85 protein-coding genes (2 of these 85 cut by a window edge) are annotated in these 115,343 nt (G+C 64.8%); 36 read left to right on the forward strand and 49 right to left on the reverse strand.

Features of this window, described 5'->3' with window-relative positions:
• The 3 genes in view from GE253_RS04520 to GE253_RS04530 are tightly spaced (at most 8 nt apart) and all read right to left on the reverse strand, a layout consistent with a single transcriptional unit that may run on beyond the window.
• Positions 1-2,831, reverse strand: the 5' portion of a protein-coding gene (locus tag GE253_RS04520; protein WP_153202957.1) for a CHAT domain-containing protein. 205 nt of this gene lie to the left of the window's left edge; 2,831 of the gene's 3,036 nt are visible here — the first part of the coding sequence; the start codon lies at positions 2,829-2,831; its stop codon lies beyond the left edge, outside the window.
• A complete protein-coding gene (locus GE253_RS04525) occupies positions 2,825-13,222 on the reverse strand; it encodes an MBG domain-containing protein (protein WP_173012493.1) in 10,398 nt (3,465 codons plus the stop codon). The genes GE253_RS04520 and GE253_RS04525 overlap by 7 nt, the downstream gene beginning before the upstream one ends.
• Before the next feature lie 8 nt (positions 13,223-13,230).
• Entirely contained in the window at positions 13,231-14,889 is a 1,659-nt protein-coding gene (locus GE253_RS04530; protein WP_173012494.1) for a ShlB/FhaC/HecB family hemolysin secretion/activation protein, read from the reverse strand.
• 329 nt (positions 14,890-15,218) lie between these two features.
• Here GE253_RS04530 and GE253_RS04535 point away from each other — a divergent pair, with 329 nt between their 5' ends.
• The 3 genes from GE253_RS04535 (at position 15,219) to GE253_RS04545 (ending at position 17,891) form a co-directional block, all read left to right on the forward strand.
• Positions 15,219-15,968 carry a cyclic nucleotide-binding domain-containing protein gene (locus GE253_RS04535; protein ID WP_173012495.1) on the forward strand — a complete coding sequence of 250 codons (750 nt, stop codon included), beginning with the start codon at positions 15,219-15,221 and terminating at the stop codon, positions 15,966-15,968.
• 104 nt (positions 15,969-16,072) lie between these two features.
• Positions 16,073-17,026 (forward strand): DUF1080 domain-containing protein, encoded by a 954-nt coding sequence (locus tag GE253_RS04540; RefSeq protein WP_211101342.1) that lies wholly within the window; start codon positions 16,073-16,075, stop codon positions 17,024-17,026.
• Between the two features lie 16 nt (positions 17,027-17,042).
• Complete coding sequence (locus GE253_RS04545; protein ID WP_153202961.1) at positions 17,043-17,891, forward strand: sugar phosphate isomerase/epimerase; 849 nt, start codon at positions 17,043-17,045, stop codon at positions 17,889-17,891.
• Positions 17,892-17,901: 10 nt separating this feature from the next.
• Here the strand turns inward: GE253_RS04545 and GE253_RS04550 are convergent, their stop codons facing one another.
• The 3 genes from GE253_RS04550 to GE253_RS04560 form a co-directional block, all read right to left on the reverse strand.
• Entirely contained in the window at positions 17,902-19,611 is a 1,710-nt protein-coding gene (locus GE253_RS04550; protein ID WP_153202962.1) for an alpha-amylase family glycosyl hydrolase, read from the reverse strand.
• Between the two features lie 102 nt (positions 19,612-19,713).
• On the reverse strand, positions 19,714-21,318 hold the full coding sequence (locus tag GE253_RS04555) for an MBL fold metallo-hydrolase (protein ID WP_153202963.1): 1,605 nt from the start codon (positions 21,316-21,318) through the stop codon (positions 19,714-19,716).
• Entirely contained in the window at positions 21,318-22,844 is a 1,527-nt protein-coding gene (locus GE253_RS04560; RefSeq protein WP_153202964.1) for a thymidine phosphorylase family protein, read from the reverse strand. Before GE253_RS04560 ends, GE253_RS04555 begins: the two co-directional genes overlap by 1 nt.
• A 161-nt stretch (positions 22,845-23,005) precedes the next feature.
• Here GE253_RS04560 and GE253_RS04565 point away from each other — a divergent pair, with 161 nt between their 5' ends.
• The gene (locus GE253_RS04565) at positions 23,006-24,001 is read left to right on the forward strand and encodes a zinc-dependent alcohol dehydrogenase family protein (RefSeq protein ID WP_153202965.1); all 996 of its coding nucleotides are present in this window, start codon (positions 23,006-23,008) and stop codon (positions 23,999-24,001) included.
• A gap of 14 nt (positions 24,002-24,015) precedes the next feature.
• Here the strand turns inward: GE253_RS04565 and GE253_RS04570 are convergent, their stop codons facing one another.
• From GE253_RS04570 to GE253_RS04595, 6 genes are all read right to left on the reverse strand, one after another.
• Positions 24,016-24,456, reverse strand: coding sequence for a YbjN domain-containing protein (locus GE253_RS04570; protein ID WP_173012496.1), 441 nt, complete (start codon positions 24,454-24,456; stop codon positions 24,016-24,018).
• Between the two features lie 97 nt (positions 24,457-24,553).
• Positions 24,554-25,981: a DHA2 family efflux MFS transporter permease subunit gene (locus tag GE253_RS04575; protein WP_153202967.1), complete on the reverse strand. Its 1,428-nt coding sequence runs from the start codon at positions 25,979-25,981 to the stop codon at positions 24,554-24,556.
• Positions 25,978-26,931: a hydroxymethylglutaryl-CoA lyase gene (locus GE253_RS04580; RefSeq protein ID WP_153202968.1), complete on the reverse strand. Its 954-nt coding sequence runs from the start codon at positions 26,929-26,931 to the stop codon at positions 25,978-25,980. The genes GE253_RS04575 and GE253_RS04580 overlap by 4 nt, the downstream gene beginning before the upstream one ends.
• Before the next feature lie 3 nt (positions 26,932-26,934).
• Positions 26,935-28,143 (reverse strand): CaiB/BaiF CoA-transferase family protein, encoded by a 1,209-nt coding sequence (locus tag GE253_RS04585; RefSeq protein WP_153202969.1) that lies wholly within the window; start codon positions 28,141-28,143, stop codon positions 26,935-26,937.
• A 24-nt stretch (positions 28,144-28,167) separates the two neighbouring features.
• Positions 28,168-28,776, reverse strand: coding sequence for a 3-isopropylmalate dehydratase small subunit (gene leuD, locus GE253_RS04590; protein WP_153202970.1), 609 nt, complete (start codon positions 28,774-28,776; stop codon positions 28,168-28,170).
• Between the two features lie 4 nt (positions 28,777-28,780).
• Positions 28,781-30,202 (reverse strand): 3-isopropylmalate dehydratase large subunit, encoded by a 1,422-nt coding sequence (locus tag GE253_RS04595; protein ID WP_153202971.1) that lies wholly within the window; start codon positions 30,200-30,202, stop codon positions 28,781-28,783.
• Positions 30,203-30,449: 247 nt separating this feature from the next.
• On the opposite strand from GE253_RS04595, the gene GE253_RS04600 reads away from it, so the two are divergent.
• The gene (locus GE253_RS04600; RefSeq protein ID WP_153202972.1) at positions 30,450-31,424 is read left to right on the forward strand and encodes a bile acid:sodium symporter family protein; all 975 of its coding nucleotides are present in this window, start codon (positions 30,450-30,452) and stop codon (positions 31,422-31,424) included.
• Between the two features lie 9 nt (positions 31,425-31,433).
• Here GE253_RS04600 and GE253_RS04605 read toward each other — a convergent pair whose 3' ends face one another.
• A complete protein-coding gene (locus GE253_RS04605) occupies positions 31,434-31,841 on the reverse strand; it encodes an acyl-CoA thioesterase (RefSeq protein ID WP_153202973.1) in 408 nt (135 codons plus the stop codon).
• 289 nt (positions 31,842-32,130) lie between these two features.
• On the opposite strand from GE253_RS04605, the gene GE253_RS04610 reads away from it, so the two are divergent.
• The 5 genes from GE253_RS04610 to GE253_RS04630 all read left to right on the forward strand — a co-directional run bounded on the left by GE253_RS04610 (position 32,131) and on the right by GE253_RS04630 (position 36,444).
• Positions 32,131-32,670, forward strand: coding sequence for a hypothetical protein (locus GE253_RS04610; RefSeq protein WP_153202974.1), 540 nt, complete (start codon positions 32,131-32,133; stop codon positions 32,668-32,670).
• 138 nt (positions 32,671-32,808) lie between these two features.
• Positions 32,809-33,651: a serine O-acetyltransferase gene (gene cysE / locus GE253_RS04615; RefSeq protein ID WP_153202975.1), complete on the forward strand. Its 843-nt coding sequence runs from the start codon at positions 32,809-32,811 to the stop codon at positions 33,649-33,651.
• A gap of 226 nt (positions 33,652-33,877) precedes the next feature.
• Positions 33,878-34,462, forward strand: coding sequence for a MarR family transcriptional regulator (locus tag GE253_RS04620; RefSeq protein ID WP_153202976.1), 585 nt, complete (start codon positions 33,878-33,880; stop codon positions 34,460-34,462).
• A gap of 3 nt (positions 34,463-34,465) precedes the next feature.
• The gene (locus GE253_RS04625; protein WP_153202977.1) at positions 34,466-35,665 is read left to right on the forward strand and encodes a DUF2336 domain-containing protein; all 1,200 of its coding nucleotides are present in this window, start codon (positions 34,466-34,468) and stop codon (positions 35,663-35,665) included.
• 35 nt (positions 35,666-35,700) lie between these two features.
• Positions 35,701-36,444, forward strand: coding sequence for a DUF6065 family protein (locus tag GE253_RS04630; protein ID WP_153202978.1), 744 nt, complete (start codon positions 35,701-35,703; stop codon positions 36,442-36,444).
• A gap of 52 nt (positions 36,445-36,496) precedes the next feature.
• Here GE253_RS04630 and GE253_RS04635 read toward each other — a convergent pair whose 3' ends face one another.
• Positions 36,497-37,867 (reverse strand): AcvB/VirJ family lysyl-phosphatidylglycerol hydrolase, encoded by a 1,371-nt coding sequence (locus GE253_RS04635; RefSeq protein ID WP_153202979.1) that lies wholly within the window; start codon positions 37,865-37,867, stop codon positions 36,497-36,499.
• On the reverse strand, positions 37,864-40,440 hold the full coding sequence (mprF, locus tag GE253_RS04640) for a bifunctional lysylphosphatidylglycerol flippase/synthetase MprF (RefSeq protein WP_153202980.1): 2,577 nt from the start codon (positions 40,438-40,440) through the stop codon (positions 37,864-37,866). Before mprF ends, GE253_RS04635 begins: the two co-directional genes overlap by 4 nt.
• Before the next feature lie 242 nt (positions 40,441-40,682).
• Here mprF and GE253_RS04645 point away from each other — a divergent pair, with 242 nt between their 5' ends.
• A complete protein-coding gene (locus GE253_RS04645) occupies positions 40,683-41,963 on the forward strand; it encodes an aspartate aminotransferase family protein (protein WP_247878510.1) in 1,281 nt (426 codons plus the stop codon).
• Positions 41,964-42,160: 197 nt separating this feature from the next.
• On the opposite strand, the gene kynU is transcribed toward GE253_RS04645, so the two are convergent.
• Entirely contained in the window at positions 42,161-43,396 is a 1,236-nt protein-coding gene (gene kynU, locus GE253_RS04650; protein WP_153202982.1) for a kynureninase, read from the reverse strand.
• Positions 43,397-43,525: 129 nt separating this feature from the next.
• On the opposite strand from kynU, the gene GE253_RS04655 reads away from it, so the two are divergent.
• The 3 genes from GE253_RS04655 to GE253_RS04665 all read left to right on the forward strand — a co-directional run bounded on the left by GE253_RS04655 (position 43,526) and on the right by GE253_RS04665 (position 46,162).
• A complete protein-coding gene (locus tag GE253_RS04655; RefSeq protein ID WP_153202983.1) occupies positions 43,526-44,191 on the forward strand; it encodes a fumarylacetoacetate hydrolase family protein in 666 nt (221 codons plus the stop codon).
• 155 nt (positions 44,192-44,346) lie between these two features.
• The gene (locus GE253_RS04660; RefSeq protein ID WP_173012497.1) at positions 44,347-44,736 is read left to right on the forward strand and encodes a DUF983 domain-containing protein; all 390 of its coding nucleotides are present in this window, start codon (positions 44,347-44,349) and stop codon (positions 44,734-44,736) included.
• A gap of 37 nt (positions 44,737-44,773) precedes the next feature.
• The gene (locus GE253_RS04665) at positions 44,774-46,162 is read left to right on the forward strand and encodes a PLP-dependent aminotransferase family protein (protein WP_153202984.1); all 1,389 of its coding nucleotides are present in this window, start codon (positions 44,774-44,776) and stop codon (positions 46,160-46,162) included.
• Positions 46,163-46,323: 161 nt separating this feature from the next.
• On the opposite strand, the gene GE253_RS04670 is transcribed toward GE253_RS04665, so the two are convergent.
• Entirely contained in the window at positions 46,324-47,520 is a 1,197-nt protein-coding gene (locus GE253_RS04670; RefSeq protein ID WP_153202985.1) for an MFS transporter, read from the reverse strand.
• 123 nt (positions 47,521-47,643) lie between these two features.
• Here GE253_RS04670 and GE253_RS04675 point away from each other — a divergent pair, with 123 nt between their 5' ends.
• From GE253_RS04675 to GE253_RS04690, 4 genes are all read left to right on the forward strand, one after another.
• Complete coding sequence (locus GE253_RS04675; protein ID WP_153202986.1) at positions 47,644-48,144, forward strand: MarR family transcriptional regulator; 501 nt, start codon at positions 47,644-47,646, stop codon at positions 48,142-48,144.
• A gap of 90 nt (positions 48,145-48,234) precedes the next feature.
• Positions 48,235-48,828 carry a peptidoglycan recognition family protein gene (locus GE253_RS04680; RefSeq protein ID WP_153202987.1) on the forward strand — a complete coding sequence of 198 codons (594 nt, stop codon included), beginning with the start codon at positions 48,235-48,237 and terminating at the stop codon, positions 48,826-48,828.
• Entirely contained in the window at positions 48,822-49,211 is a 390-nt protein-coding gene (locus tag GE253_RS04685; protein ID WP_153202988.1) for a hypothetical protein, read from the forward strand. Before GE253_RS04680 ends, GE253_RS04685 begins: the two co-directional genes overlap by 7 nt.
• Before the next feature lie 69 nt (positions 49,212-49,280).
• Positions 49,281-50,582 carry a class I SAM-dependent methyltransferase gene (locus GE253_RS04690; RefSeq protein WP_153202989.1) on the forward strand — a complete coding sequence of 434 codons (1,302 nt, stop codon included), beginning with the start codon at positions 49,281-49,283 and terminating at the stop codon, positions 50,580-50,582.
• Positions 50,583-50,673: 91 nt separating this feature from the next.
• Here the strand turns inward: GE253_RS04690 and ccoP are convergent, their stop codons facing one another.
• The 4 genes from ccoP to ccoN are packed head-to-tail and all read right to left on the reverse strand — an operon-like array spanning position 50,674 to position 53,942.
• A complete protein-coding gene (gene ccoP, locus GE253_RS04695; protein ID WP_153202990.1) occupies positions 50,674-51,543 on the reverse strand; it encodes a cytochrome-c oxidase, cbb3-type subunit III in 870 nt (289 codons plus the stop codon).
• 12 nt (positions 51,544-51,555) lie between these two features.
• A complete protein-coding gene (locus GE253_RS04700; RefSeq protein WP_153202991.1) occupies positions 51,556-51,735 on the reverse strand; it encodes a cbb3-type cytochrome c oxidase subunit 3 in 180 nt (59 codons plus the stop codon).
• Positions 51,736-51,747: 12 nt separating this feature from the next.
• Positions 51,748-52,476, reverse strand: a complete 729-nt coding sequence (gene ccoO, locus GE253_RS04705) for a cytochrome-c oxidase, cbb3-type subunit II (protein WP_153202992.1) — start codon at positions 52,474-52,476, stop codon at positions 51,748-51,750.
• 14 nt (positions 52,477-52,490) lie between these two features.
• On the reverse strand, positions 52,491-53,942 hold the full coding sequence (gene ccoN / locus GE253_RS04710; RefSeq protein ID WP_153203394.1) for a cytochrome-c oxidase, cbb3-type subunit I: 1,452 nt from the start codon (positions 53,940-53,942) through the stop codon (positions 52,491-52,493).
• A 626-nt stretch (positions 53,943-54,568) separates the two neighbouring features.
• On the opposite strand from ccoN, the gene GE253_RS04715 reads away from it, so the two are divergent.
• Positions 54,569-55,786, forward strand: coding sequence for an efflux RND transporter periplasmic adaptor subunit (locus GE253_RS04715; protein WP_153202993.1), 1,218 nt, complete (start codon positions 54,569-54,571; stop codon positions 55,784-55,786).
• Between the two features lie 232 nt (positions 55,787-56,018).
• Positions 56,019-59,201 carry an efflux RND transporter permease subunit gene (locus GE253_RS04720; protein WP_153202994.1) on the forward strand — a complete coding sequence of 1,061 codons (3,183 nt, stop codon included), beginning with the start codon at positions 56,019-56,021 and terminating at the stop codon, positions 59,199-59,201.
• 213 nt (positions 59,202-59,414) lie between these two features.
• Here the strand turns inward: GE253_RS04720 and GE253_RS04725 are convergent, their stop codons facing one another.
• The 4 genes from GE253_RS04725 to GE253_RS04740 form a co-directional block, all read right to left on the reverse strand.
• Complete coding sequence (locus GE253_RS04725; protein WP_153202995.1) at positions 59,415-60,224, reverse strand: DUF4198 domain-containing protein; 810 nt, start codon at positions 60,222-60,224, stop codon at positions 59,415-59,417.
• Between the two features lie 153 nt (positions 60,225-60,377).
• Positions 60,378-60,488 (reverse strand): cytochrome bd-I oxidase subunit CydX, encoded by a 111-nt coding sequence (gene cydX / locus GE253_RS04730; protein WP_153202996.1) that lies wholly within the window; start codon positions 60,486-60,488, stop codon positions 60,378-60,380.
• A 21-nt stretch (positions 60,489-60,509) separates the two neighbouring features.
• Positions 60,510-61,664: a cytochrome d ubiquinol oxidase subunit II gene (gene cydB, locus GE253_RS04735; RefSeq protein WP_153202997.1), complete on the reverse strand. Its 1,155-nt coding sequence runs from the start codon at positions 61,662-61,664 to the stop codon at positions 60,510-60,512.
• Positions 61,665-61,669: 5 nt separating this feature from the next.
• Positions 61,670-63,244 (reverse strand): cytochrome ubiquinol oxidase subunit I, encoded by a 1,575-nt coding sequence (locus GE253_RS04740; RefSeq protein ID WP_153202998.1) that lies wholly within the window; start codon positions 63,242-63,244, stop codon positions 61,670-61,672.
• Between the two features lie 401 nt (positions 63,245-63,645).
• Here GE253_RS04740 and GE253_RS04745 point away from each other — a divergent pair, with 401 nt between their 5' ends.
• Positions 63,646-64,353 (forward strand): Crp/Fnr family transcriptional regulator, encoded by a 708-nt coding sequence (locus GE253_RS04745; protein WP_348770774.1) that lies wholly within the window; start codon positions 63,646-63,648, stop codon positions 64,351-64,353.
• 181 nt (positions 64,354-64,534) lie between these two features.
• Here GE253_RS04745 and fghA read toward each other — a convergent pair whose 3' ends face one another.
• Both fghA and GE253_RS04755 read right to left on the reverse strand, forming a co-directional pair.
• Positions 64,535-65,374, reverse strand: a complete 840-nt coding sequence (fghA, locus tag GE253_RS04750) for an S-formylglutathione hydrolase (RefSeq protein ID WP_211101343.1) — start codon at positions 65,372-65,374, stop codon at positions 64,535-64,537.
• Between the two features lie 67 nt (positions 65,375-65,441).
• The gene (locus GE253_RS04755; RefSeq protein ID WP_153203000.1) at positions 65,442-66,551 is read right to left on the reverse strand and encodes an S-(hydroxymethyl)glutathione dehydrogenase/class III alcohol dehydrogenase; all 1,110 of its coding nucleotides are present in this window, start codon (positions 66,549-66,551) and stop codon (positions 65,442-65,444) included.
• Positions 66,552-66,733: 182 nt separating this feature from the next.
• On the opposite strand from GE253_RS04755, the gene GE253_RS04760 reads away from it, so the two are divergent.
• From GE253_RS04760 to cueR, 4 genes are all read left to right on the forward strand, one after another.
• Positions 66,734-67,612, forward strand: coding sequence for a LysR family transcriptional regulator (locus GE253_RS04760; protein WP_153203001.1), 879 nt, complete (start codon positions 66,734-66,736; stop codon positions 67,610-67,612).
• A gap of 228 nt (positions 67,613-67,840) precedes the next feature.
• A complete protein-coding gene (locus GE253_RS04765; protein ID WP_173012498.1) occupies positions 67,841-69,916 on the forward strand; it encodes a methyl-accepting chemotaxis protein in 2,076 nt (691 codons plus the stop codon).
• 84 nt (positions 69,917-70,000) lie between these two features.
• Complete coding sequence (locus tag GE253_RS04770) at positions 70,001-72,289, forward strand: heavy metal translocating P-type ATPase (protein ID WP_153203003.1); 2,289 nt, start codon at positions 70,001-70,003, stop codon at positions 72,287-72,289.
• Positions 72,286-72,684: a Cu(I)-responsive transcriptional regulator gene (gene cueR / locus GE253_RS04775; RefSeq protein WP_153203004.1), complete on the forward strand. Its 399-nt coding sequence runs from the start codon at positions 72,286-72,288 to the stop codon at positions 72,682-72,684. The genes GE253_RS04770 and cueR overlap by 4 nt, the downstream gene beginning before the upstream one ends.
• Positions 72,685-72,716: 32 nt before the next feature.
• Here the strand turns inward: cueR and GE253_RS04780 are convergent, their stop codons facing one another.
• Positions 72,717-73,334: a glutathione S-transferase gene (locus GE253_RS04780; protein ID WP_153203005.1), complete on the reverse strand. Its 618-nt coding sequence runs from the start codon at positions 73,332-73,334 to the stop codon at positions 72,717-72,719.
• A 212-nt stretch (positions 73,335-73,546) separates the two neighbouring features.
• On the opposite strand from GE253_RS04780, the gene GE253_RS04785 reads away from it, so the two are divergent.
• Positions 73,547-74,929: an FAD/NAD(P)-binding protein gene (locus GE253_RS04785; RefSeq protein ID WP_173012499.1), complete on the forward strand. Its 1,383-nt coding sequence runs from the start codon at positions 73,547-73,549 to the stop codon at positions 74,927-74,929.
• Positions 74,930-75,002: 73 nt separating this feature from the next.
• Positions 75,003-75,743, forward strand: a complete 741-nt coding sequence (locus GE253_RS04790; RefSeq protein ID WP_153203007.1) for an SDR family oxidoreductase — start codon at positions 75,003-75,005, stop codon at positions 75,741-75,743.
• Here the strand turns inward: GE253_RS04790 and GE253_RS04795 are convergent, their stop codons facing one another.
• From GE253_RS04795 to GE253_RS04825, 7 genes are all read right to left on the reverse strand, one after another.
• Entirely contained in the window at positions 75,744-76,568 is an 825-nt protein-coding gene (locus GE253_RS04795; RefSeq protein ID WP_153203008.1) for a 3-keto-5-aminohexanoate cleavage protein, read from the reverse strand.
• 205 nt (positions 76,569-76,773) lie between these two features.
• The gene (locus GE253_RS04800; RefSeq protein WP_153203009.1) at positions 76,774-78,105 is read right to left on the reverse strand and encodes a sigma-54 dependent transcriptional regulator; all 1,332 of its coding nucleotides are present in this window, start codon (positions 78,103-78,105) and stop codon (positions 76,774-76,776) included.
• Positions 78,092-79,945, reverse strand: a complete 1,854-nt coding sequence (locus tag GE253_RS04805) for an ATP-binding protein (RefSeq protein WP_173012500.1) — start codon at positions 79,943-79,945, stop codon at positions 78,092-78,094. The genes GE253_RS04800 and GE253_RS04805 overlap by 14 nt, the downstream gene beginning before the upstream one ends.
• A gap of 110 nt (positions 79,946-80,055) precedes the next feature.
• Positions 80,056-80,850 carry an ABC transporter ATP-binding protein gene (locus GE253_RS04810; RefSeq protein WP_153203011.1) on the reverse strand — a complete coding sequence of 265 codons (795 nt, stop codon included), beginning with the start codon at positions 80,848-80,850 and terminating at the stop codon, positions 80,056-80,058.
• A 19-nt stretch (positions 80,851-80,869) separates the two neighbouring features.
• Positions 80,870-81,691 (reverse strand): ABC transporter permease, encoded by an 822-nt coding sequence (locus tag GE253_RS04815; protein ID WP_153203012.1) that lies wholly within the window; start codon positions 81,689-81,691, stop codon positions 80,870-80,872.
• A 72-nt stretch (positions 81,692-81,763) separates the two neighbouring features.
• Positions 81,764-82,741, reverse strand: coding sequence for an ABC transporter substrate-binding protein (locus tag GE253_RS04820; RefSeq protein ID WP_153203013.1), 978 nt, complete (start codon positions 82,739-82,741; stop codon positions 81,764-81,766).
• A 311-nt stretch (positions 82,742-83,052) separates the two neighbouring features.
• On the reverse strand, positions 83,053-83,958 hold the full coding sequence (locus tag GE253_RS04825) for a pirin family protein (RefSeq protein WP_089288227.1): 906 nt from the start codon (positions 83,956-83,958) through the stop codon (positions 83,053-83,055).
• A gap of 835 nt (positions 83,959-84,793) precedes the next feature.
• Between GE253_RS04825 and GE253_RS04830 the strand changes: the two genes are divergently transcribed.
• Positions 84,794-86,122, forward strand: a complete 1,329-nt coding sequence (locus GE253_RS04830) for a replication initiation protein (protein ID WP_153203014.1) — start codon at positions 84,794-84,796, stop codon at positions 86,120-86,122.
• A gap of 48 nt (positions 86,123-86,170) precedes the next feature.
• Here GE253_RS04830 and GE253_RS04835 read toward each other — a convergent pair whose 3' ends face one another.
• Together GE253_RS04835 and GE253_RS04840 are read right to left on the reverse strand one after the other, a co-directional pair.
• Positions 86,171-87,091 (reverse strand): ParB/RepB/Spo0J family partition protein, encoded by a 921-nt coding sequence (locus GE253_RS04835; protein WP_153203015.1) that lies wholly within the window; start codon positions 87,089-87,091, stop codon positions 86,171-86,173.
• Positions 87,084-88,034 (reverse strand): AAA family ATPase, encoded by a 951-nt coding sequence (locus GE253_RS04840; protein WP_153203016.1) that lies wholly within the window; start codon positions 88,032-88,034, stop codon positions 87,084-87,086. The genes GE253_RS04835 and GE253_RS04840 overlap by 8 nt, the downstream gene beginning before the upstream one ends.
• Before the next feature lie 450 nt (positions 88,035-88,484).
• Between GE253_RS04840 and rocD the strand changes: the two genes are divergently transcribed.
• Positions 88,485-89,708: an ornithine--oxo-acid transaminase gene (gene rocD / locus GE253_RS04845; RefSeq protein WP_153203017.1), complete on the forward strand. Its 1,224-nt coding sequence runs from the start codon at positions 88,485-88,487 to the stop codon at positions 89,706-89,708.
• A gap of 24 nt (positions 89,709-89,732) precedes the next feature.
• Positions 89,733-90,680: an arginase gene (locus GE253_RS04850; protein ID WP_173012501.1), complete on the forward strand. Its 948-nt coding sequence runs from the start codon at positions 89,733-89,735 to the stop codon at positions 90,678-90,680.
• A gap of 41 nt (positions 90,681-90,721) precedes the next feature.
• Here GE253_RS04850 and GE253_RS04855 read toward each other — a convergent pair whose 3' ends face one another.
• The 10 genes from GE253_RS04855 to GE253_RS04900 form a co-directional block, all read right to left on the reverse strand.
• Entirely contained in the window at positions 90,722-91,381 is a 660-nt protein-coding gene (locus GE253_RS04855; RefSeq protein ID WP_173012502.1) for a flagellar hook assembly protein FlgD, read from the reverse strand.
• Between the two features lie 14 nt (positions 91,382-91,395).
• Positions 91,396-92,964: a flagellar hook-length control protein FliK gene (locus GE253_RS04860; RefSeq protein WP_173012503.1), complete on the reverse strand. Its 1,569-nt coding sequence runs from the start codon at positions 92,962-92,964 to the stop codon at positions 91,396-91,398.
• A 92-nt stretch (positions 92,965-93,056) separates the two neighbouring features.
• A complete protein-coding gene (locus GE253_RS04865; protein WP_153203021.1) occupies positions 93,057-95,600 on the reverse strand; it encodes a TonB-dependent receptor in 2,544 nt (847 codons plus the stop codon).
• A gap of 144 nt (positions 95,601-95,744) precedes the next feature.
• A complete protein-coding gene (locus tag GE253_RS04870) occupies positions 95,745-96,764 on the reverse strand; it encodes a FecR domain-containing protein (RefSeq protein WP_153203022.1) in 1,020 nt (339 codons plus the stop codon).
• A complete protein-coding gene (locus GE253_RS04875; protein ID WP_153203023.1) occupies positions 96,761-97,303 on the reverse strand; it encodes an RNA polymerase sigma factor in 543 nt (180 codons plus the stop codon). The genes GE253_RS04870 and GE253_RS04875 overlap by 4 nt, the downstream gene beginning before the upstream one ends.
• Positions 97,304-97,415: 112 nt before the next feature.
• Positions 97,416-98,906, reverse strand: a complete 1,491-nt coding sequence (locus GE253_RS04880) for a sulfite reductase subunit alpha (protein ID WP_153203396.1) — start codon at positions 98,904-98,906, stop codon at positions 97,416-97,418.
• Entirely contained in the window at positions 98,899-99,915 is a 1,017-nt protein-coding gene (locus GE253_RS04885) for an FAD:protein FMN transferase (protein WP_153203024.1), read from the reverse strand. The genes GE253_RS04880 and GE253_RS04885 overlap by 8 nt, the downstream gene beginning before the upstream one ends.
• Positions 99,916-99,980: 65 nt before the next feature.
• Positions 99,981-100,796 carry a DUF4198 domain-containing protein gene (locus tag GE253_RS04890; protein WP_153203025.1) on the reverse strand — a complete coding sequence of 272 codons (816 nt, stop codon included), beginning with the start codon at positions 100,794-100,796 and terminating at the stop codon, positions 99,981-99,983.
• A 30-nt stretch (positions 100,797-100,826) separates the two neighbouring features.
• On the reverse strand, positions 100,827-101,336 hold the full coding sequence (locus GE253_RS04895; protein WP_153203026.1) for a DUF2271 domain-containing protein: 510 nt from the start codon (positions 101,334-101,336) through the stop codon (positions 100,827-100,829).
• Positions 101,337-101,371: 35 nt separating this feature from the next.
• On the reverse strand, positions 101,372-102,028 hold the full coding sequence (locus GE253_RS04900) for a PepSY-associated TM helix domain-containing protein (RefSeq protein ID WP_153203027.1): 657 nt from the start codon (positions 102,026-102,028) through the stop codon (positions 101,372-101,374).
• A gap of 287 nt (positions 102,029-102,315) precedes the next feature.
• Here GE253_RS04900 and GE253_RS04905 point away from each other — a divergent pair, with 287 nt between their 5' ends.
• Positions 102,316-106,071, forward strand: coding sequence for a response regulator (locus GE253_RS04905; RefSeq protein WP_153203028.1), 3,756 nt, complete (start codon positions 102,316-102,318; stop codon positions 106,069-106,071).
• A gap of 380 nt (positions 106,072-106,451) precedes the next feature.
• Here the strand turns inward: GE253_RS04905 and GE253_RS04910 are convergent, their stop codons facing one another.
• Together GE253_RS04910 and GE253_RS04915 are read right to left on the reverse strand one after the other, a co-directional pair.
• Positions 106,452-106,943 carry an Lrp/AsnC family transcriptional regulator gene (locus GE253_RS04910; RefSeq protein WP_153203029.1) on the reverse strand — a complete coding sequence of 164 codons (492 nt, stop codon included), beginning with the start codon at positions 106,941-106,943 and terminating at the stop codon, positions 106,452-106,454.
• Positions 106,944-107,189: 246 nt separating this feature from the next.
• The gene (locus tag GE253_RS04915) at positions 107,190-109,619 is read right to left on the reverse strand and encodes a TonB-dependent receptor (RefSeq protein ID WP_211101345.1); all 2,430 of its coding nucleotides are present in this window, start codon (positions 109,617-109,619) and stop codon (positions 107,190-107,192) included.
• 228 nt (positions 109,620-109,847) lie between these two features.
• Between GE253_RS04915 and GE253_RS04920 the strand changes: the two genes are divergently transcribed.
• The 5 genes from GE253_RS04920 to GE253_RS04940 form a co-directional block, all read left to right on the forward strand.
• Positions 109,848-110,591 carry an alpha/beta hydrolase gene (locus GE253_RS04920; protein ID WP_153203030.1) on the forward strand — a complete coding sequence of 248 codons (744 nt, stop codon included), beginning with the start codon at positions 109,848-109,850 and terminating at the stop codon, positions 110,589-110,591.
• 12 nt (positions 110,592-110,603) lie between these two features.
• On the forward strand, positions 110,604-111,041 hold the full coding sequence (locus GE253_RS04925) for a nuclear transport factor 2 family protein (RefSeq protein WP_153203031.1): 438 nt from the start codon (positions 110,604-110,606) through the stop codon (positions 111,039-111,041).
• A gap of 40 nt (positions 111,042-111,081) precedes the next feature.
• Entirely contained in the window at positions 111,082-112,557 is a 1,476-nt protein-coding gene (locus GE253_RS04930) for a benzaldehyde dehydrogenase (protein ID WP_348770775.1), read from the forward strand.
• 86 nt (positions 112,558-112,643) lie between these two features.
• The gene (locus tag GE253_RS04935) at positions 112,644-113,477 is read left to right on the forward strand and encodes a p-hydroxycinnamoyl CoA hydratase/lyase (protein WP_153203032.1); all 834 of its coding nucleotides are present in this window, start codon (positions 112,644-112,646) and stop codon (positions 113,475-113,477) included.
• Between the two features lie 282 nt (positions 113,478-113,759).
• A protein-coding gene (locus tag GE253_RS04940; protein WP_153203033.1) for an acetate--CoA ligase family protein crosses the window boundary here: on the forward strand, positions 113,760-115,343 show its 5' portion. It continues 528 nt past the right edge of the window; only the first 1,584 of its 2,112 coding nucleotides appear in the window; it begins with the start codon at positions 113,760-113,762; its stop codon lies beyond the right edge, outside the window.

Raw genomic sequence — 115,343 nt, forward strand, 5'->3', positions numbered from 1 at the left:
ACCAGCAGCGACCGGGCCCCGGCAAAGAAGAAGGATTCCGCCAGACCGGACAGGGCCTCGCCGCCCAATCTGGCATCGCCGCCCGCCGTGTTGCAGGCCGACAGCACCACAAGATCGGCCTTCAGGCGCAGCAAGGCAATATCGGATGCTGTCAGCAAGCCATCATCGGCGGCACTGGCCGGGCGGCTGGCCGGCGGGGCCAGGGCCAGACCCGGCTGGGTCTGGCAGCGCAGTTCGCCGGGCAACAGCCCGTGGGTGGCGAAGTAAATCACCCGATAATCGCCCAATCCGCGTTCGCGCACCGCCGCCTTGGTGACGGCGGCCCCGGTCAGGATATCGGCCGGGACTGCCCCGAGTTTAGTCCCCACTTGCCGCACCTCATCCGCCGTTTCCGGCAAGGGGGCGAGCGCGCGCAGCAGGGCCGGGTCCATCACCGCATCGGTGCGGCAGCTCTGGGCCAGGGCGGCCATGCCATTGCCCCCCTTGGTCCCCTGGAAGGGCGGGGCGGCGAAACCGATAAAGGGCTTGGGGGCTGCCGGACGCGCCGCCAGCCGTTCCAGCGCCACCAGGGCCGGGATGGAAGGCACCACGGAGACCGACCGGTCCCGGATCAGCCAGGCTGCCCCGGCATAATCCCCTGCATCACCCGGTGCCGACACCAGCAAAGCCGGCGGCAGGCTGAGCAGGGCCGCAGTGGGCACGAAGACCAGTGATTGGGCCCCCTGCAAGACCGCTTCCGCCGGCCCCAACAAGCGACGATAAAGATCATGGGCCAGCGCCAGATCAAACGGCGGCAGCGCCCCGGCCCGCGGGGTCAGGCCCCGGCGCAGGCTGGCCACCCGTTCTTCCAGCGCCGAACGGGAGAGGGAAACCGGAAAGGCCGTCACCCCGTCCCGTCGCACCACGAAGCCGAATCCGCCCTCGCTGCCGAACACGTGATAGATCACCGCCTCATCCGCCCGCAGCAGGGCGGACAAATCAGCCGGGGCCACCGGTGCCGCACGCGACAGGCGGGCATAATTGGGGAAGGCCGCCTGCAGCTGGCGTTCCAGCGCCTGGGCCGATGTTGCTGCCGCTTCCAACTGCTTCAACAGGGTTGCTTCGCGTGCCCGGTCACGCTGACTATCCGGCTTGGCGGTTTCCGCCGCCGCCTCAATCCGCAACCGGTCACGATCGCGCACGGCATCCTGCTGCTGGCGCACCAGATCGGCCACGGCGGGATCAGTGGTGGCAAAGCGGGTGGCTGCACGGGTAATGGTCTGCCCCACCACCCCTTCACGCACCTGCTGCACAGCCAGGAACATCTCTGCATTCAGGGTCGGGCGGGCGGCGGGGTCCGCCGCTGCCAGCCGGTCCAGCACCGCCAGATAGGGCATGATGCGATCCAGCGGCAGCGGCGCGCCGCCGGGCAGATCGCTCAGCATGGCCAGCCCCTCGCGGTAGATGCTGGCCGCCGCTGCGTCCTGGCCCGCCTGGGCATAGACCCGGCCCAGTTCCAGCATGGCCGAGGCCACGGGCCAACCCTGGCCGAACAATTGCCGGTTCGACGCCACCGCCTTGGACAGCAGCGCCGCCCCGCCCGCCACATCGCCACGCCCGGCCAGGGCCAGACCATGGATGCCCAGGATGCGGGCGTTCCACCAGGGCGGCAGGCCGCGCGTGCGCTGATATAGCCGGTCAGCCTCTGCCGTGGCCGCCTCCGCCAGCCCATATTGTTTCAGCCGCAGGGAGACGGTGGCCTCCAGCAGCAGCGAATGGATCAGGTCACCACGCGCGGCGGCCAGACTGCCCAGTACGGCGCGGTTCGCCCCACCACCGGCGGCATCTTCCAGATCATCCACCAGGGCGCGGCGGGTGGCGCTGGCATCACGGCTGAGGCTGAGTGCGCGCTTTTCCTCCCCGTTATTGGCAGCATGGAAAGCCATATAGCTGGCCAGCCGGGCGCGGGCGGCCTTGTCGAAGGATTGCTGTAACAGCCGGTCGGCGCGGCGGAACAGGCCGTCGGCCTCCTCCCCCCTTCCCTGGTTGCTGACCTCCAGCGCCAGCGCCATCAGCGTGTCGCCGGCACCGGGGCTGTCATCGCCCAAGGCACGGGTCTGGATGGCGAGCGCGCGGCGATAGGCTTCCTCGGCGGCGGCATAATCCTCCACACTGTTGGAAAGCCGGCCCAACTCGCTCAACCGCTCGAAATCATTCAGATCGCCACGCCCGAAGCGCAGCGCATCATCGCCCAGGGCTGCCCGCAGGGCCGCCTGGATATCCTGCATCCGGGCAGTCGGGGCTTCGCCCCCCTTGCCTTCCAGCCGGTCGGCCATGCCCAGCAGCAGATCGGCCACGGCAGGGATACCATCAGCCTGATAAAGCTGTTTGCCGCGCGCCAGGGTGATGCCCACCCAGGGCCAGCCGCCTTCGCGCAACTGGCAATTGGCCAGCAGGGCGCTGCTGCCATCGGCCAGGGCGATGGGCTGGGCCGGCTGGCAATTGGCGCGTTGGGCCAGCGACCCGGCCCAGCCGGTGCGCCCGCCCTCCACCGCCAGTTGGCGCAGCCGGGCGGATGGTTCGTCAGGCAACGGATCGTAAAGGCCGGTGACGGCAATGGAACCGCTGGCCTGTTCCCAGGCCCCGCAGAACAGGCTGAACGGGCGGGTTCCACCATCGGCGGCGGCCGGGATGGCGCGGCACTCCTCCCCGATGGTATTGGTGCCAAACGGCAAGGGCACGCCGGTCCTGGCCGTAACATCAGCAGCATCCGGTTTACCCACCTGCCCGCCACAGCCGCCCAGCGCCAGCAGGGCCAGGGCCGCGATCCCTGCCTTCCAGACGCTCACCATACCCTCCCCAGGTTGGGGAATTGCTGTTCCAGGCCGGGGGTGCCCTCCGGTGCCTCCGAGGGCAGGCGGCGCTGCTGGCCCAACAGACCGGGGATCATCTCCTCCGTCTTGGAATCCTCATCCGCCGTAGAACCAGAAGCCGACTGGACCACCTGGGTTGTGGCCGCCAGGGCGGCATCGGCGCTGATGCTGGCGGCAGGCGGATTGCCACCGCTGCCGCTGCCCGCATTGCCGGCGACACCGGTATTGGTGGTTGTGACGGTGCCGGTTGTCCCCGCCACGGGGGCCACCACGCTGGCCAAGGCGGCAGTGGCGCTGGCCACACTGGGCGTCTGCGGCAGTTGGGTGATGGTGGTGACGGGTGCCACATTGGCGACCGCCGCCGGCAGACTGCCGGCCCCCGTCACGGTCAATACGCCATCAACATAGGTAATGTCGTAATTGCCACCCTGGATACCACCGGCCTTGATGGCATAGGTGCCAGCGGGGGAATCCACCGTGGCGCTGGTGGTAAAGACCAGCCCTGTCAGGCTGGCCACACCATCACCATTCACCAACCCCTGATATCGGGCAGTGAAGAGGGGATTGGCGGCACCGGCTGCCCGGCTCACATTGTCCACCGCCACCGTCAACGGGGCCGGCGTCACGGTCAGCGCCGCCCCCTGGTACCGGATGGTATAATTGGCGTTGGAGGTCAGGCCGCCTTGGGTAATGGCATAGGTACCGGCATTGCTACCCGCCATGCGCGTCAAGGTGCCAGACAGAACCGCTGTGGCGCTGTCGCCGCGCTTCAGGCCGGAAACGCTGTAAGTCAGGGCCGGATCGGCATCGCCGTAAACCCGGCTGACGGCGTTGGCCGTCACATTCAGCGCCGCCGGCGTGATGCGCAGCGTCGCGCCCGTCACGCTCAGTGTGTAATTGGCGTTGGACGCGAGGCTGCCCTGGCCGATGGCGTAGAAGCCGACATTCTCCCCCGCCGCACGATCCAGGGCACCGGTGAGCACCGCTGCCGCACTATCGCCGCGCTTCAGGCCGGAGACGCTGTAGGTCAAGGCCGGGTCGGCATCGCCGTAAACCCGGCTGATGGCGTTGGCCGTCACATTCAGCGCCGCCGGCGTAATGCGCAGACTCGCACCGCTGACGCTCAGCGTGTAATTGGCGTTGGCCGTCAGGCTGCCCTGGCCGATGGCGTAGAAGCCGACATTCTCCCCCGCCGCACGGTCCAGGGCACCAGTGAGCACCGCTGCGGCGCTGTCACCCCGCTTCAAGCCGGCGACGCTGTAGGTCAAAGCCGGATCGGCATCGCCGTAAACCCGGCTGGCGGCATCCGCCGTCACATTCAGCACCGCCGGCGTGATGCGCAGGCTCGCACCGCTGACACTCAGCGTGTAATTGGCATTGGCCGTCAGGCTGCCCTGGCCAATGGCGTAGAGGCCAACATTCTCCCCCGCGGCACGATCCAAAGCGCCGGTGAGAACCGCCGCCGCACTGTCGCCACGCTTCAGGCCGGAGACGCTGTAGATCAAAGCCGGATCGGCGTCGCCATAAACCCGGCTGGCGCCGGTGGCTGTGACGGTCAGCACCGCCGGGGTAATGCGCAGGCTCGCACCGCTGACACTCAGCGTATAATTGGCATTGGCCGTCAGGCTGCCTTGGCTGATGGCGTAATTGCCAACATTCTCCCCCGCCGCACGGTCCAGCGCGCCGGAGAGCACGGCCGCCGCACTGTCGCCGCGCTTCAGGCCGGAGGCGCTGTAGCTCAAGGCCGGATCGGCATCGCCGTAAACCCGGCTGATGGCATTGGCCGTCACCGTCAGCGCCGCCGGCGTGATGCTCAGCGTCGCGCCCGTCACGCTCAGCGTGTAATTGGCATTGGCCGTCAAGCTGCCCTGGCCGATGGCGTAGCGGCCGACATTCTCCCCCGCCGCCCGGTCAAGGGCACCGGAGAGGACCGCCGCCGCACTGTCGCCGCGCTTCAGGCCGGAGGCGCTGTAGCTCAAGGTTGGGTCGGCATCGCCGTAAACCCGACTGACGGCATTGGCCGTCACACTCAGCGCCGCCGGCGTGATGCTGAGCGTCGAGCCCGTCACACTCAGCGTGTAATTGCCGTTGGACGCCAGGCTGCCCTGGTCGATGGCGTAGAGGCCAACATTCTCCCCCGCCGCGCGATCCAAAGCGCCGGTGAGCACCGCCGCCGCACTGTCACCCCGCTTCAAGCCAGAGACGCGATAGGTCAAGGTCGGGTCGGCATCGCCGTAAACCCGGCTGGCGGCATTGGCCGTCACATTCAGCGCCGCCGGCGTTATGGTCAGGGTCGCACCATCCACACTCAGCGTATAATTGGCGTTGGCGGCAAGGCTACCCTGGCTGATGGCGTAGCTGCCGGCATTCTCCCCCGCTGCCCGCACCAGCGCACCGGACAGCACAGCCGCCGCACTGTCACCGCGCTTCAAGCCGGCAACACCATAGGTCAAGGCCGGATCAGCATCGCCGTAAACCCGGCTGACGGCATCCGCCGTCACCGTCAGCGCGGCCGGCGTGATGGTCAATGTCGAGCCGCTGACACTCAGCGTATAATTGGCGTCGGAGGTCAGGCTGCCCTGGTTGATGGCGTAATTGCCAACATTCTCCCCCGCCGCGCGATCCAAAGCGCCGGAAAGCACGGCCGCCGCACTGTCACCGCGCTTCAAGCCGGCAACACCATAGGTCAAGGCCGGATCAGCATCGCCATAAACCCGGCTGACGGCATCCGCCGTCACCGCCAGCGCGGCCGGCGTAATGCTGAGCGTCGCACCGCTGACGCTCAGGGTATAATTGGCATTGGCGGCAAGGCTACCCTGGCTGATGGCGTAGAGGCCGACATTCTCCCCCGTCGCCCGGTCCAGCGCGCCGGAGAGCACAGCCGCCGTACCGTCACCGCGCTTCAGGCCGGACACGCTGTAGGTCAGCGCCGGATCAGCATCGCCATAAACGCGGGTGGCGGCATTGGCGGTCACCGTCAGTGCTGCTGGCGTGATGGTCAGGGTCGCACCGGTAAAGTTGATCGTATAATTGGTGTTGGCTGCAAGGCTGCCCTGGGTGATGGCATGGGTGCCCGCATCCTCCCCCACATGGGTCAAACGGCCAGACAACACGCTGCCCGTAACATCCCCCCGCTTCAACCCGCTGACCCCATAGGCAAAGACCGGTGTATCATCACCGTAAACCTTGGTTGTGGCGAGGGCCGTGACGGTTAATGGGGCCGGGGTGATGGCAAGCGCCGCCCCGGTATAGGTGATCGTGTAATTGGCATTGGCCGTCAGCCCGCCCTGGCGGATGGTGTAACGGCCGACATCCTCCCCCGCCACACGGGAAAGCCGGCCCGTCAGCACGCTGCCGGTCGTATCGTCGCGCTTCAATCCGCTGACCCGATAGGTCAGCGTGGGATCGGCCTCGCCATATTCCTTGGTTCGCGCACTGGCGGTGATGGTCAACGTGGCGGGGGTAATGGCAAGCTCCGCGCCTGTATAGGTGATGGCGTAATTGCCCCCCGCCGTCACGCTACCCTGGCTGATGGCATAGCGGCCGGTATTCTCCCCGCCCGCCCTGATCAGGCTGCCGGTGATACTGTCCCCTTCCAGCAGGCCACTGCTGGTATAGGTCAGGCTGGGATCGGCATCGCCATAGACCTTGCTGGCGGTATTGGCGGTGATGGTCAGCGCTGCCTGGTTGATGGTCAGCAGGCCATAGGCATTGCCGCTGTCGGCAATCCGGTAATTGGCAGCATCTGTCCCTGTCAGGGACCGCACCATCTGATCATAGGTGCCGACCGGAAGCCGCCCGCTCAAACTGCCATCGACCATACCTACCGTGCCGGTGACAACATCACCATCCAGCACACCGGTCAGCGTGGCGGCCCCATAGGCGATGGCCTGACCATAGGTGGCGCTGGCCGCCGCCACGCTGTAGGTCAGCGGTTTGGCAGCGATCACCAGATTGCCGGCGCTGTTGCCGCTGGCGGCGATGCTGTAATTACCGGCATCCACCCCGGTCAGCCCGGTGACGGTCTGGGCATAGGTGCCGACCCCCAGCCGGGCGGACAGGCTGGCATTGCTGAGCGCCACCGTGCCGGACACGGCGTCGCTGCCCACCAGCCCGGACAGGCTGGCCGTGCCCAGGCTGGCCAGCGTGCCATAGGTGCCGCTGGCCGCACTGATGGAATAGGTCAGGGCCTTGGGCGCGATGGTCAGGGTGCCGCTGCTGTTGCCACTGAGCGCCAGCGTATAATTGCCGGCAGCAGCCCCGGTCAGCCCGGTGACGGATTGGGTATAGCTGCCGGCGCGCGTGGTAGCAGACAGGGTGATGGCGCCATTACTGTCCCGCGTGCCCAACGTACCCGTGACGGCATCCTCCCCCACCAACCCGGTCAGGCTCACCGCGCCATTGCCGGCCAGGGTGCCATAGGTGCCGCTGGCATTGGTCACCGCCCAGGTCAGGGCCTTGGGATTAATGGTCAGCGTGCCGGTGCTGGGGAAGCGGAACTGATAGCCCAGGTCGGAGGCCAAGGTACCCAGTGCTGCGCTGATGGTATAGGTGCCGGCATTGGCATTGCCGCCGGAAAGGCTGGCGGCACCGCTGACCGCCTGGGCCAACGTGTCATTTCCCACCAGCCCGCTGATCATGTAGGTCAGGGTGGGGATGGCTGCGCTGTAAGTGTGGCTGAAACTGTCCGGCGTGACGGTCAGCGTCGGCGCATAACTGTAAACAAAGCGACTGCCGCTGTTGGCAATGGTCGCATGGCTGCGCCCGCTGAAATCATAGAGGCGGTTATACAGCGGCAGGGCATCCACCCCACCCGTATCCCCGCTGAGCGGGCTGGTGGAGAAGACCAGGAAGCGCCCACCGCCGCCGACAGACAGGGCCGTCGCCCCACCATTGTTGCTGAAGCTGCCATTGGCCGCCAGCACCAGGGCGTCACCGGCCCCGCTGGCCGAAACGCTGGCCCCGCTGGCGATGGTCAGATTGCCGCCAGCCGTCAGCTTCACCGTGCCGCTGGCACTGATCCCGGCCGTCCCATTGACGGTGCCGATGGTCAATGCCCCGGCATGGGCGAAATCCAGGCTGCCCACGCTGCCGGCCAGGATGGTTATATTGTTGCCGCTGGCCGCCAGAATGAAATCCCCGCCACCCAGCAACCGCAGGGAACCACCCGTGATCGCCTGGCTCTGCGTCACCGTGCCGGCACTGGTCAACAGCACGGCCCCACTGCCGGCATTCAGCCCGTTGATGCCCTTAACCGTGCCGATGGCGAAACCGCCATCATCGCGCAGGCTGACATCGTGGCCGCTGGCGCTGACGGCCACGGTGCCCAGGGCATTGTCGGCATGGCCCAGCGTCACCGCCCCGCCAGCGGTGACAGCCAGATTGGCCATGGTCAGCCCCGCCGCCTGACTGACCCCACCGCCGGCCAGCAGATAAAGCGTGCTGCTGTTGGCCGGGCCGACGGCAGCACTGATACCGATAGTACCGCTGCCGGAGGTTTCCACCCGCAGCAGACTGGCCGTCACCCGGTCCAGTGCCGCGTCGGACAATTGCAGGGCCGTGCCGGTGCCGGCGGCCCCCAGATCGATATCCCGGCCCGTACTGGTCGTGGTCAGCGTCACCGTACCGCTGGCCGACACCGGCCCCGAGAGGTCCATCGTATCGGCACTGAGCGTGACATTGCCCGCCACCACATTGACCGCCCCCGTACCAGCGATGGTCAGGGCGCTGGCGCGTAATGTCAGGCTGCCGCTGTCGCCGCCCATACCGGTGGACAGGGTGCCGGTGACCTGGATGGTGCTGCCGGTGCTGATGCTGGCATCATCGCGCAGGGACAGTGTGCCGACCTGAACGGCTGCCGTGCCGGCGGTGGAACCGATATTGATACTGGTGAAGCCCGCCTGTAACAGCGCCAGTTCCGCATTTGTCAGGTTCAGCGTACCAGCCCCGCCGCCCAGCCCGATGCTGGTGGCATTATCCAGCGGGCGGATGGACAGTTGCCCCGTGCCGCTGATGCTGGCCGTGCCGCTGCCGGCGGACAGGTCCATCTTGTCAGCCAGCAGGTTGATCGTGCCCGCCCCGCCATTGATGCGGGTCGCGGTGGTGCCATCGCTGATGAAAAGCAGCCCCTCCCCCGTCCCCTGGTGCCGGGCCGTAAGGGTGATGCCGCCGGCATTGCTGAGGCTGGAGCCATTGCCGATCCGCAGCCCGGCCGACAGGCTGTTGCCGGCCCCGCCCTGCCCGTCCAGGCTGATCGTGCCGCTGCCGCTGGTGGTCAGGCTGGCGGCGTTGAGATCAATGCCGATGCCCGTCCCGGCATGGGTGGTGGCTGCCGCCCCCTGGCCCCGGATGGCGATATTGCCGCCACCGGCATTCAAGGTGGCATTGGCAATGGCAACGCCGATGCCGGTGGCGGCATTGCCCAGCGCCGCCGCACTTGCAGGGTCACCACCACCGCCCAGGATGATCGCCCCACCCCGGCTGGACAGGCTGGCATTGCTGATGCGGATGGCACCGGCCCCCGCATTGCCGCTGTCGGCATTCAGGGTGATGGCCAGGGCACCCAAGCCGCTGGCGCTGATATTGGCCGTCACCGCCAGATCGGCGCTGCTGTTCAGCCGCAGGCTGCCGCTGGCCGATCCGGTATAGGCGATGGCCTGTCCCACGGTCAGGCTGGCAGCGCTGAGGGTGAGGTTGCCGCTGGCCGTCAGCCCCGCGACACCCCCCACCGTGCCAATGGTCAGCGCCTGATCGCTGACCAGACTGGCACTGCCCAGATTGCCGGCCAGGGTGGCAATGCTGTTGGCGCTGTTGGTCAGGGTGAAGCTGCCACTGCCCAGCAGGGACAGGCTGGCAATATCCAGCGCGGTGGATTGGGTGACGCTGCCGGCACTGGCCAGTTCCAGCACCGACAGGGTGCCCGTCACGGGGTTGTCCACCAGGGTGATATTGCCACCGCTGGTCGAACCCAGCCGCAGGATACCGGCGGAGACATTCCCCAATTCCGTCCGGGTCAGGTGCAGGCTGCTGCCATCATCCGTACCGTCGGAGACGGTGAGCGCCTGACCATTGCTGCGCGGGGCCAGCGTCACCCGGCCGCTGCTGCGCAGGGAGAGTTTACTCAGGTCGATCCTGTCGGCGGCAAGGCTGATGGCACCGGTCTGGTTGGCATCCCCCACCTGCGCGTCCGGGGTGGCGGTGCGGCTATTGCCGATGCCGCTGCCCCCAACCCCACCGGTACCGGTGATGCTGATGCTGCCCGCGCCGGCGGTTACCCGATAACCGCTATGGATCATCACACCGATATTCTCGGCATGGCTGGTGCTGCCGCCCGAGGAGCCGGTCAGGCTGACAGAGCCGCCATTGGTGGTGATGGCGAAGCTGGTGCCGGACTGACCGTGCAGTTCAACCCCGATGGTATTGGTGCTGCCGGACTGGGCCGATCCTGCAAGGCTGATCGTACCGCTGCCGGTGGCACTCAGGCTGCCATCCAACACCCGGATGCCGGTATTGAAGCTGCCGGCCGCCCCAGCCCGTACCGTGCCGGTGATGCTGATGGCACCATTGGCGGTGCTGATATTCGTGCCGCTGCCCGACAGGTCCACCCCATAATGCCGCTGGGCAGCACCGCTGCCGGAGGTGCCGGTGATGGTGATATTGCCGCTGTTGGTGGCGAGGCTGGTACCACCAGTCAGCGCCACGCCGCTGGTACTGATCGCACTGGTGCCCACTGGCCCGGAGCCGGTGATGCTGATGGAACCGCTGCCGGTGCTGATCTGCACCCCGCTCAGCTGCACACCGTAAAGGTCGCTGCTGCTGGCCGTCCCGGACAGGGAAAGCGAGCCGCCATTGCTGCTGATGGACAGGCCGGAAGCCAGCACCAGCATCCCGCCCGAAGCTGTCAGTGAGACATGCCGGCCAGCGGCCAGCGGGGTCTGCAGGGCCGCCGCATCAGTCACGCTCAAGCCACCGCTGGCCGAGACCGCGATGCTGCCGGCGGTGATGCGGCCGATTTCCGCCGCACTCAAAGCCAGACCGGTGCTGCCATTACCCAGCTCGACGGAACGGTTGCTGCTGCGGGTGGTTAGGCTGGTGGTATAGAGGCCGGTATTGATGGTGCCAGCAATATCCATCACGTCCGACCGCAGGGTCAGGCCGCCGCCCGTCAGGCTCAAGGCCCCGGTCAGCGACAGGTCGCCGCCCTGGATCTGGGTGTCGCCCCGGATGCTGGCGGTGCCGATGGTCACCGCCCCCGTGCCATCGCTGCGCCCGATAGTCACCTGATCAAAGCCGGACTGGATGGTCGCCAGTTCGGCCGCCGTCAGGTTCAACGTACCGGCCCCGCCGCCAAGGCCGATGCTGGTGCTGGTGCTGGCTGGCCGGATGGTCAGGCTGCCGCCGCTGCTGGACAGGCTGGCCGTGCTGGCAATGTCCAGGCTGTCGCTGACCAGGGTGACGGCATTGCCCCGGCCATTCAGGCTGGCCCCCGACGCGATGCTGAGGAAGCCGGCCGTCAGGCTGGCACCGCCGCTGAAGCTGCCGACACTCAAGGCCCCGCTGGTGACCAGCGACAGGCCATAGGCGCTGCCCGAAACGGCGGCGATGCTGTTGGCGCTGTTGGTCAGGCTGGCATAGCCATTCTGCAACACCAGCGAACTGGCGGTGATCGCGGCCGATTGGCTGATATTGCCCGTGCTGGACAGGGACAATTGCCCCGCCGTCACCGCCCCCGTCAGCGCGATGGACGATCCGGACAGGCTGATGCTGCCGCCATTGCTGGCCATGCTGCCCAGAATAGTGACGCTACCGCCGCTGCTGGCGAAATCCAACCCCAACTGGCCAGCGCTGGCACTGATATTGGCCCCGTTGGCCAGCGTGATGTTGCCCCCGGCCCGCAGGGTCAGCGTGGCATTGCCGCCGGCTGATTTGGCGATCCCGGTATTCATGGAAATGGCATTGTCGGCCGCCAGCGTCACGCTGGTGCCGGCATTCAGCAGGTTCTGCAGCGCACCGGCCGTGATGGTGCTGTTGGCCTGGGGGAAATTGCCGGCGCTGTTCAGATCGCCGGCGCCCGTCAGATCATCCCCGGTGACCCCATCGCCGTTAATATTGGCCGGGCCCGTGGAAATGGTGATGTTGGCCGGGTCCAGCAGCAGCGTGCCGGCCAGCCCCGCCGGGGCCGAGAGGTCGACCATGCCGGCGAAATCCAGCCGGTCCTTCCCCGAGACCTCGGCAAAGCCGCCATCGCCCTGGCCCGCCCCTTTGGCGGAAAGGCTGCCCTGGAAATCCGTCCGGCCATCCGCCCACAGGATCACCCGGCCGCCAGCCCCATCCTGTGTTGCATCGGCGCGGATGCGGCTGGCCGCATCGACGCTTGTATTCTCCGCCCGCGCCAGATCGCCCTTGCCCTGATAGTCACCGCCGATGCGGATGGACCCGCCGCCCGTCGCCCCGCTGGCATCCAGGGTGGCACCTTGCAGGGTGACACTTTCCCCCGTCACGCTGATGGCGCCACCGGTCCCGCTGGCCGCACTGGCATCCAGCTGGCCGGTAAGGCTGACATCCGCTCCGTCCCCACCGATGAAGATACGGCCGTCGCGCGCCTCCGCCCGTGTCGCCTGCACCAGCCCACCGACATTGATGGCGGCCACCGCCCCCGCTGCCGCCCGCGCCGTCACCAGCACCGAACCGCCCTGCGCCGACAGGGTGCCGCTGTTGGCCACCTGGGCCGCCATCTCCGCCGGCAATTCATAGCGCAGCAGCCCGTCGCCCTGCAGGTCCAGCGTGAAACTTTCCGTACCGGCCAGCACGATCCGGCCCATCTTGGCTTGCACCACACCCTTATTATCCACCGCAGCGGCGGCCAACGCCACATAGCCGCCATCGGCAACCCGGATGGTGCCTTCATTCACCACAGCCGCCCCGGCAGCCCCCGGCTGCCCGAAGACCAGCCGCCCGGCGGCGAAATCAGCGTTGCTGATATTGGCTGTGGTGGCGATGAAGGCACCGGCATCGATGCGGGCATTGCGCCCGATGATGATGCCCGCCTGATCGATGATCACCACCTGCCCATTGGCCGTCAGCGAACCATCGATGCGGGTGCCGCTGCCGGCCCCCACCCGGTTGACCAGCAGCGAGCTTGCGCCCGGTTGGCTAACGCTCACCTGTTCCCCGGCACCAACCGTGAAGGAGCGCCAGTCAATCAGCGCCCGGTCACTCTGCTGCTGGATCAGGGTCTGGCTGCCGCTGCTGCTGATGCTGGCCTGACCGACGGCAACCGACCCGCCCTCCGGCCCCGCCAGGGCTGGCAGGGCCGGCAGGGTGAAAACGCTGGCCAGCGCCAGCGCCCGCAATCCGCGTTGCCGTGCCATAGCCACCCTCATAGCTGCACCGTCAGATCGACGAACAGGCGGGTACGTTCCCGCGTGGCACCGGGGATGGGCAAACGGCGCAGCGTGCGCGCCCCTTCCAGCAGCAGGCTGGCCTTGCCGGCCAGACCGATGCGCAGCCCGCCACCGGCCGACACCAGATGGGTGTCGGCGGCCACACTGTCCCAGACCCGCCCGCTGTCGATGAAGGCATAGGGGGTGACGCCATCCACATAGGCAATACCGGGATCGAAGCGGCGGCGCAGTTCCAGCCCGCCGCCAATGCCGGACGGGCCGGAAAGATCGCCGCCATTATAGCCGCGTCCGAAACGGCTGCCGCCCAGCGCGAACTCCTCCCCCGCCGGCAAGGTGTCGGGGCTGTACTGGCCGGCGATGGTCAGGCTGGCGCTGACGCCCGCCCCGATCAGGGTGGCATAGCCCAGTTCGCCACTGAACTTGGTAAAGTCCGGCTCCACCTTGGGGCGGGAGGCTTTCAGCGATCCCTTCTCCGTCGCCCCCAGAATGCCCAGCCCGCGCGTCACCCCGCCCATGGCCAGCACATCCCCGCCCAGCAGGTGCTGGGCGGTGAAAAGGACGCGGATATCCACACTGCGCCAATCATCCCGGCTGAAGGGCGCGTTCAGGATGCGCACCGTGGCCCGCTGGGCATTCCAGCCGCCTTCCAGCGACAGGTTGCGGGCGCGGCTGCGGATCAGCGGCCAGGACAGGCGTTGGCCGAAACCATAGCTCTCCGTCGCCACGGCAAAGGGTTTCAGCGCCGCACCGGGCCGGCCCCGGCTGTAATTGCCATTGCTGGTCAGGGTCAGGCCGGCGCCGGACAGGGGCTGCAACCAGCGCAGATTGGCGGAACGCTGTTCCCTGATCTCCGGCGTGGCGGACAGGGTGGCACCCAACTGTTCCCCCAGCCCCAGCACATCATTGGTTGCCAGATCAACAAAGCCGGACCAGGGGCCGGCAAAATCCGACCCGCGATTGCCGATGCCGGCCACCAGCCCCCAGGGCGCACGTTCCACCCCCACCAGCAATTCCGCCGCCCCGAAGGCATCGCCCGGCCGGATCAGCCCGGTCACCGTCACCCCCGGCAGATCGTCCACCAGCAGCAGCCCGCGTTCGATCAGCGGCACCTGGGCGGGGCGGGCTGCCAGGGCGGGGGCCAGCCGGGCCTCTACCCGCGCCCGGTCGTCGGCAGTGCCGCCCTCCACCCGCACCTTTTCCAGATGTCCCTCAATCACCTTGATGGTGATGGTGCCATCCTTGATTTCCTGCGCCGGCACGAAGACGCGGGTCAGCCCGTAACCGGCCGCCAGATAGCGAGCCTGGATCGCCTCCGCCACGCCGGAGACATCGGCCAGGGTCACCGGGCGGGCCAGCAGGGCGGCCAGCGGTTGGGCAAATTCCTGCTGCACCGGGATGGTCTGGGCACCATCAATCAGCACGCGCGACAGGGTGAAACGCAGATCGGCCGCCGCCCCGGCAGGCGCGCCCTTGCGCTGGGCGGGGATGGAAAATTGCAGCTGCGCCTTGGGAACGCGGCTTTCCTCTGCCAACGGGGCCGGCAGGGTTGGCCGCCCCGGCTCCACACTGCCCGGCAGCTGCACAGGGGTTTGCTGCGCCACGGCAGAGCCGGCAGCCAGCACAAACAGGGCCATGGCAGGGAAAGCTGCGCGCATCCTGGGAACGAAGAAAGAAATTGACATCAAAAGATGTAGGCTGCGGAAGCCGATAAAATCCAGGATTTTATCTATTCTGTATATAAAGATCAGCCTTGACCGGCGGCACGTGGGGCCAGCCGGCATAAGCGCCACTATGTTGCATCAAGAATATTTGCAACCTAGGATTACTATCGACCTATTTTGATCAAGATGCCACATGCTGGCGGCCGTTTGGTTCTGCCCGAATGCCGCAGCGCCGCAACGGGCTTGCCGACAATGATCCTACCAACGTATTTTCAGGCCGGCGTCTTGAAACGGCGCCCCGGATGAAAGAGGATTCTGCGTTGGAAGAGATCGAGGTCGGCCCCGGCAAGCTGTTGGTCAAGGAAGGCGACCGATCCGGGGCGGCTTTCCTGATCGCGGCCGGTCGGGTGGAGGTTTTCCGGGCTGTCAACGGCAGTAAACACCGGCTGGCCGTGCTGGGTGCGGGGGAAATTGCCGGGGAAATGGGGCTGCTGGATAATGCTCCCCGATCGGCCTGTATCGCCACCATGGAGCCGACACGGCTGGTAATGATCTCCCCCGATCTGGTGACCCGGCAGATGCGGGCCAGCCCGCCGCTGGTGCGATTCGTGCTGCGGTCACTGATCCGCACCCTGCGTAATATCAACGGCATCCCCACCCCCGCCAGCGACCCGATGCTGGATGGTGATCCCATCGTGTCGGAGCGGACCTATAAATTGCTGCGGCGGGAGACCTACCCGGCCGGTCGGGTGATCTTCCGGCGCGGCGATGAAGGCCATTATGCCTATCTGGTGCAAAGCGGCCTGGTGGAGGTCTGGAAGGAAACCGCAGAAGACGAGGTTCAGGTGTTGGCCCAGGTGGGGCCGGGCGGCGTGTTCGGCGAGATGGCCCTGCTGCGCAACGCCAACCGTGCCGCCAGTGTTACCGCCATCGAACATTCTGTGTGCGAGGTGATCCCCCGCCACCGCTTCGATGAGCTGTTGCGCATGGCGCCGACGCTGATCCGCCAGCTGGTTCCGACCTATATCCGCCGCATCGAAACCGGGCTTTAGGCTCACAAACCTTTACCTATTGGCATCGTCCAGTTTTCCCAGTAACCTGAGATATGACAGCGCTGTCAAGTTCTGTCCAAATCAGGACCGGGAGGAAATCAGGAATGCGTTACCAGGCATGGCGGCCCTTGCTGGCCGCCCTCAGCTTTCTGCTGACCATGTCCGGCCCTGCGGCAGAGGTGGAAAAGATCGACGCCGCCCAGGCCGCCGCGATTGCCGGCGATCCGGCCTTCACCTATCGCCCGCAACGGCTGGTGGATATCCCCGCCCCCACCGGCCCCGCCATCAACCTGTTCAACGGCCGTAACCTGGAAGGCTGGGACAGCTGGCTGGGCTATGCCGACCCGTCCCACACGTTCAAGCCCGATCCAGCGCCGACCTACGGCCTGAACCAGGACCGGTTCGGCATTTTCAATGTGGTGATGGAAGATGGAGCGCCCGCTCTCTTCATCACCGGTAAAATCTGGGGCGGCATCGTCCACCAGGGCCTCTATGGTGATTACCATCTGCGGCTGGAATATAAATGGGGGCGGGAGCGCCACGCCCCGCGCGCCGACAAGCCGCAGAATAACGGCTTGCTTTACCATTCCCACGGGGCGCCGGGGGCTGTCTTTGGCAGTTGGATGGCAGCGGTGGAGTTCGAGATCATGCTGGGCTCCGTCGGCATGGTGGTGCCCGTGGGCACCCATGTCGGCATCCAGACCAAGGCAGGGCATGATCCTTCCATCATCTATCCGCAGCGTCGCTATATGCCGGGTGGCAAGGAAGTTTCGGTCGCCCAGCCTGCCTGGAACGTGGAAGCCGCCATGGATGCCGAGAAGCCAGCCGGCCAGTGGAACGTGCTGGATCTTTACGTGCTGGGCGACCGGGCCATCCATGTGGTGAACGGCGTGCCCGTGATGGAAGTCTGGGGCCTGTCCCGCCGCGATACGGCGGACGGCAAGCCCGTGCCCCTGACACAGGGCCATATCCAGTTGCAATCGGAAGGGGCGGATACCTATTTTCGCAACATCACCCTGGAACCGATCCGCAGCCTGCCGCGGCTGGTGGCCCCCTAAAGAGAGAAGAACAGCGATGGGTGTGAAACAATATGTCGCCGCCGCCTTGGTCCTGGCCGGCAGCCTTGCGCTGCCCTCCCAGGCCGCCCCGCGCATTGCCCCGGAGAAGCTGGGCCTGCAGCTCTACAGCCTGCATGGCCAGTTGAAAGCCGATCTGGAGGGTACCTTGGCAAAGGTCCATGCCATGGGGCTGAGGCAGATGGAGCTTTACCCGATGCCGGGCCTGACGGCAGAAGGCTGGAGCCGGGCGCTGGACAAGGCGGGGCTGCGCGCCATCGGCAGCCATGTGCAGCTTTCCGACCTGAAAACGGACCTTCCCGGCATCATCGACCGGGCCAAGGCGCTGAAATTGTCTTATGTCGGGGTCGCCTGGGTGAAACCGGGACTGGCGCCTTTGACGGAGTCCGTCATGGATCAGGTGGCTGCCACCTACAATGCCGCCTGTCCGGCCCTGACGGCCGCCGGCATCGGGCTGATGTACCATATCCATGGCTATGAACTGGCGGGGGTCGACAAAGGCGACAGCCTGTTCGACCGGTTGATGGCCGCCACCGACCCGGCCTGTGTGATGGTGGAAATGGATGTGTTCTGGGTGGTCCGGGCCGGGGCTGACCCGGTAGCCCTGCTGCATCGATACCCTGAGCGTATCCGGATGCTGCATGTGAAGGATATCCGGCCGGGGGCCGGCACCAGCAGCGATGGACGGGCGGACAAAGCCGATTTCGTCCCCGTCGGCCAGGGTTCGATCGACTGGCCGGCCTTGCTCGCCGCCGCCAGCAAGGTGGATTGGTTCGTGCTGGAAGATGAAAGCGCCAACCCGGAGGCCGGGCTGACGCAGTCGCTGGATTATCTGGGTGTGCGGTAGACAGGGGGCATCAAGCAAGCGGCCGCATACAGACCAGATAATCCAGCCCTGGCACGGTGACACGGATGGCACTGGGGGCGCTGCCCTCCATCGGACAGGCACCACGCACCCCTTGCCAGCGCGCCATTGATGCCTCAACCGGCACACCCAGTGTGCGCGGGGTGTTATCCATGTTCACCAGCACCAGATATTCACGTCCACCCACCCGGTCGATGCGGGAAAAGGCCAGCAGGCCCCCTTTTTCCTCCACGTGGCGGATCACCATCTCCCCGCGGCGCAGGCCTGGATGATCACGGCGGACGGCCGCCAGTTCAGCCGTTGCCCGGTAAAGCGGATGGGCTGGATTGAAACTGTCACCCCCGGCCGCCGGGTGGGGGCCCAGACGGGGTTCGGTGTTGAATTGCTGTGACGCCGTGGCAAACATGGGCTGGCGAGCCTGTTTATCATCACCCAGCCCGATGAAACCCTGTTCATCACCATAATAAAGCACCGGAACCCCGCGCCCCAGGAACATCAAGGCATGGCCCAGCATCACCCGTGCCTGCACCTCATCCGCGGGCATCTGCGGGTGGGTGCGGCGGATGAAATAGGCCAGCCGGCCATTATCATGATTGGAAATGAAGGTGGGCAGCGTGGCCCGGTTCAGCGTGTCGGGATAAAGGATATCGGCGCGGAGCCAGTTCTCCCAAACATAACTGCCTTGGCCATCGGCCAGCGTGTCGATGGCTGCTTGAAAGAAACCGAAATCCAGTACCGAGGGCAACCGTGTCAGATGCGTCTGGGCCGCCAGATCGGCGATGTTGCGATCCGCCACCTCCCCGAAAATGGTGAAATCAGCAATCCCCTGTTCCTGGGCGAAGGCGGTGATCTCGGGGACGAAACGGTGCCAGAAATCCGGATTGACATGCTTGGCCGTATCCAGCCGCAGACCATCGATCCGGTACGTGCCGATCCAGTGTTTGTAAATCCTGATCAACCCCTCAGCAACAAACGGGTCCTCTGTACGCAGATCATCCAGGCGGGCGAAATCCCCCAGCAGGCTGGATTCCCCCTTGAAGCTGCTATCACCACGATTGTGGTAATGGCGCACATCGTTCAACCAGGCCGGGTTCTTCACCCCCTGCTGGCCCGCTGGCAGCACAGGTGTATAGGCAGCGCCTGGATAATCCCCTTGGGACCGATAGGGGCAGGCATCGCCCGCCCCCCGACATTCCTGATACTGGATGATATCGGCCGTGTGATTGACGACGATATCCATGATCACTTTCAGGCCCTGCGCATGGGCCGCATCCACAAAGGCACGGAAATCCGCATTGCTGCCCAAATGCGGATCGACATTCAGAAAGTCGGTAGCCCAATAGCCGTGATAGCCGGCGGACATGCCGCCTTCATACTGCTGCACCACCTTGTTGACGACAGGCGGGGTAATCCAGATCGCCGTCGCCCCCAGCCCGGCGATATAGTCCAGGCGCGCCGTCAGCCCCTTGAGGTCGCCCCCCTGGAACATGCCGATATCAGCCGGGTCGAACCCATGCTGCGCCGGTCCGCCAATGATGCCGCCCCGGTCATTGGCCGGGTCGCCATTGGCAAAGCGGTCCGTCACCAGAAAATAGACCACATCATCGGCAAAAGGGCGCTGTGGGTTATCCGCCGCCCCGGCGGCGGCCGCAGACAGGATCAGCAGAGGCAACAGCAATAGGCCGGCAAGGCGGTGGCGCATGGATGGAACCCCAGGGCAATCGGTGGGCGGATGAAATCACCATCCACCATCACCCGCCACATTGCCACCCCCCGACCCACGTGGGGATATCCTGCCTACGCCTTACGTTTGCGTCTCCAGCACCGCCCGCACCTTGGCCAGCAGCGCTGCACGCTGCTTGTCATCCCGCATCTTGCGTACATTGTCCGCCAGCGCCAGCACCGTGGCGGCATAGTCATTGTGCCAATCGGGTCTGGCGACCGCTGCCTTGTCAATGCGGGGCGGATGGGTGGGTGTCAGGGGCTTGGCGCCGCGCGGGGTCAGGCTCCAAACCTCATCCAGGCCCGGCAGGTGGATCTTGTTGCCGTCCAGCCCGGCCTCGATCAGGCTGGCGCGCAGGGCCACCCGTTCCTGATCCTCCCCATGCACCAGGAAGATGCCGCCGGCAACCGGCAGGCGGGCCAATATCCACTGCATCAGGGCAGCGCGGTCGGCATGGCCGGAATAGGCATCGATGGTGCGGATGGTGGCGCGAACCTCCACCTCTTCCCCATGGATGCGCACGCGGGACACGCCATCCTGCAACAGCCGGCCCAGCGTGGCCGGCGCCTGATAGCCCACCAGCAGCACCGTGGCACTGTTGCGCCACAGGTGGTTTTTCAGATGGTGGCGGATGCGCCCCGCCTCGCACATGCCCGAGGCGGCGATGATGATGGCATTGCCGGTCAGCCGGTTCAGCCGCTTCGATGCCTCCACCTCCTCAATCAGATGCAGGTTGCGGCGGCTGAAAGGGGCGGGCGTGCCGGGCTGGTTCACATCCGGCAGATGCTTGTCGAAAATACGGGTGACATTGACGGCCAGCGGGCTGTCCAGAAACACCTCCACCGCCGGCAGTTCCTTGCTGTCGAACAGCAGGTCCAGGTCGTACAGCAGTTCCTGGGTGCGTTCCACGGCGAAGGCAGGGATCACCACTGGCCCGCCGCGTTTCAGGGCCGCGCGCAATTCCTCCGCCAGGATCAGCCGGCGGCTGGCGGCATCAATCACCGGGCGTTCCCGCCCGCCATATGTCGATTCCACCACCAGCCAGTCAGGCCGGGTGGGGCCGTTCGGGTCCGGGTGGAACGGCTTGTCACCCGGACCCAGATCGCCGGAGAATACCATGCGCACCGGCCCATCGGCCCCCGGCAGTTCCAGTTCCACCGAGGCGGAGCCCAGAATATGCCCCGCATCCCAGAAACGCGCCCGCACACCGGACGCCACATCCACCCAGACATCACGGTCCACCGCGCGGATATGCGACAGGCAGCGTTCGGCATCCATACGGGTATAGATCGGCTCCACCTCCCGGCGGCCGCGCTGGCGGTTGCGCTGGTTCAGGTAGCGCACCTCCGTTTCCTGGATATGGCCGCTGTCCGGCAGCATGAAGGTCAATAAATCCGCCGTGCCATGGGTGGTGACGACCGGTCCCTGGAAACCATGGCGGTAAAGCTTGGGGATCAGCCCGCTATGATCAATATGGGCATGGGTCAGCACCAGGGCCGCCGGCTCCGTGACATCAAAGGCGAAGTCGCGGTAATTCAGCTCCTGCTCCGTCTTCGGGCCCTGGAACAGGCCGCAATCCAGCAGCAGGCTGCCCATGGCATGGCGGATCAGGAAGCAGGAGCCGGTGACACCACCCGCCGCCCCATGGAAGCTGATGGTCGGATCGCTGGGATGGGTATCATTCATCAGGCGGCCTCTCCGGCTTTCGGGGTGACGCCCAGGGTAAAGCCGCTGTTCTCAGCCGCCATTCCGCAGGCGAAACGAAAATCTGTTTCGGTATCGGAATAAATTCGATAAAGCGGCTCGCCCGCCTGGGCGAAGCTGCCGGCCTTCTTCAGCAGGTCGATGCCGGCCCCGGCATCAAAGGGCGCACCGGCCAGCCGGGCGATGCGCGCGATGCGGTAGCAGTCGATGGCCACCACGGTGCCATCATGCTCAGCCACAATCTCCCGCGACAGGTGGCCCAGCCTAGCTTCCCGCGGGGGCTTGCCCTGCAAAGCCGTGATCTTGTGCATGGTGGTCAGCGCCGCACCAGAGGCCAGCAGCTCGCGTGCCCGCGCCATGCCGGCCCCGCCGCGCAGGGCCGGATCAAATTCCAGAATACGCCCAGCCAGTGCCAGGGCCCGTTCCCGTAAATCCACCGGCGCTTCCGGCCGGTTCTCCAACACGGCCATCACATCGCGCGCCTCCAGCACCGGGCCGATGCCATTGCCCACCGGCTGGCTGCCATCGGTCATGGTGACGCGCAGGTTCAGCCCGATGGCATCGCCGACATATTCGAACAGCTTGCGCAGACGCAGCGCATCATTCTGGGTGCGCACCTTGGCCGAGGGGCCGATGGGCACATCGATCACCAGATGGGTGGAGCCGGCCGCCAGTTTCTTGGACAGGATGGAGGCGACCATCTGTTCGCGCGTGTCGATATTCAGCGGCCGTTCCACCGAAATCAGCACATCATCGGCGGGCGACAGGCGGACATGGCCGCCCCAGACCAGACAGCCCTTCACCTCCCGCACAATCTCCCGCATCTGCTCCAGCCCGACCTCTACATTGGCCAGCACCTCCATCGTGTCCGCCGTGCCAGCGGGGGAGGTGATGGCGCGGGAAGAGGTTTTGGGGATGGGCAGACCATGGGCCGCGACAATCGGCACCACAATCATGGAGGTGCGGTTGCCCGGAATGCCGCCGATACAATGCTTGTCCACCACCAGCCCGCCGGCCGCCACGCCATTGCCCCAGGACAGCCGGTCACCGGCCGCCACCATGGCACGGGTCAGGTGCAGGGTTTCCGCCGTGGTCATGAAACCACCGCAGGCGACGATGAAGGCCGCCACCTCCACCCGGGAATAGCGGTGATGGGCGATATCATCGATAATGGCAGCGAACTGGTCCGACCCCAGTTCACTGCCCTGAATCTTGGCGTGCAGCGCGTCGCGGCTGCGGGCGGGTGTCGCATATTTCAGGCGGACCGCCGTATCCTCCGGCATTCCGAAATGGTTGAAGGCGGTGGTCGACAGGCCCAGCGCATCCGCCCCCAGCAGGGCCGGATCATCCACCATCACCAGATCGGCGATGATCCGATGGCCATTGGCCGCCACTTCCACCTTTTCCAAACCGGCAAACTCCGCCGCGCGATAGATGGTGCAGTGCCGGGACAGGAAGGCCACATTCTCCTGCCGCGTATCGACACCCACCCGCTTCAGTTTCAGCATTTTTCCACCCATTTACCGGCGGAATGGTTTCATCCTCCACCGTGTTTCCACGATAGACCCGGAAAAGGAACCACCGCCTTGATATGGGTCAAGGCCCGGTGAGGCGGGTTGGCGCACAGTGAATATCGGATCGATCTATAACGATCCGAGGGAGGTGTGTCATGGAAGGCAAACATCCGGCCATGGTGCTGAAACAACCGGGCCAGCCGCTGGTGCTGGAATGGCATCAGGCGCCTGCCCCTGGACCCGGCCAGCTGCTGATCCGCGTCTGTGCCTGCGGTGTCTGCCGCACCGACCTGCATCTGGTGGATGGCGAACTGCCCCACCCTGCCCTGCCTGTGGTGCCGGGGCATGAGGTGGTGGGCAGGGTGGCCGCCATCGGCAGCGGCGTGGGTGGGTTCCATCTGGACCAGCGGGTGGGCGTGCCCTGGCTAGGCTGGGCCTGCGGCAATTGCGATGCCTGCCACGAAGGCCGGGAGAATCTGTGCACGGAGGCGCGCTTCACCGGCTATACGCTGGCCGGCGGCTATGCCAGCCATATCCTGGCCGATGCCCGCTTCTGCTTCGCCATCCCGGATGGGTACAGCGATGCGGCCGCCGCCCCGCTGCTTTGCGCCGGGCTGATCGGCTATCGCGCGCTGCGGATGGCGGGCGAGGGGAAGCGGCTGGGGCTTTATGGTTTTGGAGCGGCCGCCCATATCATCGCCCAGGTGGCCAAGGCGCAGGGACGGCGGGTCTATGCCTTTGTGCGGCCGGGCGATGCGGCGGCGATGGATTTCGCCCGGCGGATGGGGGCGGACTGGGCCGGCCCCTCGGACGCGCCAGGACCGGAACCGCTGGATGCCGCCATCCTGTTCGCCCCGGATGGCACCCTGGTGCCGGCAGCCCTGGCGGCGGTCAAACCCGGCGGGCGTGTCGTCTGCGCCGGCATCCATATGAGCGATATCCCCGCCATGCCCTATCACCTGTTATGGCAGGAACGGCAATTGCTGTCGGTCGCCAACCTGACGCGGCAGGATGCACTGGAATTCCTGGAACTGGCAGGACGTATCCCCCTCCATACGGAAATCCACGCCTATCCGCTGATCCGCGCCAATGAGGCACTGGCCGACCTGCGGGCCGGTGCCTTTACCGGTGCTGCGGTGCTGCTGCCGTAACGGCTTCTTCTGGCTCAGGAATTACCGGCAGCGGGGGCGTGGGCGGTGCGCAGGAAGGTCAAGACCTCCACCACCAGCCGGCCCCAGATTTCCAGGCTGGCCAGGATCTGATCACCACTGATGCCCACGGCCAGCACATCCATTTCCAGCACCAGGAAATCATCACGCTGGAACAGGCGACCAAAGCGCTTTTGTCGGTTCCATTCATTCAGGATATTGCCATCCACCGGCTTTTCGGTCTGAACCATCAGGTTGAAGCTGAAATCGCCATGGCGCTGCCCGTCTTCCGACGCCATCAGCCCGCCGGGACGCACATTGAAGGCCAGCCCACCAATGGCAGAGCGCAGCACCGGCGTGCCATTGGGCAGCGTTTCCAGCGTCGCCGCCAGGCCCAGCCGTTCCATCGCGGTTTCAAGATCGGCGATGGCAACACCGCGCAGCAACTTGTCCAACATCACGAAAAACCTTTTACCCATTCAAAGCGGGCCGTCCCACCGGAACGGCCCATCCATGGATCAGGGTAGAGCCCCCGTGGCGGGCGGGGAACCCCCTTTATGACGCGGAGCGCTTCAGGCTGGGCAGGAAGCAGCAGGCCAACAGGGCCAGCACACACAGGGCAAAGATCAGCAGGAAGGCATCCTGAAAGGCCAGGGCCAGCGCATCCGCCTGGCCTGCGGCCCGGTGCGCCACTTCCCGCAGGGAGATCATGCTGTTCAGGCCAGCAATGGCCACCGCCCCGCCCAGCATACGCACCAGATTATAGATACCGCTGGCATCGGGCACCAGCCGGGGGGCGATGCGGGCAAAGGTGATCAGGCTGACCGGCGGGAAGATGAAGGAAATGGCGATGGCGCGCAGCACCTGCGGGCCGATGAAATCGCCCTGCCCCCAGCCCGGCCCCACACCGGCCAGCCACCAGGCCGCCGCCACGAAGCAGGCCAGCGCCAGCCCCAGCAGCAGGCGCGGCTCCACCCGGTCGCTGGCCCAGCCGACCAGCGGGGTCAAGAAGAACTGGGCCAGCCCGGATATGCCCATGACGACGCCGATTGTAACGGGGTCGAAATGAAGCACCATATCCATGAACAACACCTGCAAGAACACGGTGCCGAACAGGCCGATGCCGATCAAAACCGAATAGGCGCTGCCAATGATGAAAAGCGGCTGACGGAATGGGGCCATATCCACCACCGGATAGCGGGCATAACGCAGCCGGAAGGCCAGCAGCAGGGAGGCCACCAGGGCAACAGCGCTGGAAATGGTTATTGTTACGCTGCCGAACCAACCATGGCGATGGCCTTCTTCCAGCACATAGATGCCGCCACCCAAGGCCAGGGTCAGCAGCACGGTGCCGGTCAGGTCGATATGGCGGGCCAGCGACCAGTCGGGCTTGTCCCAATCAATGGTGCGCCAGCCGATCAGCATGATCAGGGGCGCGGGAAAGACATTGATCAGGAACAGCCAATGCCAGGACAGGGCCGCCGTGACCAGCCCGCCCAGCGTCGGCCCAAAGGTGGGGGCCAAGGTGCCCAGCACGGTGACCGCCGCCATGGCCGCCCCGCGCCTGCCATCGGGGAACAGGCGGAACACGGCCACGAAGATGGCCGGCACCATGGACCCGCCCATGAAACCCTGGATGGCGCGGGCTGCCACCATGGCTTCCATGCTGCTGGCCAAGGCGCAGCCAATGCTGGACAGGGCAAAGCCACCGGCGGACAGCACGAACAGGTATCGGCTGGACAGGATGCGCGTCAGCATCCCGGTCAGCGGGATCATCAGCACCTCACCAATCAGATAGCTGGTCTGGACCCAACTGATCTGATCGGCGCTGGCCTTCAACCCATCACGGATGGGGCCAAGAGAGGCGGCAACGATCTGGACATTCAAGATGGCCAGAAACATGCCCAGCCCCAAGGCACCGAAGCCCAGCATCTGGCGACGGCTGGGCATCTGGCCAGCGGCTGGGGCCGCGTCATTACTCACTTTTCATTCGGCGGATAGGGGGCGCCAGCCACGAAGCCCTTGGGCAGGCCGGCATCCGGCGTGAAGCCGTACAGTTCCGTTTCCGGCAGGGCCTGCTTCACGATATCACGCACGGCCAGCAGCTTTTCCAGGTCGATGCCGGTGTCAAAGCCCATGGCCGCCAGCATGAAGACCAGATCTTCGGTGACGATATTGCCGGACGCACCCGGCGCGAAGGGGCAACCGCCGATGCCGCCCAGAGAGGCATCCAGGGTGGTGATCCCCTCTTCCAGCGCCACCAGCGCATTGGCCAGCCCCAGCCCGCGCGTATTGTGCAGATGCACACCGCTGCAGGCATGGTCGCCCACCACGCCACGCACGGCGCGGATCATCGAACGCAACTGGGCCGGGTTGGCGTAACCGGTGGTGTCGGACAGGCCCACCTCGTCACAGCCGGCCTTCATCAGGGCCTCGGCGATTTCCAGCACCTTTTTCTGCGGCACCACCCCTTCCAGGGTGCAGCCAAAGGCGGTGGACAGACCGCCTTCAAACTTGGGCCGGCTTTTCGCCGGCAGCGCCTTGATGCGCTCGGCAATGGCCGCCGTTTCTTCCAGCATCTGCGCATGGGTGCGGCGGACATTACGCAGGGAATGGGTTTCCGACACCGACAGCGGGATGGTGATCTTATGCGCACCCGCCGCAATGGCCGCTTCCGCACCCTTAAGATTTGGCACAAGAACGGCAACGGTCAGGCCCGGAATGGTGCGGGCATAGGCCACGATTTCCGCCGTATCGGCCAGTTGCGGCAATACCTTGGCCGGCACGAAGGAACCAACCTCAATCTCCCGCACGCCGGCTGCTGCCTCTGCGGCGATCCAGGCTTTCTTGGCCGCCGTCGGCATGATCGGGCTGATGCTCTGCAGCCCGTCGCGGGGGCCGACCTCGGAAATCTCGATAAAGGTTCCGGCCATGGCTCAACCCTCCGCCTGGGCGATCAGGCCGCGCGCCAGCAGGTCATCGATGCGGGTGGTGTCATAGCCCAGTTCGGCCAGCACCGATTTGCTGTGCGCGCCCGGCTTGGCCAGATCATGGATGATGGTCGGGCGCTTGCCGTCAATTTCCACCGGCAGAGCCGGAAGGCGGATGGAACGCTGATCATCGGGCAGATGCAGTTCCAGCAGGCCGCCGGATTCCACCAGATGCGGGTCTTCGAACAGATCTTCCGGCCGGTTGATCGGGGCAAAGGGCAGGCCGATTTCTTCCAGCTTTTGCAGCAGTTCGGCCTTGGTGAAGGTCTGGAACAGTTCCTGGACACGCGGGATCACCCGGTCACGCGCCTGCACGCGGCCATTATTCCGGGCCAGCGTTTCATCAGCAGCAAAATCGTCCAGGCCGAACGCCTTGCAGAAGCTGACCCACTGGCCATCCGTCACCACACCGACAAAGACGATCTCATCTTCCTTGGTGCGGAACTGGTCATAGATGGCCCAGGCGGAAATACGCACCGGCATCGGACGCGCGGCGTTACCGGTCACGGCGTACTGGGCCATATGCTGACCGACCATGAAGACGCAATTTTCAAACAGGGCCGATTTCACCGTCTGACCCCGGCCCAGCGTGCCGCGCTGGATCAGGGCGGCCAGCACGCCGATCACCCCGAACAGCCCGCCCATCACATCGATCACCGACGAACCGGCGCGTAAGGGGCGGCCCGGCGGGCCGGTCATATAGGCAAGGCCACCCATCATCTGTGCCACCTCATCCAGGGCGGCGCGATGTTCATAGGGGCCAGACAGGAAGCCCTTGGCCGAGCAATAGACCAGATTGGGGTTGCGGGCGGCCAGCGCCTTCTCCCCGAAGCCCAGCGCCTCCATGGCGCCGGGGCGGAAATTTTCGATCAGCACATCGGCCTTGTCGATCAGGTCGAAGGCAATCTGCTTGCCCTCCTCGGACTTCAGGTCCACGGAAAGGCTGCGCTTGTTGCGGCCATACATGGGGAAATAGCCAGAGCCAGCCCCCAGCAGGCGGCGGGTATTGTCGCCGCCGATCGGTTCCACCTTGATGACATCGGCACCTAAGTCGCCCAACACCATGCCGACCGCCGGCCCCATCACCATATGGGTGAATTCCACCACTTTCAGCCCGGCCAGCGGCAGGGGGGCGGTGCTGTTATCGTTCGGCATTTCAATCCCTCAAAAAAAGGAAAATCAGGCAAACATCCAGGGATGGCGGGTGCGGTAGGCACCCTCGAATTCCGCAATGGCGGGCAGCCGCTTCAGGGTGACACCGATGGCATCCAGCCCTTCCAGCAACATCTCCCGATCCGCCGGGGCAATGCTGAAGGAAAGCGTGCGCCCGTCTGCGCTGTGGACAGTCTGGCCATCCAGATCGATGGCCAGTGGGGCGGGACCGGCGGCTTCCACCAAGGCCGCCACCTCCGGTTCCGGCAGCACCAGCGGCAGGATGCCGTTGCGCACGCAATTGCCCTGGAAAATCGCCCCGAAGCTGGGGGCGATGACACAGCGCACCCCATAATCCTTCAAGGCCCAGACGGCATGTTCGCGCGAGGAACCGCAGCCGAAATTGGCCCCGGCCAGCAGGATCGGGGCCTGGCGGAAGGGCGCGCGGTTCAGCACGAAATCCGGGTTTTCCACCCGGTTCGCCACGTCGCTGTAACGCCAGTCGGCGAACATGCCCTCCCCCAACCCTTCCTTGGAGACGCGCTTCATTTCGCGGGACGGGATGATGGCGTCCGTATCCACGTTGGCGCGGAACAGCGGGGCGGCGATGCCGGTGAGGCGGATGAATTTTTCCATGGGATCAAGCCTCCACCGGCTGGGCGACCAGCGCGCGGGCATCGGCAATGCGACCGGCAATGGCCGATGCCGCCACCGTGACCGGGCTGGCCAGGTGCGAGCGCGTACCCGGCCCCTGGCGGTTTTCAAAATTGCGGTTGGTGGAGGTCACCACCCGCTCCCCCTTGCCGAAACTCTCGCCCCCGGCGAAGAAGCACATGGAACAGCCGCTTTCGCGCCATTCAAACCCGGCATCCAGGAAGATCTGATGCAGGCCCTCGGCCTCCGCCGCTGCCTTCACCAGACCGGAACCGGGCACGCAGATGGCGCGCACGCCCGGTGCCACATGCCGGCCCTTCAGGATGGCGGCTGCGGCCCGCAGGTCCGACAGGCGGCTGTTGGTGCAACTGCCGATGAAGGCGCCATCGATGGGCAGCCCCGCCAGCGCCTGCCCCGGCTCCAGCCCCATATAGGTCAGCGCCCGCCGCTGGGCCTCGGCCGCGTTGGCATCGGCAGCATGGGCGGGATCAGGCACCAAACCCGTGACCGGTAACGCGTGTTGCGGGCTGGTGCCCCAGGTGATGGTGGGGGCGATGCTGGCGCAATCCACCACGATTTCCTTGTCGAAGATCGCACCGGCGTCGGTCACCAGATCGGCCCAATCGGCCAGCGCCTGCGCCCAAGCCATCCCCTTGGGCGCGAAGGGCCGCCCCTCCACCCAGGCGATGGTCTTGGCATCGGGCGCACACAGGCCGGTCCAGGCCGCGAATTCGACGGCCATGTTGCACAGGGTCATGCGCGCTTCCACCGACAAGGCGGAAACGGCGGACCCGGCAAATTCAATGGCATAGCCAGACCCGCCGCCGGCCCCATGGGCCGCAATCAGGTGCAGGATCATGTCCTTGGCGCCGACGCCGGGCGGCAATTCGCCTTCAAACCACACCCGCATCTGGCGCGGGCGGCGCACCACCAGCGTCTGGGTGGCCAGCGCGTGCGCCGCCTCCGACGAGCCGATGCCCCAGGCCAAGGCACCCAGCCCGCCCTGGGTGCAAGTATGGCTGTCCGGGCAGACCAGGGTCAGCCCCGGCAGGGCGATGCCCTGTTCAGGCGACACCACATGCACAATGCCCTGACGGTTATCACCAATATCGAAGATGCGGATGCCGGCGGCATTGGCCGCCGCGCGGGTTTCGCGGATAAAGGCTTCGCCGCCCGGCATCAGGGTTTCATCCCCCCGGCCCGGCCGCGTATCGACAATATGGTCCATACAGACAAAGGCGCGGTCCGGGTGGCGCACGGCACGCCCCTGTTCAGCCAGCCCCTTCAGCGCGATGGAGCCGGTGCGCTCATGCAGCAGCACCCGGTCGATGTAAAGCAGGTCCGTCCCATCGCCCAGATCGGCGACGCAATGCCGTGACCATAACTTTTCCACCAACGTTTTCGCCATGAGAGACTGCCCCAACCCCAAAAGCCTTGCCCGCTGAAGCGGAACATTAAATGGTATATTGATATACCCTTATCAGCACTAAGGCTGCTTGTCACCCGCGATAATGGCTTTGACCGTACCGTGGCGCCCCTATCGGCCCAGCATAGGGGGACGGGCATGGAACCCATGTGCGGTGCGGGGTTGGTGCGGCGGGGAATTGGGGCTTTAAGTCAAGGCAAGGCGAAGATGATGATGTAGGCCTGCGACCATGTTCCGTTTCCTGCGCACGGTGATCGACCCGTTCCTGCTGGCCCTGTTGACAACGGTGGGGCTGGCCGCCCTGTTTCCCGCAAGCGGGGTGCTGGTGGGGTGGGTGGATGTGGCGGCCGATATCGCTATCGCGCTGTTGTTCTTCTTCCACGGTGCCAAGCTGTCGCGCGAGGCCATTCTAGCCGGCATCGGGCATTGGCGGCTGCATTTGACGGTGCTGGCCACCACCTTTGTGCTGTTCCCCCTGTTGGGGCTGGGCATGGGGTTGCTGCCGGCATGGCTGTTGTCGCCGGGCATCGCCGGGGGCCTGCTTTACCTCTGCCTGCTGCCCTCCACGGTGCAAAGCTCCATCGCCTTTACCTCCATGGCCGGCGGCAATGTGCCGGCGGCCATCTGCTCTGCCTCGGCTTCCAACCTGCTGGGCATCTTTATCACGCCGGTGCTGGTCGGCCTGCTGATGCAGACCAACGGGGAGGCGGGGATTTCGCTGCACGCCATCGAATCGATCCTGCTGCAATTGCTGGTGCCGTTTGTCGGCGGCCATTTGCTGCGCCCGCTGATCGGTGCGTTCGTGGCGCGGCATAAGCAACTGATCGGCTATAGCGACCGGGGATCCATCCTGCTGGTGGTCTATTCCGCCTTCAGCGCCGCCGTGGCCGAAGGGCTGTGGCACAAGGTGGCGCCGATCGATCTGGTCACCATTCTGGTGGCCAGCACCGTGCTGCTGGCGCTGGCGCTGGTGCTGTCAGCCCTGGCCGGACGGTTGCTGGGCTTCAACCGGGCGGACCGCATTACCCTGATTTTCTGCGGATCGAAGAAAAGCCTCGTCTCCGGCGTGCCGATGGCCGGCGTGCTGTTTTCTGCCGGTCAGGTGGGGCTGCTGATCCTGCCGCTGATGATCTTCCATCAGATCCAGCTGATCGTCTGCACCTGGCTGGCTGGCCGCTTCCGGGCCGGTGGCCAGCCAGACTGACCGATCCCGTCAATCCAGCGGCGGCACCGGGCGGGGGCGGCCCTCCCCATCGATGGCAACGAAGGTGAACAAAGCCTCCGTCACCTTGAAACGCTCCTCCCCCTCCCGGCTGCGGCGCCAGGCTTCCACATGGACTTTCATGGAGCTGCGGCCGACATGGGTGATGTCGGCATAAAGGCTCACCTCATCCCCCACCAGCACGGGCCGGATGAACACCATGGCATCCACGGCGATGGTGGCACAGCGGCCGCGCGCCCGGCGAGCGGCCGCATTGCCGGCGGCCAGATCCATCTGCGCCATCAGCCAGCCGCCGAAAATATCGCCGGCCGGGTTGGTATCCCCCGGCATGGCGATGGTGCGCACCGCCGGTTCCACCGGGCAGCCATTGGGGGTTGTTTTCTCAATATCCGGCATCATCCAATCCTGGCACGGGTCTTGTTGCCAACCATGTCAGCCGGGGGGATTGGACGCAAGAAAGCTTGCAGGCATCTCATACATTTCGATTTTAAATCTATTATCGAATCTTTATCATAGAGCGCGGCAATACTATCAAAGGTGCTATAGGACGAAAAGTTGCTACAACCGCACACGACGCCCAGGCTTTACCATAATTGCCAGGGCTTCATGGTGGCCCTGGTCACGCAATCGCATAAATAACCGGAACCGGCCGACAGGATGGGCAGCGCCGGACAGATGGAAAACCAAAATGGTGATGGGTGGGAATAAGGGCGATACAGTCGCCAACCTGGATGCGGCCGCCATCTGGATGATTGAACAAGCCGTCACCCTGCTGGAGCAGCCACCGGCGGGCCTGGATGGGTTGTCTGTGCTGCCGGAAACATTGGCGGCACAATGGGGCGTGGTGCTGACGGCGCAGCCGGCCCTGAACAATGAGCGCTATCTGGCCCTGTTCCAGATCGGCCGCGATGGCATCACCCACCGGATTCAAACGCTGCACCGCGCCTGGGATGACGGGGTGCTGTATGAGTTATGGCAGGTGACGGCGGGGGAGAATGGCCCGACCCCGCAGGCCCTGTTCATCACCACGCGCTGTGACGATCTGGAAGCGGTGCGCCAGGTGCGGCGGGCCAGCCGGCATTTCCCCGGCGCCATCACCAGCGATGCGGGCAAGCAACTGCCCCTGCCCCTGGGCAATCGCCGGCTGCTGGACGATATGCGCCCCTGGCTGTTCCCCGACAGTTTCCCTGCCAGCGCCATTGCGGATGGCAGTGGCGACCCGGCGTGAGCCCTGTAACACCCGGCACCCCGCCGGGCGCGTGGCAACCATGCCGGGCGGCAGGGTGTTTCCCGCTTGCACCAAGCGTCGCCGGTGATCAAATAACCGGCAAAGCCATTCTTCATGGAAAGCAGGGGGGCTGATCCCATGTCTGCACGCGCAACCGCCCAGAACACCGACCTTGTGCCCCAGTTGGACCCGATCTGGGCCGCCCTGCGCGCAGAGGCGCAGCAGGCCGTGGTGGCGGAACCCTTGATGGCCAGCCTGTTCTATGGCGCCATCCTGAATCAGCCCAATCTGGAATCGGCCGTCATCCACCGCATCGCCAACCGGCTGCACCATACCGACATGCCGGCCGAACTGCTGGTGCAGGCGCTGCAGACGGCGGTGGAGGCAGAGCCGGAACTGGGCCAGGTGTTCCGCGCCGATATCGCCGCCGTGCTGGACCGTGACCCGGCCTGCGGCCGCCATATCGAACCGGTGCTGTATTTCAAGGGCTTCCAGGCCTTGGAGACGCACCGGCTGGCCCATCGGCTGTGGCATATGGGACGGCGCGACGTCGCCTATTACCTACAGAGCCGTTCCTCCGTCGTCTTTGGCGTCGATATCCACCCGGCTGCCCGTTTCGGGCGCGGGGTGATGATTGACCATGCCACCGGCGTGGTGGTGGGGGAAACCGCCGTGGTCGGCGACAATGTTTCCATGCTGCACGGGGTCAATCTGGGCGGCAATGGCAAGGAACATGGCGACCGCCATCCCAAGATCGGCTCCGGCGTGCTGCTGGGCGCCAATGCCAAGGTGCTGGGTAATATCCGCATCGGTGATTGCGCCCGCGTGGCCGCCGGTTCGGTGGTGCTGCGCGATGTGCCGCCCTGCGTCACCGTGGCCGGTGTCCCCGCCAAGGTGGTGGGGGAGGCCGGCTGCGCCAACCCGGCCCGCGTGATGGACCATGTGTTCGGCGATTATGTGGATGCAGGGGCCGATATCTGACCCCCGCCTTCCGTTCTATCTCCACTGCATGGGGGAAATCTGTGACGGATATCCTTGCAGTGCCGCGGATAGACGATAATCTAGGACTGGGTAAATGTGCAGGCGCCGCCGCCCCGCTGGGTGCGGCCCGTCTATGACGTTTGGATATAATGCGTGTGGATGCAAATCCGGCGGGATGATCCAAAGGGGATGACGGATGGCGGCGGGCGAAGAGGGATTTGGCAAGATGATCAGATTGACCCGGATTGGTGACCGGTCACTCGACGGCACCGAACGTTCGGTGGAGAACCGGGGTGTAGAGGCTCGCCAGCCCGATGGCCGCACCGGGGATACCTCGCCTGCCAGCACTGTGGCCCTTTATCGGGATATTGCCCGTGTCATCGATCATATGCAGCGCCGGCTGCATGACGTGGTGCGGGTGGAGTTGGGCCGGATCGGCGTGGATGATATCAGCCCGATGCAGGTGCTGATGCTGTTGAATATCGGCGATGATGAGCTGTCCGTCCGCGACCTGATGGAGCGCGGCTATTATCTGGGCTCCAACGCCAGCTATAATCTGAAGCATCTGGTCGAACAGGGCTATGTTGACCGGGCCGCTTCCCAGCGCGACCGCCGCGCCGCCCGGCTGCGTCTGTCGGAAAAGGGCGAATGGCTGTGTGCGGAGATCGGCAAGCTGGAAAACCGGCAGGCCACCCAGCTGCTGCGCAACCCCGCCGATGGTACCGATCTGGAAACGACCTATCGGATGCTGCGCCGGCTGGAGCGTATGTGGGGTGATATCGTCCGCTATGACGGCCGCGGCCAGGACTGAGGCATGGGCATCGTTCCCCGCCTGCAAGAAGGGGATCTGGCCGCCCCGCCCCGGCCCATTATCCGTGCCCGGCTGACCAGCCGGGATGTTGATCGGCTGTTGCGCCAGCCCGGTGCGGAATCCCGCATCGAAACCATGGCCAAGCTGGTCACGGAGATGGAGGAAGGCAGCCTGACCGAAACGGAAAAGCGGTTGGCGCTGGATATTCTGCGCGCCTTTGCCGCCGATGCCGAAACGGAGGTACGGGCCGCGGTCGCCTGGCAGATCCATAACAGCCCCATCCTGACCAGTGATCTGGCCGAACGGCTGGTGCGTGACGTGGCGCAGGTGGCCGTGCCCATCCTGAAATATGTGGACGGGCTGCCGGAGGCGCTGCTGCTGGAGGTGGTGGCCGAACGGGATGCGCAGAAGCAACTGGCCATTGCCGGCCGCCGCAGTGTCTCGGCCGCCGTGTCGGCTGCCCTGGTGGAAACCGGCAATGTGCTGACCGTGGTGCATCTGTTGCGCAATCGTGGAGCCGCCGTGAAGGAAACCACGCTGGAACGCGCGGCCGAGCGGTTCGGCCAGTTCCGGCTGGTGGCCGACAGCGTGGCGGCCCGGCCGGAAATCACCCTGGCCATGGTCGAACGCATGATCGCCCTGGTGTCGGAAGATGTGCGCCAGCAACTGATCCAGGATCACCAAATCGAACCATCCCTGGCCAAAAGGCTGGCCGAGGGCGGGCGGGAGGCGGCGACGCTGCGCCTGCTGCAGCCGCTGCTGCTGTCGCCGGATGATGCGGAAATGGTGGCCCGCCACCTGTTCCGCCAGGGCCGTTTGACGCCGCAGGTGCTGTTCCGCGCGCTGTGCGCCGGCGATCTGGAACTGTTCGTCGCCGGCATGGCGGCGCGGGCCAATATTGCCAGCCAGGCCGCCAGCATCCTGGCCTGGGATGATGGCGTGCTGGGCCTGCATTGCCTGCTGGATGCCGCCGCCGTGCCCCCTGCCCTGACCGGACCGTTCCGCACCGCCCAGCAGGTGGCGCTGGACAGCGACTATGTCAGCGGTCATTGCCCGCGGGAAAAGTTCCAGGCCCTGGTGGTGGAAACCCTGTTCGACCGCTATGCCGATACGGCAGAGCGGGAGGTGGATGAACTGCTGATGCAGATATCCGATCAGCCCGGCTTGGATATTGGGGCGGAGCTGATGCCACAGCGGGTGTAACCGATCACACCAGAATGGCATTGGAAAGGCGAGGCATGAAGCTGACCTGCTACGCGCTCTATGATCCGCCGCCGCTGCTGCGCCCGGCACCGGCGACGCGGGACTGGATGGATGCCACGCCGGACGGCTATGCCTATCGCTGCCTGCCGCTGAATATTGCCAATGCGCATGGCTGGGAAATCCTCTGCCCCATCGGGTTCAGTGCCATCTGGGATGGCGGCACCAGCCCAACAGCGATGCGGGTGACACTGGATGCCGGCGACCGACCGCCGGCCATTTCGCATTTCGGGTCCGGCATCCTGACCTTCCATGTCGAGGCACTGTTCCGCACCGAACCGGGCTGGAACCTGTATGTGCAGGGGCCGGCCAATGCGCCCAAGGATGCTATCGCGCCCTTGACCGGGGTGGTGGAAACCGACTGGGCACCCTACAGCTTCACCATGAACTGGAAATTCACCCGTCCCGGCCAGACGGTGCGGTTTGAGGCGGGGGAGCCGTTTTGCGGCCTGTTCCCGGTGCGGCGCGACCTGATCGGACAGGTGGAACCGGAAATCCGCCGCCTGTCCGATGCACCCGACCTGCTGGCCGAATATCATTCATGGTCAGAGGGGCGCACCCGCTTCAACGCCGAGTTGGCTCAGCCGGAATCCGCAGCACGGTCGGCAAAATGGCAGAAAAGCTATTATCTGGGTAACCGCCCGAATGGTAGCAGCGCCAATGCCGACCATATCATCAAACTGCGCCCTGCCGCCTTCGCCGATCGGCGGGAGGGAGAATAGGGACGAATTTACAACTTGATACCGACGGACATGTCGCACTCCTCTTTGGATATCAAGGGCTTGTGGACACCGCCTGCAGGCGCCGCTTCGCCCCGTCCGCGATCATCTCCGCCAGATGCTCGTAATTTCCATCGAAATGGTGGCCGCCTTCGGTGGTGATGGTCTCCACCCCCATTTTCTGCAGCGTCGGACAGAGGCTTTCCTCATCCTCCTTGCCATTGAAGCACTGGATCAGCCCCAGCGGGATGCGCTTCAATTCCGGCAGAATGGGTTCAGCCTTGTCATTGCCGTTGTTCAGGAACTCATCCAGCGAAATCTCAAAATTCGCCTTGTCGGACACACCCAGCAGGGAAAGCTGGTGCACCGCCGCCTTATCCTCATCCGGCAACTGGTTATAGATGGCGGGCAGCACATCGGCCCCGAAGGAATAGCCCACCAACACCACCCGTGCCTCCGGCCATTTCGCGTGGTAGAAGCGAATCATGCGTGACAGGTCACGCGCAGCCTCGACGGGTTTCTTGTAAGACCAGAAATAACGCAGCATATCCAGGCCGATGGTGGGGATGCCCTCCGCCACCAGCCGTTCGGCGACATCCTTGTCCAGGTCACGCCAGCCGCCATCACCGGAATAGACGAAGGCGATCACGCCGTGGGTTGGTTTGGTCGGCATTTCCACCAGGGGCAGACTGTCCAGCGTATTGTCATCCGTTGGTGCCAGGGTGGCGATGCGGGCCATTACCGCCTCGGCCAGGGCATCGGCGGCGGAGGCCGGGCTGCGGATCGGCTCCGGCGCGCGCATGGTGGCTGCTTCCGCAGTCGCCCGCGCCAGATCGCCGTCACCGGTCACGACTATCTTGGCGAAAACAGCCGAGCGATCGCTATTAATATCGTCATTGGGGCAAATCGGTCGCTTCGATTCCCCACCGGGGGCGGGGTCAATGGCCACCACGCCACCGGTGGTGGCGCGGGATGTTTCCGCCCCGATGCGCAGGGCCAGGGTGGCACCGGGGCCGATGCCGGCCAGCACAGGCAGGTGATAGGTGCCGCTGCGCAGATAGCGCTGGGTATTGCGGCTGATATCCTCCACCACCCATTTCGGTTCCAGGCAGTCCACCTTTTCCCGTTCCATGGCGGCCAGGGTCTGATCCAGGCTGGCACCGATGACCAGGATGCCTTGATCGGCCAGACGCTCGGCCAGTTCCTGCTCGGCCGCGCCCCAGCCCTTGCCCTGGGAGAACAGGATCACCGCGCCGGTATTGTCACCGACGGGCTGGTACAGATGCAGCCGGCCCAGCAGCCCGCCGGGCATGGTGGGGGGCAGATAGCCCTGATGGGCCACATCACGCCAGGTGCGCCAGCCGAAAAATGTCAGCAATGACAAGGTGATGACCCAGATCAGGGCCAGCTTTGCACTTTTACTCATTTACCCACCACACCTCGCAAACCGCCGCTGATCAGCACGGTGACATCGGCCAGGGCCAGCATCGGGTTGATGCCGCCGGAAACCGCCATGTACCGCGCCTCCCACCGGGGCTGGAACTTTGACTTGAAGGCCCGCAGGCCGCTGAAATTATAGAAACGGTCGCCATGGTCATAGACGGCGCGGCCCACCCGGTGCCACATGCTGGCGGCATCGCTGTCCGACAGGCCGGCCAGCGGCGCCATGCCCAGGTTGAAACGCTGATAGCCCTGTTCCTTGCACAGCAGAATCAGACGCAGCAGCAGATATTCCATCGCCCCCGGCGGTGCCGCGCGGGAGAAGCGCATTAGATCAATGCTGATCTCCTCCTTCAGGTCCGTGCTCATCAGGTTGGCGAAGGCGACGATGGCGCCGTCACGCCGCAGCACGGCCACCGGCCGCAGCGCCAGGTAATCGGGCTCGAAGGCGCCTAAGGAGAAACGTTTCTCCCGCACCTCATGCGCCTCCAGCCAATCATCGGAAACGGCCTGTAGTTCCGCCATGGCCGCCGGCACGGCCTCTGCCGGGATGATGTCAAACACCAGCCCGTCGCGCTCCCCCCGGTTCAGGGCATTGCGCTGGTTGGCGCGTTTGGCCCCTTTCAGGTCGAACGGGGGCAGGTCAAGGAAGGCATCTTCGCCCAGCTTGAAGGCGGCCAGCCCGGCATCGGCATAAAGCGCCAGATTTTCTGGCGCCACCTCATAGAACACCGCCCGGCCGCCGGCGGCGCGCGCCATTTCCACAAAGCGCCAGACCAGTTGCGGCCAGGCATCACGCGGGCCGACCGGATCGAACAGGGCGATCCAGGATCGGCCCTGGCAGCCATACATGATGAAGGCCCGGCCATCGTCGGAGAACAGCAGGCTCTTGTCGCCCAGCAGGGCCAGCAGGGCACCGGTGCGCGGCTGGGCATCGACGATGGCGCGGGCGCGGGTCAGTTCCGCCGGCCCGGCGGGGCCGCTGCGCACCCGGCTATGGCCCAGCAGGGAGAGTGCTGCGGCCACGCCAGCCACCAGACCCACCCCCAGCATGGCGCGCAGGGAACGCGGCGCCTCCTCGGAAAACTCGAACTGCCACCACAGGCCATGGGCGTATTCCACATCCTTATAGACGAAGAACAGGATGGTCAGCGCCGTCAGCAGCAGCACCCCCACCGCCAGCAACCAGCGGGTGGTCAGGGTCTGGTGCAGCAGGGAACTGCGCCGGTCGAACCGGCGCCGGCTGAACAGCAGCAGCAGCAGCAGGCTGCCCAGCAGGCACGCCTCCGTCAGGGCCAGCCCCTTGGCCAGCGACAGCAGGATGGCAACGGGCAGCATCGCCACAGCCGCCCACCAGGCACCATCCAGGCGATAGACCAGCCCGCGCGCCACGATGAACAGGCCCAGCCCCAGGATGGAGGAGAGAAAATGCGCCCCTTCCAGCAGGGGCAGCGGCAACAGGTTCGACAGCAGTTCCAGATCGCGGTCGGCTGCCGGGGTGACGCCGGAAAAGATCAGCATGGCCGACAGCACCAGCGCCAGCGTGCCCAGCACCGGCGGCGCCATGCGCCCGCCCACCTTGCCCAGGCGCGATCCCGCCACGGCCAGTGCGGCACGCCGGGTTTCCAGCACGCTGACCACCAGCCCGGCCAGCAGCAGCGGCACCACATGATAGATGACGCGATACAGCAACAAGGCGCCCAGCACCTGTTCGGTATCCACCCGGCTGCCCAAGGCGGCCAGGATCACCGTTTCAAACACGCCCAGCCCGGCGGGCACATGGCTCAGCACGCCCAGCCCCACGGCCACGGCATAGACGGCAATGAAACCGGTCCAGCCGATCTCCAGGCCGGGCAGCAACAGCCACAACGCGCTGCCGGCGGCGGCGATATCGACAATGGCGGCGGCCATCTGGCCCAGCATCAGCCGGGGTTTGGGCAGGATCAGCCGGGTTTTGCCCAGTTGCACGCTGCCCTGGTGGCCGGCCAGCCAGATCAGCAGGCCCAGCCCGGCCAGGATGGTGATGCCCAGCAGGCGTGGTACGCTGCCGGGCAGGCCCAGGCCCGCGACATCGCCGGCAATCAGCAGCCCCAATCCGGTGGTGGCCGCCAGCCCCAGCCCGAAGGTGGCAGTGACAAAGGCGATGATGCGCGCCACCTCCTCCGGCTCCAGCCCATGCGGGGTATAGAAACGATAGCGGATGGCCCCCGCCGTCAGCGGGCCGAACCCGGCCGTATTGCCCACCGCATAGGCGCAGAAAGAGGCCAGCATGATGGTTGGCGACGGCATGGGCCGGCCGATCCAGGCCAGGGCGGCGCGATCATAGAAGGTCAGGGCCAGGAAGCTGGCGGCTGTCATGCCCAAGGCCGCACCGATGGCCCAGAGCGGGGTGGCCCGCAGCGCCTCCATCACCTCGTCATAGGAAATCTCATTGGCCAGCCGGGTGGCGGCGAACCATCCCGCCGCTGCCACCGCCAGCACAGCCAGGGCCGTGAGCGCGGTGCGCAGATGGGGCCGCCTTGTGGCGGGCTCCGGGCCAAGCTCCTGATCGTCACGCATTCCGACGGGGTCCAACTGCCTTTTTCGGCGGCGATCATGCCGCAACCTTTGTCATAGAGCCACGCGCGCGCAAAGCATAGGGGGCGCAACAGTTTGGCAGGGGTTGACACGGAAATTTCGCTTGAAACCAACCTTGCCGAGCCAGGGTGGAAAGCGCCATGCTGGTCGGAAGCTTCCATCCTTGCCGGAGATCAAGAGTGCCCGACCCGCAGACGCGCCCCAATAATCTGGATGCCTTCTGGATGCCGTTCACGGCCAACCGGCAGTTCAAGCAGGCGCCACGGCTGTTGGTTTCCGCCAACGGCATGTATTACCGCAGCGAGGATGGACGGCAGATTCTCGACGGCACTGCCGGTCTCTGGTGTGTCAATGCCGGCCATTGCCGGGCGGAAATCACCGCCGCCATTCAGAAACAGGCGGCGGAAATGGATTTCGCCCCCACCTTCCAGATGGGCCATCCGGTGGCGTTTGAGTTCGCTTCCCAGCTGGTGCAGTTGCTGCCGCCGGGGCTAGACCATGTGTTCTTCACCAATTCCGGCTCCGAATCGGTGGATACGGCGCTGAAAGTGGCGCTGGCCTATCACCGGTCACGCGGGGAGGGCCAACGAACCCGGTTCATCGGGCGGGAGCGCGGCTATCACGGGGTTGGTTTCGGCGGCATCTCCGTCGGCGGAATCGTCACCAACCGCAAGGCGTTTGGCGCGCAATTGCCAGGTGTGGACCATCTGCCCCACACCTATGACCGCACCCATCAGGCCTTCAGCCGGGGCCAGCCGGAATGGGGCGCCCATCTGGCGGATGAGCTGGAACGCATTGTTGCCCTGCATGATGCCAGCACCATCGCCGCCGTGATTGTGGAGCCGGTGGCCTGCTCCACCGGCGTGCTGGTGCCGCCCAAGGGCTATCTGGAAAAGCTGCGGGCCATCTGTGACAAGCACGGGCTGTTGTTGATTTTTGATGAGGTCATCACCGGTTTCGGCCGGCTGGGCACGCCCTTTGCCACCGATTATTTCGGCGTGATGCCGGATATCATCACCTCGGCCAAGGGCTTGACCAATGCCACCGTGCCGATGGGTGCCGTCTTCTTCCAGAAGAAGATCTATGATGCCTTCATGACCGGGCCAGAAAACGCCATTGAGCTGTTCCATGGCTACACCTATTCCGGCCATCCGCTGGCCGCCGCCGCCGGTCTGGCGACGCTGGATCTCTATCGCAATGAGGGGCTGTTGACCCGGGCGGCGGAACTGGCCGGTTACTGGGAAGTGGCCATGCATTCGCTGCGCGATGCGGCCCATGTGGTGGATATCCGCAATCTGGGCCTGATCGGCGCCATTGAGCTGGAGCCGATTGCCGGCCAGCCGACCAAACGAGCCTTCAGCGCCTTCCTGAAATGTTTTGAAAAGGGCCTGCTGATCCGCACCACCGGCGACACCATCGCCCTGTCCCCGCCGCTGATCGTGGAGAAGGGGCAGATCGACCAGATCGTCGATACGATCCGCACCGTATTGACAGAGGTGGAATGAGCATAGAGGGCGGAACCGGTCACGGTTCCATCCTATTCCTGTTAGCGATATGACGAAATTCTTTCTGTTTCCCTCAACCCTCTAACCGTCATTCCCGCGAAGACGGGAATCCAAAATCCGGGCTGTTGTATGGATTCCCGCCTTCGCGGGAATGACAAGGGAAAGTCGAAATACGTCATAAACTTACGGGCGCCAGCTCACGTCACCGCCTCCACCTGCTGGAACCGGGCTTCCTGCCAGCGCCCGCTTGCCATGATCTCCGCCAGCACGGCCACCGCGTCCCACACATCCACATAGCGCAGATAGAGCGGGGAGAAGCCGAAGCGCAGCGTATCCGGCGCCCGGAAATCACCAATCACCCCCGCCTCGATCAGCGCCTTCATGATCGGATAGCCCTGCGGATGCGACAGGGCGACATGGCCGCCGCGTTCGGCTGCCAGCCGTGGGCTTTCCAGGCTGAATCCGTACCCGGTCACGCGGATTTCCAGCAATTCAATGAACATATCCCCCAGCGCGCTGGATTTGGCGCGGGCCCGGGCCGCATCTGCCCGGCAGGCCAGATCGATCCCGGCTTCCGCCCCGGCCAGTGACAGGATGGGCTGGGTGCCGGTCAGCATCCGGGCAATGCCCTCGGCCGGCTGGAAATCCCGGTCAAAGGCAAAGGGGGCCGCATGGCTCCACCAGCCCGACAGGGGCTGGCGCATGGAGGCATGGTGGCGGCGGGCGGCGAAGATGAAGGCGGGGCTGCCCGGCCCGCCATTGAGATATTTATAGCTGCAGCCAACGGCAAAATCCGCCCCGGCCCCGTTCAGATCGATCGGCACCGCCCCGGCGCTGTGGCACAAATCCCAGACCGTCAGGGCACCCGCCACATGGGCGGCCGCCGTGATCCCGGCCATATCCAGCAGATGCGCGGTCTTGTAATGCACATGGGTCAGCGCCACCACCGCCACATCCGGGCCGATAGCATCGAGAATGTCGTCTTTCTCGACAAAGCGAATTGTGTGGCCGCGATCCAGAAACCGCGCCAACCCCTGGACGATGTAATTATTGGTGGGGAAATTGCTCCCCTCCATCACAATCACTTTGCGGTCGGGCCGCAAGTCCAATGCTGCGGCCACGGCCTTGAACAGGTTCAGGCCGGTGGCATCCGTCACCACCATTTCCCCCGATTCGGCACCCAGCAGCCCGGCCAGCTTGTCGCCCAGCCGGCGGGGGGCGCTGTACCAGCCGGCGCTGTTCCAACTGCGGATCAGCCCTTCGCCCCATTCATTGGCCGCCACCTCCGCCACCCGCGCCGCAGCACGGGCAGGCAGGGGGCCCAGCGAATTGCCGTTGAGATAGATGATCCCTTCCGGCAGGGCGAATTCCGCCCGGAAAGTGGCCAGCGGATCGGCCCGATCCAGCACCGCCGCCTGTTCACGATTCATCATCGGGTTTATCCCTGTTCTGTCCGTACCCCTGGCACATCATGATGGCGTGGCCGCGTCAAGCGGCTTGGTTCCCGCCCCGGCCTTGTGTTTATCTGCGCCCATCCTTCCCCCCAGACCGGGACCGCCCTGATGAGCCATTTTGCCTTTGATCCGCCGCCGATTGCCGCCCTGCCGGTGCTGGGTAGTGACAGCCTGTTTCCTGTCGGCCGCATCTTCTGTGTCGGGCGGAATTACGATTCCCATGCGCGGGAGATGGGGCAGGCCAACCGGGAACCGCCGTTCTTCTTCACCAAGCAGCCCAATGCCCTGGTGGCGGGCGGCGGTGCCGTTCCCTACCCGCCGCTGACCGCCGACCTGCATCACGAGGTGGAACTGGTGGTGGCCATCGGCCCCGGCGGGTCGATTTTCGGCTATGGCGTGGGGCTGGATTTCACCCGGCGCGATCTGCAGGCGGAAATGAAAAAGGGCGGCAAGCCCTGGGACATGACCAAGAGCTTTGACGCCGCCGCCCCGGTTTCCGCCCTGCGCCCGGCAGTAGAAGTGCCCCAGGTGGCGACCGGCCGCATCACCTTGACGGTGAATGGTCTGCCCCGGCAGGAAGGCGATCTGTCGGAAATGATCTGGACCGTACCGGAAATCATCGCCGAACTGGCGCGCTACCAGCCCCTGGCTGCCGGCGACCTGATCTTCACCGGCACGCCTGCCGGGGTGGGGGCCGTGCTGCCCGGCGACCGGCTGGAAGGCAGCGTGGCAGGGGTCGGCTCCCTGGTGGTGGAAATCACCGTCGCCGGCTGACCCGCCGGCATATTGACCGGATTGTATGGGGTGCTTGGGGTGGATAGTCGCAGTTCATGCGGCCCCTCTGGCCCAGCCCCTCGAAACTGTTAGAAGAATGTCTGACAAAAATACCTACATTCTTCTAACAGAACATCCATACAGTGAGGTCGATCATGGAACCGCGTCGCTTGTCCGATTTCGCCGGCACCCCGATGGGGCTGGGGGTGCGCGGCCTCTGCCCGGCCTGCGGCAAGGGGCATATTTTCAAGGGTTACCTGTCGCTGGCCAAGCAATGCAATGTCTGCGGGCTGGATTACAGTTTCGCTGACCCGGCCGATGGTCCCGCCTTTTTCACCATGTCGATTGTCAGTTTCCCGCTGGTCGGTTTCGCCGTCTGGCTGGAGCTGGCTTTCCAGGCCCCCTATTGGGTGCATCTGGTCACCACGTTACCGCTGGCCGTGTTTTCCTGTCTGGCCTTGCTGCGCCCGCTGAAAGGCTGGCTGGTCTGTTCGCAATATATGAACAAGGCAGAACAGGCCCGGCTGGACGCGGAAGAGGATTGACATGCACCTTCCTCCCGCTCCCCCGACAATCCAGACAATGTCCCCGGCAGCGGGCTGGAACCCGCATGGCCGCATCGGGGCCGGCCCGCTTTATCGCGCCATTGCCGAGGTGATTGCCAGCGACATTGCCAATGGCCAGTTGCGGCCCGGCGACCGGCTGCCCACCCATCGCGCCCTGGCGGCGGCCCTGGGCATCGACCTGACCACCGTCACCCGCGCCTATGGGGAGGCACGGGCGCGGGGGCTGGTGGATACGGCCGTGGGGCGCGGCACCTTTGTGCGTGACCGGGTGGTGATCCCGCCGGCCGTGCGGGCGGTGGAACTGGACCTGTCGATGAATATCCCGCCGCGTCCGCAAGGGCTGGACCTGCAGGCAGCCCTTTCCCGCACCATGGCGGCGGTGACCCGGCGGGCCGATCTGCTGCGCCTGCTCTCCTATCAACCGGCCGGCGGTGCCCTGGCCGACCGGGCGGCGGGGGCAGCCTGGCTGGCCCCGGTTCTGCCGGATCTGCCAGCGGAGCGGGTGCTGATCACCGGCGGGGCCCAGGCGGCCCTGGCCGCCCTGCTCAGCGCCCTGATACGGCCGGGGCGGGTCGTGCTGTCCAGCTGCCACACCTATCCGGGCTTCCGAGCGGCGGCGGCGGCACTGGGGCTGGCGGTGCGTGGCGTGGCGATGGATGCCGACGGGCTGTGCCCCGAGGCGCTGGCAGCCGCTTGTGTGGCGGGCGATGTCGATGTGCTTTACCTGACGCCCACCCTGCACAACCCCACCACCGCCACCCTGCCGCTGGAGCGGCGGCAGGCCATTGTGGAGGTCGCCCGCCGTCACGGCTTCTGTATTATTGAAGATGATGCTTATGGAGTGTTACCAGTCACTCCGCTCCCGCCTTTGGCCGCGCTTGCACCGGAATTGGTATGGCATGTGGCGACCCTGGCCAAAGTGCTGACGCCCGGTCTGCGGCTGGCCTATATCGTGGCCCCGGATGTTGCCAGCGCCGCCCAAGGCCGGGCGGCCCTGCGGGCCATCGCCCAGATGCCCCCACCGCTGTCGGTGGCCACCGCCTCGGCCTGGATCGCCGATGGCACGGCGGCGGCCATTCTGCAGGGCGTGCGGGCAGAGGCGCAGGCCCGCCAGCATTTGGCTGCCCGTCTGTTGCCCCCTGCCCTGGTTTCCGCCCGCGCGGAGGGCCATCACCTCTGGCTGACCCTGCCAGCCGGCTGGACGGAGGCGGATTTCGTCGCGGCCGCCCGCCGGGCGGGTGCAGCCCTGGTGCCGGGCAGCGCCTTTGCGGTGGGGGAGGTTGTTGGTTGCCATGTGCGGGTGGCGCTGGGGGCGGCACCCGACCATACCGGCCTGGCGCTGGCCTTGGAGAATATTGCCGAACTGCTGGCCGACGGTCCGCCGCAATCCCTGGAAATCGTGTGACTGGTTACGCCTTGTTGCCATGATCAGCACCGGCGGTCCTGATCATGGCCCTCAATCGCCGGCGCCAACGTCCGTTGGCTTGGCTTACGCGCCCATGGGGGCGCGGGCTGGCAGTCGCCAGCCTCCAATCCGCCAAGGGTCAAACCCTCGGCGGATTGGTATTACGCCACCTTCAGCGGTTTGAAACGGCTTGTGATGATCATCATCACCAGCACACCAACGGCCATGGCGGCCCAGGCCCAGGTCAGATCAGCGAACCGGTCACGCAGCCAGCCGGCCAGCAGCGGCATAAGGCTGGCGATCAGATAGCCACCGCCCTGCACGATGGAGAGCAGGGCCCCGGCATCGGCGGGGTTTTCCGACTGGTCCATGGCCAGGATCATGGAGAGTGGGAACAGGGACCCGATCCCCAACCCCACCAGGATGCAGGCTGGCAGGGCCAGTACCGCCGGGGCCAGCATCAGGCAGAGTAAGCCGCCAACCAGCAGGCTCAACACCAGAAAGACCGGCCCGCGCCGGTCATGGAAGCGGCCGATGACGGCCGACACCGTCAGCCCGGCCACCACCTCCGTCATGGTGACACCGGCCATCAGATATCCCGCCGCCGCCCGGTCCCAGCCCAACTGGGTGTAAAAGGGCGGCAACCAGGCCAGCACCAGGGTGAAGGCGCCGGTACCGATGCCGAAAAAGGCCAGCAGCAGCCAGGTCCGCCGCCGGCCCCACCAATTGACCGGACCGGTGGCGCTGCTTGCCACACGCCCGCTGGCGCCCGGGACATCGCCACTGCTGACCAGCCAGAGCACAAGGGCCAGGGCCGCCGGCACGGCCCAGAAGGACAGTGCCCCGTTCCAGCCCAGCCAGTCCGACAGGCCGGCGGCCGAGGCGGCAGCGATGGAAGCCCCGCCCATGATGGAAGTGGTGTAAAGCCCCATCATCCGCCCCACCTGATCCGGGTGGCGGCGCTTAATGGTGGCGGGCAACAGGGCCTGGACCAGGGCGATGCCGATGCCGGCCAGCAGGGCCGTGCCCAGCATGGCCAGCCCACCCAGGGGGGCCGCCCGCAGCAGGCAGGCCAGCGCCACCAGGGCCGCCCCCAGCGTGATGCCACCCCGCTCCCCCAGCAGGCGGCGCAACATCCCGCCCGCCATGGAGAAAACCCCCATGGCCACAATGGGCAGCACGGTCAGCAGGCTGGCGCCCGTGCTGGATAATCCGGTGTCGGGCTGGATCAGATCCAGCAGGGGGCCGATGGCGGCCAGGGCCGGGCGCAGGTTCAGGCCCAACAGCAACATCCCGGCAATGGCCAGGGCGGTGCCGGTCCGCCGGGGCGCCCCGGCGGCGGTGGTACAAATCGTCATGGTGACTCTATCCCTCTGGCTTTGTTGCGATCCGCCGGGTTCACCCCGATTGCCGCACTGCCTTTGCCTGCTATAATGTCTTATCAAAAGATATCTTACCGCTAAGATATATAGGGGGCAGCCATGCGGGATCGGGCCGGCGAAGCAGCGGCGCAATGGGCGCGGGAGCGGCCGGAGCTGGACGCACAGCCCATGGTGGTGATTGGCCGTTTGCTGGAGGCGGCACAACTGATCCAGCGGGACGGGCTGGCCCCGTTCCTGGCCGCCCACGGCCTGCAGCATGGCGAATTTGACGTGCTGATGACCTTGCGCCGGGCCGGCGCCCCCTTCCGGCTGACGCCGACCGCACTCTATGAAGCGGCGATGATCTCCTCTGGCGGGATGACGTGCCGGCTGGACCGGCTGGAAAAGGCCGGGCTGGTGGCACGTCACGCCAATCCGGCCGACCGGCGCGGCCTGCTGGTGGGGCTGACCGACCAGGGTCTGTCCCTGATCGACGGCATCCTGGAACCCCATATCGCCAATGAAGATCGCCTGCTGGCCGGGCTGGACCCGGTGGAACGTCAGGCGCTGGATGGGTTGCTGGCCAAATTGCTGGCGGGCCTGCCCCCGCCGCGGGGATAACGCCCCTTTCGGTGATCATACCGACGCCCGGTTGCAGGTGTGTTGTCTGCAGGTACATAATACCCCATCCGACCGGGGACGGGGTGTCACATGCTGCTGGATGGTGAGGGCTGGGCCGTTGATCCGAAAGTGACGAAACAGCCCTATTTCAATCTACGCCAGGGGGAGATGACGGCGATCAACGGCATCGTCGTGCATCAAACTGCCTCTCCTACCCTGCAGTCTACCTTGAACAGCTATCAGTCTGCCAACCCGAATGGGGCGCATTTTCTGATCGACAAGGATGGTACGCTGTATCAGACAGCCTCTATCCGTTGGCTGCTCTGGCATGTGGGTAAGTTGCGATCCCGCTGTCTGGTGCGCAAAGTCTGCACGCCCAAGGAGTTGAAGGCGCTTAATCCCGGCACCTGGAACCCGAGTGGTGTCCACAAGATTGAAAGCCGTAAGAAGTTCCCAGACCGCTTTCCGATGAATGCCGACTCCATCGGCATCGAAATTGTCGGCAATGTGATTGATGAATCCAAAGATGCAGTCTTTGAAACGGTGACAGTGGCGCAAAACCGCTCGCTGCAATGGTTGGTAGCCGAACTGTGCCGACTGCTGTCGATCCCGGCGGCGGAAATCTATCGGCACCCGGAAATCAGCTACAAAAAACCTCATGAGGCGGAGACGGCACAATGGTAAAGGCCAGCTATGGCCTGGGTGTCTGGCCGGTCCTGCTGCTGGCCGCCTGTACCAGTGCCGCGAATGGTACTTTGCCCGTACAAAATCTGACAGTGCTGGAAACGGGTCTGTATCGGGCAGGCGAACTCAACATGCCTGCCGATCTCTGCCCCAAATTCCGCCCAACGGAGCGACAGGTGACGAACTGGCTGCGCCACGCGCGGGAAGTCGATAAAATGATCTATTATGCCGATGGCATCTTCTCCGGCTGTCGGGCTTCAGGAGAGTTGACCCTGCAAGATGGCAGCCGCCATCGCTGGTATCTGGATGCCGGGGGCGTCGCCATGATTGAGAAACAGGGCGGGGATTTGCGCTATTTCACGGGGGAGACGTTCACCCTGTGATCCGGGCTATTGGTGTGCGGGCGGCTTTCCTGCTAGAGCAGCGCATTCACGCCCACCGGACCACCTGCCATGACCGATCATCCCTCTCCCCGTGAAGCCCAGGCTGCCGAATTGCTCGCCGGGGGCCGCTACCGGGCGGCGCGGCGCCTGCTGCTGCAAGGGCAGGGGCCAACGGGGGCGGGGGAACTGGCGCTGCTGGGCCGCGCCCTGATCGGGCTGCATGAACATGGCAGTGCGCGGGCGGCATTGGAACAGGCGCTGGCCCTGGCGCCGGATGATCCCACCATTCGTTTTGATCTGGCCCGGGCGCTGAACGGGCTGGGACTGATGCATCTGGCCGTGCCGATGCTGGAGGCGCTGCAGGCCGCCCGGCCGGATGATCCGGCCCTGGCCGATGCGCTGGTCACGGCGCTCCGCCGCGATGCGCGGTACGAGGATACGATTTCTATCGCCGAAAGCCTGGAAAAATCCGGACTGGTCACGGAAGAACTGCTTTATCAGCGCGCGCTGTCCGCCCATGCCCTGGGTGATGCGGTGGGGGCGCTGGCCGTGTTTGACCGGCTGCTGACGCTTCGTGCCGGCCATGCCGCTGGCCTTTTCGCCTCCCATGCCTGCCTGCTGGCGCTGCAGGGGCTGCCGGCGGCCCTGGCGCGTCTGGAACAGGCGGCCGATTGTCCGGGTGCCAACCGCAAGTACCGTGCCTTTCTGGATGCCTATCACAGCCTGATGGGCGATCCGGTCACTGATTCTAGTGGTGTCGGTGGTAATCAGGCCATTCTGGAAGGGGCCTTGGCCCTGCGTCCGCATCTGGCCCCCGATTGCCGCCTGTTCGGCCTGTCGGCCGATCTGCTGCGCCATGGGTTGGATCAGACGCAGGTACCGGGGCTGGTGCTGGAATTCGGCGTGCGGCGCGGCACCTCCCTGCGCCATATCGCGGCGGTGGCGGGCCAGCCTGTGCATGGGTTTGACAGTTTCGAAGGACTGCCGGAAAGCTGGGGGAACGAGCCGGCGGGCACCTTCAGCACCAGCACCGACCTGCCCGCCATGCCGGGGAATGTCACCCTACATCCCGGCTGGTTCGACCAGACGCTGCCCGGCTTTCTGGCGGCTCATCCGGGGCCGGTGCGTTTCGTCAATGTCGATTGCGATATTTACAGTTCCAGCGTCACCGTGCTGACCGCGCTGGCCCCCCGGCTGGTGCCGGGATCAGTGCTGGTATTTGATGAATTCATCGGCAACCGCAGCTGGGCCGACCATGAATTCAAGGCTTTCCAGGAATATGCCGCCGCCTTCGGCGTGCGTTTCCACTATATCGCCGTCAGCCCGTTTACGGGGCAGGTGGCGATCCGTCTTTTGTCTGTTGCGGGATGATACCCCGAGATCCCCCCAAGATGCGAAAAGGCCGCCCCCCAATCCGGGAAGCGGCCCTTCCAGCCGGGTCAAAGGCCGTGGTCAGTACCTTTTACTGACCACCACCCAATGCGTGCACATATGTCGCCAGCACCTTCACCGTGGCCGGGTCGAGACGTTCGATCCAGGCCGGCATGGAGCCGCGGCGGGCATAGGTGATGGTCTCGATCACCGTCTTGCGGTCACCGCCATAGAGCCAGATGCCATCCGACAGGCGGGGTGCGCCCATCTCATGCATCCCCTCCCCCTTCTCGCCATGGCAGGCGGCGCAGTTCTCGGCAAAAACCGTGGCGCCGCGGGCCAGAACGGCCGGGTCGGCCGCCGTGCCAGACAAGGACAGCACATAATCCGCCACATCGCCGATCTGTTCCTTGGTCAGCAGACCATCGGCACCGAAGCGCGGCATGTCGGAGATACGGCTGTTCTCGTTGGCATTGCGGATGCCATAGGTGATGGTCTGCAGGATGTCTTCCGGCTTGCCACCCCAGATCCAGTCATCATCGGCCAGGGTGGGGAAGCCGACGGCCCCCGCACCACCGGCACCATGGCAACCGGCGCAATTATCGGCAAAGGCCACGCGGCCAGCCGCCTGGACATAGCCCATCAGGGCCGGATCCTTGCGGATTTCCTCAATCGGAGTGGCCACGATCTTGGCGCGGGTGTCGGCTTGCGCTGCCTTCTGCGCCGTCAGCGTTTCCGCCAGCTCGGCACGCCGTGTCCACCCCGACGTGCCACCGAAATGGCTGCTCAAGGTCGGCCAGGAGGGGTACAGCACCGTATAGGCGATGCCCCAGACGATGCAGAAATAGAAGGTATAGAGCCACCATTTCGGCAGCGGCGTATTCAGTTCTTTGATGCCGTCCCACTCATGGCCGGTCGTATCCTGGCCGGTGGTGGCATCCTTTTCGATCTTGGTCGGCATGATGGATCACCTTTAACGGCGGGTCGGGTGGGGGGCATGGCCCCCCAGGTCACTATCGTCCAGCGGAATGCGGGCCTGGGCCTCGAAACGGGCCTTGGAGCCCGGCCGGAACGCCCAGAAACAGATGCCAAGGAACAGCACAAAGAACCAGACCAGCCAGAGCTGTTTCAGCAGGGGGAGGAGTTCAAGCATGGCGCCCTCTCCTTACTGCTTCAGATCTTCGGGATTGATGCGGGTGAAATCGACCAGGGTGCCCAGCATCTGCAGATAGGCCACCAGGGCGTCCATCTCCGTCACTTCTTCCGGCTTGCCGTCAAAGTCACCCAGATGGGCCTTGGGATAGCGGGCCAGCAGGCCGGCCGTATCCGCATCCGGCAGGGCACCGGCCTGGAGACGCACATCCTTCACCGCCTCTGCCACCATCTCGTCCGTGTAGGGGACACCGGCGATGCGCAGGGCCTTCAGGTGATCGGCATAATCCTCGTACTTCAGCGGCCGGTTCAGGAACTGGTAGGTGGGCATGATCGATTCCGGCACCAGGGCGCGCGGATCGTTCAGGTGGGCCACATGCCAGGCGTTGGAGTACTTGCCACCAACGCGGGCCAGATCCGGACCCGTGCGCTTGGAGCCCCACTGGAACGGGTGGTCATACATGCTCTCAGCCGCCAGGCTGTAATGGCCATACCGCTCCACCTCATCCTTGAAGGTGCGGATCTGCTGGCTATGGCAGAGATAGCAGCCTTCGCGGATATAGATGTTCCGCCCCGCCAGTTCCAGCGGGCTGTAGGGGCGAACCCCGTCAACCCGCTCGATCGTGCTTTCGATGGTGAACAGTGGCACGATCTGCACCAGACCGCCGATGGACACGGTGAGCAAGGACAGCACCGCCAGCAGCAGGACGTTCTTTTCAATGATCGCGTGGGAGAACTTCATGATGGGCCCCCTCCTTACTCGGCGGCCACGGCGGCAACAGCCGACTGCGGCTCATTGCTTTCGGCGCTGCGGATGGTGCGGAACAGGTTATAGGCCATGAACAGGGCACCGGTCAGGAACAGCAGCCCACCCGTGCCACGGATGACATAGTAGGGGTGCATGGCCGCAACCGTTTCCACGAACGAGTATTGCAGGAAGCCATACTCATCATAGGCGCGCCACATCAGGCCCTGCATGATGCCGCTGACCCACATGGCGGTGATGTAGAAGACGATGCCAACCGTGGCCGTCCAGAAGTGCCATTCCACCAAAGCCTTGGAATAGAGCCCCTTCTTATTCCACAGCACGGGAACGATGTAATACATCATGCCGAAGCAGATGAAGGCGACCCAGCCCAGCGCACCGGAATGCACATGGCCGATGGTCCAGTCGGTATAGTGCGACAGGCCGTTGACTGCCTTGACCGACATGACCGGGCCTTCAAAGGTGCTCATGCCATAGAAGCCGACGGCGGTGACGGAGAAGCGCAGACCCGGATCGGTGCGCAGCTTATCCCAGGCACCCGACAAGGTCATGATCCCGTTGATCATGCCGCCCCAACTCGGCATCCACAACACGACCGACATCACCATGCCCAGCGTCTGCGTCCAGTCCGGCAGGGCCGTATAGTGCAGATGGTGCGGGCCGGCCCAGATATAGAGGAAGATCAGGGCCCAGAAGTGCACGATGGACAGGCGATAGCTGTAAACCGGCCGCTGCGCCGCCTTGGGGATGAAATAGTACATCATGCCCAGGAAGCCGGCGGTCAGGAAGAAGCCCACCGCATTGTGGCCATACCACCACTGGATCATCGCATCCTGCACACCGGCCCAGGCGATATAGCTCTTGGTGCCGGTGAAGCTGACCGGGATGGTCACATTGTTCACGATATGCAGCATGGCAATCGTGATGATGAAGGCCAGATAGAACCAGTTGGCCACATAGATATGCGGCTCACGGCGTTTGAACAGCGTCCCGGCAAAGGCGATCAGATAGGCGACCCAGACAATGGTCAGCCACAGATCGACATACCATTCCGGCTCGGCATATTCCTTGCCCTGGGTGATGCCCAGCAGATAGCCGGTGGCGGCCATCACGATGAACAGCTGATAGCCTAAGAAGACAAACCAGCCCAGATAGGCGCCGCCGAACAGCGGTGCACGGCAGGTGCGCTGCACGACATACAGCGACGACCCCACCAGCGCACTGCCGCCGAAAGCGAAGATGGCGGCCGATGTGTGCAGCGGTCGCAGACGGCCGAAGGTGGTCCATTCCAGGCCCAGATTCAGCGACGGAAAAGCCAATTGAAAGGCGATATAGACACCGGCGGCGAAAGCCGCGATGCCCCAGAACATGGCGGCGACCATGAAGGCCCGGACCACATCCTCGTGATAGGATTCTGTGACCACGGGCCTCACGCCCACCATCCCCTGCGCCCCGATGGCGCTTGCTACACCCATGACGACCCCCGGTATCGACGTAATGATTGCTCGGGCGCGGACGTTTACAGCGCCCGCAATATCGCCTTGATGCGCTGTTCCGGGCCAATCCGCATTGACATGCATCAAGGTGCCGTCTGGCGCTTTCTGGGGTGGTCATCAGCCGCTTCCTGTGCCAGATATCCAGGGGCTCGATGGCCGCTATTGTTCGGATAATCCGAATTGTCTTATCATAAAACTCCTCTTTATTCACCGGCTTTGCCGACCCATGTTGCAGCGCACAGTGCCGGGAAGTGGGTTCCCGGCGCTGCTTTTAGCCTTTGATGGGGGAGAATCGCCGAGTTTCGCGTCGAATCGCAGGGTTTTGCTGAAAAATCGTTCCTCCTGCGACGGCCATCACAGCGCCATAACGGCAATGCGGAATAAGGTGATGGTGGCGCGGTCCACAAAACCCCGGACCGCTCCCCCCCAAACAGCTTGGCCCAAGGTGGATTCGGCAGATGAAGGCCGGTCCGTCAGCCGGTCCGGCTGCCCAAATGACTGATCATCTTTCAATTCCGTCGCGGAACCGTGGCGGAAACCGCCCTCGTGCGGCCTATCGCAGGAGCCATGACATGACGCGCAAGCGCAACAAGCTGGCCTATCTTCTGGCAGCGGGCGCCACTTTCACCGTTCTTGGTGGAGTCGCCGTCTTCCAGGGTGGACCCCATATGCCCAAAGCCCAGGCCGCCAGTGCCGCCGCCGCCCCGGCAGCGGTGGAGGTGGATGTCGCCCCCGTGGTGGCCCGCAAGGTGGTGGATTGGCAGAGCTATTCCGGCCGGCTGGAAGCGGTTGAACGGGTGGATATCCGCCCCCGCGTAGCCGGCACCATCACCCAGGTGCATTTCAGGAATGGTGCCCTGGTATCCCAGGGCGACGTGTTGTTCACCATCGACCCGGAACCTTTCAAGGCCGATCTGGCACGGGCCGAAGCACAATTGGCTGCCGCCCAGGCCCGGCAGCGCTATGCCGATGCTGAAATGGCCCGTGCGGCCAAGCTGGTGGCCGACAGCACCATCACCCGCCGCACCCTGGATGAGCGGGACAATAACGCCCGGGAAGCCGCCGCGTCCGTCCGTGCGGCGGAGGCCGATGTTCGTACGGCACGCCTGAACCTCTCCTACACCCAGGTGACGGCCCCGATTTCCGGCCGCGTTTCCCGGGCGGAAATTACCGCCGGCAATGTGGTCGCTGCCGGCGCCGGTGGCGTGGCGCTGACCAGCATCGTGTCGGTTTCCCCCATCTATGCCGCCTTTGATGTGGATGAGCAGACCTATCTGCGCCACATCGCCTCGGTAAAGGATGACAGGGGCGTGCCGGTGCGGCTGGGGCTGGCCAATGAGAGCGATTATTCCCGCGACGGCGTGATCGAACATGTCGATAACCGGCTGGATGCCGTCTCCGGCACCATCCGGGTGCGGGCTTCCTTTGACAATAAGGATGGCGTGCTGGTGCCTGGCCTGTTCGCCCGCATCCAGGTCGGCGGATCAGAGCCGGAACCGGCGGTGATGGTGGATGAACGCGCCATCGGCACCGACCAGGATAAGAAATTCGTGCTGGTGGTAAGGGCCGACAACAAGGTGGAATACCGCGCCATCAGCCTGGGCAGCCGCCAGGAAGGCCTGCGCATCATCACCAAGGGCCTGGCACCGGGCGAGCGTATTGTCGTCAACGGCATCCAGCGCGCCCGTCCGGGCGATCTGGTGCAGCCCAACATGGTGGCGATGGAAAAACCCGCAACGCAGGCCGCCGATGCCGGGAAGGTAGAGGCGGGCAAGCGGGGGGATTTGTGAGGAGGGGAGCCCTTTTCATGTCGGTGACAAGCCAGAGAGACGACGCCAACCATTTTGGGATCGATAAGCGCTTCTTCCACCGTCACCCCGGCGAAGGCCGGGGTCCAGAGGCCACAAGCGCTTTGCTCTACGAACCTGGACCCCGGCCTTCGCCGGGGTGACGGTAAGTGAGAGAGGCCTCTTCCCACAAAAGACGACCAATCACCCGCCCGCCCTGCCGAGGCTATTTCCCATGAATATTTCCCGATTCTTCATCGACCGCCCGATCTTCGCGGGCGTGTTGTCGGTGGTGGTTTTCCTGGCGGGGTTCATTGCCCTGTTCCGGTTACCCATCGCCGAATATCCCGAGGTGGTACCGCCCTCTGTCGTGGTGCGCGCGCAGTACCCCGGTGCCAACCCCAAGGTCATCGCCGAGACCGTTGCCTCCCCGCTGGAGGAACAGATCAACGGTGTGGAAAACATGCTCTATATGCAGTCGCAGGCGAACAGCGACGGCAATATGGCGCTGACCGTCACCTTCAAGCTGGGCACTGACCCCGATCAGGCCACCCAGTTGGTGCAGAACCGGGTTTCCCAGGCGCTGCCCCGGCTGCCGCAGGATGTGCAGCGGCTGGGCGTGACGACGGTGAAATCCTCGCCCACCCTGACCATGGTGGTGCATCTGCACTCCCCCAATGACCGGTATGACATCACGTACTTGCGCAATTACGCGGTGCTGAATATCCGCGACCGGTTGGCCCGCATCCAGGGCGTGGGCGAGGTGCTGTTATGGGGTGCGGGCGATTACGCCATGCGCGTCTGGCTGGACCCCAACAAGGTGGCCGAACGCGGCCTGACCGCCAGCGATGTGGTGGCCGCCATCCGTGACCAGAATGTGCAGGTGGCCGCCGGCGTCATCGGCGCCAGCCCATCGGTGCCGGATGCGCCTTTGCAGCTATCCGTGAATGCCCAGGGCCGGCTGAAAACCGTGGAGGAGTTTCAGGATATCGTCCTGAAGACCTCTGACGGAGCCGTGACATATCTGCGCGATGTGGCGCGGGTGGAACTGGCCGCCGCTCAGTATGGCCTGCGCTCCCTGCTGGATAACAAGCCGGCCATCGCCATGGCCATCAATCAGGCCCCCGGTGCCAATGCCCTGGCCATTTCCGAGCAGGTGCGCACGGTGATGGCTGAGTTGAAGCAGGACATGCCCGATGGCGTCGATTACGCCATCGAATATGACCCCACCCGCTTCGTGCAGGCCAGCATCGATGCGGTGATCCACACGCTGCTGGAAGCCATCGCCCTGGTGGTGCTGGTGGTGATCATCTTCCTGCAGACCTGGCGTGCCTCCATCATCCCGCTGCTGGCGGTGCCCATCTCCATCGTCGGCACCTTCTCCCTGATGCTGGCCTTCGGTTTCTCCATCAATGCCCTGTCGCTGTTCGGCATGGTGCTGGCCATCGGCATCGTGGTGGATGATGCCATCGTGGTGGTGGAGAATGTGGAGCGCAACATCGCCGAGGGCCTGTCACCCAAACAGGCCACCTATAAGGCGATGCAGGAGGTGAGCGGCCCGATCATCGCCATTGCCCTGACCCTGGTGGCCGTGTTCGTGCCGCTGGCCGCCATGTCCGGCCTGACGGGGGAGTTCTATAAGCAGTTTGCGATGACCATCGCAATTTCGACGGTCATTTCCGCCTTCAACTCCCTGACCCTCTCCCCTGCCCTGTCGGCCCTGCTGCTGAAGGGGCATCATGACAAGCCGGATTGGCTGACGCGCGGCATGAACAAGGTGCTGGGCGGCTTCTTCCGCCTGTTCAACCGCACCTTCCAACGCGGGTCGGAAGCCTATGGGGCCGGCGTTTCCGGCGTCATCCGCCGCAAGGGCACGATGATGGCCATCTATGGCGCGTTACTGGGGCTGACCTTCCTGCTGGGCAACGCGGTGCCGGGCGGCTTCGTGCCGGCGCAGGACAAGGAATATCTGATCGGCTTTGCCCAGCTTCCCACCGGTGCCTCGCTGGACCGCACCGAAGATGTCATCCGCACCATGAGCGACATTGCCCTGAAACAGCCGGGCGTGAAGGCCGCCATCGCCTTTCCCGGCCTGTCGGTCAATGGTTTCACCAATTCCTCTTCCGCCGGCATCGTCTTTGCCACCCTGGAACCTTATGAGGAACGGGCCAAGCAGGGCCTGTCGGCAGCCATCATCACCCAGCAGCTTCAGCAGAAATATGCCGGGCTGAAGGAAGCCTTCGTCGCCGTCTTCCCGCCGCCGCCGGTGATGGGGCTGGGCACGCTCGGCGGTTTCAAGCTGCAGGTGGAAGATCGCGGCGCGCTGGGGTATGAGGCGCTGGCCAAGGCCGCCAATGATTTCGTCGCCAAGGCGCGGCAGACCCCGGAACTGGGGCCGACCTTCAGCTCTTACGAAATCAACGTGCCGCAGTTGGATGTGCAGTTGGACCGGGTGAAGGCCCGCCAGTTGGGCGTGCCGGTGACAGAGGTCTTCTCCACCATGCAGGCCTATCTCGGCTCGCTCTATGTCAATGATTTCAATCTGTTCGGTCGCGTTTACCAAGTCCATGTGCAGGCCGATGCGCCGTTCCGCGCCCATGCCGATGATATCGGCCTGCTGAAGACCCGCAATGATCAGGGAATGATGGTGCCGCTGTCATCCCTGGTACAGGTGGTGCAGAGCTACGGCCCGGAAATGGTGGTGCGTTATAACGGCTACACCGCCGCCGATATCAATGGCGGACCGGCGCCGGGCTTCTCCTCCGGCCAAGCGCAGGCGGCGGCGGAGCGGATCGCGGCAGAAGTGCTGCCGCGTGGGATGCGCTTTGAATGGACGGATCTGACCTATCAGCAGATCCTGGTCGGCAATGCGGCGCTGTGGGTCTTCCCCATCTCCGTGCTGCTGGTCTTCCTGGTGCTGGCCGCCCAGTATGAAAGCCTGACCCTGCCGCTGGCCATCCTGCTGATCGTCCCGATGAGCCTGATGTCCGCCCTGGCCGGTGTCTGGCTGACCGGCGGGGATAACAACATCTTCACCCAGATCGGCTTCATGGTGCTGGTCGGGCTATCGGCGAAGAACGCCATCCTGATCGTGGAATTTGCCCGCGAGTTGGAGGCCCATGGAAGAACCGTGGTTCAGGCGGCGATTGAGGCCAGCCGGCTGCGGCTGCGCCCCATCCTGATGACCTCCATCGCCTTCATCATGGGCGTGGTGCCGCTAATCACCAGCAGCGGGGCCGGGGCGGAAATGCGCCAAGCCATGGGTGTTGCCGTGTTCGCCGGGATGCTGGGCGTCACCCTGTTCGGCCTGCTGCTGACCCCGGTCTTCTATGTGCTGCTGCGGTACATGGCGGGGGCCAAGCGGCATGAGGCCGGGCACATCACCCCGGAAGGCATGATGGCGGCGACCGGGGACTGATTTCCGGCCACCGCCACCATTGGACCGCCGCAGGCTTCCGGGGCTGCGGCGGTTTTCTTTTAACAACCTGTACACATCCCGATGATCGTCACCGATCATCGGGCTTCAGTCGCCAGCGCCTGCATCCGCAGGCTCGGCTACGCCGCACGTGCGGCGCGGCGGCAGTCGCCGCCGTACCGGTTGCTGATGAGCCATGCTCATCAGCAACCGGTATTAACCCTGAACCTCAAACGTCAGGGTGACGCTATAGCTTTTCACCGCCACCGCCCCTTCTGGGGCTTCCACACGGTAGCGGGCCAACAGCAGATGGGGCCCGTGTTCCTTCAGGGCGAAGCTGGCCTTGCCGTCCTTATCGGTCACGGCCTTGGCGGCAGCCTCGTGCTTGTCCTCACCCTTTTCGTCATGTTCATGCTCCCCGCCGCCGCCTTGCAGGGTGATATCCACCCCGGCCAGTGGCTTGCCCTGGAAAAGAAGCTGGACCGGAAAGCTGCCGCCCTCATCCAGCTTGGACGGATGGGCGAGCGGCAGGATTTCCAGGCCGCTGCCGGTCGGCTTCAGGGCCGCGTCGCTGGCGGGGCCCTTGCTGACATAGACGTCCGCGCGGGTGACGCTCTGCGCGTCGGCCACGCGGGCACCGGCGGGTGCCTCCTTCGGGTCGCGCAGCGCCTCCCACTTGCCATTGACCAGCGCCATCTTGCGCGTGGCACCGGGACGCTCGCCGGTGGAGAAGCGGTAGGTGCCGTTTTCCGGCAAAGCAGCCTCAAACACCGCCAAGTCTTTTAAATAGATGATATTTTCGATCTTCTGCTTCACGCCCGCCGGGGTGATGACATGGTAATCATCCGCCTTCATGGCGATATCGGGTGTGAATAATTCCTCGGTAAAGGAACCCTCAACGGTCACATGGTCGCGCTGCGGCGTGGTGAAGACATTCGGCTTCAGATATTGCGTATGCGCCACCGCCGGCAGGGCGGCCAACAGGGCCAGGGCAGCCACAGCGGTTCTGATCGTTCCACGCTTCATGGTGATGTTCCCAACGGTGATTTTATCGTTGAGAGAATAAGTAATGCGAATTGGTCTTAATTGCAAATCATTGTTGGTGATGCAAAGGGGCTGTTCCCCGTCATCCCGCAATAGCCGGGATGACGGGGACAGATATGGGCGTAGAAGTGTCCCCTACTCCATCCCACGTTCCTTGGCGTCTTCGCGCATTTCAAACCACATTGCATTCAGTACCGCGAAGGCCGCCGCCAGGGGCAAGCCCAGCATCCAGGCGAAATACCACATGGTCGGTTTCTCCTTTCAAACTCAATAGAAATGCCCGGCCTCTCGCCGCAGCGCCGCCTCATCCACCTTGCCCCACAGGATGCGGTAGACCCAGGCGGTATAGGCCAGCACCACAGGCAGGATCAGCACCGTCACCACCAGCATGATGAACAGGGTCTGGTGGGAAGAAGAACTGTCCCACACGGTCAGGCTGGAACGTGGGTCGCTGGAACTGGGCAGGATGAAGGGGAACATGGAAACCCCCACCGTGCCGATGACACCGAAGATCGAGGTGCCAGAGGCCAACAATGCGATCCCTTCCCAACGGCCGCGCAACCCGACAAAGGCCAGCCCCGCCCCCAGCAGCCCCAGCAGCGGGGCCAGCAGCAGCAGCGGATAGGCCCGATAATTATCGAACCAGGCACCGGCATGGGTTGCCACCTGCTTGTAAAGCGGGTTGGACGGCCCGGCCACATCCTGCGTACCCAGCACGCGATAACCATCCACCCACAGATAAAGCGCGATGCCGGCCAGTACGAACAGGGCAATGGTCAGCAATGCCGCCACCGAGCCCACAACCCGCGCCCGTGCCGCCACGGCGCCTTCGGTCTTCAGCACCAGCCAGCCGGCCCCGTGCATGGCCAGCATCGATACCGACAGCAGCCCGCACAGCAGCGCAAACGGGTTCAACAGGCCGAAGAAGCTGCCGGTATAGAAGGAGCGCAGATCATCATCCAGATGGAAGGGCACGCCCTGCAGCACATTCCCCACAGCCACGCCGAATATCAGCGCCGGCACAAAGCCACCAATGAACAAGGCCCAGTCCCACACGGCCCGCCAGCGCGGTTCCTCCCGCTTGGAGCGGTATTTGAACGCCACCGGTCGCAGGATCAAGGCCGCCAGCACCACGAACATGGCGAGATAAAAGCCGGAGAAGGAGACGGCATAGAGTGGCGGCCAGGCCGCGAAGATCGCGCCGCCGCCCAGGATGAACCAGACCTGATTACCCTCCCAGACCGGTCCGATGCTGTTGATCATCACCCGCCGTTCCACATCATCCCGACCCAGGAAGGGCAGCAACATGCCCACCCCCATATCGAACCCATCCGTGGCGGCAAAGCCAATCAGCAGCACGCCCAGCAGCACCCACCAGATCAGGCGCAGCGTTTCGTAATCGATCAATTCATGCAGGATCATGATCGTCACTCCGCAGCGATGGTGTGATGGGCCGGGCCGGCCACCGGCCCGTGCTCAGGTTGCGGCCCTTTGCGAATGGCGCGCACCATCAAGGAAACCTCCACCACGAACAAGGTGCTGTAGAACAGCACGAAGCCCGCCAGCGTGATCAACAGGTCGGTCACGCCCAGGCTGGAGACGGCCACCGCCGTGGGCAACACCCCTTCGATGATCCAGGGCTGACGGCCATATTCGGCCACCAGCCAGCCCAGTTCAGCCGCGATCCAGGGCAGCGGAATGGACCAGACCGCCACCCAGAGCAACCAGCGCGGCTGACCCAACCTCTGCCGCGCCGATTGCCAGAAGAAGGCCGCCATCAGCGCGATGAAGAAGAAGCCCAGCCCCACCATCAAGCGAAAGGACCAGAAAAGCGGCGCGACATGCGGCACCAGATCCCAGGCCGCCGCCTGGATCTGTGCCGGCGTGGCATCGGCGGGATCATCGACATAGCGTTTCAGCAGATAGGCATAGCCAAGATTGCCGCCATGCGCCTCGAAAAGCTCCCGCGCTTGGGCCGGGGCCTTTTCCAGACTGCGGGCCTTGCGAATTTCCGCCAGCGCGCCATAGGCGACAATGCCGCTTTCAATCCGCTGCCGCCCACGCTCCACCAGCTCATTGATGCCGGGTACTTCCGTATCCAACGAACGGGTGGAGATCAGGCCAAGCGCCCAGGGAATGGTCAGCACATGATGAGTCGTACGCGCTTCCTGATCGGGGAAGCCGATAGCGGTGAAGCTGGCCGGGGCCGGCTCGGTCTCCCACATGCCCTCAATGGCGGCCAGCTTCATCTTTTGATGTTCGGTCGCCAGATAGCCGCTTTCATCCCCCAGCACGACAACGGAGAGCGATGAAAGCAGACCGAAGGAGCAGGCCACCGCCATGGAGCGTTTGGCCAGTTGCAGATGCCGCCCCTTCAGCATGTACCAGGCCGATACGCCCAGCACGAAGACCGAGGCCGTGACATAGCCGGCGGACACCGTATGCACAAACTTGGCCTGGGCCACGGTGTTGAACAGCACGGCCCCGAAATCCTCAATCTCCATCCGCATGGTGGCGGGGTTGAAGACGGAACCGACCGGGTTCTGCATCCAGCCATTGGCGATCAGGATCCACAGGGCCGACAGGTTGGAGCCGATGGCCACCGCCCAGGTGGCGGCCAGATGCTGCACCCTGGTCATCCTGTCCCAGCCGAAGAAGAACAGGCCGACGAAAGTGGCCTCCAGGAAGAAGGCCATCAGCCCTTCGATGGCCAGCGGGGCCCCGAAAATGTCGCCGACATAATGGCTGTAATAGGACCAGTTCATGCCGAACTGGAATTCCATGGTGAGGCCGGTGGCCACCCCCAGCACGAAATTGATGCCGAACAGGGAACCCCAGAACTTGGTCATCTGCCGCCAGATGTCCCGCCCCGTCATCACATAGACCGTCTCCATGATGGCCAGAATGATGGACAGGCCGAGCGTCAGCGGCACAAACAGAAAGTGATAGAGCGCTGTCATGGCGAATTGCAGCCGTGACAGTTCAACGATGTCGAGTTCCATACCTGCCTGCCGGTGAACCGGCCCCCCGGAATGGTCGGCAGCCACCAGGATGGGGCCACCTGCTTTACTGGTGTGGAACGGAGCCGGACCGCAATCGTTCAAACTGGCATTCGGATCAACTGCTTATCTGCCAGCCCCATCCCACACCGGGATATGGGACCGGATGATGCACCCACCGTCCAAAGGCTGCTTTGCGGATTGTCAAAGGCGTTGAACGGGCGGGGGTCCGGATTTCCTTTCAACAAGCACAGGGCAACAGCTTGGCGCAAAAGCCGGGGTCGGACCAGACCAATGCACTGGTTGCGACAAATATTCACCCAGCCAACAACACCCGGATCATGGCCGCTTGCCCGCCCCGACCGGATCAGCCTATTGATGGGGAGGCATTCGGGAGGGTTGGTGTGAAAGCGGCACGGATCATTGCGGCACGGCAAGGGCTGGCTGCCTGCCAGCATTGCGGCATTCGCCATCTGGCTTTGTTCGCCGATCTGCGCGACAGCGATTTCGACCTGATCCACCAGCCCATCGAGGAAATCCATGCTGAGCCGATGGAGCAGATCTATCATCTGGACCAGGAGGCGACGGCCATCTTCACCCTGCGCTCCGGCCTGGTGAAGCTCGTGCATATCCAGCCGGATGGATCGCAGCGCATCGTCCGGCTGATCCGTCCCGGTGGGGTGGTGGGGCTGGAGGCGCTGGTGAAGCCGCGTTACGAGCATCTGGCCGTGGCACTGCTGCCGGTGGAGCTTTGCCGCATTCCCGTCAGTGTGGTGAGCCAGCTGCAAACCAACACGCCCCGCCTGCATCAGAAGCTGATGGAGAAATGGCACGAGGCGTTGAGCGTGGCTGATGATTTCCTGACCGGGCTGTCCACCGGCAGTGCCCGACAGCGGTTGGCCCGGCTGTTACTGACCCTATCGGAGGAAGCACCGGATCAGCCGGTGCGCCTGTTCACGCGGGAGGATTTCGGGGCCATCCTGGCCGTCACCCTGGAAACCGCCAGCCGCACCGTAACCGACCTGAAGCGCAGCGGCGCCATCCGAGAGATCGCGCATAATCAGGTGATCTGCGAAAGAGGGGCGCTGCTGGCGGCGGCGGAAGGGGTTTAGAGCCACCCCATTTTCCGTCACCGCAGCGAAGGCCGATGGTTATTGCTGCCTCCCCCGCGAAAGCGGGGGTCCAGGGCCACAAGAACAACGCTAGGCGCTTACCGCCCCTGGACCCCCGCTTTCGCGGGGGAGGCACGTTGTTTGCACAAAGCCGTCCTTGCAGCCAGAGACCAAATCCCCCTTACAATCTCTCCACATGCCAGCGCAGGTGATCTTCCATGAAGCTGGAAATGAAGTAATAGGAATGGTCATACCCTTCCTGCATCCGCAGGGTCAGGGCGATGCCGGCCTTCCGGCAAGCAGCTTCCAGCAGATCGGGGCGCAACTGACCGTCCAGGAAGCCATCCGCCGTCCCCTGGTCCACCAGGATTTCCGGCACCAGTGCACCATGTTCAATCAGCGCCACCGCATCATGGCTCAGCCATGCCGCCTTGTCCGATCCCAGATAGGCGGGGAATGCCTTCTGTCCCCAGGGCACCTGGGTGGGGGCCACAATGGGCGCGAAGGCGGAAACGGATTTAAACCGCCCGGGATGGCGCAGCGCCACGGTCAGCGCACCATGGCCGCCCATCGAATGGCCGGTAATGCCCTGGCGGTCCATATCCACCGGGAAATACCGCATCACCAGATCCGGCAATTCTTCCGCCACATAGGTCCACATGCGGAAATGCGGTGCCCAGGGTGCCTCTGTGGCGTCGACATAGAAGCCGGCCCCCTGCCCCAGATCCCAACCGGCATCATCGGCCACGCCTTCGCCGCGCGGGCTGGTATCCGGGCAGACGATGACCAGTCCCAGTTCCGCCGCCAGCCGCCGGAACTCCCCCTTCTCCGTCACATTGGCATGGGTGCAGGTCAGGCCGGATAGATACCACAGCACCGGCAGCTTGCGCCCATTCACCGCCTGGGGCGGGGTGAAGACACTGAACACCATGGGCGTGCCGGTGGCGCTGGATTGGTGGCGATAGACACCCTGAATGCCGCCATGGCTGCGGATGGTGGATATGGTCTCAATGCTCATCATCAATCCCAGCGTTGATGTGTGACGTCACACAGTAGGGGGAGGTCACATGACCTCCCTACCCCACCCCTTAAAACACCACGACGCTGCGGATGCTCTCACCCGAATGCATCAGATCGAAGGCCTTGTTGATCTCCTCCAGGCTCAGCACATGGGTGATCATCGGGTCGATCTCAATCTTGCCCTGCATGTACCAGTCGACGATCTTCGGCACATCGGTACGGCCACGCGCACCGCCGAAGGCGGAGCCCTTCCACACCCGGCCGGTCACCAGTTGGAAGGGACGGGTGGAGATTTCCTTGCCGGCTTCGGCCACGCCGATGACGACGGAAACACCCCAGCCGCGATGGCAGGCTTCCAGCGCCTGGCGCATCACATTGGTGTTGCCGGTGCAGTCGAAGGTATAATCGGCCCCGCCTTCTGTCAGGGCCACCAGATGCTGGACGATATCGCCGTCGATCTTGCTGGGGTTGACGAAATGGGTCATGCCGAAGCGGCGGCCCCATTCTTCCTTGCGGTCATTGATATCGACACCGATGATCTTGTCGGCCCCCACCATGCGGGCGGCCTGGATGACATTCAGGCCGATGCCGCCCAGGCCGAAGATCACCACATTGGAACCCGGCTCCACCTTGGCGGTATTGATCACCGCCCCCACGCCGGTGGTGACACCGCAGCCGATATAGCAGGTGGACTGGAACGGCGCGTCTTCCCGGATTTTCGCTACGGCGATTTCCGGCAGAACGGTGAAGTTGGAGAAGGTGGAGCAGCCCATATAGTGATAGATCGGCTGGCCCTTATAGCTGAAGCGGCTGGTGCCATCGGGCATCAAGCCCTTGCCCTGGGTGGCGCGGATAGAAGTGCAGAGGTTGGTCTTGCGCGACAGGCAGCTTTTGCACTGGCGGCATTCCGGGGTGTAGAGCGGGATGACATGATCGCCCGGCTTCAAGCTGGTGACGCCCGGCCCCACTTCGCGTACGATGCCGGCCCCTTCATGGCCCAGGATGGACGGGAAGATGCCTTCACTGTCAAACCCGTCCAGCGTATAGGCATCGGTATGGCAGATGCCGGTGGCCATGATCTCAATCAGCACCTCGCCCAGCTTCGGGCCTTCCAGATCGACTTCAACGATTTCCAGGGGCTTCTTGGCTTCAAAGGCGACGGCGGCGCGGGTCTTCATGGGGGCTTCTTCCGGCTTGTGGACATGGGAAAATCCCGCTGGCCGGTTCGGTCAGCGGGCGTTGCGTGACTATAGCCGGGGCCTTCCCCGGCAACAATCCCGGCTTTGAGGCAAAAAATTATTGCTGTATAGCAATAATCAAGAATGCACCGGTCCCCGGCAAAGGTCAGGAAACCGCCCCCATGCAGCCCTGGGATGGGATTGAGGAGTTTATTGCCACGGCGGAGACGGAGAGCTTTTCCCGCGCCGCCACCCGGCTGGGGGTTTCCACTTCCCATATCAGCCGGGAGGTGGCGCGGCTGGAAGACCGGCTTTCCGTCCGCCTGCTCTACCGCACCACCCGCCGGGTCAGCCTGACCGATGCCGGGCGGCTGTTCCTGGAACGCTGCCGCCGGTTGGTAGAGGAGCGGGAGGAGATGTTCGCCGCCGTCAGCGAACAGGATGGCGCGGCGCGTGGGCATCTGCGGCTGACCTGTTCCATTGCCTATGGCGAACGTTTCATCGTGCCGCTGGTCAACCGCTTCCTGGCCGATCACCCGCAGATGAGTGTCTCCATCGACCTGACCAATCGGGTGGTCGATCTGGTGGGGGAGGGGTTTGACCTGGCGGTGCGCATCGGTGCCAGCCTTGGCGACAGCCGGCTGATCGCCGTGCGGCTGGCACAGCGGGAACGCTATCTCTGCGCCGCCCCGGCCTATCTGGCGGCCCATGGCGTGCCCGCCGGGCTGGACGATCTGGCCCGCCATGCCTGCCTGCTGGGCACGGCGGAATTCTGGCAGTTCCAGGCCGGCGGGCGGCTGGTGGAATTCAAGCCGCGCGGTTCCTGGCGCTGCAACAGCGGCTTTGCCGTGCTGGATGCGGCCCGCCAGGGGCTGGGGCTCTGCCAATTGCCGGATTTCTATGTGGAACCCGATCTGGCCAGCGGGGCCCTGGTCAGCCTGCTGGAACCCCACCGCCCGCCAGCAGAGGGTATCTGGGCCGTTTATCCCCATCGCCGCCACCTGTCGCCCAAGGTGGCGCGGCTGGTGGATTATCTGAAGGCCCATGTCGGCCAGGCCTGATCGGGTCGGGTACCGGGGGCGAAAGGGAGCCTTGCATAGCCCCACCCGCCCCCTTTTGCGACATGAAATGAGGATCATCGGGTTAGATAGATACGCATCGAATTTTCATGGAAAATGCCGTTGAAAGCACGCGACCTTGCATTGCAATCCGTGCAAACATTCAACGTTAGCGTTTTTTCAGGCCCGGATGGCATTCACCCATCCGGGCCTGCCCCGCGGAGATCACCGATGCGCGTCAAGACCCTGTTCACCCTTTGCATTTCCGGTGCCGGCGTGATTGCGGTGGGGGTTGCCATGATGCTGGTGGCCCAACAGGTCAGTTCCTTGTGGAGCATCAACCAGACCGCGCGCTATCTGCGGACCTTCCAGGCCGTTTCCCGGATTGTTGAGCAATTGCCGCTGGAACGCTCGGCCTTCAACACCGCGCTGCAGGCGGACAGCGTACTGGATCAGGCGGGGCGGGACCGGATCGCCGCCGCGACCGGCAAGACGGATGAGGCCCTGAGCCAAAGCCTGAACGCCGCCGAGCATGAAATTGGCGACCCCGCCATCAAGGCAGTGCTGAGCAGCCTGAAAACCCATATCCAGGAGCTGCGCAGCCGCGCCCTGGAGGAGGCTGCAAAGCCCCTGTCCGCCCGCGATGCCAGCTTCCTGAAAGGCTACCCCGCCGCCGTCAACCGCACCATGGAAGAGGCCACGCGGCCGTTGCAGACCATGGAAGTGGTGGCATCGCGCCTGAATACCGGTGTATCCGATTTCATCGCGATGGCCCGCCTGACCAATGATTTCCGCTCGGCCGCCGGGGCCCGCTCCTCGCATCTCGGCCTCTATCTCTCCAATCCGGAGACGCGCACCCAGACGAATAACGAGAAGCATGGCGAGATAATGGCCCGGATCGAGGAGCGGTGGGCCCAGATCCAGGCACAGTTCAAACTGGCCGGGGAACCGCCGAAGGTGGCAGACGCCCTGGCCACGGTGGAGAAGCAATATTTCAAGGAAGGGGGCGACTATTACAACCGCATCGTCACCGCCGTGCGGAGCAATGCTGATCCGGGGATAACCCCGCTGGAATTCCGCACCGTTCAGGCCAATTTCGTCAAGCCGATCATGTCCATCCGCGATGCCGCCCTGACCACCGGGGCGGATTATCTGGATGACCGTGCCCGCACGGCCATGATCGGGCTGATCCTGGAAGGGGTGCTGACCCTGGGCATTGCCATTGCCATCGTCGCCCTGGGCTATGTTTTCAATCGCCGCGTCATCACGCCGTTGAACGGGCTGACCCAGGTGATCGGCCGGATGGCCGATGGGGAGCTGCAAACCACCATTGCCGGTGAAGCGCGCCCGGACGAGGTGGGCGATATTGCCCGCGGCCTGGTTGTCTTCAACCGTAATGCCCAGGAGCGGCAGCGGTTGGAGCAGATGGCCGCGACCGAGCGCCAGGCGCGCGAGGAACGGGTGAAGCGGGTGGAAACCCTGATCCACCAGTTCGAGGGGGCGATTGCCGAGGTGCTGCACGCCGTCGCCGCGTCGGCCACCGAGTTGGAGGGGACGGCCCATTCCATGAGCGGCATCGCCCAGGAGACCACTACCCAGGTCACCAACTGCGCCACCGTCTCCGAGCAGACATCCAGCAATGTGCAGACGGTGGCCGCCGCCAGCGAGGAGTTGGCCTCATCCAGCCTGGAAATCGGCCGTCAGGTCTCGGAATCCGCCACCATCGCCCTGTCCGCCGTCAATCAGGCGACGGAAACCGACCGCATCATGCGCGGGCTGGCCGATGCGGCGGAGAAGATCGGCAATGTCGTGCAGATGATCCAGGACATCGCCGCCCAGACCAACCTGCTGGCCCTGAATGCCACCATCGAAGCGGCGCGGGCGGGGGAGGCGGGCAAGGGCTTTGCCGTCGTTGCCAGCGAGGTGAAAAGCCTCGCCACCCAGACCGCCCGCGCCACCGAGGAGATTTCCGCCCAGATCGCCAGTATGCAATCGGCCACCAGCAGTTCGGTGGAAGCGATCAGCGGCATCGGCCAGACCATCCGCCGGGTCAGCGAGATTGCCGCCGCCATCGCCGCCGCGGTGGAGGAACAGGGGGCCGCCACGGCGGAAATCGCCCGCAATGTGCAACAGGCCGCCCGTGGCTCCCAGGAAGTGTCCACCAATCTGGGCCGGGTGGCCGAAGCCGCCGACCAGACGGGCGAAGCCTCCGGCGAGGTGCTGGCCGCCGCTGGTGAACTGGCCCAACAGTCGGAAGTCCTGCGCCGGGATATTGAAAGCTTCCTGGCCAATATCCGCACCGCCTGAGTTTTTCGTCGCAGAGCCCTTGACCTTGACATGGTGGCAAGCCCCACATGATGGGGCAGCCATTGTTGCCAAGGGAACCAGGCCATGGATGGAAGCGGAATAAGGGGGGCCGAAGCCGGCACCCAGATCGCCGAATATGACCTGTCATTGACGGGAATACGCTGTGCGGGCTGCGTCTCGCGGGTGGAGAAGGCGCTGCGGCAGGTGCCGGGCGTGGTGACGGCGGATATCAATCTGGCCAGCAAACGCGCGCATGTGCGCGCCATTGGCAGCGAGGCCGCCGCCCTTACCGATGCCGTGGCCGGTGCCGGTTATGGGGCCAGCCTGATTGTGGATGATGATCAGGTTGGACAGGGGGCCGACAACCCGCACGCCCACCATAAGCATAATCACGCAAGCGGCCATGACCATGCCGCCCATGCGGCAGACGCTGAGAATGCCGGCTGGCGCGTGGCGCTGGCCGGCATTCTCAGCTTGCCACTGCTGGCCCCCATGCTAGGGATCGTGCCCAACCTGCCGGGCTGGCTGCAATTCGGCCTCGCCACGCCGGTGATCTTCTGGCTGGGATGGCAGTTCCACAAAGGTGCCTTCCGGGCTGCCCGTGCCCTTCACGGCAGCATGGATAGCCTGGTGTCCCTGGGTACGCTGGCCGCCTGGGGCCTGTCCGTCTATCTGTGGCTGACCGCCCACGGCGACCACGCCCCGCATTTATATTTCGAGGCGGCAGCGGTGGTCATCACCCTGCTGCTGCTGGGCCGCTGGCTGGAAGCCCGCGCCATGGGCCGCACCATGGAAGCCATCCAGGCGCTGATGGCGCTGCGGCCCAGGCTGGCGCGGTTGCGGCTGCCATCCGGTGATGTGGAAGTGCCGGTGGCGCAATTGCGCGTCGGCGATCTGGTGGTGGTGCTGCCGGGCTCCACCGTACCCGTGGATGGCGCGGTGGTGGAGGGCGCATCCGATCTGGATGAATCCATGATCACCGGCGAATCCCTGCCGGTGGCCAAACAGAAGGACAGCCCCGTCACGGGCGGGTCGCTGAACGGGCCTGGCACCCTGCTGGTGCGCACAAGCGCCGTGGGGCGGGATACGATGCTGGCCCGCATCATCGCCATGGTGGAAGGCGCACAGGCCGCCAAGGCCCCCATCCAGCGGCTGGCCGATCGGGTGAGTGCCGTTTTCGTGCCGATCGTCCTGGTGATTGCACTTGCCACCCTTGCCGGCTGGACTCTCGCTGGGGTTGGGGTGGAAACGGCGCTAATCAATGCGGTTTCCGTGCTGGTCATCGCCTGCCCCTGCGCCCTGGGACTGGCCACGCCCACGGCGCTGATGGCCGGCACCGGCGTGGCGGCGCGCAGCGGCATCCTGATCAAGGATGCCGGGGCCCTGGAACGCGCCCATGCCGCCACCATTATCGTTTTCGACAAGACCGGTACGTTGACCGAAGGCAAGCCGGTGCTGACCGGCCTGACGCCCGCCCTTGGCGTAGACGCCACCGAGGCGCTGCGGCTGGCCGCCGGCCTGCAGGCGGGCAGTGAGCATCCGCTGGCCCGCGCCGTGCTGGATGCCGCCCGCGCCCAATCCCTGACGCCACCGGCTGCCAGCAACAGCCGCGCCCTGCCCGGCCAGGGCATGGCGGGCAGCGTGGAGGGGCGGGAACTGCGCCTGGGCCATGAAGGGCTGATGGCGGAACTGGGCGTGGATATCACCCCGCTGGCCGATGCCGCCGCCACGGCCCGCCAACAGGGGCACAGCCAATCCTGGCTGGCCGTGCAGGAAGGGGAGGGGACACAATGGCACCTGCTGGCCCTGTTGAGCTTTGCCGACGAACCCAAACCCAGCGCCGCCGCCGCCATCGCGGCATTGAAGGCGCAGGGGCTGCGCTGTGTGATGCTGACCGGCGATCATGAAGCCGCCGCCCGCGCCGTGGGCGACAGGCTGGGTCTGGATGAGGTGGTAGCCCGCCTGCTGCCCGACCAGAAGGCCGCCGCCGTGGCCCGGCTGCGCGGGGAGGGTGGCATCGTCGCCATGGTGGGCGACGGCATCAATGATGCGCCGGCCCTGGCCGCCGCCGATATCGGCTTTGCCATGGCGACGGGCACCAATGTGGCGATGGAAACGGCGGGCATCACCCTGATGCGGGGCGACCCGCTGCTGGTGGCCGACAGCATCGCCATTTCCCGGCGCACCTGGACCAAGATCCGCCAGAACCTGTTCTGGGCCTTCGCCTATAATGTCGTGGGCATTCCGTTGGCAGCCCTTGGCCTGTTGAACCCGATGATCGCCGGGGCCGCCATGGCCTTTTCCAGCGTCAGCGTGGTCAGCAACGCCCTGTTGCTGCGCCGCTGGCGGCCCCGCGCGGGGGGTGAGCGATGAATATCGGGCAAGCGGCCAAAGCGGCGGGTGTCACACCCAAAATGATCCGCCATTACGAGGCGACGGGCCTGTTGCCGGCGGCAGACCGCTCCGCCGCCGGCTACCGCCTCTATGGGGAGGCGGATATCCGCACCCTGCGTTTCATCCGTCAGGCCCGCGCCCTGGGCTTTCCGCTGGCCGATCTGGGTGGGCTGCTGCGCCTGTGGCATGACCGCGACCGCGCCAGCGCCGATGTGAAGGCGCTGGCCCTGTCCCATATCGCGCACCTGCAGGAACGGATCGACGAATTGCAGGTGATGAAACAGACGCTGGAGACGCTAGCCCGCCATTGCCAGGGCGATGCCAGCCCCCATTGCGCCATTCTGGATGGGCTGGACCAGGGGGGCGGGACATAAAGTTTCACGGGAAACATTTCCCGTAAAACAGCTCAATCGTGCGGCAGCTCACGGAAAACCGGCAAAGCCTCTGCCCGCGCCGACAGGGCGGCCAGCCGGGGGAAACGGCTGTTCCAATCCACATCATCGCCCCGCATGGCGCGGCTGAAATAGAAGGCCACCGCCGCCGTCACATCGGCTTGCATCGGGCGGTCGGCCAGCAGCCAGCCGGCCCCATCGCAGATGTCGGCTTCCAGCAGATCGAAAGCGGCCAGCATCTGCGCCCCGGTACGCTCCATCCAGGGCTGATGGCGCTTTTCCGCCGGGCGCAGCATTTCCTCATAAACCCGCTGCACCGCCTTTTCCGTGCCGGCCAAGGCCAGCCCGATCAGGCGCAGGCCCCGCATGTGGGCCGCCAGATCCGCCGGCATCAATCGCTGTTCCGGCGCGGCAAGCCGTTCGGCATGGTCCAGGATCAGGCTGGAATCCATCAGCACCACGCCATCCGACGTCACCAGGGTGGGGGCCTTGACCACCGGATTGATGGCGGCAAACTGGTCATAGGTGCGGAAAACCGATAGCGGCTCGTGGGTGAAGGGCAGGCCCATCAAGCGCAGCGAAATAGCCACCCGCCGGACATAGGGTGAATCCAACATCCCGATCAGCCGCATCGCCCTCTCTCCCCTTATGTCATGCCAAACCCGCCGCCGATGATCATGCCTGCCGGTCGCCGGGGCAACGGCCCACCACGCGGCCCACCCTTGTCCCATTGACAAGGCCGTCGCCCCTCCCGTTTAATTCTATTCCATCAGTAGGAAATTTTCAGCCGCACCCATCATGACAGGAGCCCGCCTATGCTGCCCTTCTGCCTGTGGATGACCCTTTGAGCCGGCCCACCGTCGCCATCATCGGTGCCGGGGCCAGCGGGGCGCTGACGGCCCTGCATATCCTCTCCAACCCCAATGGTCCGCGCATTTTCCTGATTGAAAAGCGGCAGGGCTTTGGCGTCGGCGTGGCCTACAGCACCGGCAATGCCAACCATCTGCTGAATGTGCGCGCCGGGAATATGAGCGCCTTTCCCGACCAGCCGGCCCATTTCACCGACTGGCTGCGTGACCGCGACCCGGACCTGCTGGCGGCGGGCTTCGTGCCCCGGCAAACCTACGGTGCCTATCTGTCCGGCCTGTTGCGCGCGGCGGCGATGAGCGACCGGGCTGCCGGTCGGCTAATGCTGGTGAATGATGAGGCGACCAGCCTGATCACCGGCGAAGGCCGCCCCCGGCTGCAGCTGGCGGTGGGGCGGGAATTGCTGATTGATGCGCTGGTGCTGGCCACCGGCAATGGCGCGCCGGAGCCACCCTATGTGCCCGATGGCGGGCTGGGGGGCTCCCCGCGCTATATCGGCGACCCGTGGGCCGCCGATGCCTTTCGCCATGTCGCCCCGAAAGACCCGGTGCTGCTGCTGGGCACCGGGTTGACCATGGTGGATGTGGCATTGACCCTGAAAAGCATCGGGCATGAAGGGCAGAAGATCGCCATGTCGCGGCGCGGGCTGCTGCCGCGCCGCCATGCCGCCCCGGTGGCGGTCCCGCCCGACCCGCTGCCCCCCTTACCGCCGGTTCTTTCGGCTGCACTGCGCATCGTGCGGAGCCATGTGAAACGCTATCACGCCGCCCAGGGGGATGGCGCAGACTGGCGGGCGGTGATCGATGCGCTGCGCCCGGTCACGCGCGGCTTCTGGCTGGCACTGGATACGCCCACGCGGCGGCGCTTCCTGCGCCATTTGCGGCCCTGGTGGGACGTGCATCGCCACCGGCTGGCCCCTATGGTGGCCGACCGGCTGGCGGCGATGCTGGAGAGCGGGGAGATCGCCCTCAAGGCCGGTCGGCTGCGTTCCTTCGCCCTGGAAGGGACCGGTGCCCGCCAGCAGGTGGCCGTGCAATGGCGGCCCCGGCGGGAGATGGCGGACGCGGTGCTGCACGTCGCCCATGTGGTGAATTGCACCGGGCCGGGGGGTGACCTGTCACGCAATGGGCCGCCGATCATCCGTTCCCTGCTGGCCGCCGGGCTGGCGCGGCCCGATGCGCTGGGGCTGGGGCTTGATCTGGATGGTGACGGGCGGCTGATCGCCGCCGATGGCTGTGCCGGACGTTTCTATGCCCTGGGCCCCGCGTCGCGCGGGGCATTTTGGGAGGTGACCGCCATCCCCGATATCCGGGTGCAGGCCCAGCAGGTGGCCGCCGCCATCTGCCGCGATCTGGGGTGACGGCGCGCACTGCGCCTGCCCCTTGAACCGGCTATCAAAAGGGCAGGCGGATCGCCCATCCCAGGAGACAAAGATGAACGCGCAAAACGGCAAGGTGGCCCTGGTCACCGGTGCATCCCGTGGCATTGGTGCGGCCATTGCCCAACGGCTGGCCCATGATGGCTTTGCCATCATCGTGAATTATGCCGGCAATCATGCCGCCGCCGAAACGGTGGTGAACGCCATCCAGGCCAAAGGCGGTCAGGCGCTGGCCGTACAGGGGGATGTGGCCGCCACCGCCGCCGTGCGCGCCCTGTTCGATGCGGCAGAGGCGCGGTTCGGCGGGGTGGATGTGCTGGTCAATAATGCCGGCATCTTCAAGCCCGCCCCCATCGCCAGCAGCGACGATGCGCTGTTTGACAGCCACATCGCCATCAACATCAAGGGCAGCTTCAACACCATGCGTGAAGCCGCCAACCGCCTGCGCCACGGGGGCCGGGTGATCAATTTCTCCACCAGCGTTGTCGGGCTGAAACTGGAGAACTACGCCATCTATGCCGCCACCAAGGCAGCGGTGGAAACCATGGGGGCCATCATGGCCAAGGAAATGCGCGGACGCGGTATCACCGTGAATGCCGTCGCCCCCGGCCCCACTGCCACCGACCTGTTTCTGGATGGCAAATCACCGGAACTGATCGACCGGCTGGCCAAGCTGAGCCCGATGGAACGGCTGGCCACGCCGGACGATATCGCCGCCGTCGTTGCCTTCCTGGCCGGGCCTGACGGTGCCTGGATCAATGGTCAGGTGCTGCGCGCCAATGGCGGCATGGTATAATCAGCCGCGATGCATCGCCCGCACATCGTCACCATTGGCCAACCGCCGCCCCGTCAAGGCCACGGCCTGGGCGGCGGTGGCGACCAGGGCGGCATTACCGGGGGCCAGGCTGCCGTCGGGCAGGTGCAGGTTATTTTCAAACCCCACCCGCGCGTGCCCGCCCAGCGACAGGGCCGCCTGGGCGCAGGCCGCCTCCTGCGCGCCAAAGGCACAGACGGCCCAGGGCGGCAGATTATCCAGCCCCTCCAGGAAGGGCAGCAGGTCGGCTGCCCGGCTTTGCTGGCCCGCACTGTAGCGACCCAGCACGAACAGCAGGAAATCCACCCCCTCCCCCAGCACGCCGCGCGCCTTCAGATCGTGGTAACGGGCCAGATCGTCGGGGGAATAAAGGATGATCTGCAGCATGATCTCCCGCTGGCGCATCCAGGCGAAGAATCCCGATGCCTCCACCTCATGCGCCGCATCGGGGACCAGTTCGCGGATGGCCAGCGACACCGCCTCCGGCGCCACCTCGCGCACCACCCGCATCTGTTCGGGCGGCTGATAGAGGCCGGCGGCTTCCGTGGTGATCTGCACCACCATACCCGGCCCCACCTGCCGACGAATGGCGTCGGTCGCCTGTCGATAGGCATCACCATCCAGCAGATGCCGCCCATCGGGCCGGCGCACATGGGCATGGATCATCGCCGCCCCCGCCGCCTGACAGGCGGCCGCATCGCTGGCAAGTTCGTCAGCCGTCAGCGGGATGGCGGGGTGATCCACCTTCACCCGCCGCGCCCCATTGGGGGCAACGGTCAGGATGGCGAGGGGAAGGGTAGGGGACATGGGATGGGGTTCCTGTGGGGGTGAAGGGGGTGAGTGAAGGCACAACATCGCCCGCTCTCTTCACCGTCATTCCCGCGAAGGCGGGAATCCAGCAGACGTTTCAGCAGCGGGCCGTTGATCAAATTGCACCGTCGTTTGGATTCCCGCCTTCGCGGGAATGACGGTAAAAGGGAATTGAATGAGAGGGAGGTGAGGCTGGCCCATATCACCCATCCCCCGCCAGCCCCAGCCGTTTCATCTTGTCGTACAGCGTCTTGCGGGCCACACCCAGCGCGGTGGCGGCCCCCGTGACCTGCCCGCCGCTGCCGCGCAGCGCCTCTTGAATCAACTGGCGTTCCACCTGATCCAGCAGGTCGGGCAGGGATAAGGGGGCGGTACTGGCCTCCGTCAGGTCCGGCCCGCCCATGCCCAGCACGAAACGGTCGGCGGCATTGCGCAATTCCCGCACATTGCCGGGCCAGTCCCGCAGCATCAATTGGCGCACCAGGGCGGGCGGCACGTCGGGAACGGAGCGCTGGTAACGCCCCGCCGCCTGCAACACGAAATGTTCGAAAAGCTGGGGGATGTCATCCCGCCGTTCCCGCAGCGGCGGCAGCGGAACGGTGACGACATTCAGCCGGTAATAAAGATCCAGCCGGAAGCGCCCGGCATCGGCCAGTTGCTTCAGGTCCACCTTGGTGGCGGCCACCACACGGCAACGCACCGGCACGGCGGCATTGCCGCCCAGCCGTTCCAGCGTGCGATCCTGCAACACCCGCAGCAGCTTCACCTGCAGGGCCAGCGGCATACTCTCCACCTCATCCAGGAACAAGGTGCCGGCCCCGGCATGTTCAATCTTGCCGATACGGCGTTTGGCAGCCCCGGTGAAGGCCCCCGCCTCATGCCCGAACATCTCGCTTTCGAACATGCTGTCCGGGATGGCGCCGCAATTGATGGCAACGAAGGGGCGGGCGGCCCGGTTTCCCCCCTCGTGCAGGGCGCGGGCCACCTGTTCCTTGCCGGCCCCGGTTTCGCCCAGGATCAGCACATCCACATCCGTATCGGCCAGATTGGCCACGGCATCGCGCACGCGGCCAATGCCGGCACTCTGCCCCAGCAGATAGCGGGCGATGGAGCCTTCGCCATCCAACGCCCGGCGCAGGCGGCGATTTTCCCGCACCAGGGCACGTTTGGCCAAGGCCCGCTGCACCACGGCCAGGAAATGGTCATTCAGGAAGGGTTTCTCGATGAAATCCCAGGCCCCTTCGCGGATGGCGCGCACGGCCATGGCCACGTCGCCATGGCCGGTGATCAGCACCACCGGCAGTTCCGGGTCCAGCGTGCGGCAGCGGGCCAGCAGCTCCATCCCGTCCATTTCCGGCAGGCGCACATCGGTGACGATGATGCCGGGGAAATCCGGCCCCAGTTCCGCCAGCGCCGCCTCCGCCCCGGCAAAGGTACGCACCTTGATGCCAGCCAGTTCCAGGGTCTGGCGGCAGGTGCGGCGGATCATCTCCTCATCGTCGATGAACAGCACCTGCAGGTCAGGCGGGGGCATGGTTCTTCTCCTCCCCGGTGGGGGATCGTTCTGTCAATGGCGGGAAGGTCAGGGTGAAACAGGCGCCCCCCTCCGGCCCGGAACCGGCGGAAAGCTGGGCACCATATTCCCGGGCAATCGCCTGACTGATCGCCAGCCCCAGGCCCAGCCCTTCACCGGCCGGCTTGGTGGTGAAAAAGGGCTCGAACAGCCGGGGCATCACCTCAAAACCGATACCTGGACCGTTATCGGTTACACTCAATGATATTGTCTTATCCATATTTACGTGACCGGTCACGCGGATTCGAGGGTTGGGCCGGTCACGCAGGGCATCGGCGGCATTGCGCAGCAGATTGACCAGCACCTGTTGCAGACGCACCGGTTCGAACCCCACCACCAGCCCGCCCGACGGCAGGCCCAGATCAACGGCGATCCCCTGGTCGGCCAGCCGTCGTTCCACCAGGGCCAGAGCATCCCGCACGGCCCTGGCCAGGGGAACCGGTTCGGGCGGACCGTCGCTGCGGCGGGAAAAGCCGCGCAACTGGCTGGTGATCTTGGCCATGCGGTCCACCAGATCGGCCATGAAGGCCAGATTGTCCCGGACATCCTCCTCGCGGCCCCGGTCCAGCAGGGCGCGGCAATTCTCCGCCAGCCCGCGCAGGGCCGTCAGCGGCTGGTTCAGCTCATGCGTCACCCCGGCGGCCATCTGGCCCAGGGCGGCCAGCTTGGCGGCCTGTACCAGCTCGTTCTGGGCGGCGCGCAGTTCCTGTTCGGTGTGGCGGCGCTGTTCCACCTCCCGTTCCAGCTTGGCATTGGCGGTGGACAGGTCGGCGGTGCGCTCCACCACCTTGCGTTCCAGATCCAGCCGCGCCTGTTCCAGCGCCGCGCGGGAGCGTTCGCGTTCCTGCAGGCGGCGGAAGCGCTGGCGCCAGGCCAGCCCGCCGGCCAGCGCCAGGGCCAGCAGCAGGGCCATGGCCGCCGCCGCCAGGCTCTGCGCCCGGCGCACCGGGGCAGCATCCTGCAACACCAGCAGGGACCAGCCATCGCGCTCCAGCGCCCTGCCATACAGCAGATACCGCCCGTCGACCGTTTGAACCGGCGTTCCCAGGCGATGAGGCATGGTGAAGGGCAGGGGTGGATAGCTGTCGCGGCCATATTGACGCGTATCGGCCAATTCATCCAAGGCCAGGGCATCCAGTTCGCGCGTGGTGCGCAACTTCCAGTCCGGCAGACTGGACAGGAAGGCGATGCCATGGCGGTCGGTCAGCAACACCAGATCGCCGGCATCGCGCCAAACCGTCTCCATCGCATCCAGCAGTACCTTCACCACCACAGTGCCGACGATGCGTCCGCCATCCGCCAGCGGGGCCCGCACCGGGGCGGCGATAAAATATCCGGGAATGCCGGTCAGGGTGCCGGTGCCATAAAAATGCCCGTCCCGCCCCTCCATCGCCTGTTGGAAATAGGGGCGGTAGCCGAAATTGATGCCGACATAGGAATTGGGTTGATCCCAATTGCTGGCGGCCAGCGTCGTGCCGTCGGTGCCGATCAGATACAGCACCGCCGCCCCGGTGCGCCGGCTGACCGTGCGCAGATAGTCATTCACCGGTGCCACCAGGGCGGGGTCATGGCTTTGCGCCAGCCGCACCAGGGTGGGGTCCAGGGCCGCCGTGGCGGGCAGATGGTCAAACCGCCCCAGCATGGCATCCAGGCTCTGGCCATAGACCTCCAACCGGCCATGCAGGGTTGCCATCAGCCCGTCGCGGGCAAAACGTCCAGCCTGCCACCCCGCCCCCAGCACCAGGGCAATGGCAAGCAGCAGCAAACAAAGGCTCGACAACAGGCGTTGGGGGCCGGGCATGGCTTCGGGCTCGTCATCAAAGGGCGCGCGCGACCGCACTATAGCGGAACGGCCCCCGGCCCGTATCGCTATCATGGTCGCACTTGCCATTGACGAGCCCAGCCCGATCATCAATCCGTCGTCAGCCCGGCGCGCTCCGCCGCCTCGTGACGTTGCTGTTCCTCCATCACCAGCCGGCCCAACTCCCGCTTCAGGTCGTTGAAGGCGGCGCTGCCGCTGTCGCGCGGGCGCGGCATGTCGACATGGATATCCCGCTTCACCGTGCCGGGCCGATAGGTCAGCACGACGATGCGGTCGGCCAGATAGATCGATTCCTCAATGGAATGGGTGACGAAGATCACCGTCTTGCCCAGTTCCTGCCAGATGCGCAGCAGCTCATCCTGCAAGGAACGGCGGGTCAGCGCGTCCAGCGCGCCGAACGGCTCATCCATCAGCAACACGGGGCTGTCCAGCGCCAGCACGCGGGCAATGGCCACGCGCTGGCGCATCCCGCCGGACAGATCCTTGGGAAACCGCCCCCGGAACTCCGTCATGCCCAGCATGGACAGCAGCTTTTCCACCGTGGCGTCGATCTGGGCGCGGGGTGCCCCCTTGATCTCCAGCCCGAAGGCAATGTTCTGCGCCACCGTCATCCAGGGGAACAGGGCATATTCCTGAAACACCATGCCCCGGTCTGGGCCGGGGGCGGTGACGATATTGGCCCCCACAGTGATGTTGCCGCTGCTGGGCGGGGCAAAGCCCGCCACCGCGTTCAACAGGGTGGATTTCCCGCAACCGGACGGCCCCAGCAGGCAAACAAATTCGCCCTGGTTGATGGTCAGGTTAATATCCTGCAAGGCCACCACTTGGCCGCCCGGCACGGGAAACACCTTGTTGACGCCATTGACCTCGATCAGTGCGTTCATGGCTCCGGTCTCCCCTGCATCAATGCTCAAGGCCGCGGTGCCACCGCAGCAGGTGATTATTCAGCCGGCTGACGCCGACATCGATGGCCAGACCCCAGAGACCGATGGTCAGCATCCCGGCGATGATCTTGTCGGACCAGAAATATTCCCGCGCTTCCAGAATGCGGAAACCCAGCCCGTTGGAGACGGCAATCATCTCCGCCACGATCACCACGATGAAGGCGGTACCGATGCCGATGCGCACGCCGGACAGGATATAGGGCGTGGCCGCTGGCAGGATGACCCGACGGAAAATCGTGCTCTGGCTGGCCCCCAGGTTGCGTGCCGCGCGCAGATAGATGCCATCCACATGGCGCACCCCGGCAATGGTGTTCACCAGCACGGGGAAGAAGGCGCCGATGGCGATCAGGAAGATGGCCGGCGGATTGCCAAGGCCAAACCACAGGATCGACAGCGGGATATAGGCGATGGGCGGGATGGGGCGCAGCACCTGGATCATCGGGTCGAACCAGCGATAGACGGCGGGCTTGGCCCCCATCAGCAGGCCCAGCGGCAGGGCCAGCACGCCCCCCACCAGAAAGCCCATCAGCACGCGGTAAAGGCTGCCGATACTGTCGATGATCAACTCCCCCGACACGGCCCAGGCCAGCCAGGAACCGGAAGCTGGATCATAGGGTTCCAGCGGGGCCAGATATTGCCACCAGCGCACGGCGACAGCACCGGGGGAGGGCAGGACATGTTCATTGACCCAGCCCATGGAACAGACAAATTGCCACAGGGCCAGCAGCAGCACGGGCACGGCGGCCCCTTCTGCCACGGCCTTCAGTTTCGGCTTCTTCATGTAGGTTTTTCCCGGATTGCAGACGGGTTGTCGGGGATAAGGCGGGGGATCATCCCCCGCCTTGGCAGAGCCTCACTTCACCTGCTGCATCGCCAGATCGAGGAGTTCGGTGCGCACGAATTCCTTGGCCACCGGCGGCTTGGACATTTTGCCGATGCCATGGGCCTTCATCGTGTCGGTGGTGGCCTGGATATGCTCGGCCGTGATGCCCAGCGTATAGGGGGCATTGCCGATAGCGGCATCGAAATCGGCTTCCTTCAGCTGGCCGCCGAACAGGGTTTCCCGCACGAATTTCGACGCGGTGGCCGGGCTGTCCATGAAGGTCTTGGTCGCCTTCACGAAGCAGGCCAGGTATTTCTGTGCCAGTTCCGGCTTTTCCTTCATGAACTTCTCGCTCATCACCATGGTGCGGACCGGGGAGCCGATGGGCGTGTCATAGGGCTTGATCACTTCCGTCCCGAAACCGGCCCCGATGGCCTGGGAGCTTTGCGGCTCGGTCTGCATGATGGCATCCAGCTGCTTCAGCAGCAGGGCCTGGTTCAGGTCCGGATAGCCCAGATAGGTGATGGTGACATCCTTGTCGCCCCGGTCGGACGAGCTGAGGCCCGCCTTGTCCAGTTCTGCCGCCAGCAGCACTTCCTGGATGCTGCCACGGGTGACGCCGACCTTCTTGCCCTTCAGATCGGCCACGCTCTTGATGCCGGAATCAGCGGCGGCCACCAGACGCGCGCCGCCCTTGGCAAACCCGGCGACGATGTAGATCGGCGCGCCATTGGCGCGGCCGGAAATGGCGGCTTCCGAGGCCGTAGCGCCGACATCCAGCTCACCGGCCAGGATGGCCTGCATCACGTCCGGGCCCTTGGCGAAAATCTTGGTTTCCACCTTGATGCCACAGGAGGGGGCAATTTCCTGCACATAGGAGACGGCACCGAAATGCGCCAGCTTCAGGTTACCGACGCGAATCACATCATCGGCGGCCATGGCGGCGGGGGCCAACGCACAGAGGGCGACGGTAGCGGCACACAGGGAAAGCAGCTTGGCGGGTTTCATCGGTGGCGATCCTCAGGCTTCGGGTTGGTTGTTCCGCCCGGCTTCATGCCGATGTCCGGGCTGGGCTTCCCAAAGCAGGGGACGTGCCAATATCGCGCTGCAATACGAAAAATCTGCGCCCTATGATCCTTGCTGATCAAGCACTTGTGCATTGCGGCGGGGAGCGGGCAAGGCGGCGGAAAACCGCCATCCACCCCGCCCGCCTGTCACTTTTTCCGCCGGGGGATTGCGTGTTCCCTCAGGCGCCGGGCGGCGGCATCCGCCGCCTTGGCTTGCGGCACCACGTGGTGCCGGGCCAGCGGTCGCTGGCCTTACTCCGGCAGGGGGATGAATTCCGTTTCACCCGGCACGGCCGGGAAGCGCCCGGCCTTCCAGTCGGCCTTGGCATCCTCAATGCGTTCCTTGGAGCTGGAAACAAAGTTCCACCAGATATAGCGCGGGCCATCCATCGGCTCCCCGCCGAACAGCAGCACCCGTGCCGCCGTCACCCCGGTGACGACAATCTCATCCCCCTCGCGCAGCACCAGCAGCACACCGCCGCCATCCTCGCCCACCGCATGGCGGTCGCCGGCGATTTCCACCGCCCCGCTGGAAACATACAGCGCCCGCTCGGCATGGGCCGGCGGGATGGCGATGCGCGCTCCCGGCGTCAGCAGGATTTCAGCGTAGATGGTTTCAGAGAGCGTGCGGATGGGGGAGCATTCGCCGAACAGCTCCCCGGCGATCAGCCGCATCCACACGCCCTGATCTTCGATCACCGGCATGGCATCGGCGCTGTAATGCACGAAATCCGGTGTGATTTCCTCGTACCGTTCCGGCAGGGCCACCCAGCTCTGAATGCCGGACAGGGCATTGCCATGGCTGCGCTGGCTGGCCTCTGTGCGTTCGGAATGGGCGATGCCGCTGCCGGCGGTCATCCAGTTGATCTCACCGGGGCGGATCGGCTGTACCGAACCTAAACTGTCCCGGTGCATGATCTCCCCTTCGAACAGATAGGTGACGGTCGACAGGCCGATATGGGGATGCGGGCGCACATCCAGCCCGGTGCCGGCTGGCAGGAAGCCCGGGCCCATCTGATCCCAGAAGATGAAGGGGCCGACCATGCGACGCTTGGCCGTGGGCAACGCGCGCCGCACCTCAAACCCGCCGACATCATGACTGCGGGGCACGACAATCAAGCTGATGGGGCCGTCATTTTCTGGCGTCGGGACACTCATGCTGGGACACTCCATCAGGGGCTTGGAGGTGGCAGAATCAGGCGCTGCCTGATGCCCGTCAATCTTTGTCCGGCGCCGCGCAGGCTTTTCGGTCAGCTTTGTACCAAGCGGATCGGGTGACTAGGGGGCTGGTGGGTTTCTGTCCGCCTGTCTGCGGGTTCCTGCCTTTGCCCCTTTTGTCTCAAGCTATCCTCAACCTTTCTGTTCTTTTAAGATTCCTTTGATTCCCTGTTCTTAGTTCAGGGAGAAAAATCGGTTGTTTTTCAGATAGTTGAACCCTGTCTCTGTGCCGCGACACCCGGCTCTGTGTGCCAGATCTTCTGAGTCACGGTGCCGGATTGCCCGGCTTTTTGTGCCCCAGCCCACGGCTTCATATGCCTTACTTCACGGGGGAGGGGGCTTGCTGTGCCGGATTGTCCGGGTGGGGTTTGAGGGGAAATCACAACATTCTATAAAATCAATCTGTTAGCTCCATTCCTTGTGCCGGATTGCACGGGATTCTGGGCCCCTTATCGGCCCTTCCTGTGCCGGATTGCACGGGTAGCACTCTCCATTCTGTGCCAGAACGCACGGTCAGCCCCCCGATTCACCGCCGATTCCGCTGCATTTTCCGGCTGATTCCCCGGCACAGCCTGGGGCTGGCGCGTGTCTGTGCCTGATCTCACGGGACGAATCCGGGGGCGCTGCCCTTGCTGTGCCGGATGTCACGGCTGTGACAGGCATTTGACGCTGTCACTGTGCCATCTCGCACGGGTTTGATGATTCTCGCTTGATCCTGTGCCTGTGCTGGTGATGCTGTGTCACAGTGACATCGCGTGTCGGGGAGCGGAATTTAATGGCGGCCAGTGCTGCAATGCCCAAGCCGGAGATGGTGCGGCCGCGCATCAGCGGCAATGTGTTGGATCTATCGACCGATCCGACGCTGCCGAAGCCGCGCACCCAGATTGAGGTGATGGAGACCGGCAACGGGCTCACCTTGGCCGACCGCAAGCTGTTCAATGTACTGCTGGCCTATAGCTGGGACAAGCTGGCCGATCCGAACGCGATTCTGCCGCCCTTCCGCGCGTCGACCGCCGATCTGCGCCGCGCCATCGGCGATGATACGGAAAGCAATAATGTGCGTCTGCGCCAGTCATTCGACCGGCTGATGCAGACGCTGGTGCGTTTCCCTTATTGGAGCGAAGCGGATCAGCAGTTGAAGGAAGGTGGTTCCCCCCTGCTGGCCTTCCGCGCCCTGCCACGGGGTGCTGGCTATGCGGAATGGGAGTTTCCGCCCAAGTTGCGCCCGCTGCTGGCCAAGCCGGGTGCCTGGGCGCGCATCCATCTGGCCATCTGCGCCCAATTCTCCTCCAAATATTCCCTGGCGCTTTATGAGCTGTTGAGCCTGCGCGTCAACTTGCGGGAACCGCGCTGGGAAGTGACGATTGATGATCTGCGTGAAAGCCTGGGCTGTGGCGACAAGATGCCCAATTATGCGCATTTCCAGCGCCGGGTTCTGGACCCAGGTATCAAGGAAATCAATGAGTTAAGTGGTTTGCTGATCGCCTATGAGGAAATCCGCTCGCATGGGCGAGGCCGCAAGGTGGAAAAGCTGATCTTCGATGTGAAGAAGAAATCGAACAGCGATCTGGTGGCCACCGCCCGCATCACGGAATTTGCCAAGGCCCCGGTAGGCAAAACCGCCCATGCCAACGCGCGCGATCAGGATACGCCTGATCTGGAAGATGGGCGCACCGACCGGGAACGCGGCCCGGCCGGTGTGCTGGGCCTGATTCAGCGCGTTTCGCTGGAGGTGGTGGAAGAGCTGGTGAGCCAATATCCCGACGTGGATATGCAAACGGCGATTTTCAGTTGGGCGGAATGGGCGCTGCGCCAGAAGGAGCCCTGCCGCAACCCCTCTGCCGCCTTCCGGGCCTGGCTGGAAAAGCTGCATCCGACGGCATCGGGGCCGGTACAGATCACCCCGCCAGGGTCGGAACCCTCGGCGGCGGCGGTGCGGGCGGCGCAATTCCTGTCCGGGGAGCCCTATACCGTGCGCGCCCGCTGGTATCGCCGGGCCAAGGAATTGGGGGCCAAGGAAATGCGCGCCGCAACGGCACCGGAAAATCTGCCCCGCTGGGTGGGGCTGGTAGCGGAAGAGGTGGTGGCCGGGCTGCGTGCATAAAAAAACGGGGCTCGCCGGCCCCGTTTTTCAGGAAAAACAAGCCGGGGATCAGCCCTCCCGGCCCACGCTTTCCAACAGATCGGCATATTCCAGCAAGCGGCTGCGGAAGGCTTCCAGCCGCTGCCGGTCGGCCTTGGAGAGTTTGACCCCCTCATTCTGCAGGGCCTGGACACCCTGTTCCAGACCCTTTTCCAGCTTTCCCAAGCCGGCGATGAAGCGCTTGGGCGTCATCGCCTTGGGTTCGCTCACGGGTTTTGCGACTTCGGGTTTCAACCGCGCGTCACGGGCTTCGCGCACGGTCAAGGCCCCCTGTCGAGCCCTTTCCCACAAGGTGAGTTGTTGCGGATACTCCATACGCGCGACTTCCAGAAGAACAGCCTTGGGAATATCGCTGTGTGACGTCACACAGTCACGCTGAATATCAGGGTGTAGTTTCAACAAGGTCAGGGTTGTATTGACTTCGGTGCGTGAACGACCCAACAGGTCGCCGACTTCTTCTTGATTATATTCATGCGCTTCGATCAGGCGGCGGATGCCCTCGGCCTCTTCCACGGGGCTGAGATCGACGCGCTGCAGGTTTTCGATCAGCGCGATCTGCTCGGTATTGGTTTCCACCGGCAGAATATGGGCCATGATCCGGCTCATCCCGGCCATGGTGGCGGCCCGCCAGCGCCGTTCGCCGGCGACCAGCATGAAATGCTTGGGCTCCGTCGGGTGCGGCGTCACCAGCACAGGCGATAATTGCCCCACTTCCCGCATGGAGGAGGCGAGGCCCTGCAGTTCTGTCTCATCAAAATGGCGGCGCGGCTGATGCGGGTTGGCCACCACGTCGGACAGGCGCAGCATCACCGTGTCGCGCAAGCCATCCGTATCGCCGAACAGCAAATCCGCGCCCGGCCGTTCCAGGCTTTCACCGATGCTTTTGACCACCGGTTGCTGTGCGCCGGCCTTACGCCAATTCTTAACCATTGACGATCTCCTGCGCGATGGTGCGGTAAATATTGATTGGGTGTGATTTCGGCAGAGCCTTCAAGGGCAATTGCCCGGCATATGTCGCCTGATCGATCTCGGTGGAGCGGGGGACGGGCGCGAAAATGCGGGTTTTCGACCCGACCGTCTCCTGCAAATCGGCCAGAACTTGCTGTTCAACCGCGAAATTGCGGTTGAACATAGTGGGCAGGATGCCCAGCACGGTCAGGCTGGGGTTCTGGCGACGCTGGATTTTCTGCACCGTGTCGAAAATCAGCGGAATACCGCGCACATCATAGCGGCTGGCCTTGGTCGGGATCAGCAGCGCATCGGCGGCGATCAGGGCGCTGATGGTGATCAGGGCCAGTTCCGGCGGGCAATCGATGACGATGTAATCATAATCGCGCTGAATTTCCGACAAACGTTCCCGCAGGACATAGCGGCCATCATCGGGATCCAGCAGGATTTTGATCTGCGCTTCGGCGAGCGCGATGGTACAGGGCAGCATGTCGAACCCGTCCAGCGCGACAATGGCGTCGCGGATGGCGGTTTCGCCGAACAGCACATCTTCCAGCCCGCGCTTTTCATCCTGCACGGTCAGCGGGTCCAGCCCCGCCCCTTCCGTGGCGGTGGCCTGCTGGTCGGCATCGACGATCAGCACCCTTTTGCCCAATTCCCCCAGCGCATAGCCCAGATTCAGCGATGTGGTGGTTTTTCCCACCCCGCCTTTCTGGTTGGCCACGGCAATGATCTTGGCAACGCGCTGGCTGGCGGCGGCCAGGAACTCCGCCACCCGCACCGGCAGCCGTTCGGCCCCGGATTCCCAGCGGCTGATCGTGGCATTATCATATTTGCGGCCCAGTTTGGTGTTTACCCAGGCGGCGAAGGCGGCTTGGCTTTCGCCGCGGCGCTCGCGGAACTGGCGCAGTTCGTCGGGGGTCATTGCAGGCCCATCATCGCGTTACGGGATTGGGAACGGTTTGTATTGATTGAGACTTGTCTCAACCCGGCGGGAAAGTCAATCACCACCCTCATACCCGTGCAATCCGGCACAGAAAGCCATATCCGGGACGCGGAATTAAGCCATTGTAATTAAACGAAAATTTATACGTCTTCGTTGTCTCCCCTGTTGCTGTGCCAAATTGCACGGGGGGCATTTTCTGTTTCATGTGCCGGATTGCACGGGTTCTGTGTGACGTCGCACAGCGGCGCGGGCCGGGGCTTACTGTGCCGGATTGTCCGGGGCCGAAACGGCTGCCACCGCGCTGCCCGGCACCCGTTTCCTGTCGCCGCTGCCCGCCTGTTCAGCCGTTTCGGCTGCCCAGCTTTGTCATGCTGATGGGAAGCAACGTCGCGCAGCGGCGATACAGGAAATGCCAAGGGAGGACAGGCCATGGATATTCATGCCTCGATCAGCGCCGATGCCATCAGCCTGGAGGATCGCTGGTGCGCCCATAATTACAAGCCATTGCCGGTGGTGATTGCCCGTGCCGAAGGGGCCTGGATGTGGGATGACCAGGGGCGGCGCTATCTGGACATGATGAGCGCTTATTCGGCGGTCAATCTGGGCCATGGCCATCCGCGCATCCTGCGGACCCTGATCGAACAGGCGAGCCGGGTTTCCGTTGTCTCCCGCGCCTTTCACACCGACCGCTTGGGCCCGTTCCTGGCCCGGCTTTGCGCGCTCAGCGGGCTGGATGGGGCCGTGCCGATGAATACCGGGGCCGAAGCGGTGGAAACCGCCATCAAGGCTGCCCGGCGCTGGGGTCACACGGTGAAGGGCATCCCCGCCAACCATGCGCAGATCCTGGTGGCGGAGGGCAATTTCCATGGCCGCACCACCACCATTGTCGGCTTCTCCAGCGAGCCCGCCTATCGGGACGGGTTCGGCCCCTTCGCCCCTGGCTTCCGCAGCGTGCCCTATGGTGATGCGGCGGCGATGGAGGCGGCTATCTGCCCCAACACCGCCGCCATTCTGGTGGAACCGATTCAGGGGGAGGCCGGCATTGTGGTGCCGCCGGATGGTTATCTGCGCCGGCTGCGCGAAATCTGCGACCGCCACAATGTGCTGCTGATCCTGGACGAGATTCAATCCGGTCTGGGCCGCACCGGCCAATGGTTCGCCTTTCAGCATGAAGCCATCCGCCCGGACGGGCTGTGCCTGGGCAAGGCGCTGGGCGGCGGGGTGTTGCCGGTTTCCGCCTTTGTCGCCCGGCGCGATGTCATCGACATGTTCGTGCCCGGCAACCATGGCAGCACCTTTGGCGGCAACCCGCTGGCCGCCGCCGTGGGGCTGACGGCGCTGGAGGTGCTGGAAGAGGAAGGGCTGGTGCAACGCTCGGCCGAACTGGGCCAGCATATGAGGGATCGGCTGACGGCGCTCACCCATCCCGCCATCCGCGCCGTGCGGGGCCGCGGCCTGTGGCTGGGGGTGGAGATTGATCCCGGCTTTGCCAGCGCGCGGGCGGTGTGTGAGGCGCTGATGGGGCACGGCGTGCTGTCCAAGGAAACGCATGAGACGGTGATCCGCTTTGCCCCGCCTTTGGTGATTGACCGGGCCGATCTGGATTGGGCCATCGACCGTTTTGCCGAAACCCTGGAAGCCCTGCGGGCTTAAGGGCAGGGGAGGCGGAACATGCAGATGATGACAGGACGCCGAACCGGCTGGTTCGGCCTGATCGGTGCGCCCAGCGATGTCGGCCATACGGATTGCGGGGCGGCCCAGGGGCCGGCGGCTTTGCGTGAAGCCGGGCTATTGCAGCGATTGGCAGGGGCAGCACTGGTGGCCGATATGGGCGATGTGACCGGTCCCGCCTATGAAGGTGCTGCCGGGCCGGATGGCAGCCGCAATCTGGCCCAGACGGCCGCCTGGTGTGCGGCGGTGCGCGACCGGGTGGCCCGGGTGCTGGCCACCGGCGGCACGCCGCTGTTGCTGGGCGGCGATCACGCCATGGCGCTGGGCTCGGTCGCGGCCAGTGCCGCTTATGCCGCCCGGCTGGGGCGGCCGCTGCATCTGCTGTGGGTGGATGCGCATCCGGATTTCAACACGCCGGAAACCTCCCCCTCCGGCAATACCCATGGCTTGCCGGCGGCCAGCATCTGCGGGCTGGGGGCGCCGGAATTGCTGGCGGTTGGTGCCTTCACCCCCCTGGTGCCGCCGGGCCGGCTGACCCAGATCGGCGTGCGCGACATTGATCCGGGGGAGGCGGCCAATCTGGCCCGCGCCGGGGTCTGTCTGCACCCGATGAAGGCGGTGCGCCAACAGGGGATGCCGGCTTTGCTGATCGATCTGCTGGAACGTGTGCGGGCAGAAAACGCCCTGCTGCATGTCAGTTTCGATCTGGATGTGCTCGACCCGGCCCTGGCCCCTGGCGTGGGCAGCCCGGTGCCGGACGGGCTGGACCGGGAAAGCGCCCTGGCCGCGCTGCGCCTGTTGGGGGATAGCGGGTTGGTCATGGCCCTGGATCTGGTGGAACTGGCGCCCCGCCATGACCGGGACGGACAGACAGCCGAACTGGCTATGGCGCTGCTGACCGGCTTTCTGGCAGGGGAGCGGGGGGCGCTGGCTCCGGCGCGTGTGGCGGCATAGGCGAGGCTGCGACGTTGCCCCGCCTATGCCGCTTCTTGTTGTCAGGCGGCTGAGAGGATGGCATCACGCGCCACACTGACACCGTTGGAAAGGTCAAACCGTGTCTCCCCTTCCGCGCGGCGCACCCGGGTGACGGTGGCGTCATAGGTGACGCTGGTGCCGGCAACGGCCTTGCCGGCCTCGTCCCTGGCATCGACGAAGATCGTGTAGGCCCCATCGGGCAGCCTTACCCCGTCGCTGGTCGTGCCATCCCAGGCAAGATCATAGGTGCCAGCACTGCTGTTGCCGTCGAAGCTGCGCACCACGGTTCCATCGGCATCCACGATATGGACGCCGACGCTGGTCGCCCCCTTGGGCACGCTATAGCGGGCCGCCAGCTTGCCTTCCTTCAGGCCGACTTCCGCCCCCTCCACCTCCACCTTGCGGCCGATATAGCCAAGATCGATCCGTTCGGAGGTGGATTTCAGCTCCGTCAGCACATCGCCCAGCTTGCCGTTGGACTGCACCTGCTGTTCCACTGTGGAGAACTGGGCCAGTTGCGCCACCCACTGGGTGCTGTCCATCGGCTTGGTTGGATCCTGATTGCGGACCTGCGCCACCATCAGCTTCAGGAATGCATTGATGTCGGCGGTCAACTGGGTCTGGGCGGTCTTCGTGGTGGTCTGGGCGCCGTCACTGCCGCTGATGCCAGAAACGCTCATGGCCATCTTCCTTTTCAGATCTGGATATCGACAAGGCTGTCGGAGGTGTAAGGGGCCGGGGACAGGGGATCGGCGGCCGGTTCGGCCGCCGCCATGCCATAGGCCAGCCCGCCACGCCGGTTACCGGCCTGGGCTTCGGCCCATTGGCCGGCCCCTTCCCGCAGGGAAAATTGCAGGCCGCCGCCAGATAGCTGCAGGCCGCCTTGTTCCACCGCGCGTTCCAGCAGGCGGGAATCACGCTGCAGCAGGTCCAGCGTGGCCGGGCGTTCGGCGGCGATGCTGGCCGTCACCCGGCCATCCTGCATCTCCAGCCTGACTTCAACCCGACCCAGCGCCTCTGGGTCCAGCCGCACCGTCAGGGTGGTGCGTCCCTCTGAAACCGCCTGTTCGATGCGGCCGGTCAATTGCGCTGCCGGTGACAGATGGCTGGTCGCAGAGCGACGGGGGGCCAGCGGGCTGGCAACGCCCGCTGCTTCCCGCACCGCCGTCCCAGCGGCGGAGGACGCCGGATTGACGGGGGCAGCGGCAGTTTCAGGCGGTGGATCGGGAGGGACGGCAGCAATGGTCGCTGACAGCGGTGCCGGCCTTTCCACTGCGCCACGCGGGGAAGAAGGAACTTGGGCAGCCGGATCGTCCCCGTCTTTCCTGTCCATCGGCTGGACGGTGCCGGCAACGCGTATGGCCGTTTCGGGCGCCGGTGCTGAGATTTCTGCGGGTGGCCCGTCTGCCTTGATCAAAATGGCAACGGCGGCTTTGCCGGGCATGGTGCGCGGCCTTTCCGGCGCAAATGCTCCCGGGGCAGCGATAACCGCTGCCATCGGTGGGGCAAATGCCGGCTCGCTGATGCTGACAATATCGGCGGAAACGGGGGCTGTCAGTACGGGATCGACCGGTGGGGAAAGGGGGGATGCCGTTGCGCCGGGGTCAATCGCCTCTTCCACCTCCCCCATCAATCTTTGGGGCGGAACTGGTACCTGCAAGGGATGACCGGGTGAGCTATCAGAGGAAGGTTGAATTCCGCTGGCTTCCATTGATGCTGTGGATGGTGGTGCTGCCGGTATCGGCAACCCATCGCCCGGCAGCATTGCCCCATCCGTGAGGGTCAGCATGGGCTGCCCTGTCGGAGGGGGCGGGGACTGCGACGGAACGGCGGCAGGATCGGTGGATATTGGCGTCAAGACTGCCTGCGGCGCCGATTCCGCAGGCAACTGACCGGCGGGCAACGTGCTGCCCAACGGAACCGGAAGCGGCAGGATCGCCCCCACCGGTTCCGTCTCTACAGGTGCTTGATCTGTCACCGGACGTAGCCCGGCGACATGCAGCAAGGCCGCCACCAGAGAGGCGCTGTCCGCTGTCTGATCGGGTCGGGCCAAGGGCAGGGGGCTGTCTTTATCAGACGGTGTGGTGATACCCTCCATCGCCGGCGCTGCCCCCCCTTCCGTCGCGCCCAGCAGGGTCGCGATCAGGGCATCGAAACCAGAGCCAGCCATCGGTCCGGCCGCGTTTTGGGCAACGCGGCCGGTGGCGTTCGTTCCCCCTTCCGTCGGCGCGGCGGGAACCAGCATGGCGATCAGCGGCTGCATTGCCCGCCTCCCCCAGAAGAACAGAGGAGGCGATTGAACCATGGGGGGATTAAGCCCGGTTTTAAGCCGGGCTTATCCACCGGGATGCGCGATCAGAAGCGATAGCGCACACCCGCGCCATAGGTGGCCGGTTCCCCCACCAGCCGGGCCGCCCCGTTCATTTCCGGGAAATAGACCTTATCGGTGATGTTGCGGCCATAGAGATAGACGGCCCAGTCCCCGGGCGCCGTCAGTTCCAGGCGGGCATTCAGCAACGTATAGGCCTTGGCCGTGTTGTTGGGCAGGGCGTTCAGCCGGTTGCTTTCCTTGCCATGGTGGGACAGGTCGATCCGGCTGCCCAGCACCCAGCCATCCGACAGGTCGAGATTGTGGATCAGCGCCACATTGGCGGTGATGTCCGGGGCGCCGGGCAGCGGGTCGCCCACCGTGGCCAGCACATCGGCGATGCGCTTGGAGGTGAATTGGGTGATCTTGGTATCCAGATAGGCGGCCGATGCCTTCAGGTCCAAACTCTGCCCTTCCAGCCGCAGCAGCCCCGCCTGTACCGAGGCCTCCACCCCGCGCGACCAGGCACGGCCGACATTGGTGCGGCCGTTGGTATCGTTGGAAAGCCGCGTCGTGGCCTGCAGATCCTTGAACCAATAGCCGAACCCGTCCAGCGACACCCGGATGCGATCGCGCGTCCAGCGCACCCCGCCTTCCACCGATTGCACGGTTTCCGACTTGAACGGCAGCGTCTCTTCATAGGTGAAGATGGAGGTGCCGTCGAACCCGCCGCCGCGATAGCCGGTGCCATAGGAGGCGAACAGGTTCAACTCCTCATTGGCGAACCATTGCAGGGTGACGCGGCCGGACAGATTGTCATCATCAAAGGCGCGGTCCCAGCGAAACGGGCTGCTGGTGCCGAAACTTTTGGCGAAGGTGGAGATGCCCCAGGGGTTGAGGTCGATATTGCTGCCCTGAAAATCGGCATTGTCGCGCGTATAGCGCAGGCCCAGCGACAGGCGCAGGCTGTCGGAGATGTTCCAGTCACCCTGGCCGAACAGGGCCATGCTGTCACGCGTCTGCGAATAGGGGGACTGGTAGACCGACAGCACGGTGAAGCTGGTCCACAGACTGTCGAAATCCACATCATCGCTGACATAGAAGGCGCCCAGCAGCCAGTCGAACGCCCCGCCCCGGTCATCGCTGATCCGCGCCTCGAAAGAGACCTGGCTCAACCGGTCATCGAACTGGAACTGATAGCCCGGATAGGGCGTGCCGTCGCCATTGCCGCCGCCCTTGCGGGTGCTGTCCTGCCAGCCGGCCAGCACGGTCAGGTTCAGGTTATCGGCCAGCCGATGTTCCAGCGTGCCGGACAGGCCCTTCATGTCGATATGGTGCCGGTAATATTGCGCCGTATAAAAGCGATAGGGATCGGCATCTTCCCCCGCATTCATCAGCGTATTGTCCTGGGCCAGGGCCAACCGGTCATATTGGCGGGTATCACCGCGGTCGCGGCTGCCGAAGGCCTTGAGCGTCAGGCTGGTTTCCTCGGCCAATTGCAGGGCGATGGTGCCGCGCGCGGCGAACAGATCCTTGTCGCCGAACCCGTCACGATGGCCGGGGTCGCTGATGGCCGGCACCTGGGTCTGCAGCTTGCCACCGACAGTGGGGCGATATCCAGCCAGCCGGCCCGCCCCCATGCCCTCCATGAAACCGCCGCCCTGTTCACCGAAAACCGCCAGCCGGATGCCTACCTTGTCGGAGACGGGGCCGCCGACAGCGGCTTCAAAGCCGGTATAATCATGGCTGCCGGCCTTCAGATCGACATAGCCTTCCAGCCTGTCGCCCGGCCCCTTGGTGATGGCATTGATCACGCCCGCCGTGGTGTTGCGGCCGTAAAGCGTGCCCTGCGGGCCCTTCAACACCTCGATCCGCTCCAGATCGAACAGGGGCGTGCCCAGATAGGCGTTGGAGGTCTGGTAGATGCCATCGACATGCAACGCCACCGAGGGGTTGCCATTGGGCTTGTAATCATCGGCCCCGCCAATGCCCCGGATGGACAACAGCCCGTAATTGGCCCCGCCAAATGCGTAATTGATGGACAGGCCCGGCACTTCATCCACCAGCCGGGTGAAATCAGTCACGCCGCGCCGGGCCGCCTCTTCCCCATCCATCACGGCCAGGGCGGCGGGCACAAATTCAATCGGTTCAGCGCGCTTCTGCGCCGTCACCAGAATTTCTTCCAGTACCAGCGGTTCCGCTGCGGTCGGCACCACCTGGGCACGGCGGGCCGGGGCGGCTGGTTGGGCCTTGGGCGCTGCTGGTGCGGGTGTCGCCGCCAGGGTGACGGAGCCATCGGCCTCCACCACGGCGCGCAAGCCCGACCCGGCCAGCATGATATCGATGGCGGTGGTGAAATCGGCCACCTTGTCGATGGCGACGGAGCGGCGGCCCTGCACCATTTCCGGCGTGAACAGCACATTGCGGCCAGACTGGCGGGCCAGTGCCATCAGGGCGGCGGAGAGATCCTGTGCCGGCACGCTATAGCCGGGCTGCACCCCCGGCGCCACTTGTGCCATGGCGGGTAGCACCAGACTGCCGGAAAGAATGGTGCCCGCCAGCAGGCAATGGTTCAGCATACGCGAAAACATCTATTCCCCCGTCATCACTCTATCCGGTCTCGCCCGGTGACAAACAGAGACGCAGAGGACACAAAGATTCCGGGATTACTTAAAACTTTCACATTTTAGGAAATGGGTGGTGCCGGAAAAGCGGGGATTACTGTTGTTGATGCCTCAACCCACCGGCTCTACCACCAGCCGCCCAGGGCTGGCTTGATGCCAGCGGACTTTGTACAGCCGGCTGACGGCATTCAAAAAGGCGATCAGGTCGCTGTTGCGATAAACCCCGCTGACCTTCAGGTCAGCAGCACCCGGCAGCACCTGCACATCGACATGGGTATAGCGCGCAAATTCAGCCAGGGCTGCTGATAATGGCGTGGCGTCGAACGCCACCTGACCATGCCGCCAGGCAAATTCACGGGTGGCGTCGCTGTTGGCCAGCAGCAATTTTCCGTTCGCCGCCACATCGGCGCGCTGACCGGGCGTCAGATGCGCCAGCAGCCTGTCATCGGACAGCCGGCGCAGATCAACCCCGCCTTCGGCCAGGAAAATCCGTGTGCCCCGGGCGGTATCGCGCACGCTGAACAGGGTGCCGGTGGCCCGGATGGCGGTATCCCCATCCCGCACGGTGAAGGGGCGGAAATCGCCATGGGCAACGGTGAATTCCGCCTCCCCGCGCTCCAGCCGCACATCGCGGCCCAGCCAGCCATACTCCACCGTCAACAGCGTATCGGTGTTCAGCCGCAGCAGGCTGCCATCGGGCAGCGACACTTCCACCACCTGCCCCATGGCGGACCGGTAGGTCTGCCGGGTGGCGTAATTGGCGGGGGGAAAGACGCTGATCACGGCCAGGGCGACAAGCGCCAAAGCCCCCGCCCCCATCAGGGCCATGGACCAGGGGCGCACCGGTGCCGCCGGAGGCTTGGTTGCAGGGCCAGCCAGCCGCAGGCCGCGCGCACGCCGCCGTTCCGCCCGGATGGTCGGGTCATCAGCCAGTTCAGCACTGCTGCGCCAGCCGCTTTCCACCAAATGCATGGCCGCGCCATGGCGCGGATCGGCATAAAGCCAGCCGGTAAATTCATCCCATTCGGCATCGCTGGCGTCACCGCCGGTCAGGCGCGCCAGCCACGCCGCGGCATCGGCCAGCGTGCCTTCGTCAAAATCCCGATAATTGCTTCCCGAACCGACTGTCATGCCTGATCGGCCACCCGCCGGGCCAAATGGATCATGGCGCGTTCAATATGCCGCCCCACCGCCACGGTTGGGATGCCAAGGTGCGCCGCAATTTCCTTATGCGACATACCTTCGTAACGGGCAAGCACGAAGGATTGCCGGCACACCGGTTCCAGTTCCAACAGGGCGGCGCGCACGGCTGCCAGCTTCTGGCGACCGGCCGCCGCCGCTTCCGGCGAGGTAGCACCGCCGTCGCTGACCTCGATCGCCTCGTCAAAGGCGACATGGCGGTCACGCACGCGGGCCTTGTCACGCCGGAACCGGTCAATCCAGACGCTGGAGGCCACCCGCATCAGCATGTCACGCCAATTGGTCACCCGCTGCCCATCCACCCGCGCCGCCAGCACCCGGCAATAGACATCCTGCACATGGTCCTCCACCTCGTCCGCCATATCCAGGCGGCGGGTGAAATAGGCGCGCAGGGCGGCGCGATGGTCGGCGTGGTCCAGCGCCTGCGTGCCAGGGCGCGGTGGAAGCAGGCGGTTTTTCGCGGGGGGCATGGCCGTCTCCGTTGCCGGTCGGGTTGACCCAAGGGTTCGGGACCGCCCCTATAGCACCGGTTCCGCGACAGTTTCGTGTCAGACAGGTGACGGCCCGTGACCCAAGATGGCGTCAGTAAACGTCGCGGCAATATCGGCGGTCGGCGGCCATGTCGGCCAATGCATCGGCCCCCAGCACCTGTTCCAGCACCGCGTGCACCCCGCCGGCCATGCCGTCCAGGCTGCCGCAGACATAGAGGGCCGCCCCCTGCGCCACCCAGGCCCGCAGCTCATCCGCTGCTGCGGCCAGCCGGTCTTGGACATAGCCGCCGCCATCGCGGGAAAAGGCCAGATCCAGGCGGGAGAGATGGCCCGCCGCCTGCCAGGCGGCCAGTTCATCGCCAAACAGGCTGTCATGCGCGCGGGTGCGTTCACCGAACAGCAGCCAGTTGCGGCCATGCCCGGCCGCCGCCCGGGCCTTCAACTGCGCCCGCAGCCCGGCAATACCGGTGCCATTGCCGATCAGGATCAGCGGCCTGTCATCGGCGGGCGGGTGGAAAGCACTGTTGCGGCGAAGGCGCAGGCGGATGGTGGCCCCCATCGCCGCGTGCTGCGTCAGCCAGCCAGAGCCCAGGCCCAGCCGCCCATCGGGACCGACCACCTGCCGCACCACCAGTTCCAGCGCCCCATCGGCGGGCAGGGAGGCGATGGAATATTCCCGGTGCGGCAGTGGCTCCAGCCGTTCGCGGATCGCCGCCGGCGACAGGCCGCGCCAGCTTTCCGGCCTTTCCGGCAGGCGGGCGAAGGCCAGATCAGCTTCCATATCCGCCGGCAGCCCCAGCGCTGCCAGCAGGGCCGCCACCTGTGCCGGATCGTTCCCCGGCCCCACCTCTGCCACATCACCCGCCTGCCAATCTGCCGCGATACCGGCCGGCGGGGTCAGGCGCAGATGATGGATCGGGCCGCCGGGGCTGCCGGGATTCAGGTGGCGGCGGGTTTCCAGCCGCCAGGACTGATAGGCCACAGGCGCCCAGTCCGCCGCCACCGCACCACCGGCCAGATGCGCCAACTGCCCCTGCCATTGGCGCAGGGCGGCGCCGTCGCCATTATCCACCTCCACCCGGTCGAACAAAGGCACCGCCCCGCCATGGCGCAGCCAGCCATCCAGCGCGTGGCCAAAGGCGCAATAGTGCCGATAGGATCGGTCGCCCAACGCCAGCAGGCCATAATTCAGCCCCTGCAGGGCCGCCGGTCTGGCCATCACCTGGGCAACAAAGCGGGCGGCATTGTCCGGCGCATCGCCTTCCCCGGTCGTGCTGACGATGAACAGCACCTGCCCCGCCCCCGCCAGGGCCGCCGCATCCAGCCCGCCCAGCGGGGTGGCCCAGGCGGCGCGCCCGGCCCCCTGCAGGGCGGCAACCGCGCGTTCGGCCAGCATTTCGGCAAAGCCGGTCTGGCTGGCATAGGCCACCAGCACCCCGCCCGCCGGCCCGGTTGCCGCGCGCCGGCGCCGGCGGTGCCGCCACCATGTCCAGCCGCAGAAACCGGCATAGGCCAGCACCAGCGCGCCGGCCGCCAGCGGGCGCGCTGTGGCGGGGGATAGCAGCAACAGCGCCTCAGACATCATCCTCATCCAGCATGGCGGCCAGGGCCGGGCTGAACCGCTCCACAATCCCGCCGCCGTCGCGCAGCAGGAACAAGGCGGCCAGCCCCTGCCGGGTGGCCAGTTCCATCCCCTCTTCCTGCCCCAGCACGCCCAGGGCCGTGGCCCAGACATCGGCCAGCATACATTCCGGATGCAAAACGGTCACCGCCGCCAGCCGGTCCGGTACCGGGTGACCGCTGCGCGGGTCGATGGTGTGGGACAGGCGCTGTCCATCATGGCTGATGAACCGCCGGCTGTCGCCGCTGGTGGCGATGGAAAGCCCGTGCAACGCCACCTTGGTTTCCACGCCCCCCATCACGCCATCCAGCGTGCAGGCCCGTTCCAGCCCCACCCACCAGGGGGTGGCATCGGGTTTGATGCCCCAGCCGCGCAACTCCCCGCCAATATCCACCAGAAAACTGCGGATACCGCGCGCCGTCAGGGCTGCTGCCACCTTATCCACGGCAAAGCCCTTGGCGATGGCCGACAAATCCAGATGCAACCCACCGGGCTGGTAGAGCCGGCTTTCATTCCGGTTCAGCAATAATCCTTGCCAGCCACAGCGTTCCCGCGCACGGGCGATGGCGGCGGCATCGGGAATTGCGGCAGGCCCGGCCGGGCCGAAGCCCCAGAGATCGACCAAGGGGCCGATGGTGGGGTCATAGGCGCCGCCGCTGGCCGCCGCCACATCCAGCGCGCAGCCGATCACCTGGGCCATATCGGCCGGCAGATCGTGCCAAGTGCGCGGTTCTGCTTGATTGTACCGGGTTAGCAACGAATCCTTTTCCCAGTTGCTCATCTGCTGGATGACCCCATCCAGGATGGCCACCACCTGCCCGCGCAGGGCCACCGGGTCGGGGGCGGCGGGCTGGATCAGGCGCAGCGCCCAATAGGTGCCCATGGTCTGCCCCTGCAGGGCAATCGTGGGCGTACCGGGCGGCGGCAAGGCCGCCTCCGGCGCATCAAGCGGAAGGATCAGGCGCAGCATCGGAACCGGACAAGCGGGACAAGGGAGGAAAAACGGGGGCGCCAGGGCATGGCGCCCCCTGGCCGTTACTGGGCCAGCACTTCCAGCGTGGTGTTATAGCTGGCGCGGCGCTTGGCCGCCTGCTTGACGGAGGTTTTGTTATCTTCCAGATCAGCCTCCATCCAATACATTCCGGGGGCAGGCCATTTTACTGTCACCTTGCCCTCCTTGTCGGTCTTCAGCTTCATCTCGCCCAGCTCATTGCGATAACGAATGCCGCCAGGAATGATGGAGACTTCCAGGTCCGGGGCCGGCTTGCCATCCAGCACGAACTGGAAGGTGGCATTCTCACCGGCGAACAGGTCGTTCGGGTGGGTCACCGGCACCAGTTCCAGCCCCTTGCCCGTCGGCTTCAGCGCCGTATCGGTCGGCTTGCCGGCAGTGGCGAAGATTTCCATGCGGCGGAAATTCTCCGTCACCTGCAGTTTTTCGGCATTGGCCGGCACTTCCTTGGCGAAGTTCTCGGCCGTACCGCGCCAGCGCTTGCGCTGACCGCCCTCTTCCCAGGAGGCCATCAGGCCGCCACCAGCCATCGCCACCTTATAGGTGCCGGGCTTGTCCAGATGCACATCGAAGGTGGAGCGGTATTTGCCGGTGGCCTGGTTCTCCGCCTTGCCCTCCCTGCCATCGGGGGTGATGACCTGCAGCCCGTCCAGGCGCAGCGGCACATGTTCGAAATAGAACAGATCGTTGGAAACGGCGGCATCCACCGTGATCCACGGGTCTTGGCCCGACAGCACGGTGGCCGATGGCAACATCCAGGTGCGGTGAGCGGCGGCGGGCAGGGCCATGCCGGCAATCAGGGCGATGGTCAGGCCAGTACGGGCGAGCAGCGATTTCATGTCTTGTAACCCTTTCCAGAGGAGGAAAAATCAGGGCTTGATGGCCAGCGCGACGGTGCCCAACTCACTGCTGCCCTTTACCGATTGCGAAACCGCCACCTTGGCGGGCCATTCGAAGGGAATGCGCAGCAATTCGCGGCCGCCCACTTCGCGCGCCGCCTCCACCACCAGCGCATAGGCACCGGGCTTGAGTGCCGCCAGCGGGCCCTTGGCCGTATCAAAGCTCAGCGTATGTTCGCCCACCGGCAGGGTGGGGCCAGAGACACCATCGATGGGGAAACTCTGGTCGCGGCCCGACCGGCGCCACCATTGGCGCATGTCCTTCAGCCATTTCGTGCCTTCATTGTCTCGCTTCTGCACGTCATAGCGGACGGTCAGATTGGCGATGGCCTGATCATTCTGTTCCACCCAAACGGCCAGATAGGGGCGGTGATATTCGGCCACATCCAGCCGGGGGATTTCCACCGTCACCGCCATTTCCCCTGCCATGGCGGGGGTGGCGGCCAGACCGGTCAGGGTGACGCTCAACAGCTTGCGCATCGGTTTCCTCGTCAATAACTGAATAGATAAGTAACTCAATGGATCAGCAGGATCATCAGCAACAGCGGCGCCACCAGCCCCAGCCCCACCAAAGGCCAGGTGGTGGGGCGGTTGCGGGCGTGCATCTGCAACAGGAACAGACCGGTCAGACAGAAGACCAGACAGGCACCGGCGGCGATATCGATGAACCAGGCCCAGGCCGGCCCGGTATTGCGGCCCTTATGCAGATCGTTGAAGTAAGAGACCCAGCCGCGATCGGTCACCTCGTGCAGCACAGCACCGCTTTCCCGGTCGATGGACAGCCAGGCATCCCCGCCGGGGCGCGGCAGGGAGATGTAAATCTCCTCCGCTGACCATTCCACCGGCCGGCCGGCCACCGTCACACCCAGCGTGTCGGCAATCCAGTCCGCCACGGCGGCCGGCACTGGGGGAGCGGGCCTGGCCGTATCATCCACCGCCGCCAGGGCGGGGCGCAGGGCTTCGGGCAGGCTGGTGCGCTGTTCGGTCACCACCGGTTTGGCCTCAATGGCGCCGGCATGGTTCAAGGTGATACCGGTAATGGCGAATCCCAGCATGGCGATCAGGCACAGGGCCGAACTGACCCAGTGCCATTGATGCAGATGTTTCAGCCAGAAAGCCCGACGCGACTGCGCCGCCACATCGCCGGCCACTTTCCCTACCGCCCCCGCCATCGCCATCCACTAGCAGTAACCCATCATCGGTGCAAATATGAAGCATGGATGCGAATAAGTCGCAATGAAATTAACACAGGGGCGATGGTGGTTTTGGGTAACGTTCCGCAGCGGTTTGCCTCGGATTTCCAGGGCAACCCTGGCCGGCCTCTTGTCGCGTAAGTTGCCTAACCCTCAGCATAGAAAGCCAGGAGCCGCACGATGGCCTATCATCCTGTCAGAATGTGTTGGCCGGAAAGTTTCTTTTGGCAACACCCTCATCTCATTGTTTACGGGAAACACAGGTCTTGCTGAACCCTTGGTATCAAATCCAGGACGAAGGGTCCGTCCGGGCGGCGCAATCGGTCGCCTTTGTTCAGCAATTGCCGATGATCATTGCGGGCAACCTGTTCGGTGCCTGGATCGGTGCCCTGCTGCTGGCCGATCAGTTCTCAGTATGGGAGTTGGCGCCGCTGACCCTGGGTGTACCCCTGCTGTTGAGCCCGGCGATGATCAGTGTAATCCGGGCTAGGCGGCGGACAGCGCCGCTGACCGTCTCTCGCCAGCGGATCGGGCGGATCATCCGGTCCTCTTCCATGCTGGGGTTGGTGTGGTGCGGGCTGATGTTCTATTACCTGCCCCGCACCACGCCCGATATCCGCTTTCTGCTGATGGGGGGCTGCACCTTCCTGGCGGTGGGGGCCAATGCCGCACTCTCCACCGTGCCACAGGCCTGTCTGGCCTATGCCATGCCGATGAATCTGGCGGCCATCATGGTGGCCATCCTCGTTCCCCATCCCGATCGGGTGGGGGTGGTGCTCCTGATGGGACTGATGACGGCGGGTCAGCTGGCTTTCCTGCGCGGCAACTGGCAGGGTTTCCTGGCGTTGCGTCATCATGAAAGGCGATTGGCGACAGCACAGAAGGTGGCGCAGCTGGGCTGGTGGGTCAGCGACCCCAATAACGGCCATCACGAATTCTCCAGCAATCTGCCTGCCCTGATCGGCCTGCCGGCCAATACGCCGTTGACGCGGGATGCCCTGTTGCCAACGCTGCGGGCGCTGACCCCGGTGGCGACGACAGAGGGTGCGGATTCCAGCAGCAGCCACCCGGTGCAGCGGCCCGACGGCACGCTGGCCTGGATCAGGCGGGACACTGCCCTGCTGGCCGGACCGCAGGGCGGGGGCGACTGGGTGATGACCACCTTCCAGGACGTGACCAGCCTGGAAGAGGCCCGTGGCATGGCCCAGGCGCGGGAGGCCATGCTGGGCACCGTGCTGGAAACGGTCGATCAGGGCATCATCGCCGTGGATAGCGACCTGAAGGTTCTGGCCTTCAATCGCAGCCTGGAGGGAATTCTGGGACTGCCACCGGGCCTCTGCAGCATCGGCACATCCATGGCCGAGCTGATCCGCTGGAACGTCACGAACGGCGAATATGGCCCCGTGGACAATGTGGACGCGATGGTGGCCCAGCGGATCGGCCGCATCAAGCCGGGCGAACCGCACAAGTTCGAGCGCACCCGCCCCAATGGCCGGGTGCTGGAGGTGCATGGCAATCCGATGCCGGGCGGCGGCTTCGTCACCACCTATACTGACATCACGGCGTCCCGCCAGCGGGAGGCGGAGCTGACGCGGCTGGCCCAGGCGCTGACCGACGCCAAGACGGCGGCAGAGGCGGCCAGCCGCGCCAAATCCGAATTCCTGGCCAATATGAGCCACGAAATCCGCACGCCGATGAATGCGGTGATCGGCATGAGCTATCTGGCTCTGCGCACTGACCTACCGCCCAAGGCGCGCGATTACCTGCGCAAGATCGAGGCGTCGGGCAAAGCGTTGCTGGGCATCATCAACAGTGTGCTGGATCTGTCGAAGATCGAGGCCGGCAAGGTCACCATCGAACAGGTGGAATTCCCACTGGAGGAGATGCTGGATGGTATCGCCGCCATCCATGCCGAAGATGCACGGCGCAAGGGCCTGCGCTTTCAGCTGCGCGCCGCACCGGAACAGCCGCGCGTGCTGATCGGCGATCCGCTGCGCCTGACCCAGGTGGTGAATAATCTGGTCGCCAACGCCATCAAATTTACCACCACCGGCCATGTCAGCGTCAATACCCATACGGAAATGGTGGAAACCGACCGGCTGACCCTGGTGATTGAGGTTTCCGACAGCGGCATCGGCATGACCGACGAACAGATATCTCGCCTGTTCGTCAGTTTCAGCCAGGCCGACAGTTCCACCACCCGCAAATATGGCGGCACCGGGCTGGGTCTGGCCATCAGCCGGCAATTGCTGGACCTGATGGGCGGAAAGGTGGAGGTGCGCAGCACCCCCGGCCTGGGCAGCCTGTTCCGGCTGCGCATCCCGCTGCGCTGGCGCCCGGCCAAGCCGGGCGACACGGCACGCGGCATGGTGGACCTTTTCGGCCGCCGCGCCTTGATTGTGGATGACAGCGCCGTGGCGGTGGAAGTGCTGGCCGACATGCTGGAACAGCACGGTATCCAGGTGACCGGCGTGCGGTCGGGGGATGAGGCGCTGTCGCTGCTGGCCCGGGCGCGGGAAGAGGGACAGCCCTTCGATCTGGTGCTGATCGACTGGCGGATGCCCGGCATGGACGGGCTGACCCTGTGCCAACGCATCCATGACTTGCCGGGCGGGGAGCCGGAACCGATTCTGATGGTCACCGCCTATGATGTGGATGAGCTGGCCGGACAATTGGCGCAACTGCCCATCTGCCGGGTGCTGGCCAAGCCGGTGACCCCGGCCGATATGCGCGATGCCCTGCATCAGGCCTTCGCCACCAGCATCCAGATACCGGACGGAACCGATCCGGGCGACAGTCTGGCCGATGTGCGCGGGGCGGATATCCTGCTGGTGGAAGATAATCCGCTGAACCAGCAGGTGGCGATGGATTTGCTGGCCCGCTGGGACATGCGGGTCAGTCTGGCGGAGGATGGGGCCCAGGCCGTGGCCATGGTGGCCCGCCATCGCTTCGATCTGGTGCTGATGGATGTGCAGATGCCGGGGATGGATGGCTATGCCGCGACCCGCGCCATCCGCGCCAACCCGGCCAATGCCCATCTGCCCATCCTGGCCATGACGGCCCATGCGCTGGACAGCGACCGGCAGCGTTGCCGCGATGCCGGTATGAATGACCATGTCACCAAGCCGGTGATCCTGGAAGATCTGGCGGCGGCTCTGCGGCGCTGGTTGCCACAGCGCGCCACCGCGCAATTTGGGGAACGGGCTGCAACAGCGACCGTGACAGCGGATATGCAGCGGTTGGATGCCTTGCGTGGCCTGCTGGATATTGAGGATGCGCTGGCGCGGGCCGGTGATGATGCCACCCTGCTGGCCAACCTGATCACCAGTTTTACCCGCCAGCTGGACAGTCTTATCCCCGGTCTGCACGACGCCCTGGCGCTGCCGGACAGTGGGGCGGTTGGTCGCCTGCTGCATATGTTGGCTGGTACGGCCGCTACCATCGGTGCCGCCGATCTGGGCCGCCGCGCCGCTGCCGCCAATCAGGCCCTGCGGGAAGAAAAGCCGATCTGGCAGGCCATGGCAGCAGAGATCAGTGAAAGGCTGGGCGGGCTGCAGCTATCCCTGAAGGGCTGGACCGATCCACCGGCCCCGCCACCACCGCCACCCGCAGCCCCCCCCTGCCCCGTGGCCAAGGGGACACCCCGGCATCTGCTGGTGGTGGATGACAGCGAGCTGAATCTAGCCTTGATCGCCAGTCTGCTGCGCCGCCAGGGTTTCCATGTCACCACCGCTGCGTCAGGGGAGGCCGCCCTGGAAGCGGTGGCGGGTGCCCCCTTCGATGCCGTGCTGATGGATGTGCAGATGCCGGGTATGGACGGGCTGGAAACCACACGCCGGATCAGGGCACTGGCCGGTCCGGCCGCACGCGTGCGCGTTATCGCCGTGACGGCCCAGCAGAAGGAACAGGTCTGGCCCGATCTGGTGGCTGCCGGCATGGATGGCTTCATCCCCAAGCCCTTCACGCCCGACAGCCTGCGCGAAGCGGTGGAAGCCGCCTTGGCGCCGGAACAGCCGGGCTGAACTACGGACCGGCATTCCCCAACCGCTCCCGGCTGCCCAAAAGAAAAAGCCCGTCGGATGATACCGGCGGGCCTTTAGTTTTCAGGACAGAGAGGGTCGGGGGAAACAGAGCCCTCCCCCATGGGCATCCGGACAGGGGCAAAGCCCCGAAGACGAGAGAGACAAGCCCGAACCGATCATCCGGTCTTGATGATGTAAGAATAGGCGTGTCCGGCTGTTGACGCTTTGCGCTAGATCAAGAAGATGAAGGATTTCCGGCCTTGGAAGCGCTTTTCGCCGGGCCGGGGGGGGGGGCTGCCATGCGGGCTCGCTTCTCGCGCCCAGCGGCGGGCGGCGGCGATCGCCGCCGTATCAACGGCCATCATGGATGAGCGGTGATATTAATCTTCCTGTCCAAACAGGGGGATGGGGGCCATATCGCGCACCGGGCGCAGCACGATATTGCTGGTAACCCGTACCACCCCCAGCTCACTGTCATCGATCCAGCTTTGCGTCAATTCCTGATAGGCGTCGATATCCGGACAGATCAGCTTGGCGACATAGTCAAAGGCACCACTGACCTCGAAACATTCCACCACCTCTGGCGTATTGGCCAGCCTGCGTTCGAAGAGCTGGCGGCTTTCCCGGCCGTGCCGTTCCATGGCGATCTGGGCCAACACGGTGATGCAGGATTGCAGCCGCCTTATATCCAGCACCGCCTGATAGCGGCGGATCAACCCTTCCCGTTCCAGCCGCCGCACCCGTTCCAGGCAGGGGCGGGGAGACAGCCCCACCTTTTCCGACAGGGCCTGGTTGGTGATGCGACCATCCTGCTGCAGCGCCATCAGAATACGCTGGTCGATCTGGTCCAGGCGACGTCGGGAAGGACTCATGGCAAACGGCCTTTGCGGGGGCGGATGGAGCGCACGCACGCGTGTGTGTGCGTATGCCAAGCGGCATGATGGCGACGCCCACTGCCAAAGGCAAAATACTTATGCCAATCTCTCTTGATCGTGACCGATCCAGAGAGATTTCATGTTCCCTCAGTCGCGGGGCGACTGAGGGCGGACAAAAAAATCAAGAGCCATGGGGCATGGCTCTTGATATAGGCAGGCCGGTCGACCTTGGGGGATTCTTGCTCAGTACTTATATTTCAACGTCGCGTACCACTGGGCCGGGGCGTTGTAGCTGCCGAAAGTGACGCCGGCGGCATCATTCTGGTTGCCGGTGGTCAGGTAGCGTTCATCGGTGATGTTGGTGCCGCCCACCGTGGCCGACCAGCGCCCGTCGGGTGCCGTGTAGGTGACGGAGAGATTGACCATGTCGATTGACGGGCGGCGCAGCAGTTCCGTGTTGGCACTGTCATTATACATGGCCCCTGTGTGGGTATAGTCCACACCGAAGCGCAGGGTGGCATCATTGGGCAGGTCGGCGGTGTAAGACGGGCTGAGGCTGAATTTCAGCGTCGGCGTCTTGGGCAGGCGGCTGTCCAGCGTCACACCCAGAGCGCCGGGGGCCACCTGCTGATAGCGGGCGTGCAGGTAACCCAGCGTACCGTCCAGGGTGAAGCCATTGCCCAGCAGGGCCTGGAACTCGGCCTCGCCACCCCAGATGCGCGCCTCGCCGGCATTGCGCAGGGTGGGCGAAACACCTTCCTGGAAATTAAGCTGGATGCCCCGGTAATCGGTGCGGAAACCGGCCACATTCAGGCGCAGGCGGCGGTCCAGCAGCTCCGACTTCACGCCCAGCTCATAGGTTTCGGCCTTTTCCGGGCCGAAACCGGGGGCGGTGGAGAGCGGGTTGGACAGGCGTGTCGTCCAGCTGCCGGACTTGAAACCCTTGGTCCAGGAACCATAGCCCATCACATCATCGGTGATGTGATACTCCGCCCCCAGGCGGGGGGTGAAGATGTAATAGGTCTTCTTGTTTTCCCCTGCCGGATAGTAACGCAGCGGCTGGCCCGGCACGGGGAAGCCCAGGGCCACGCGGCAGGCCTCCGACACCGGATAGCAGCCGGACAGCTTGTAATTCAGCGCGTTCAGGTCGGACTGGCCGCCCTCGAACGTCTTATGCTCCCAGGTATAGCGGGCACCCACGGTCAGACCGATCTTATCGGTCAGTTCATAATTCAGGTGGGTATAGGCGGCGGCCGAACTGGTTTCCAGCGTGTTGGGCCCGTCCAGCTGCAGCAGACCTTCGTTGAAGGTCACGTAATCATGCAGGCTGCCGCCTTCGTTAAAGTAATAAAGCCCATAGACATAATGCAGCTTGTCGCTGAACGCCTTGCCGGTGAGCTGGAGTTCCTGGCTGACCTGATATTGCTTCATGGTGAAGGACAGGTCGGCCATGTTCAGCGGTGACCCATCGGCATCCAGCCCCGCCGACCAGAGCAGGCGGCGATAAGAGGTGATGGATTTCAGCCCCATATCATCGTCAATGTCCCAATCCAGCGTGTTGGTGAACCCGAAGGTCTGCAGGCGGGAGAAGCTGAGATTGCTGCCGTAGGTCTTGTCGATGTCCTTGCTGAGGAACTTATTGTCAAAGGTCAGCCGCGTGCCGGCGCCGGTCAGCGGCGTGCCCACCACGCCGCGCGGCAATACGCAGGCATTGGTGAAATTGGGGTTGCCGGGGGCGGCACTGATGGCGGCAATCACCGGGGCCGGGTTGCTGACGCAGAGATTATAGATGGCCAGCAGGCCGCCAGTGGGGTTGGTGGCCAGCAGGTTGTTGGTGGTGGTGGAACGGTCGCGGGTATAATCAAAGCTCAGCGTGTTGGTGACGCTGCCATTGCCCTTCCAGAACAGCTTGCCGCGGGCTGTGTGGCTGTCAATATTGCCCTGCCGGTCAGACGTGCCGGACCCGGCGCGGCTCAGCGGCGTCTGGTCGGTGACGGTGCCGGACAGGCCGGGGAACTTCTCCACCTTCAGATAGCCGTCGCGTTTCTTCGATGAAAAGGCCCAGGAGCTGAACAGCGTGTCGGTCAGCGGCACATCGGCGGCCACCCCCACATCGAACCGGTTCAGGCTGCCGCCGGTGACGGATGCGGTGGCGCCGAACTGTTCGGCCGGCTGGCGGGTGACGATGCTGATGGCACCACCGATGGTGTTACGCCCGAACAGCGTCCCTTGTGGACCCTTCAACACTTCGATATGGCCGACATCCATCAGGTCGGCATTGGCGCCGGTGGTGCGCGCCAGATAGACACCATCAACATAGACGCCGACACCGGGGTCCAGGTTGAAGGCGAAATCATCCTGACCGATACCGCGGATGGAGGCGGACAGCACCGAAGGCGAGCCGGAGAAGGGCGAACCGGCATCCAGATTGATGTTGGGGGCGATGGCGGCGATGTTCTGCACATCGACGATGCCCTTGGTCTCCAGCGCTTCGGCGGAAAAGGCGCTGACGGCGATCGGCACATCCTGCACATTTTCCGCCCGCTTCTGCGCGGTGACGATGATTTCTTCAATCTGTTCCTGCGCGGTGGCCGGCAAGGCCAGCAGCGCCAACAGGGTGCCGGCCGTGGCCAGGGCAAGGCTTTGGGTCCGGGTGTTGCGCCCTCGTGTCATTCCTGATCCTCCCTTGGGGTCCGGGCTTTGTGGCTGGCCCGGTTATTGATGATCGGAATGTCGGGGAAAAAACGTCTGCCGTCTTATCCCGTTTTGGCACGAAGCTATAACCAAACCCGATAGAACGGGCGGCTGGGCGATGCCTATCAACAAAGGTTATAGCTTCGTGCGGAAACGCGATAAGACGGGCGGGGGCTTTCGGGGGAAAGTCGGATCAACGGTCAGCTCATGGACCGGATCGCAAACGTCAAGGTGTACGACGTGGCTGCCCCCCGCTCCGTCATTTATCTGCTGCCCGGTCTGCTGTGTGACGGGATCGTCTGGAAACATCAGGCCGAGGCGCTGACCGCCGACGGGCATGAGGTCCGTATCCCCGATTTTCGCTTCTTCGACAGCCTGAATGCCATGGCACAGGCGGTGCTGGCCGAGGCACCCGCCCGCTTTGCCCTGGCCGGCCATTCCATGGGCGGGCGGGTGGCGCTGGAAATCATCCGCCAGCGGCCCGACCGGGTGGACCGGCTGGGCCTGCTGGATACCGGCACCCATGGCCCGCAGCCGGGCGAGCCGGAAAAGCGTCAGGTGCTGATCGATCTGGCCAAGGCAGAAGGGATGACGGCTTTGGCCGCCCGCTGGCTGCCGCCGATGGTGCATCCCGACCGGCTGCAAGACCCGGATTTCATGGGCGTGCTGACCGACATGGTGGAGCGCATGTCGCCGGAAATTTATGAAGGGCAGGTGCGGGCGCTGTTGAACCGGCCCGATGCCGGGCCCGGCCTGTCGCGCATCGGCTGCCCGGTGATGCTGGGCGTGGGCCGCCAGGATGGCTGGAGCCCGCCGGCCCAGCATCAGGCCATGGCCGACGCCATTCCCCAGGCGAAGCTGGAGATTTTCGAACAAAGCGGCCACATGGCCCCGATGGAGGCCCCCGTTGCCGTCACCCAGGCCCTGCGCCGCTGGCTGGCGGTGGATTAAAGGGGGCCGGGGATGGAACGCGCGCTGCTGGACGAACTGCTGGCGGAACGGGCCATCACCCGGCTGATCCATCAGTTTATCCGCCTGAATGATTCTGGGGATTACGAGGCGTTGGCCAGCCTGTTCACGCCCGACGGGCGCTTTGCGCGGCCGACAACGCCGGACCAGCCGATCATCGGGCGGGTGGCCATTCTGGCTTCTTTCAAGGCGCGGCCGCCGCGCCTGACCCGGCATCTGGCCGCCAATATTGAGATTGATCTACTGCCCGACGGGCAGGCCGCCCAGGCACGCAGCCAGATCATCCTGTTCACCAGCCCCGTGGCCGGTGGGCCGGTCAGCCTGCTGGTCGGCGGGTTTGACGATGAACTGGTGCGCCAGGGCGAGGACTGGCTTTTCCGGTCCCGACAGGGATCGTTGCTGATGAAGGGCGGCTTGCAGGACGCACCCTGAACAAGCCGCCCCACCCAAAAATATAAGGACGGAGGAAACGGTGACGGACAAGGCGACTGAGACTTTCCTGGCCCCCCGGCGCTGGATGGGCAAACTGTTCCTGGGCGGCTGGAACGCCGGCACGGCGGGCACGCTGACAGTGACCGAACCGGCGACCGGTGAGACCCTGGGCCAGTTGGGTGCCGCCACGCCCGCCGATGTGGCGGTGGCCGCACAGCGGGCGCATGAGGCGCAGAAGCGCTGGCAGACCACACCGGAGCGCACGAAGATCGCCATCATGCTGCGGGTGGCCACCCTGCTGGGGGAACAGGCCGAGGAGATTATCGGCTGGATCATCCGGGAAACCGGTTCCATCCGGCCCAAGGCGGAACTGGAAATCAACGAGACGATCGCCATCTTCCATCAGGCGGCGGGGATGCTGGGGGAAAATCGCGGCCTGCTGCTGCCCTCCATCACCGGTCGGCAAAGCTATGCCAAGCGGGTGCCGCATGGGGTGGTGGGCGTGATTTCCCCCTTCAATGTGCCGCTGATCCTGGCCGCCCGCGCCGTGGCCCCGGCGCTGGCCACCGGCAATGCCGTGATCCTGAAGCCCGATCCGCGCACCTCTGTTTCCGGCGGCGTCGTGCTGGCCCGGCTGTTTGAGGAGGCGGGCCTGCCTGCCGATGTTTTCCACCTGCTGCCCGGTGGGGTGGATGTGGGCGAGGCCTTGGTGGAACATCCGCTGGTGCGGATGATCAGCTTCACCGGTTCCACCCGCGCCGGGCGTGCCATCGGGGAGGCCTGTGGCCGGCTGCTGAAGCGCGCCTCGCTGGAACTGGGCGGCAAGAGCCCGCTGATCGTGCTGGAGGATGCGGATGTCGATCAAGCCGCCTCCAATGCCGCCATGGGGGCTTTCCTGCATCAGGGGCAGATCTGCATGGCGTCCGGCCGCATCCTGGTGCAGGAGCGCATTGCCGATGCCTTTGCCGCCCGGCTGGCGGAAAAGGCCAGTCACCTGCCGGTGGGCAATCCTGCCACCGATAATGTCGCCCTGGGCCCGCTGATCAGCGCCAGCCAGCGCGACCGGGTGCATGACATTGTACAGGATGCCGTGGCCAAGGGGGCCAAGCTGGCCGCCGGCGGCAGTTTTGAGGGCCTGTTCTACCGCCCCACCGTGCTGTACGGCGTGAAGCCGGGGATGCGCGCCTATGGGGAGGAAGTGTTCGGCCCGGTGGCCAACATCATCCCGTTCGGCAGTGACGAGGAGGCGGTGAACATCGCCAACGATACCGAATATGGCCTGTCATCCGCCGTCTTCTCCCCCAATCTGGCCCGTGCCTTGGCCATTGGCGACAAGATCAACTCCGGCATCCTGCATATCAATGACCAGACGGTCAGCGATGAGATTTTCAATCCGTTCGGCGGGCGCGGTGCCTCTGGCAATGGCGGCAATACGGGCGGCCCGGCCAACTGGGATCTGTTCACCCAATGGCGCTGGGTGACGGTGGAGGACAAGCCCTCGCCCAAGCCGTTCTGAGGGCGGTGCCGCCCCCTCGCATCGAAACAATAAAGCCCGCCCCGACAACACAAAAAGGGGCGGGCATCTGAGGAGAGTGAACGGAAATGGCAAGCTACGAGAATCGCTGGCAGACGGTGCGGGTGGATCTGGACGATCAGGGGATCGGCTGGCTCTATTTCAACCGCCCGGAAAAGCGCAACGCCATGAGCCCGACCCTGAACCGGGAAATGCTGGAAGCGCTGAACGATCTGGAACTGGATGAACAGGTCAAGGTGGTGGTGCTGACGGGCGAGGGTACGGCCTGGTCCGCCGGCATGGATTTGAAGGAATATTTCCGCGAAACCGACGGCAAGTCGGATGTGGTGCAGGAACGGGTACGGCGCGATGCCTCCAACTGGCAATGGCGGGTGCTGCGCTTCTATGGCAAGCCCACCATCGCCATGGTCAATGGCTGGTGCTTCGGCGGCGCCTTCTCCCCCCTGGTGGCGTGTGATCTGGCGGTGGCGGCGGAAGATGCCGTGTTCGGCCTGTCGGAGATAAACTGGGGCATCCCGCCCGGCAATCTGGTCAGCAAGGCGCTGGCCGACACGGTGGGCCATCGCAAGGCTTTGGAATATGTGATGACCGGCGACACATTCACCGGCCGGCAGGCCGCTGAAATGGGGCTGGTGAATTACGCCGTGCCGGCGGCGGAGCTGAAGGCGCGCACGGTGGAACTGGCGGCCAAGCTGCTGGACAAGAACCCGGTGATCCTGCGCGCCGCCAAGCATGGTTTCAAGCGCTGCCGCGAACTGACCTGGGAACAGAACGAGGATTATTTGTACGCCAAGGTGGACCAGTCCATCGGGCGCGACAAGGAAAAGGGCCGGGAAAAGGGCATGAGCCAGTTCCTGGATGAGAAATCGATCAAGCCGGGGCTGCAGTCCTATCGGCGGTAACGGGGGCGGACGCGCCTTTGCCGTTGGCCCTGCTCCCAACGTCAAAGCCTCATCTTCCACCGTCACCCCGGCGAAGGCCGGGGTCCAGTTTGTAGAGCAATGTGCCCTTTGATTCTGGACCCCGGCCTTCGCCGGGGTGACGGTGGAGGGGGCCTTGGCCGGTGTGCAATCCGTCAAACATGCACGTCCCTGGCTGCCAGCCAAGTTGTGCGCCGGTTCACTCTCCCCCAACACACCAAAAAAACCGGGCGAACGCCCCTTGTTCTTTGGAGGAACCCAGGCATGAACCCGTCACCTGCCTTTTCCGTGCAGCGGCTGCTGCGCCCCCGCTCCGTCGCCATTGTCGGGGTCTCGCCCAATCCGGGGGCGCTGGGCTCTGCGGTGCTGCGCAATCTGGAGCGCGCCGGCTTTGACGGCGCCATCCATCTGGTCAATCCCAAGCACGCGCAGATCAGCGGGCGCGCCTGTGTCGCCAGCGTGGATGATCTGCCCCAGGGTGTGGATTGCGTGGTGCTGGCCATTCCGCGCGCTGCCGTGCTGGAGGTGCTGGAAGCCTGCGGCAAGCGCGGTGTCGGCGGCGTCATCATCTTTTCCGCCGGCTTTGCCGAGGCGGGTGAACAGGGCCGCGCCGATCAGGCGCGCATCCGCGATATTGCCCGCGCCTATGGCATGGTGGTGGAAGGGCCGAACTGCCTGGGGCTGGTGAATTATCTGGATGGGGCCTTCCTCACCTTCACCGACGTGCCGGCCATCCGGCTGGGCGACCGCAAGGGGGTGGCCATCGTCTCCCAGAGCGGGGCGATGGCGGCGGTGCTGTCGGTCGGGCTGCTGGCCCGCGATGTCGGGCTTTCCTACTACGTCTCCACCGGGAACGAGGCGGCCAGCGGGGTTGAGGATTATATCGACTATCTGCTGGATGACCCGCACGCCGACACCATCGCCCTGATCGTGGAACAGTTCCGCCAGCCCCGGCGCTTCCTGGATCTGGCCCGGCAGGCCCGCGCCAAGGGTAAGCGGCTGGTGCTGCTGCATCCCGGCCGGTCGGCGGCGGCGCGCGCCTCTGCCGAAACCCATACCGGGGCCATGGCCGGCGATTATGCCGTGATGTGCACCAAGGTGGCCCATGAAGGGGTGGTGATTGCCGATCGGCTGGAAAGCCTGCTGGATATCACCGAACTGCTGTATCGCTGCCCGCAACCGCCGGCCGGTGGCGTGATGGTGATGACCGAATCCGGGGCCTTCAAGGCCCTGACCCTGGATCTGTGCGAGGCGGAGGGGCTGGCCCTGCCCGCCCTGTCGGAAAAGACGGATAGCGGGCTGCGCCAAGTGCTGCCGGATTTCATTCCGCCCAGCAACCCGCTGGATTTGACAGCCCAGGCCCTGGTCGATCCCGGCCTTTATGACCGCACCCTGACCGTGCTGCTGGAGGATGAGCGGTATGATGCCATCGTTTTCGGCATCATCCTGACCGACCCCGGCACCTGCCACCTGAAATTCCCGCCCATCCTGGCCGCCTTGGAGCGGTTGAAACCATCCAAGCCGGTGATCTTTGCCGGGCTGGATGAAGGGGCGGATGTGCCGATGGAGTATATCGCGGCGCTGCGCCGGCTGGGCGTGCCCTTCTTCCCCACCGCCGAGCGCGCCCTGGTGGCGCTGGCCCGGCTGACGGCATCGGTGACGCAGGATCGGCGGGGCCGGGTGGTGCCGGACAAGGCCAGCGACAGTTTCGTCTTTGATACCGGCACCTTGCCGGAATACCGGTCCAAGGCGGTGCTGTCGGCGCTGGGCGTGCCGGTGCCCGATGGCATCATGGCGACATCGCTGGCCGAGGCGCAGCAGGCGGCGGAACGCATCGGCTATCCGGTG

Source organism: Niveispirillum sp. SYP-B3756 (genome assembly GCF_009495745.1).
Taxonomy (GTDB): Bacteria; Pseudomonadota; Alphaproteobacteria; order Azospirillales; family Azospirillaceae; genus Niveispirillum.

What these genes read in the sequence shown, in the direction of transcription:
- GE253_RS04525 (WP_173012493.1), bottom strand. Translation starts at nt 13,222, where the DNA reads ATGGCACGGCAACGCGGATTGCGGGCGCTGGCGCTGGCCAGCGTTTTC.
- GE253_RS04530 (WP_173012494.1), bottom strand. Translation starts at nt 14,889, where the DNA reads ATGGCCCTGTTTGTGCTGGCTGCCGGCTCTGCCGTGGCGCAGCAAACC.
- GE253_RS04535 (WP_173012495.1), top strand. Translation starts at nt 15,219, where the DNA reads ATGAAAGAGGATTCTGCGTTGGAAGAGATCGAGGTCGGCCCCGGCAAG.
- GE253_RS04540 (WP_211101342.1), top strand. Translation starts at nt 16,073, where the DNA reads ATGCGTTACCAGGCATGGCGGCCCTTGCTGGCCGCCCTCAGCTTTCTG.
- GE253_RS04545 (WP_153202961.1), top strand. Translation starts at nt 17,043, where the DNA reads ATGGGTGTGAAACAATATGTCGCCGCCGCCTTGGTCCTGGCCGGCAGC.
- GE253_RS04550 (WP_153202962.1), bottom strand. Translation starts at nt 19,611, where the DNA reads ATGCGCCACCGCCTTGCCGGCCTATTGCTGTTGCCTCTGCTGATCCTG.
- GE253_RS04555 (WP_153202963.1), bottom strand. Translation starts at nt 21,318, where the DNA reads ATGAATGATACCCATCCCAGCGATCCGACCATCAGCTTCCATGGGGCG.
- GE253_RS04560 (WP_153202964.1), bottom strand. Translation starts at nt 22,844, where the DNA reads ATGCTGAAACTGAAGCGGGTGGGTGTCGATACGCGGCAGGAGAATGTG.
- GE253_RS04565 (WP_153202965.1), top strand. Translation starts at nt 23,006, where the DNA reads ATGGAAGGCAAACATCCGGCCATGGTGCTGAAACAACCGGGCCAGCCG.
- GE253_RS04570 (WP_173012496.1), bottom strand. Translation starts at nt 24,456, where the DNA reads ATGTTGGACAAGTTGCTGCGCGGTGTTGCCATCGCCGATCTTGAAACC.
- GE253_RS04580 (WP_153202968.1), bottom strand. Translation starts at nt 26,931, where the DNA reads ATGGCCGGAACCTTTATCGAGATTTCCGAGGTCGGCCCCCGCGACGGG.
- GE253_RS04585 (WP_153202969.1), bottom strand. Translation starts at nt 28,143, where the DNA reads ATGCCGAACGATAACAGCACCGCCCCCCTGCCGCTGGCCGGGCTGAAA.
- leuD (WP_153202970.1), bottom strand. Translation starts at nt 28,776, where the DNA reads ATGGAAAAATTCATCCGCCTCACCGGCATCGCCGCCCCGCTGTTCCGC.
- GE253_RS04595 (WP_153202971.1), bottom strand. Translation starts at nt 30,202, where the DNA reads ATGGCGAAAACGTTGGTGGAAAAGTTATGGTCACGGCATTGCGTCGCC.
- GE253_RS04600 (WP_153202972.1), top strand. Translation starts at nt 30,450, where the DNA reads ATGTTCCGTTTCCTGCGCACGGTGATCGACCCGTTCCTGCTGGCCCTG.
- GE253_RS04605 (WP_153202973.1), bottom strand. Translation starts at nt 31,841, where the DNA reads ATGATGCCGGATATTGAGAAAACAACCCCCAATGGCTGCCCGGTGGAA.
- GE253_RS04610 (WP_153202974.1), top strand. Translation starts at nt 32,131, where the DNA reads ATGGTGATGGGTGGGAATAAGGGCGATACAGTCGCCAACCTGGATGCG.
- cysE (WP_153202975.1), top strand. Translation starts at nt 32,809, where the DNA reads ATGTCTGCACGCGCAACCGCCCAGAACACCGACCTTGTGCCCCAGTTG.
- GE253_RS04620 (WP_153202976.1), top strand. Translation starts at nt 33,878, where the DNA reads ATGATCAGATTGACCCGGATTGGTGACCGGTCACTCGACGGCACCGAA.
- GE253_RS04625 (WP_153202977.1), top strand. Translation starts at nt 34,466, where the DNA reads ATGGGCATCGTTCCCCGCCTGCAAGAAGGGGATCTGGCCGCCCCGCCC.
- GE253_RS04630 (WP_153202978.1), top strand. Translation starts at nt 35,701, where the DNA reads ATGAAGCTGACCTGCTACGCGCTCTATGATCCGCCGCCGCTGCTGCGC.
- GE253_RS04635 (WP_153202979.1), bottom strand. Translation starts at nt 37,867, where the DNA reads ATGAGTAAAAGTGCAAAGCTGGCCCTGATCTGGGTCATCACCTTGTCA.
- mprF (WP_153202980.1), bottom strand. Translation starts at nt 40,440, where the DNA reads ATGCGTGACGATCAGGAGCTTGGCCCGGAGCCCGCCACAAGGCGGCCC.
- GE253_RS04645 (WP_247878510.1), top strand. Translation starts at nt 40,683, where the DNA reads ATGCCGTTCACGGCCAACCGGCAGTTCAAGCAGGCGCCACGGCTGTTG.
- kynU (WP_153202982.1), bottom strand. Translation starts at nt 43,396, where the DNA reads ATGATGAATCGTGAACAGGCGGCGGTGCTGGATCGGGCCGATCCGCTG.
- GE253_RS04655 (WP_153202983.1), top strand. Translation starts at nt 43,526, where the DNA reads ATGAGCCATTTTGCCTTTGATCCGCCGCCGATTGCCGCCCTGCCGGTG.
- GE253_RS04660 (WP_173012497.1), top strand. Translation starts at nt 44,347, where the DNA reads ATGGAACCGCGTCGCTTGTCCGATTTCGCCGGCACCCCGATGGGGCTG.
- GE253_RS04665 (WP_153202984.1), top strand. Translation starts at nt 44,774, where the DNA reads ATGTCCCCGGCAGCGGGCTGGAACCCGCATGGCCGCATCGGGGCCGGC.
- GE253_RS04670 (WP_153202985.1), bottom strand. Translation starts at nt 47,520, where the DNA reads ATGACGATTTGTACCACCGCCGCCGGGGCGCCCCGGCGGACCGGCACC.
- GE253_RS04675 (WP_153202986.1), top strand. Translation starts at nt 47,644, where the DNA reads ATGCGGGATCGGGCCGGCGAAGCAGCGGCGCAATGGGCGCGGGAGCGG.
- GE253_RS04680 (WP_153202987.1), top strand. Translation starts at nt 48,235, where the DNA reads ATGCTGCTGGATGGTGAGGGCTGGGCCGTTGATCCGAAAGTGACGAAA.
- GE253_RS04685 (WP_153202988.1), top strand. Translation starts at nt 48,822, where the DNA reads ATGGTAAAGGCCAGCTATGGCCTGGGTGTCTGGCCGGTCCTGCTGCTG.
- GE253_RS04690 (WP_153202989.1), top strand. Translation starts at nt 49,281, where the DNA reads ATGACCGATCATCCCTCTCCCCGTGAAGCCCAGGCTGCCGAATTGCTC.
- ccoP (WP_153202990.1), bottom strand. Translation starts at nt 51,543, where the DNA reads ATGCCGACCAAGATCGAAAAGGATGCCACCACCGGCCAGGATACGACC.
- GE253_RS04700 (WP_153202991.1), bottom strand. Translation starts at nt 51,735, where the DNA reads ATGCTTGAACTCCTCCCCCTGCTGAAACAGCTCTGGCTGGTCTGGTTC.
- ccoO (WP_153202992.1), bottom strand. Translation starts at nt 52,476, where the DNA reads ATGAAGTTCTCCCACGCGATCATTGAAAAGAACGTCCTGCTGCTGGCG.
- ccoN (WP_153203394.1), bottom strand. Translation starts at nt 53,942, where the DNA reads ATGGTGGGCGTGAGGCCCGTGGTCACAGAATCCTATCACGAGGATGTG.
- GE253_RS04715 (WP_153202993.1), top strand. Translation starts at nt 54,569, where the DNA reads ATGACGCGCAAGCGCAACAAGCTGGCCTATCTTCTGGCAGCGGGCGCC.
- GE253_RS04720 (WP_153202994.1), top strand. Translation starts at nt 56,019, where the DNA reads ATGAATATTTCCCGATTCTTCATCGACCGCCCGATCTTCGCGGGCGTG.
- GE253_RS04725 (WP_153202995.1), bottom strand. Translation starts at nt 60,224, where the DNA reads ATGAAGCGTGGAACGATCAGAACCGCTGTGGCTGCCCTGGCCCTGTTG.
- cydX (WP_153202996.1), bottom strand. Translation starts at nt 60,488, where the DNA reads ATGTGGTATTTCGCCTGGATGCTGGGCTTGCCCCTGGCGGCGGCCTTC.
- cydB (WP_153202997.1), bottom strand. Translation starts at nt 61,664, where the DNA reads ATGATCCTGCATGAATTGATCGATTACGAAACGCTGCGCCTGATCTGG.
- GE253_RS04740 (WP_153202998.1), bottom strand. Translation starts at nt 63,244, where the DNA reads ATGGAACTCGACATCGTTGAACTGTCACGGCTGCAATTCGCCATGACA.
- fghA (WP_211101343.1), bottom strand. Translation starts at nt 65,374, where the DNA reads ATGATGAGCATTGAGACCATATCCACCATCCGCAGCCATGGCGGCATT.
- GE253_RS04755 (WP_153203000.1), bottom strand. Translation starts at nt 66,551, where the DNA reads ATGAAGACCCGCGCCGCCGTCGCCTTTGAAGCCAAGAAGCCCCTGGAA.
- GE253_RS04760 (WP_153203001.1), top strand. Translation starts at nt 66,734, where the DNA reads ATGCAGCCCTGGGATGGGATTGAGGAGTTTATTGCCACGGCGGAGACG.
- GE253_RS04765 (WP_173012498.1), top strand. Translation starts at nt 67,841, where the DNA reads ATGCGCGTCAAGACCCTGTTCACCCTTTGCATTTCCGGTGCCGGCGTG.
- GE253_RS04770 (WP_153203003.1), top strand. Translation starts at nt 70,001, where the DNA reads ATGGATGGAAGCGGAATAAGGGGGGCCGAAGCCGGCACCCAGATCGCC.
- cueR (WP_153203004.1), top strand. Translation starts at nt 72,286, where the DNA reads ATGAATATCGGGCAAGCGGCCAAAGCGGCGGGTGTCACACCCAAAATG.
- GE253_RS04780 (WP_153203005.1), bottom strand. Translation starts at nt 73,334, where the DNA reads ATGCGGCTGATCGGGATGTTGGATTCACCCTATGTCCGGCGGGTGGCT.
- GE253_RS04790 (WP_153203007.1), top strand. Translation starts at nt 75,003, where the DNA reads ATGAACGCGCAAAACGGCAAGGTGGCCCTGGTCACCGGTGCATCCCGT.
- GE253_RS04795 (WP_153203008.1), bottom strand. Translation starts at nt 76,568, where the DNA reads ATGTCCCCTACCCTTCCCCTCGCCATCCTGACCGTTGCCCCCAATGGG.
- GE253_RS04800 (WP_153203009.1), bottom strand. Translation starts at nt 78,105, where the DNA reads ATGCCCCCGCCTGACCTGCAGGTGCTGTTCATCGACGATGAGGAGATG.
- GE253_RS04805 (WP_173012500.1), bottom strand. Translation starts at nt 79,945, where the DNA reads ATGCCCGGCCCCCAACGCCTGTTGTCGAGCCTTTGTTTGCTGCTGCTT.
- GE253_RS04810 (WP_153203011.1), bottom strand. Translation starts at nt 80,850, where the DNA reads ATGAACGCACTGATCGAGGTCAATGGCGTCAACAAGGTGTTTCCCGTG.
- GE253_RS04815 (WP_153203012.1), bottom strand. Translation starts at nt 81,691, where the DNA reads ATGAAGAAGCCGAAACTGAAGGCCGTGGCAGAAGGGGCCGCCGTGCCC.
- GE253_RS04820 (WP_153203013.1), bottom strand. Translation starts at nt 82,741, where the DNA reads ATGAAACCCGCCAAGCTGCTTTCCCTGTGTGCCGCTACCGTCGCCCTC.
- GE253_RS04825 (WP_089288227.1), bottom strand. Translation starts at nt 83,958, where the DNA reads ATGAGTGTCCCGACGCCAGAAAATGACGGCCCCATCAGCTTGATTGTC.
- GE253_RS04830 (WP_153203014.1), top strand. Translation starts at nt 84,794, where the DNA reads ATGGCGGCCAGTGCTGCAATGCCCAAGCCGGAGATGGTGCGGCCGCGC.
- GE253_RS04835 (WP_153203015.1), bottom strand. Translation starts at nt 87,091, where the DNA reads ATGGTTAAGAATTGGCGTAAGGCCGGCGCACAGCAACCGGTGGTCAAA.
- GE253_RS04840 (WP_153203016.1), bottom strand. Translation starts at nt 88,034, where the DNA reads ATGACCCCCGACGAACTGCGCCAGTTCCGCGAGCGCCGCGGCGAAAGC.
- rocD (WP_153203017.1), top strand. Translation starts at nt 88,485, where the DNA reads ATGGATATTCATGCCTCGATCAGCGCCGATGCCATCAGCCTGGAGGAT.
- GE253_RS04850 (WP_173012501.1), top strand. Translation starts at nt 89,733, where the DNA reads ATGATGACAGGACGCCGAACCGGCTGGTTCGGCCTGATCGGTGCGCCC.
- GE253_RS04855 (WP_173012502.1), bottom strand. Translation starts at nt 91,381, where the DNA reads ATGAGCGTTTCTGGCATCAGCGGCAGTGACGGCGCCCAGACCACCACG.
- GE253_RS04860 (WP_173012503.1), bottom strand. Translation starts at nt 92,964, where the DNA reads ATGCAGCCGCTGATCGCCATGCTGGTTCCCGCCGCGCCGACGGAAGGG.
- GE253_RS04865 (WP_153203021.1), bottom strand. Translation starts at nt 95,600, where the DNA reads ATGTTTTCGCGTATGCTGAACCATTGCCTGCTGGCGGGCACCATTCTT.
- GE253_RS04870 (WP_153203022.1), bottom strand. Translation starts at nt 96,764, where the DNA reads ATGACAGTCGGTTCGGGAAGCAATTATCGGGATTTTGACGAAGGCACG.
- GE253_RS04875 (WP_153203023.1), bottom strand. Translation starts at nt 97,303, where the DNA reads ATGCCCCCCGCGAAAAACCGCCTGCTTCCACCGCGCCCTGGCACGCAG.
- GE253_RS04880 (WP_153203396.1), bottom strand. Translation starts at nt 98,906, where the DNA reads ATGTCTGAGGCGCTGTTGCTGCTATCCCCCGCCACAGCGCGCCCGCTG.
- GE253_RS04885 (WP_153203024.1), bottom strand. Translation starts at nt 99,915, where the DNA reads ATGCTGCGCCTGATCCTTCCGCTTGATGCGCCGGAGGCGGCCTTGCCG.
- GE253_RS04890 (WP_153203025.1), bottom strand. Translation starts at nt 100,796, where the DNA reads ATGAAATCGCTGCTCGCCCGTACTGGCCTGACCATCGCCCTGATTGCC.
- GE253_RS04895 (WP_153203026.1), bottom strand. Translation starts at nt 101,336, where the DNA reads ATGCGCAAGCTGTTGAGCGTCACCCTGACCGGTCTGGCCGCCACCCCC.
- GE253_RS04900 (WP_153203027.1), bottom strand. Translation starts at nt 102,028, where the DNA reads ATGGCGGGGGCGGTAGGGAAAGTGGCCGGCGATGTGGCGGCGCAGTCG.
- GE253_RS04910 (WP_153203029.1), bottom strand. Translation starts at nt 106,943, where the DNA reads ATGAGTCCTTCCCGACGTCGCCTGGACCAGATCGACCAGCGTATTCTG.
- GE253_RS04915 (WP_211101345.1), bottom strand. Translation starts at nt 109,619, where the DNA reads ATGACACGAGGGCGCAACACCCGGACCCAAAGCCTTGCCCTGGCCACG.
- GE253_RS04920 (WP_153203030.1), top strand. Translation starts at nt 109,848, where the DNA reads ATGGACCGGATCGCAAACGTCAAGGTGTACGACGTGGCTGCCCCCCGC.
- GE253_RS04925 (WP_153203031.1), top strand. Translation starts at nt 110,604, where the DNA reads ATGGAACGCGCGCTGCTGGACGAACTGCTGGCGGAACGGGCCATCACC.
- GE253_RS04935 (WP_153203032.1), top strand. Translation starts at nt 112,644, where the DNA reads ATGGCAAGCTACGAGAATCGCTGGCAGACGGTGCGGGTGGATCTGGAC.